At 61.2% G+C, this 112004-nt stretch carries 107 protein-coding genes and 1 riboswitch (2 of these 108 only partly in view); of the genes, 56 read left to right on the top strand and 51 right to left on the bottom strand.

What is annotated here, in order from left to right; genetic code table 11:
- Positions 1 to 2063, bottom strand: the 5' portion of a protein-coding gene (locus AC0Z5Z_RS00735; protein WP_095181357.1) for a putative bifunctional diguanylate cyclase/phosphodiesterase. 61 nt of this gene lie to the left of the window's left edge; only the first 2063 of its 2124 coding nucleotides appear in the window; its start codon is at positions 2061 to 2063; its stop codon lies beyond the left edge, outside the window.
- 312 nt (positions 2064 to 2375) lie between these two features.
- Here AC0Z5Z_RS00735 and AC0Z5Z_RS00740 point away from each other — a divergent pair, with 312 nt between their 5' ends.
- Complete coding sequence (locus AC0Z5Z_RS00740) at positions 2376 to 3044, top strand: polysaccharide lyase family 7 protein (protein WP_016772792.1); 669 nt, start codon at positions 2376 to 2378, stop codon at positions 3042 to 3044.
- Between the two features lie 261 nt (positions 3045 to 3305).
- Here the strand turns inward: AC0Z5Z_RS00740 and AC0Z5Z_RS00745 are convergent, their stop codons facing one another.
- The 8 genes from AC0Z5Z_RS00745 to tkt all read right to left on the bottom strand — a co-directional run bounded on the left by AC0Z5Z_RS00745 (position 3306) and on the right by tkt (position 11349).
- Positions 3306 to 4592 (bottom strand): type II toxin-antitoxin system HipA family toxin, encoded by a 1287-nt coding sequence (locus AC0Z5Z_RS00745; protein ID WP_485610583.1) that lies wholly within the window; start codon positions 4590 to 4592, stop codon positions 3306 to 3308.
- Positions 4585 to 4848 carry a helix-turn-helix transcriptional regulator gene (locus AC0Z5Z_RS00750; protein WP_024014619.1) on the bottom strand — a complete coding sequence of 88 codons (264 nt, stop codon included), beginning with the start codon at positions 4846 to 4848 and terminating at the stop codon, positions 4585 to 4587. Before AC0Z5Z_RS00750 ends, AC0Z5Z_RS00745 begins: the two co-directional genes overlap by 8 nt.
- Positions 4849 to 4994: 146 nt before the next feature.
- Entirely contained in the window at positions 4995 to 6059 is a 1065-nt protein-coding gene (gene fba, locus AC0Z5Z_RS00755; protein ID WP_008081027.1) for a class II fructose-bisphosphate aldolase, read from the bottom strand.
- Between the two features lie 251 nt (positions 6060 to 6310).
- Positions 6311 to 6643: an MliC family protein gene (locus AC0Z5Z_RS00760; protein WP_064365344.1), complete on the bottom strand. Its 333-nt coding sequence runs from the start codon at positions 6641 to 6643 to the stop codon at positions 6311 to 6313.
- A gap of 57 nt (positions 6644 to 6700) precedes the next feature.
- On the bottom strand, positions 6701 to 6922 hold the full coding sequence (locus tag AC0Z5Z_RS00765) for a hypothetical protein (RefSeq protein ID WP_016772786.1): 222 nt from the start codon (positions 6920 to 6922) through the stop codon (positions 6701 to 6703).
- A 34-nt stretch (positions 6923 to 6956) separates the two neighbouring features.
- Positions 6957 to 8120 carry a phosphoglycerate kinase gene (locus tag AC0Z5Z_RS00770; protein ID WP_016772785.1) on the bottom strand — a complete coding sequence of 388 codons (1164 nt, stop codon included), beginning with the start codon at positions 8118 to 8120 and terminating at the stop codon, positions 6957 to 6959.
- 12 nt (positions 8121 to 8132) lie between these two features.
- Entirely contained in the window at positions 8133 to 9185 is a 1053-nt protein-coding gene (epd, locus tag AC0Z5Z_RS00775; protein ID WP_310218926.1) for an erythrose-4-phosphate dehydrogenase, read from the bottom strand.
- A 166-nt stretch (positions 9186 to 9351) separates the two neighbouring features.
- On the bottom strand, positions 9352 to 11349 hold the full coding sequence (gene tkt / locus AC0Z5Z_RS00780; RefSeq protein WP_056786473.1) for a transketolase: 1998 nt from the start codon (positions 11347 to 11349) through the stop codon (positions 9352 to 9354).
- Positions 11350 to 11608: 259 nt separating this feature from the next.
- Here tkt and AC0Z5Z_RS00785 point away from each other — a divergent pair, with 259 nt between their 5' ends.
- From AC0Z5Z_RS00785 to AC0Z5Z_RS00800, 4 genes are all read left to right on the top strand, one after another.
- The gene (locus tag AC0Z5Z_RS00785) at positions 11609 to 12604 is read left to right on the top strand and encodes an ArsR/SmtB family transcription factor (protein ID WP_485610584.1); all 996 of its coding nucleotides are present in this window, start codon (positions 11609 to 11611) and stop codon (positions 12602 to 12604) included.
- A gap of 18 nt (positions 12605 to 12622) precedes the next feature.
- A complete protein-coding gene (metK, locus tag AC0Z5Z_RS00790) occupies positions 12623 to 13813 on the top strand; it encodes a methionine adenosyltransferase (RefSeq protein WP_024014624.1) in 1191 nt (396 codons plus the stop codon).
- 221 nt (positions 13814 to 14034) lie between these two features.
- A complete protein-coding gene (gene ligB, locus AC0Z5Z_RS00795; RefSeq protein ID WP_485610585.1) occupies positions 14035 to 15711 on the top strand; it encodes an NAD-dependent DNA ligase LigB in 1677 nt (558 codons plus the stop codon).
- Positions 15712 to 15808: 97 nt separating this feature from the next.
- Positions 15809 to 16204: a DUF1090 domain-containing protein gene (locus AC0Z5Z_RS00800; RefSeq protein WP_016772779.1), complete on the top strand. Its 396-nt coding sequence runs from the start codon at positions 15809 to 15811 to the stop codon at positions 16202 to 16204.
- Between the two features lie 165 nt (positions 16205 to 16369).
- Here the strand turns inward: AC0Z5Z_RS00800 and AC0Z5Z_RS00805 are convergent, their stop codons facing one another.
- Positions 16370 to 16819 carry a c-type cytochrome gene (locus tag AC0Z5Z_RS00805; RefSeq protein ID WP_095181353.1) on the bottom strand — a complete coding sequence of 150 codons (450 nt, stop codon included), beginning with the start codon at positions 16817 to 16819 and terminating at the stop codon, positions 16370 to 16372.
- Positions 16820 to 16947: 128 nt separating this feature from the next.
- Here AC0Z5Z_RS00805 and mltA point away from each other — a divergent pair, with 128 nt between their 5' ends.
- Positions 16948 to 18120, top strand: a complete 1173-nt coding sequence (mltA, locus tag AC0Z5Z_RS00810; RefSeq protein WP_150636890.1) for a murein transglycosylase A — start codon at positions 16948 to 16950, stop codon at positions 18118 to 18120.
- Between the two features lie 90 nt (positions 18121 to 18210).
- On the opposite strand, the gene AC0Z5Z_RS00815 is transcribed toward mltA, so the two are convergent.
- Positions 18211 to 18594 (bottom strand): MAPEG family protein, encoded by a 384-nt coding sequence (locus AC0Z5Z_RS00815; protein ID WP_024014628.1) that lies wholly within the window; start codon positions 18592 to 18594, stop codon positions 18211 to 18213.
- Positions 18595 to 18925: 331 nt separating this feature from the next.
- Here AC0Z5Z_RS00815 and AC0Z5Z_RS00820 point away from each other — a divergent pair, with 331 nt between their 5' ends.
- A complete protein-coding gene (locus AC0Z5Z_RS00820; protein ID WP_197891204.1) occupies positions 18926 to 20095 on the top strand; it encodes an MFS transporter in 1170 nt (389 codons plus the stop codon).
- A 224-nt stretch (positions 20096 to 20319) separates the two neighbouring features.
- The gene (locus tag AC0Z5Z_RS00825; protein WP_024014630.1) at positions 20320 to 21585 is read left to right on the top strand and encodes a cation:proton antiporter; all 1266 of its coding nucleotides are present in this window, start codon (positions 20320 to 20322) and stop codon (positions 21583 to 21585) included.
- Here AC0Z5Z_RS00825 and AC0Z5Z_RS00830 read toward each other — a convergent pair whose 3' ends face one another.
- On the bottom strand, positions 21586 to 22473 hold the full coding sequence (locus tag AC0Z5Z_RS00830; protein ID WP_041476959.1) for a formate/nitrite transporter family protein: 888 nt from the start codon (positions 22471 to 22473) through the stop codon (positions 21586 to 21588). It lies immediately after the preceding gene.
- A 173-nt stretch (positions 22474 to 22646) separates the two neighbouring features.
- Positions 22647 to 23051, bottom strand: coding sequence for an acyl-CoA thioesterase (locus tag AC0Z5Z_RS00835; RefSeq protein ID WP_042561508.1), 405 nt, complete (start codon positions 23049 to 23051; stop codon positions 22647 to 22649).
- 198 nt (positions 23052 to 23249) lie between these two features.
- Positions 23250 to 23348: riboswitch (S-adenosyl-L-homocysteine riboswitch) on the top strand.
- Positions 23349 to 23371: 23 nt separating this feature from the next.
- On the opposite strand from AC0Z5Z_RS00835, the gene ahcY reads away from it, so the two are divergent.
- The 5 genes from ahcY (at position 23372) to rhlE2 (ending at position 29923) form a co-directional block, all read left to right on the top strand.
- Complete coding sequence (ahcY, locus tag AC0Z5Z_RS00840; protein WP_016772771.1) at positions 23372 to 24781, top strand: adenosylhomocysteinase; 1410 nt, start codon at positions 23372 to 23374, stop codon at positions 24779 to 24781.
- 159 nt (positions 24782 to 24940) lie between these two features.
- Positions 24941 to 25786: a methylenetetrahydrofolate reductase [NAD(P)H] gene (metF, locus tag AC0Z5Z_RS00845; protein ID WP_056786871.1), complete on the top strand. Its 846-nt coding sequence runs from the start codon at positions 24941 to 24943 to the stop codon at positions 25784 to 25786.
- A 73-nt stretch (positions 25787 to 25859) separates the two neighbouring features.
- The gene (locus AC0Z5Z_RS00850; protein ID WP_056786451.1) at positions 25860 to 26942 is read left to right on the top strand and encodes a hypothetical protein; all 1083 of its coding nucleotides are present in this window, start codon (positions 25860 to 25862) and stop codon (positions 26940 to 26942) included.
- An 87-nt stretch (positions 26943 to 27029) separates the two neighbouring features.
- Positions 27030 to 27842, top strand: a complete 813-nt coding sequence (locus AC0Z5Z_RS00855) for a substrate-binding periplasmic protein (RefSeq protein WP_095181348.1) — start codon at positions 27030 to 27032, stop codon at positions 27840 to 27842.
- 221 nt (positions 27843 to 28063) lie between these two features.
- Entirely contained in the window at positions 28064 to 29923 is a 1860-nt protein-coding gene (gene rhlE2, locus AC0Z5Z_RS00860; protein ID WP_024014634.1) for an RNA helicase RhlE2, read from the top strand.
- Positions 29924 to 30171: 248 nt separating this feature from the next.
- On the opposite strand, the gene AC0Z5Z_RS00865 is transcribed toward rhlE2, so the two are convergent.
- Positions 30172 to 30750 carry a YceI family protein gene (locus AC0Z5Z_RS00865; RefSeq protein WP_039757580.1) on the bottom strand — a complete coding sequence of 193 codons (579 nt, stop codon included), beginning with the start codon at positions 30748 to 30750 and terminating at the stop codon, positions 30172 to 30174.
- Positions 30751 to 30781: 31 nt separating this feature from the next.
- A complete protein-coding gene (locus AC0Z5Z_RS00870; protein ID WP_041476792.1) occupies positions 30782 to 31333 on the bottom strand; it encodes a cytochrome b in 552 nt (183 codons plus the stop codon).
- A gap of 300 nt (positions 31334 to 31633) precedes the next feature.
- Between AC0Z5Z_RS00870 and llpB the strand changes: the two genes are divergently transcribed.
- On the top strand, positions 31634 to 32131 hold the full coding sequence (gene llpB / locus AC0Z5Z_RS00875) for a lectin-like bacteriocin LlpB (protein WP_252877040.1): 498 nt from the start codon (positions 31634 to 31636) through the stop codon (positions 32129 to 32131).
- 363 nt (positions 32132 to 32494) lie between these two features.
- Here the strand turns inward: llpB and AC0Z5Z_RS00880 are convergent, their stop codons facing one another.
- On the bottom strand, positions 32495 to 34276 hold the full coding sequence (locus AC0Z5Z_RS00880; RefSeq protein WP_485610586.1) for a flavin monoamine oxidase family protein: 1782 nt from the start codon (positions 34274 to 34276) through the stop codon (positions 32495 to 32497).
- Between the two features lie 223 nt (positions 34277 to 34499).
- Here AC0Z5Z_RS00880 and AC0Z5Z_RS00885 point away from each other — a divergent pair, with 223 nt between their 5' ends.
- Complete coding sequence (locus AC0Z5Z_RS00885; RefSeq protein WP_485610587.1) at positions 34500 to 35906, top strand: adenosylmethionine--8-amino-7-oxononanoate transaminase; 1407 nt, start codon at positions 34500 to 34502, stop codon at positions 35904 to 35906.
- 144 nt (positions 35907 to 36050) lie between these two features.
- Positions 36051 to 36770, top strand: a complete 720-nt coding sequence (locus AC0Z5Z_RS00890) for a 16S rRNA (uracil(1498)-N(3))-methyltransferase (RefSeq protein ID WP_056786439.1) — start codon at positions 36051 to 36053, stop codon at positions 36768 to 36770.
- A 175-nt stretch (positions 36771 to 36945) separates the two neighbouring features.
- On the opposite strand, the gene trhA is transcribed toward AC0Z5Z_RS00890, so the two are convergent.
- Entirely contained in the window at positions 36946 to 37563 is a 618-nt protein-coding gene (gene trhA, locus AC0Z5Z_RS00895; protein ID WP_039757573.1) for a PAQR family membrane homeostasis protein TrhA, read from the bottom strand.
- Positions 37564 to 37703: 140 nt separating this feature from the next.
- On the opposite strand from trhA, the gene AC0Z5Z_RS00900 reads away from it, so the two are divergent.
- Positions 37704 to 38624 (top strand): LysR family transcriptional regulator, encoded by a 921-nt coding sequence (locus AC0Z5Z_RS00900; RefSeq protein ID WP_056786436.1) that lies wholly within the window; start codon positions 37704 to 37706, stop codon positions 38622 to 38624.
- Between the two features lie 198 nt (positions 38625 to 38822).
- Here AC0Z5Z_RS00900 and madM read toward each other — a convergent pair whose 3' ends face one another.
- From madM to pilG, 15 genes are all read right to left on the bottom strand, one after another.
- Positions 38823 to 39587 carry a malonate transporter subunit MadM gene (gene madM, locus AC0Z5Z_RS00905; protein WP_041476796.1) on the bottom strand — a complete coding sequence of 255 codons (765 nt, stop codon included), beginning with the start codon at positions 39585 to 39587 and terminating at the stop codon, positions 38823 to 38825.
- A 5-nt stretch (positions 39588 to 39592) separates the two neighbouring features.
- Positions 39593 to 39985 carry a malonate transporter subunit MadL gene (gene madL / locus AC0Z5Z_RS00910; protein ID WP_016772756.1) on the bottom strand — a complete coding sequence of 131 codons (393 nt, stop codon included), beginning with the start codon at positions 39983 to 39985 and terminating at the stop codon, positions 39593 to 39595.
- A 67-nt stretch (positions 39986 to 40052) separates the two neighbouring features.
- Positions 40053 to 40973 (bottom strand): malonate decarboxylase subunit epsilon, encoded by a 921-nt coding sequence (mdcH, locus tag AC0Z5Z_RS00915; RefSeq protein WP_485610588.1) that lies wholly within the window; start codon positions 40971 to 40973, stop codon positions 40053 to 40055.
- Positions 40970 to 41590, bottom strand: coding sequence for a malonate decarboxylase holo-ACP synthase (locus AC0Z5Z_RS00920; protein ID WP_485610589.1), 621 nt, complete (start codon positions 41588 to 41590; stop codon positions 40970 to 40972). Before AC0Z5Z_RS00920 ends, mdcH begins: the two co-directional genes overlap by 4 nt.
- Positions 41584 to 42369: a biotin-independent malonate decarboxylase subunit gamma gene (mdcE, locus tag AC0Z5Z_RS00925; protein ID WP_485610590.1), complete on the bottom strand. Its 786-nt coding sequence runs from the start codon at positions 42367 to 42369 to the stop codon at positions 41584 to 41586. Before mdcE ends, AC0Z5Z_RS00920 begins: the two co-directional genes overlap by 7 nt.
- The gene (locus AC0Z5Z_RS00930; protein ID WP_485610591.1) at positions 42366 to 43217 is read right to left on the bottom strand and encodes a biotin-independent malonate decarboxylase subunit beta; all 852 of its coding nucleotides are present in this window, start codon (positions 43215 to 43217) and stop codon (positions 42366 to 42368) included. Before AC0Z5Z_RS00930 ends, mdcE begins: the two co-directional genes overlap by 4 nt.
- Entirely contained in the window at positions 43210 to 43509 is a 300-nt protein-coding gene (locus AC0Z5Z_RS00935) for a malonate decarboxylase subunit delta (RefSeq protein ID WP_056786420.1), read from the bottom strand. Before AC0Z5Z_RS00935 ends, AC0Z5Z_RS00930 begins: the two co-directional genes overlap by 8 nt.
- Positions 43509 to 44366 (bottom strand): triphosphoribosyl-dephospho-CoA synthase, encoded by an 858-nt coding sequence (locus AC0Z5Z_RS00940; RefSeq protein ID WP_150743437.1) that lies wholly within the window; start codon positions 44364 to 44366, stop codon positions 43509 to 43511. The genes AC0Z5Z_RS00935 and AC0Z5Z_RS00940 overlap by 1 nt, the downstream gene beginning before the upstream one ends.
- Positions 44366 to 46036 carry a malonate decarboxylase subunit alpha gene (gene mdcA, locus AC0Z5Z_RS00945; RefSeq protein ID WP_016772750.1) on the bottom strand — a complete coding sequence of 557 codons (1671 nt, stop codon included), beginning with the start codon at positions 46034 to 46036 and terminating at the stop codon, positions 44366 to 44368. Before mdcA ends, AC0Z5Z_RS00940 begins: the two co-directional genes overlap by 1 nt.
- Positions 46037 to 46452: 416 nt before the next feature.
- Positions 46453 to 46923, bottom strand: coding sequence for a chemotaxis protein CheW (locus tag AC0Z5Z_RS00950; RefSeq protein WP_056786406.1), 471 nt, complete (start codon positions 46921 to 46923; stop codon positions 46453 to 46455).
- Positions 46916 to 52825 (bottom strand): Hpt domain-containing protein, encoded by a 5910-nt coding sequence (locus tag AC0Z5Z_RS00955; protein ID WP_485610592.1) that lies wholly within the window; start codon positions 52823 to 52825, stop codon positions 46916 to 46918. The genes AC0Z5Z_RS00950 and AC0Z5Z_RS00955 overlap by 8 nt, the downstream gene beginning before the upstream one ends.
- A gap of 11 nt (positions 52826 to 52836) precedes the next feature.
- Positions 52837 to 54885 (bottom strand): methyl-accepting chemotaxis protein, encoded by a 2049-nt coding sequence (locus tag AC0Z5Z_RS00960; RefSeq protein WP_041476807.1) that lies wholly within the window; start codon positions 54883 to 54885, stop codon positions 52837 to 52839.
- Between the two features lie 209 nt (positions 54886 to 55094).
- A complete protein-coding gene (locus AC0Z5Z_RS00965) occupies positions 55095 to 55634 on the bottom strand; it encodes a chemotaxis protein CheW (RefSeq protein ID WP_485610593.1) in 540 nt (179 codons plus the stop codon).
- A 10-nt stretch (positions 55635 to 55644) separates the two neighbouring features.
- Positions 55645 to 56010 carry a twitching motility response regulator PilH gene (gene pilH, locus AC0Z5Z_RS00970; protein ID WP_016772744.1) on the bottom strand — a complete coding sequence of 122 codons (366 nt, stop codon included), beginning with the start codon at positions 56008 to 56010 and terminating at the stop codon, positions 55645 to 55647.
- A gap of 60 nt (positions 56011 to 56070) precedes the next feature.
- A complete protein-coding gene (pilG, locus tag AC0Z5Z_RS00975) occupies positions 56071 to 56475 on the bottom strand; it encodes a twitching motility response regulator PilG (protein ID WP_016772743.1) in 405 nt (134 codons plus the stop codon).
- Between the two features lie 225 nt (positions 56476 to 56700).
- Here pilG and gshB point away from each other — a divergent pair, with 225 nt between their 5' ends.
- The 7 genes from gshB (at position 56701) to AC0Z5Z_RS01010 (ending at position 62740) form a co-directional block, all read left to right on the top strand.
- On the top strand, positions 56701 to 57672 hold the full coding sequence (gene gshB, locus AC0Z5Z_RS00980) for a glutathione synthase (protein ID WP_110603642.1): 972 nt from the start codon (positions 56701 to 56703) through the stop codon (positions 57670 to 57672).
- Positions 57673 to 57807: 135 nt separating this feature from the next.
- Positions 57808 to 58707, top strand: a complete 900-nt coding sequence (locus tag AC0Z5Z_RS00985) for an energy transducer TonB (RefSeq protein WP_485610594.1) — start codon at positions 57808 to 57810, stop codon at positions 58705 to 58707.
- A 135-nt stretch (positions 58708 to 58842) separates the two neighbouring features.
- Positions 58843 to 59415 carry a YqgE/AlgH family protein gene (locus tag AC0Z5Z_RS00990; protein WP_016772739.1) on the top strand — a complete coding sequence of 191 codons (573 nt, stop codon included), beginning with the start codon at positions 58843 to 58845 and terminating at the stop codon, positions 59413 to 59415.
- Positions 59415 to 59852, top strand: a complete 438-nt coding sequence (gene ruvX / locus AC0Z5Z_RS00995; protein WP_041476809.1) for a Holliday junction resolvase RuvX — start codon at positions 59415 to 59417, stop codon at positions 59850 to 59852. Before AC0Z5Z_RS00990 ends, ruvX begins: the two co-directional genes overlap by 1 nt.
- Before the next feature lie 81 nt (positions 59853 to 59933).
- Entirely contained in the window at positions 59934 to 60440 is a 507-nt protein-coding gene (pyrR, locus tag AC0Z5Z_RS01000; RefSeq protein WP_016772737.1) for a bifunctional pyr operon transcriptional regulator/uracil phosphoribosyltransferase PyrR, read from the top strand.
- A 27-nt stretch (positions 60441 to 60467) separates the two neighbouring features.
- Positions 60468 to 61472: an aspartate carbamoyltransferase catalytic subunit gene (locus tag AC0Z5Z_RS01005; RefSeq protein WP_016772736.1), complete on the top strand. Its 1005-nt coding sequence runs from the start codon at positions 60468 to 60470 to the stop codon at positions 61470 to 61472.
- Positions 61469 to 62740, top strand: a complete 1272-nt coding sequence (locus AC0Z5Z_RS01010) for a dihydroorotase (RefSeq protein WP_485610595.1) — start codon at positions 61469 to 61471, stop codon at positions 62738 to 62740. Before AC0Z5Z_RS01005 ends, AC0Z5Z_RS01010 begins: the two co-directional genes overlap by 4 nt.
- 83 nt (positions 62741 to 62823) lie before the next feature.
- Here the strand turns inward: AC0Z5Z_RS01010 and AC0Z5Z_RS01015 are convergent, their stop codons facing one another.
- Positions 62824 to 63258, bottom strand: a complete 435-nt coding sequence (locus AC0Z5Z_RS01015) for an NINE protein (protein WP_016772734.1) — start codon at positions 63256 to 63258, stop codon at positions 62824 to 62826.
- Positions 63259 to 63506: 248 nt separating this feature from the next.
- Here AC0Z5Z_RS01015 and AC0Z5Z_RS01020 point away from each other — a divergent pair, with 248 nt between their 5' ends.
- A complete protein-coding gene (locus tag AC0Z5Z_RS01020) occupies positions 63507 to 64124 on the top strand; it encodes a C40 family peptidase (protein WP_016772733.1) in 618 nt (205 codons plus the stop codon).
- 150 nt (positions 64125 to 64274) lie between these two features.
- Here AC0Z5Z_RS01020 and AC0Z5Z_RS01025 read toward each other — a convergent pair whose 3' ends face one another.
- Positions 64275 to 65309: a type IV pilus twitching motility protein PilT gene (locus AC0Z5Z_RS01025; protein WP_016772732.1), complete on the bottom strand. Its 1035-nt coding sequence runs from the start codon at positions 65307 to 65309 to the stop codon at positions 64275 to 64277.
- A 56-nt stretch (positions 65310 to 65365) separates the two neighbouring features.
- On the opposite strand from AC0Z5Z_RS01025, the gene AC0Z5Z_RS01030 reads away from it, so the two are divergent.
- The 10 genes from AC0Z5Z_RS01030 (at position 65366) to AC0Z5Z_RS01075 (ending at position 72806) form a co-directional block, all read left to right on the top strand.
- Positions 65366 to 66052, top strand: a complete 687-nt coding sequence (locus AC0Z5Z_RS01030) for a YggS family pyridoxal phosphate-dependent enzyme (RefSeq protein ID WP_056786387.1) — start codon at positions 65366 to 65368, stop codon at positions 66050 to 66052.
- Positions 66053 to 66075: 23 nt separating this feature from the next.
- Entirely contained in the window at positions 66076 to 66894 is an 819-nt protein-coding gene (gene proC, locus AC0Z5Z_RS01035; protein WP_485610596.1) for a pyrroline-5-carboxylate reductase, read from the top strand.
- Between the two features lie 11 nt (positions 66895 to 66905).
- Entirely contained in the window at positions 66906 to 67496 is a 591-nt protein-coding gene (locus AC0Z5Z_RS01040) for a YggT family protein (RefSeq protein ID WP_039757546.1), read from the top strand.
- Between the two features lie 252 nt (positions 67497 to 67748).
- Positions 67749 to 68888 (top strand): homoserine O-succinyltransferase MetX, encoded by a 1140-nt coding sequence (gene metX, locus AC0Z5Z_RS01045; RefSeq protein WP_252877050.1) that lies wholly within the window; start codon positions 67749 to 67751, stop codon positions 68886 to 68888.
- Positions 68889 to 68895: 7 nt separating this feature from the next.
- Complete coding sequence (gene metW / locus AC0Z5Z_RS01050; RefSeq protein WP_056786380.1) at positions 68896 to 69516, top strand: methionine biosynthesis protein MetW; 621 nt, start codon at positions 68896 to 68898, stop codon at positions 69514 to 69516.
- A gap of 26 nt (positions 69517 to 69542) precedes the next feature.
- Complete coding sequence (locus AC0Z5Z_RS01055; RefSeq protein ID WP_041476817.1) at positions 69543 to 69977, top strand: DUF4426 domain-containing protein; 435 nt, start codon at positions 69543 to 69545, stop codon at positions 69975 to 69977.
- Positions 69974 to 70570, top strand: coding sequence for an RdgB/HAM1 family non-canonical purine NTP pyrophosphatase (gene rdgB / locus AC0Z5Z_RS01060; RefSeq protein ID WP_485610597.1), 597 nt, complete (start codon positions 69974 to 69976; stop codon positions 70568 to 70570). Before AC0Z5Z_RS01055 ends, rdgB begins: the two co-directional genes overlap by 4 nt.
- Positions 70567 to 71772, top strand: a complete 1206-nt coding sequence (gene hemW, locus AC0Z5Z_RS01065; protein WP_252882817.1) for a radical SAM family heme chaperone HemW — start codon at positions 70567 to 70569, stop codon at positions 71770 to 71772. Before rdgB ends, hemW begins: the two co-directional genes overlap by 4 nt.
- A 22-nt stretch (positions 71773 to 71794) precedes the next feature.
- Positions 71795 to 72118, top strand: a complete 324-nt coding sequence (locus AC0Z5Z_RS01070) for a DUF3392 domain-containing protein (RefSeq protein WP_008083808.1) — start codon at positions 71795 to 71797, stop codon at positions 72116 to 72118.
- Between the two features lie 139 nt (positions 72119 to 72257).
- Positions 72258 to 72806, top strand: a complete 549-nt coding sequence (locus tag AC0Z5Z_RS01075; RefSeq protein ID WP_150636923.1) for an RNA 2'-phosphotransferase — start codon at positions 72258 to 72260, stop codon at positions 72804 to 72806.
- A gap of 129 nt (positions 72807 to 72935) precedes the next feature.
- Here AC0Z5Z_RS01075 and trmB read toward each other — a convergent pair whose 3' ends face one another.
- The 4 genes from trmB to AC0Z5Z_RS01095 form a co-directional block, all read right to left on the bottom strand.
- Positions 72936 to 73661: a tRNA (guanosine(46)-N7)-methyltransferase TrmB gene (trmB, locus tag AC0Z5Z_RS01080; RefSeq protein ID WP_024014663.1), complete on the bottom strand. Its 726-nt coding sequence runs from the start codon at positions 73659 to 73661 to the stop codon at positions 72936 to 72938.
- A gap of 9 nt (positions 73662 to 73670) precedes the next feature.
- On the bottom strand, positions 73671 to 74465 hold the full coding sequence (locus AC0Z5Z_RS01085) for a thiazole synthase (protein WP_041476820.1): 795 nt from the start codon (positions 74463 to 74465) through the stop codon (positions 73671 to 73673).
- A gap of 61 nt (positions 74466 to 74526) precedes the next feature.
- Positions 74527 to 74727 (bottom strand): sulfur carrier protein ThiS, encoded by a 201-nt coding sequence (gene thiS, locus AC0Z5Z_RS01090; protein ID WP_038861193.1) that lies wholly within the window; start codon positions 74725 to 74727, stop codon positions 74527 to 74529.
- 71 nt (positions 74728 to 74798) lie between these two features.
- Positions 74799 to 75179: a DUF423 domain-containing protein gene (locus AC0Z5Z_RS01095; RefSeq protein ID WP_485610598.1), complete on the bottom strand. Its 381-nt coding sequence runs from the start codon at positions 75177 to 75179 to the stop codon at positions 74799 to 74801.
- Between the two features lie 74 nt (positions 75180 to 75253).
- Here AC0Z5Z_RS01095 and mtgA point away from each other — a divergent pair, with 74 nt between their 5' ends.
- Positions 75254 to 75976: a monofunctional biosynthetic peptidoglycan transglycosylase gene (gene mtgA / locus AC0Z5Z_RS01100; RefSeq protein ID WP_016772718.1), complete on the top strand. Its 723-nt coding sequence runs from the start codon at positions 75254 to 75256 to the stop codon at positions 75974 to 75976.
- A gap of 179 nt (positions 75977 to 76155) precedes the next feature.
- On the opposite strand, the gene rpoH is transcribed toward mtgA, so the two are convergent.
- From rpoH to ftsY, 4 genes are all read right to left on the bottom strand, one after another.
- Positions 76156 to 77010, bottom strand: a complete 855-nt coding sequence (rpoH, locus tag AC0Z5Z_RS01105) for an RNA polymerase sigma factor RpoH (protein WP_485610599.1) — start codon at positions 77008 to 77010, stop codon at positions 76156 to 76158.
- Positions 77011 to 77125: 115 nt separating this feature from the next.
- The gene (ftsX, locus tag AC0Z5Z_RS01110; RefSeq protein ID WP_016772716.1) at positions 77126 to 78151 is read right to left on the bottom strand and encodes a permease-like cell division protein FtsX; all 1026 of its coding nucleotides are present in this window, start codon (positions 78149 to 78151) and stop codon (positions 77126 to 77128) included.
- Positions 78148 to 78819, bottom strand: a complete 672-nt coding sequence (gene ftsE / locus AC0Z5Z_RS01115) for a cell division ATP-binding protein FtsE (protein ID WP_016772715.1) — start codon at positions 78817 to 78819, stop codon at positions 78148 to 78150. Before ftsE ends, ftsX begins: the two co-directional genes overlap by 4 nt.
- Positions 78816 to 80285, bottom strand: a complete 1470-nt coding sequence (gene ftsY / locus AC0Z5Z_RS01120) for a signal recognition particle-docking protein FtsY (protein ID WP_485610600.1) — start codon at positions 80283 to 80285, stop codon at positions 78816 to 78818. The genes ftsE and ftsY overlap by 4 nt, the downstream gene beginning before the upstream one ends.
- Before the next feature lie 344 nt (positions 80286 to 80629).
- Here ftsY and AC0Z5Z_RS01125 point away from each other — a divergent pair, with 344 nt between their 5' ends.
- From AC0Z5Z_RS01125 to AC0Z5Z_RS01150, 6 genes are all read left to right on the top strand, one after another.
- Complete coding sequence (locus tag AC0Z5Z_RS01125; protein WP_041476824.1) at positions 80630 to 81985, top strand: M16 family metallopeptidase; 1356 nt, start codon at positions 80630 to 80632, stop codon at positions 81983 to 81985.
- Complete coding sequence (locus AC0Z5Z_RS01130) at positions 81978 to 83468, top strand: M16 family metallopeptidase (protein ID WP_485610601.1); 1491 nt, start codon at positions 81978 to 81980, stop codon at positions 83466 to 83468. Before AC0Z5Z_RS01125 ends, AC0Z5Z_RS01130 begins: the two co-directional genes overlap by 8 nt.
- Complete coding sequence (gene rsmD / locus AC0Z5Z_RS01135; RefSeq protein WP_041476826.1) at positions 83468 to 84070, top strand: 16S rRNA (guanine(966)-N(2))-methyltransferase RsmD; 603 nt, start codon at positions 83468 to 83470, stop codon at positions 84068 to 84070. The genes AC0Z5Z_RS01130 and rsmD overlap by 1 nt, the downstream gene beginning before the upstream one ends.
- Positions 84071 to 84178: 108 nt before the next feature.
- Positions 84179 to 85519 carry a M16 family metallopeptidase gene (locus tag AC0Z5Z_RS01140; RefSeq protein ID WP_485610602.1) on the top strand — a complete coding sequence of 447 codons (1341 nt, stop codon included), beginning with the start codon at positions 84179 to 84181 and terminating at the stop codon, positions 85517 to 85519.
- Positions 85516 to 86988, top strand: a complete 1473-nt coding sequence (locus tag AC0Z5Z_RS01145; protein WP_485610603.1) for a M16 family metallopeptidase — start codon at positions 85516 to 85518, stop codon at positions 86986 to 86988. The genes AC0Z5Z_RS01140 and AC0Z5Z_RS01145 overlap by 4 nt, the downstream gene beginning before the upstream one ends.
- A 71-nt stretch (positions 86989 to 87059) precedes the next feature.
- Entirely contained in the window at positions 87060 to 88067 is a 1008-nt protein-coding gene (locus AC0Z5Z_RS01150; RefSeq protein ID WP_485610604.1) for a hydrolase, read from the top strand.
- Between the two features lie 252 nt (positions 88068 to 88319).
- On the opposite strand, the gene AC0Z5Z_RS01155 is transcribed toward AC0Z5Z_RS01150, so the two are convergent.
- Together AC0Z5Z_RS01155 and AC0Z5Z_RS01160 are read right to left on the bottom strand one after the other, a co-directional pair.
- A complete protein-coding gene (locus tag AC0Z5Z_RS01155; protein ID WP_485610605.1) occupies positions 88320 to 89174 on the bottom strand; it encodes a sulfurtransferase in 855 nt (284 codons plus the stop codon).
- Between the two features lie 31 nt (positions 89175 to 89205).
- A complete protein-coding gene (locus AC0Z5Z_RS01160; RefSeq protein ID WP_016772708.1) occupies positions 89206 to 89877 on the bottom strand; it encodes a TetR/AcrR family transcriptional regulator in 672 nt (223 codons plus the stop codon).
- Positions 89878 to 90024: 147 nt separating this feature from the next.
- Between AC0Z5Z_RS01160 and AC0Z5Z_RS01165 the strand changes: the two genes are divergently transcribed.
- The 5 genes from AC0Z5Z_RS01165 to AC0Z5Z_RS01185 all read left to right on the top strand — a co-directional run bounded on the left by AC0Z5Z_RS01165 (position 90025) and on the right by AC0Z5Z_RS01185 (position 94752).
- A complete protein-coding gene (locus tag AC0Z5Z_RS01165; protein ID WP_460059620.1) occupies positions 90025 to 91455 on the top strand; it encodes a coniferyl aldehyde dehydrogenase in 1431 nt (476 codons plus the stop codon).
- Between the two features lie 29 nt (positions 91456 to 91484).
- Complete coding sequence (locus tag AC0Z5Z_RS01170; protein ID WP_095181324.1) at positions 91485 to 92030, top strand: twin-arginine translocation pathway signal protein; 546 nt, start codon at positions 91485 to 91487, stop codon at positions 92028 to 92030.
- 131 nt (positions 92031 to 92161) lie between these two features.
- Positions 92162 to 93757 carry a GMC family oxidoreductase gene (locus AC0Z5Z_RS01175; protein ID WP_485610606.1) on the top strand — a complete coding sequence of 532 codons (1596 nt, stop codon included), beginning with the start codon at positions 92162 to 92164 and terminating at the stop codon, positions 93755 to 93757.
- A 115-nt stretch (positions 93758 to 93872) separates the two neighbouring features.
- Positions 93873 to 94352, top strand: a complete 480-nt coding sequence (coaD, locus tag AC0Z5Z_RS01180; RefSeq protein WP_003229157.1) for a pantetheine-phosphate adenylyltransferase — start codon at positions 93873 to 93875, stop codon at positions 94350 to 94352.
- A 148-nt stretch (positions 94353 to 94500) separates the two neighbouring features.
- Positions 94501 to 94752 (top strand): YfhL family 4Fe-4S dicluster ferredoxin, encoded by a 252-nt coding sequence (locus AC0Z5Z_RS01185; RefSeq protein WP_003195146.1) that lies wholly within the window; start codon positions 94501 to 94503, stop codon positions 94750 to 94752.
- 125 nt (positions 94753 to 94877) lie between these two features.
- Here the strand turns inward: AC0Z5Z_RS01185 and AC0Z5Z_RS01190 are convergent, their stop codons facing one another.
- Genes AC0Z5Z_RS01190 through AC0Z5Z_RS01200 form a run of 3 tightly spaced genes read right to left on the bottom strand, consistent with a single transcriptional unit; the run spans position 94878 to position 96895 of the window.
- Positions 94878 to 95201: a hypothetical protein gene (locus AC0Z5Z_RS01190; protein WP_041476834.1), complete on the bottom strand. Its 324-nt coding sequence runs from the start codon at positions 95199 to 95201 to the stop codon at positions 94878 to 94880.
- Between the two features lie 56 nt (positions 95202 to 95257).
- The gene (gene mutM / locus AC0Z5Z_RS01195; RefSeq protein WP_485610607.1) at positions 95258 to 96070 is read right to left on the bottom strand and encodes a bifunctional DNA-formamidopyrimidine glycosylase/DNA-(apurinic or apyrimidinic site) lyase; all 813 of its coding nucleotides are present in this window, start codon (positions 96068 to 96070) and stop codon (positions 95258 to 95260) included.
- A 12-nt stretch (positions 96071 to 96082) separates the two neighbouring features.
- Positions 96083 to 96895, bottom strand: coding sequence for an HDOD domain-containing protein (locus AC0Z5Z_RS01200; RefSeq protein WP_164558347.1), 813 nt, complete (start codon positions 96893 to 96895; stop codon positions 96083 to 96085).
- 228 nt (positions 96896 to 97123) lie between these two features.
- Here AC0Z5Z_RS01200 and AC0Z5Z_RS01205 point away from each other — a divergent pair, with 228 nt between their 5' ends.
- From AC0Z5Z_RS01205 to ilvD, 6 genes are all read left to right on the top strand, one after another.
- A complete protein-coding gene (locus tag AC0Z5Z_RS01205; RefSeq protein WP_485610608.1) occupies positions 97124 to 97663 on the top strand; it encodes a type 1 glutamine amidotransferase domain-containing protein in 540 nt (179 codons plus the stop codon).
- Positions 97664 to 97826: 163 nt separating this feature from the next.
- Entirely contained in the window at positions 97827 to 99023 is a 1197-nt protein-coding gene (locus tag AC0Z5Z_RS01210; RefSeq protein ID WP_016772700.1) for a class I SAM-dependent rRNA methyltransferase, read from the top strand.
- Positions 99024 to 99477: 454 nt separating this feature from the next.
- Positions 99478 to 100551 carry a SagB family peptide dehydrogenase gene (locus tag AC0Z5Z_RS01215; protein WP_485610609.1) on the top strand — a complete coding sequence of 358 codons (1074 nt, stop codon included), beginning with the start codon at positions 99478 to 99480 and terminating at the stop codon, positions 100549 to 100551.
- Positions 100548 to 101525, top strand: coding sequence for a diiron oxygenase (locus AC0Z5Z_RS01220; RefSeq protein ID WP_095181321.1), 978 nt, complete (start codon positions 100548 to 100550; stop codon positions 101523 to 101525). The genes AC0Z5Z_RS01215 and AC0Z5Z_RS01220 overlap by 4 nt, the downstream gene beginning before the upstream one ends.
- Positions 101518 to 102750 carry an MFS transporter gene (locus tag AC0Z5Z_RS01225; protein WP_056786308.1) on the top strand — a complete coding sequence of 411 codons (1233 nt, stop codon included), beginning with the start codon at positions 101518 to 101520 and terminating at the stop codon, positions 102748 to 102750. Before AC0Z5Z_RS01220 ends, AC0Z5Z_RS01225 begins: the two co-directional genes overlap by 8 nt.
- A gap of 256 nt (positions 102751 to 103006) precedes the next feature.
- Complete coding sequence (gene ilvD / locus AC0Z5Z_RS01230) at positions 103007 to 104848, top strand: dihydroxy-acid dehydratase (protein ID WP_485610610.1); 1842 nt, start codon at positions 103007 to 103009, stop codon at positions 104846 to 104848.
- Positions 104849 to 105048: 200 nt separating this feature from the next.
- Here ilvD and AC0Z5Z_RS01235 read toward each other — a convergent pair whose 3' ends face one another.
- Complete coding sequence (locus AC0Z5Z_RS01235; RefSeq protein WP_095181319.1) at positions 105049 to 106104, bottom strand: HAD family hydrolase; 1056 nt, start codon at positions 106102 to 106104, stop codon at positions 105049 to 105051.
- 239 nt (positions 106105 to 106343) lie between these two features.
- Between AC0Z5Z_RS01235 and AC0Z5Z_RS01240 the strand changes: the two genes are divergently transcribed.
- Positions 106344 to 107735, top strand: a complete 1392-nt coding sequence (locus AC0Z5Z_RS01240; protein WP_485610611.1) for an L-cystine transporter — start codon at positions 106344 to 106346, stop codon at positions 107733 to 107735.
- Between the two features lie 93 nt (positions 107736 to 107828).
- Here AC0Z5Z_RS01240 and AC0Z5Z_RS01245 read toward each other — a convergent pair whose 3' ends face one another.
- On the bottom strand, positions 107829 to 108341 hold the full coding sequence (locus AC0Z5Z_RS01245; protein ID WP_125925423.1) for a dihydrofolate reductase: 513 nt from the start codon (positions 108339 to 108341) through the stop codon (positions 107829 to 107831).
- An 85-nt stretch (positions 108342 to 108426) separates the two neighbouring features.
- Here AC0Z5Z_RS01245 and AC0Z5Z_RS01250 point away from each other — a divergent pair, with 85 nt between their 5' ends.
- Together AC0Z5Z_RS01250 and AC0Z5Z_RS01255 are read left to right on the top strand one after the other, a co-directional pair.
- A complete protein-coding gene (locus AC0Z5Z_RS01250; protein ID WP_460161414.1) occupies positions 108427 to 109800 on the top strand; it encodes a DUF2868 domain-containing protein in 1374 nt (457 codons plus the stop codon).
- Entirely contained in the window at positions 109793 to 111178 is a 1386-nt protein-coding gene (locus AC0Z5Z_RS01255) for a GTPase/DUF3482 domain-containing protein (protein WP_056786291.1), read from the top strand. The genes AC0Z5Z_RS01250 and AC0Z5Z_RS01255 overlap by 8 nt, the downstream gene beginning before the upstream one ends.
- Positions 111179 to 111341: 163 nt before the next feature.
- Here the strand turns inward: AC0Z5Z_RS01255 and AC0Z5Z_RS01260 are convergent, their stop codons facing one another.
- The gene (locus AC0Z5Z_RS01260) at positions 111342 to 111899 is read right to left on the bottom strand and encodes a phosphonate degradation HD-domain oxygenase (RefSeq protein WP_485610612.1); all 558 of its coding nucleotides are present in this window, start codon (positions 111897 to 111899) and stop codon (positions 111342 to 111344) included.
- Positions 111881 to 112004: the final stretch of a TIGR03364 family FAD-dependent oxidoreductase gene (locus tag AC0Z5Z_RS01265; protein ID WP_485610613.1), read on the bottom strand. 1025 nt of this gene lie beyond the right edge of the window; the window shows 124 of its 1149 coding nt (coding positions 1026-1149); the start codon falls outside the window, past its right edge — the gene reads right to left on this strand; it ends in the stop codon at positions 111881 to 111883. The genes AC0Z5Z_RS01260 and AC0Z5Z_RS01265 overlap by 19 nt, the downstream gene beginning before the upstream one ends.

A 112004-nucleotide genomic window follows, 5' to 3' on the forward strand; every position in this document is an offset into this window, starting at 1 on the left:
AACGGCCGCGCGACGAGGAAGCCCTGCACGTATTCGCAGCCATGGGCTTGCAGCCACTGATATTGCTCGAGGGTTTCCACTCCTTCGGCGATCACCAGCAGACCGTATTGCTTGCACAGGTCGATGACCATGCGCACCAGCGCCGCATCACGTGGCGAGTCCGGCAGGCGCGCGATCAAGTGGCGGTCGAGCTTCAGCGTGTCCAGCTCCAGATCGCGCAGATGCGCCAGCGAACACGGCCCCGAACCAAAATCATCCAGCGCCACGCGCACCCCGAGATGACGCAGCAGTCGCAGTTGCTTGCGGGTTTCGTCCGGGTCTTGCATCAACGCTTCTTCGGTGACTTCGACTTCCAGTTGCCGCGGTTGCAGCGCATGGCGTTCCATGACTTGACGCAATTCAGTGACCAGATTCGGCAGGCCGAACTGGGTATTGCTCAGGCTCACGCCAAGCACCAGATCTTCAGCGAACAAGGTTTCCCAGGCTTTACGCTGACCGGCGCCACGGTGATAGATCCAGCTGCCGAGGCGACTGATCAAGCGCGCCTCTTCCAGCAACGGCAGAAACAACCCCGGCGGCACATCGCCGACGCTCGGATGCTGCCAGCGCAGCAACGCTTCGAACCCACGGATCTGTCCGCTGCCGATCGCCACCTGCGGCTGATAGACCAAATTGAAATCGCGATTCTCGATGGCCTCGCGCACGCTGTCTTCCAGCATCAGACGCGAGCGTGCGCGGCCGTTCATTTCAGGGTCATAGAAACGATATTGCTGACGCCCGGCGCGCTTGGCCTCGTACATAGCGATGTCCGAGGCGCGCAGCAAGCCGTCGAGATTGCGCCCGCAGTCAGGATAGGTGGCGATGCCGATACTGGCGCCAAGGACGATATCCAGACCTTCGATCTGCTGACACACCGATACCCGTTCGATGAGTTTTTCGGCAATCTTCGCCGCTTGCTCGGGGAATTCGAGATCCAGCAGCGCGGTGAATTCATCGCCGCCCATACGCGCGAGAATATCGAACGGCCGCAGGCACGCTTTCAACTGTTCGGAGACCCAGCGCAACACGCGATCGCCGGCATCGTGACCGAGGGAATCATTGACCCGCTTGAAGCCGTCGAGATCAAGGTAGAGCAACACCCAACTGCTGTCGCTACGTTCGCCGCGCAACAGCAGGTTTTCGACGGTCTGGTAGAACCCGCGTCGGTTGAGCAGCCCGGTCAGCGGATCGGTTACCGCCTGGAATTCCAGTTGCTGGTGCAAGTGACGCACCACCGACATGTCCAGCACCGTCACCACCATCGCATGCTGCTCCGAGGACAGCGGCGCACAGGACAATGCCACCGGCACTTGCTGTCCGGGCGCCGTGCGCAGCAACGCATCGTGCAGACGCAGGGTTTCACCGCGCTGGTAGCCGGCGTAGAACTCGGAATCGGCCCACAGGGGAATGTGTGGCTTCTGCAGGAAATCGAGAAACTCCTTGCCTTGCAGATCCTTCACCGGCGCATTGAGCAACCGCGAAATCGCCGGGTTGGCGAAGCGGATCACGCCGTCCTCGCTCAACACCAGAATGCCTTCGGCGGCGTTGTCCAGCACTGAGGCATTGAAGGCGCGCGCCACTTCCAGGTCATGACTCAGGCGTTGCAAGGCACGGCGATTGCGCTGGTGCTCGAGCAGCGCCTGGACCTTGGGCTTGAGGATTTGCGGATCGAACGGCTTGAACAGGTAATCCACCGCGCCGCTGGCATAGCCTTTGATCACGGCGTCCTGGGATTGCTCGTTGGCGGTGAGGAAAATGATCGGCGTCAGCCGCGTGCGCTGGCTGCCGCGCATCAGCCGCGCGACCTCGAAACCGTCCATGCCGGGCATCTGCACATCGAGCAGGACCAGGTCGATGTCGTGTTCGAGCAAAAGGTTCAGCGCCTCGAAACCGGAGGCGGCGGTCATCACGTGCCAATCCTGACGCTGCAGCAACGCGCGCATGCTGATCAGATTTTCGGGGTAATCATCGACGATCAAAAGGACCGAGCTGCCTTCACCTGGCTGGGGTTGCGCGCATTCCATGCTGCTTCTCTTATCGGGACCGGTTGCCGGCAAAACCATAGACGTACTGAGCCTTCACTCTAGACGCGGATCAGTGAAAGCAGAAGCTGTCATCCCGCCATCATTTAAACAATGCTCAACCCAGCCGACTAACGGTCACCGCTACAGCCCCCGAAAACCGGGCGGGATGGCATTTCGACAGGACTTTGACGTCAAGTAATCGCCGGACGGGCATTAACAAAAATTGCCGCTACGCTTATAAAGACGCCCGAAAACGCGCGGGCTAGAGCTTCTGGCACCGGCGTTCCGGATGAATTGATTGGAAGAACCGTCATGATCGACCTCGCAACCTGGAACCTCAGCGTTCCTGTTGGCAGCCCGCCGTACACCGTCGAAACCTCGAAACTGGTGGATGGCTTCAAGGATCAGTACTTCCATTCCGACACCGGCACCCTGTTCTTCTGGTCCCCGGTGACTGGCTCGAAAACCGAAAACGCCATCTACCCGCGTACCGAACTGCGCGAAACCTACAGCAACGGCACCCTGCGCAACTGGTACTACCCGGACGCCGACAACCTGCTGCGCGCCACCCTCGCGGTGAACAAGGTGCCGAGCTCGGGCAAGATCGTCATCGGCCAGATTCACGCGTACGAAAGCCAGCGGCCGATGGTCAAGCTCGAATACCAGTACAAGGAAAAAACCCAGACCGGCAATCTGGTGATCAAAGTGCGCATGCGCCCGGACGACGCCGAAAGCCGCGTCATCACCCTCGCCACCGGCGTCAAGCTTGATCGCGAATTCAACTACCTCATCCACTTGAGCCCCGGCGGTGCCCTGGGCGTGAGTGCGGCGGGCTATCAGTGGGACTCCCAGATCAGCGCGACCTGGCGCGACAAGCCGCTGTACTTCAAGGCCGGCGTGTATGTGCAGGACAACACCGGCTATACCAGTGAGGGTGGACAGGTGACGTTTACCAAACTGGATATTGATCACGACAAGTAGCTAGCCGCCAAAATGACAAACAACCCATAACTTGCAGACCACACTCGCTCCAATTGTAGGAGTGGGCCTGCTCGCGATAACGGTGTGTCATTCAATATTCATGTGTCTGAAACTCCGCTATCGCGAGCAGGCTCACTCCTGCAAGGGCTTCAGGGGTGGGCTGCGGACTGCGCCACCTCCAAATGCGGGCCGCTGCCTTGGCGAAATGTCGCGTATACGCGACTTTGAGTAGCAAATGTCACCGTAGCGGTACACCGCTTATCATCTATCAGCCTTTTCCTTTCTACCGCTTGATAAAGGATGACGCTTCAAACCCGAACCGACCGAGTCATTCAACGCAACCATGCGCCCGATGTCCCATTCGCGTTGCATCCTTGCAAACAATTCAACGTCTATCCGTGGTCGGTGAATCAAAAGCGCCTGACTCATTGCCTCGGCTATCCGGTCGACGATCAGTGCTGGCTTATCCACAGCGCAGTGTTTACGACCAAACTCAATCAACTGCTGACGATCCGGATAAGCTTTGGCCTTGTTCATCTTGATGGCAAGAGTACGGTCAACCAGCGATCGCCCGGTCCTGGGGTTGTAGTTCTCGTATACGGTTGTCGTCGTGACATCGTATACCGGCGCCAACTGCACCGTTTCAGAGGCCGCGGGGTGCGTGTAGGTCACCCCGAAGTTTTTCAAATGCGCATCGCCGTTACGCACCATGACCGAAAGACAGACGGATGAAAAAAATCGTTCCAGTTCTCGTATCGGGTCGGCATGCCTGCATACCTGACGGATCACTGCAGCAAGGGTTTCGTAGCTCTGCGAATATTTATAGTTGTCGTGGGGATCCTTGTTTAACCCCAGCAGCACCGCCATGTCTTCAAAGCCAAGGCGATCAGACGCTGTCAGATCAAAACGCTCCATGACAAACAGCTCACCGTTATCGGAAAGCCAGAAAGGCGGCGTGTACAGTCCTGCCAGCCGCGCTGCTTCCAGACACAGAAACTCGTTTTGAGCCAGGTGCTCATACTCTTCCGCTCCTGATTTGACGATAAGGTCGGAGCTGATCACTGTTTTTCGGCTACCAGTCAGTTTGTCCAGATCGGGCACCAGAACCTTGGGCTGAACACCTGAAATCCCCGATTCGAAGTAGGTTTCGACCAAAAAACCGAAAACATGCTGAGAGGTGTCCGCCGACAGGATCTCCTGCAGGCCGACCTGCGCACGAACAGAGCCTGAAGGTTCTACCGGATTCTCATACGTGAGGCGACCGATCTGATTACCGCCAATGACGGACAACAGGCGCATTTCATCCACTTGCATATGCTTGGCCATGCGCCGCTTGATTTGGTCGGCCAGATATCCCTCAGGCACATTCATATCGAAGATGGGCTGCAATACGCTGCTCACCGACGGTGTCGGGTCATAGGGCATGACCAGGGAAACTTCCTTGAGTGGCGACGCTGACTGGTAAGCGAATGAAAACTGCGAACCTTTGGACAACTCGCCGGAATGGCCCTGAGGCGTCATGACATTCAGTCGTTTCACCTTACTCATCATGCTCTACCAATTCGGCGAGTGATTTGAGATCGATTCGGTTATCGACAATCTCCAACGCCATGCCTAACGCGGCAATAACTCTAAACACCGTATAAAAAGCGACGTTTTCGCCTGCTTCTAGATCGATGATGGTTTTGCGGCTGCAATGAGCCCTATGCGCAAGCAGCGCTTGACTGTAGCCCTTGGCTTTGCGCAATTGGCGAATACGCTGGGCAAACGTTGCTGGATTATCGAGAAGCAAAATGTCACCCATATCGGACTTTAAATAGATTATTACCAGTAAAGTCCCCTTTAGGTGACATTTCAAGCAAAAGGATGCCGATGTCTTGTCACAACGCTTCCACCACAAAAAAACCCGCCTCTCGGCGGGTTTCTTTTTAATCAGCTCAACGCTCAGGCTCAGTTAACCTTGGCGTTCAACTCACCCTTCAGATAACGCTGGTACATCGCTTCCAGCGAGATCGGTTTGATCTTCGAAGCATTGCCGGCAGTACCGAACGCTTCATAACGAGCGATACATACATCGCGCATTGCGGTCACGGTGGCGCCGAAGAATTTACGTGGGTCGAATTCGCTCGGGTTGGTGGCCATCAGGCGACGCATGGCGCCAGTGGAGGCCAGGCGCAGGTCGGTGTCGATGTTGACCTTGCGCACGCCGTGCTTGATGCCTTCGACGATTTCTTCAACCGGGACGCCGTAGGTTTCTTTGATATCGCCGCCGTACTGGTTGATGATCGCCAGCCACTCTTGCGGAACCGAAGACGAACCGTGCATCACCAGGTGGGTATTCGGGATGCGCTTGTGGATTTCCTTGATGCGGTCGATCGCCAGCACGTCGCCGGTGGGTGGCTTGGTGAACTTGTAGGCACCGTGGCTGGTGCCGATGGCGATGGCCAGGGCATCGACCTGGGTGCGCTTGACGAAGTCAGCGGCTTCTTCCGGGTCGGTCAGCATCTGGCTGTGATCCAGAACGCCTTCAGCGCCGATGCCGTCTTCTTCACCGGCCATACCGGTTTCCAGCGAACCCAGGCAGCCCAGCTCGCCTTCAACCGAGACGCCGCAGGCGTGAGCCATGGCTACGGTTTGTTGGGTAACGCGGACGTTGTAGTCGTAGTCGGTCGGGGTCTTGCCGTCTTCGCCCAGCGAGCCGTCCATCATCACCGAGCTGAAGCCCAGTTGAATCGAGCGCTGGCAAACGTCAGGGCTGGTGCCATGGTCCTGGTGCATGCACACCGGGATGTGCGGAAATTCTTCGATCGCGGCCAGGATCAAGTGACGCAGGAATGGCGCGCCGGCGTATTTGCGGGCGCCGGCCGAAGCCTGGACGATCACCGGGGAGTCAGTCTTGTCAGCGGCTTCCATGATGGCGCGCATCTGCTCAAGGTTGTTGACGTTGAAGGCTGGAACGCCGTAGCCGAACTCGGCTGCGTGGTCCAGCATCTGGCGCATGCTGATAAGTGCCATTGTGTGTGTCTCTCCCGGTTGAGGGTCGTTGATCGTGCCAGCCTGCCGAAGCGGCGGCGGCTATTCAAGTTAATGCAGATCGGGGGTTGAGGCCCGACCTGGTGATTCGGTAAAGCAAATTCCAAGAACTACACAGATCCCCTGTGGGAGCGAACCTGCTCGCGAAAGCAATCTTGCAGTCGCTGATGCAGTGCCTGCCAGGCCGCTTTCGCGAGCAGGCTCGCTCCCACAGTAGAACTGTGGTGTGTCAATTACTGCGCCTTGCAACCACGGCCAATCAGGTCATTGGTGGCGACCCAGTACACCAGGCCTTCGTCACCCTTGACGTGAAACGCCAGCATGCCATCGCTGTACAGCGTGCCAGAGGCGCCTGGCTCTTCTTTCAGGCGATAGACCTGATCACCGCCGCCGAGGCGAACGTCGACTTCCTTCTGGCCGGCATCGGCGTAACGCCACAACACCTTGGCCTGACTGTCGCAGGTCCAGGTCGTCCAGTTGTCTGCCGGGGCCGACGACTGAAACAGGTTCAACTGCGCGCAACCACCCAACAATGCCAACGCCGCAACGGCGATCAAGCCTTTCATCCGTGTTCCTCGACTGACGACGCACGCCGCCAGCCCTGAGTTAAAGAGTCAGACCCGTCAAGGACAACCATGTTCCTTGACCGGGGTTTGCGTCTCGTATTTGTCCAGGCCGTCCGGGCCCGAGCGCTTGTTCAGCACCGGGTTGGTTTCGGCCTGCCAGTCGGCCTGATAACAGCCCTTCTGCGGCTCGCTCGGTGCTGGCGTCGCGTCAGCCTTCGGGGTGCTCCCGCAGGCCGCCAGCGTACCGGTCAGCAACAACAGCGCTAACGACTTGACCATGTGAACACTCCTTTGCCTGGCCAAACGGGCGGCCTCAGGCCTTGGCCCGGCTTTCCAGGACTTCAACGGCAGGCAGCACCTTGCCCTCGACGAATTCGAGGAACGCGCCACCACCGGTGGAAATGTAGGAGATCTGCTCAGCCACGCCATATTTATCGATCGCCGCCAGGGTGTCGCCACCGCCCGCGATGGAGAATGCCGAGCTTTCGGCGATAGCCTGGGCCAGCACTTTGGTGCCGTTGCCGAACTGATCGAACTCGAACACGCCAACCGGGCCGTTCCACAGAATGGTTTTCGACGATTTCAGCAGCTCGGCGAAATTGGCTGCAGTTTGCGGACCGATGTCGAGAATCATGTCGTCAGCCGCCACGTCAGCGATCAGCTTGACGGTCGCTTCAGCGCTTTCGGCAAATTCCTTGGCGACCACAACGTCAACCGGCAACGGTACGCTGACTTTGGCAGCGATTTCACGCGCGGTGTCGAGCAGGTCCGGTTCGTACAGCGACTTGCCGACCGGGTGACCAGCCGCCGCGAGGAAGGTGTTGGCGATGCCGCCGCCGACGATCAGTTGATCGCAGATCTGGCTCAGGCTGTTCAGCACGTCGAGTTTGGTCGACACCTTGGAGCCGGCAACGATGGCTGCCATTGGCTTGGCCGGCGCGCCGAGGGCTTTGCCCAGTGCATCCAGCTCAGCGGCCAGCAACGGGCCGGCGGCAGCGACTTTGGCGAACTTGGCTACACCATGGGTCGAACCCTCGGCGCGGTGAGCAGTACCGAAAGCATCCATCACGAACACGTCGCACAGGGCCGCGTATTGCTGGGCCAGGTCGTCGGCGTTCTTCTTCTCGCCCTTGTTGAAGCGTACGTTTTCGAACAGCACGATGTCGCCAGCCTTGACCTCCACGCCACCGAGGTAGTCAGCCACCAGCGGCACTTCACGGCCCAGCGCTTTGCTCAGGTAGTCGGCGACAGGTTTCAGGCTGTTTTCGGCGGAGAACTCGCCTTCGGTCGGACGGCCCAGGTGCGAGCAGACCATCACCGCCGCGCCTTTTTCCAGGGCCAGCTTGATGGTCGGCAGCGAAGCCAGGATGCGCGCGTCGCTGGTGACAACACCGTCCTTGACGGGGACGTTGAGGTCTTCGCGGATCAATACGCGCTTACCTTGCAGATCGAGGTCGGACATCTTCAACACGGTCATGGGTCGCACTTCCTACGGTTTTTTTGAAGTTGCTGTTTGCAGATAGTGGTCTGCTACGTCCAGCATTCGGTTGGCAAAACCCCATTCGTTGTCGAACCAGGCCAGGATGTTCACCAGTTTGGGGCCGGAAACTCGGGTCTGGCTGGCATCGACGATGGCCGAATGTGGGTCATGGTTGAAATCACAGCTGGCGTGCGGCAACTCGGTATAGGCCAGAAGGCCTTTGAGCGGGCCGCTGGTGGCGGCTTCGCGCAGGATCCGGTTGACCTCATTGGCGTCAGTCGCCGTGGCGGTCTGCATCGTGATGTCGAGGCAGGACACGTTGACTGTCGGCACGCGCACGGCTTTGGCCTGAATTCGCCCGGCAAGTTCCGGCAGCAGGCGCTCGATACCGCGCGCCAGACCAGTGGACACCGGGATCACCGACTGGAACGCCGAACGCGTGCGGCGCAGGTCTTCGTGGTGATAGGCGTCGATCACTGGCTGATCGTTCATCGCCGAGTGAATCGTGGTGATCGACACGTAATCGAGGCCGATCGCCTGATCGAGCAGGCGCAGCAGCGGCACGCCGCAATTTGTCGTGCAGGAGGCATTGGACACCAGCAGTTCGTCGCCGGTCAGGCAGTCCTGATTGACGCCGTAGACGATGGTGGCGTCGACATCCGCTTCGCTGGCCATCGGCTGCGAAAACAGCACGCGCGGTGCGCCGGCGTCGAGAAAACGCTGGCCATCGGCACGGGTGTGGTAAGCGCCGGAGCACTCAAGCACCAGATCGACGCCCAGCGACGCCCAATCGATGCCTTCGGGGGTGGCACTGCGCAGGACCTTCACGCAGTCGCCATTGATATGCAGACAATCGCCTTCAACCCGCACTTCGCCGGGAAAGCGGCCGTGGGTGGAGTCGAAGCGTGTCAGGTATTCGATGCTGGCCATGTCGGCCAGATCGTTGATCGCGACAATTTCAAACCCGGCTTTCTCGCCTCGCTCGAACAACGCACGCAAGACGCAACGACCAATGCGGCCGTAGCCGTTGAGTGCAACTTTGTAGGGACGCGGTTGAGGCATGGGGTTCTCGATAGATTCGCTAACAACACAACCCCATGTAGGAGCTGACGAGTGAAACGAGGCTGCGATCTTTTGATCTTGTTTTTAAGATCAAGATCAAAAGATCGCAGCCTTCGGCAGCTCCTACAGGGGAACGCGGCGGCCAGGGCCACCGCATTCGTACTGCTTAGTCTTCCAGCAGCTCTTCAGCCTGACCGAGGATGTTTTCCAGGGTGAAGCCGAACTCTTCGAACAATGCCGAAGCCGGCGCCGACTCACCGTAGGTGGTCATGCCGATCACACGACCTTCCAGACCCACGTACTTGAACCAGAAATCGGCGTGGGCGGCTTCGATGGCGATACGTGCGCTGACCTGCAATGGCAGAACCGACTGCTTGTACTCCGCATCCTGAGCATCGAACGCGCTGGTGCAAGGCATCGAAACCACGCGAACCTTGCGGCCCTGCTCGGTCAGTTTGTCGAAGGCCTGTACGGCCAGACCGACTTCCGAACCGGTGGCGATCAGGATCAGCTCAGGCTCGCCTGCGCAATCCTTGAGCACATAACCGCCACGGCTGATGTTGGCAATCTGGCCAGCGTCGCGTTCCTGGTGCTGCAGGTTCTGCCGGGAGAAGATCAGCGCCGACGGGCCGTCCTTGCGCTCCAGAGCGTTTTTCCAGGCCACTGCCGATTCCACGGCATCGGCTGGGCGCCAGGTGTCGAGGTTCGGCGTGCTGCGCAGGCTGGTCAATTGCTCGATTGGCTGGTGCGTCGGGCCGTCTTCGCCCAGACCAATGGAGTCGTGGGTGTAGACGTGGATCACGCGTTTCTTCATCAAAGCCGACATACGTACGGCGTTGCGTGCGTATTCCATGAACATCAGGAAGGTCGCGCCGTAAGGCACCAGACCGCCGTGCAGGGCGACGCCGTTCATGATCGCGGTCATGCCGAACTCGCGCACGCCGTAGTACATGTAGTTGCCGCTGGCGTCTTCAGCGCTGACACCTTTGCAGCCTTTCCACAGGGTCAGGTTGGAGCCGGCGAGGTCAGCCGAACCGCCGAGCATTTCCGGCAGCAGCGGGCCGAAAGCGTTGAGGGTGTTTTGGCTGGCTTTGCGGCTGGCGATGGTTTCGCCCTTGGCGGCGACTTCGGCGATGTAGGCCGAGGCTTTTTCCGAGAAGTCGGCCGGCAGTTCGCCGCTCAGACGACGGATCAGCTCGTTGGCTTCAGTCGGGAACGCAGCGGAGTAGGCGGCGAAACGCTGATCCCACTCGGCTTCGACCGCGCGGCCAGCTTCTTTGGCGTCCCACTCGGCATAGATGTCGGCCGGGATTTCGAACGGGCCGTGGTTCCAGTTCAATGCCTGGCGGGTCAGGGCGATTTCTGCGTCACCCAATGGGGCGCCGTGGCAATCTTCCTTGCCCTGCTTGTTCGGCGAACCGAAACCGATGGTGGTCTTGCAGCAGATCAGCGTCGGTTGAGCGCTCTTGCGTGCGGTTTCGATGGCGGTCTTGATCTCTTCCGGATCATGGCCGTCGACGTTGCGGATCACCTGCCAGTTGTAGGCTTCGAAACGCTTCGGCGTGTCATCGGTGAACCAGCCTTCGACTTCACCGTCGATGGAAATGCCGTTGTCATCGTAGAAGGCAATCAGCTTGCCCAGGCCCAGCGTGCCGGCCAGGGAGGCGACCTCGTGGGAAATGCCTTCCATCATGCAGCCATCACCGAGGAACACGTAGGTGTGGTGATCAACGATGTTGTGGCCGGGACGGTTGAACTGCGCGCCCATGACTTTTTCAGCCAGAGCGAAACCGACGGCGTTGGCCAGACCCTGACCCAGCGGGCCGGTGGTGGTTTCGACGCCCGGGGTGTAACCGAATTCCGGGTGGCCTGGAGTGCGGCTGTGCAGTTGACGGAACTGCTTGAGGTCGTCGATGGACAGGTCGTAGCCGGTCAGGTGCAGCAGCGAGTAGATCAACATCGAGCCGTGGCCGTTGGACAGCACGAAGCGGTCACGGTCGGCGAACGACGGGTTGCTCGGGTTGTGCTTGAGGTAGTCGCGCCACAGCACTTCGGCAATATCTGCCATACCCATAGGGGCACCGGGATGGCCGCTGTTGGCTTTTTGCACGGCATCCATGCTGAGGGCACGAATGGCGTTGGCACGCTCACGACGGCTAGGCATCGCTGATCTCCTGGGTGTGAATAGACTGAAACGGAAAAAAGGAGGGCATTTTCCCTCACCCATGCGCCTCGGGGCAATGACAGATAGTCATCGGCAGGCGTTTTTCCAATCGATAGCACAGGTTTCGCTTGGTGAAACCTTTCCGCTATTCGTTTGTAGAGACTGCCGTCCGCCGAGAAGTGCCATTTATCGAGCAATATCAAAACTTTTTGATATTGACCTTGCGGTGCCTTGTCCCCGTCTCTAGACTGCCAGCCCTATGAACTTACGCGTGCCTTCCATTCGCCATGACGATTGCGACGAGCTGGCGGCCCTGTGCAAGGCCGGCGGCGATCCGCTGCGGCTGAATGTATTGCGCGCGCTGGCCAACGATTCGTTTGGCGTGCTGGAGCTGGCGCAGATTTTCGGCATCGGTCAGTCGGGCATGAGCCATCACCTCAAGGTGCTGGCGCAAGCCGACCTGGTGGCGACACGCCGTGAGGGCAACGCGATTTTTTATCGTCGTGCCCTGCCCCACAGCGAATTGCTCGGCGGCAAGCTGCACGCGGCATTGCTGGAAGAAGTCGACAATCTGGATCTGCCTGATGAAGTGCAAGCACGCATCGAGCAGGTTCATGGTCAGCGTGCCGCCGCCAGCCGGGATTTTTTCGCCCGGGTCGCGGAGAAATTCCGTGCCCAGCAAGATTTGATCGCAGGCCTGCCGCAGTACCGTGACAGCGTGCTGGCCCTGCTCGACAAACTGAACTTCGATGGTGCAGCCACGGCCATTGAAGTCGGCCCCGGCGATGGTGCTTTTCTGCCGGAACTGGCCCGTCGTTTCGGCACCGTAACCGCGCTGGACAACAGCCCGGCGATGCTCGAACTGGCGCGTCAGGTGTGTGAACGTGAACAGCTGGCTAACGTCAGCCTGCAATTGGCCGATGCATTGAACGGCACAAGCCTCAAGGCCGATTGCGTGGTGTTGAACATGGTCCTGCACCATTTCGCCGCTCCGGCCGATGCGCTCAGGCACATGGCCGATCTGCTGCAACCGGGCGGTAGCCTGCTCGTGACAGAGTTATGTAGCCACAACCAGAGTTGGGCCAGGGAGGCCTGCGGTGATCTCTGGTTGGGGTTTGAACAGGACGATCTGGCCCGTTGGGCCACCGCTGCGGGACTCGTTCCCGGGGAAAGCCTCTATGTAGGCTTACGTAATGGTTTCCAGATCCAGGTTCGCCACTTTCAGCGACCGGCTGGCGACACTCACCATCGGTAAATTCAGGAAAACATCGAGATGAGCGAATACTCCCTCTTCACCTCCGAGTCCGTGTCTGAAGGACATCCGGACAAAATCGCCGACCAGATTTCCGATGCGGTGCTGGACGCCATTATTGCCCAGGACAAACACGCTCGCGTGGCCGTGGAAACCCTGGTCAAGACCGGCGTGGCCATCGTTGCTGGTGAAGTGACCACCAGCGCCTGGGTCGACCTGGAGCAGATCGTTCGTGACGTGATTTGCGACATCGGCTACACCAGCTCCGAAGTCGGCTTCGACGGCGCGACCTGCGGCGTGATGAACATCATCGGCAAGCAGTCCCCTGACATCAACCAGGGTGTCGACCGCGCCAAGCCTGAAGATCAGGGCGCCGGCGACCAGGGCCTGATGTTCGGTTACGCCAGCAACGAAACCGACGTTTTGATGCCAGCACCGATCACCTTCTCGCACCAGCTGGTGCAGCGTCAGGCTGAAGCACGCAAGTCGGGCCTGCTGCCGTGGCTGCGTCCGGACGCCAAGTCGCAAGTGACCTGCCGTTACGAAGGCGGCAAGGTTGTCGGTATCGACGCTGTTGTTCTGTCGACCCAGCACAACCCGGAAGTGTCGTACAAAGACCTGCGCGAAGGCGTGATGGAGTTGATCGTCAAGCACGTACTGCCTGCCGAACTGCTGAGCAAGGACACCCAGTTCCACATCAACCCGACCGGCCAGTTCATCATTGGCGGCCCGGTTGGTGACTGCGGTCTGACCGGCCGCAAGATCATCGTCGACAGCTACGGCGGCATGGCCCGTCACGGCGGCGGCGCGTTCTCCGGCAAGGATCCATCGAAGGTTGACCGTTCGGCTGCCTACGCTGGCCGTTACGTAGCCAAGAACATCGTTGCGGCCGGCCTGGCCGAGCGTTGCGAGATTCAGGTTTCCTACGCGATCGGTGTGGCCCAGCCTACGTCGATCTCGCTGAACACCTTCGGCACCGGCAAGATCAGCGATGACAAGATCATCAAACTGGTGCGTGAAGTGTTCGACCTGCGTCCATACGCGATCACCACCATGCTCGACCTGCTGCACCCGATGTACCAGGAAACCGCAGCCTACGGCCACTTCGGTCGCGCGCCGCAGACCAAGACCGTTGGCGAAGACAGCTTCACCACGTTCACCTGGGAAAAAACCGACCGCGCCGACGCCCTGCGTTCCGCCGCTGGCCTGTAATACCCTGGCTGCAAGAAAGCCCCGCACGGTTCGCGCCGTGCGGGGCTTTTTCATGCCTGACAGATTTTTGAGATCCCTGCGGGAGCGAGCCTGCTCGCGAAGGCGCCCGCTCATGCAACGTCAATTCAGAATCCGGAAACACCTCGAAAAACACCCCCGGTAACGCATTTCGAATCCTCACCTACCCTTCAAATATTACCCCCGAGCAAGGACGCTCAACGATGCTCTTCACACTGCGCCTGTTGCTGGCCTTCCTGCTGGCACTCATCACCCTTGTCAGCCAAGCCAACTGTCCGAACTGGGATCGTTCCCAAGCCCAACGCGAAATCACCACCCTGCAAAACCGGATCGACCAATGGGACGACGCCTATCATCGCGAAGGCCGTTCATTGATCAGCGACGAACTCTATGACCAGTCCCGACTGCAGCTGAAAGAATGGCAAGCCTGTTTCAACCAACCCACATCCCCGCAGCCGTTGCGCACCGCGTCCGGCACGGTCACCCACCCCATCGCCCACACCGGCCTGGACAAGCTGCACAAAGTCGAAGACGTCGCCCACTGGTTGCGTGATCGCCAGAACGTCTGGGTGCAACCCAAGGTCGACGGCGTGGCTGTCACGCTGATCTACCGCCAGGGGGTATTGCAGCAGGCGATCAGTCGCGGTGATGGGGTCAACGGCCAGGACTGGACAGCCTCCGCGCGCAGGATTGCAGCCATTCCGCAACGTTTGAGGCAGCCACGGGATCTGCTGGTACAGGGCGAACTCTATTGGCGCCTGAGCGCGCATGTTCAATCACAGTCCGGCAGCGTCAATGCCCGCGCCACCGTCGCCGGGCTGATGGGACGTAAAACACTCGATGTTGAACAGGCCGCCGGGATCGGCCTGTTTGTCTGGGACTGGCCGCAAGGTCCTGTGCGGCTGCCGGAAAGATTGTCCGAACTTCAGACATTGGGGTTCGCCACAACCGAGCCCTATACCCAGCCCGTCACCCGATTCGAAGACGCGCAAAAATGGCGCGAGCACTGGTATCGCTCGCCACTGCCCTTTGCCAGCGACGGCGTGGTGCTGCGTCAGAGCCAACGGCCACCCGCCGAACGCTGGCAGGCTCGCGCGCCGTATTGGGCGATTGCCTGGAAATACCCGTTCGCCCAGGCATTGGCCGAAGTGCGCAAGGTCAACTTCAAAATCGGCCGCACCGGGCGGATCACGCCGGTGCTGGAACTGCTGCCGGTCAGACTCGATGACCGCGAAATCAAACGGGTCAGCGTCAGCTCGCTCAAGCGCTGGCAAACCCTCGACATCCGCCCCGGCGATCAGGTGGCAATCAGTCTGGCCGGGCTGACCATTCCGCGCCTCGACAGTGTCGTGCTGCGCACCAGCGAACGGGCGGACATCAACATCCCCGATGCTGGCGACTACCACGCCCTGAGCTGCTGGCAACCGACGCCGGGGTGTGAAAGCCAGTTTCTCGCGCGTCTGACCTGGCTCAGTGGCAAGCAGGGCCTGGCCATGCAGTATGTCGGTCGCGGCACTTGGGAGAAACTTTTGGAAACAGGCCGTCTGAAACACCTGCTGGATTGGCTGACCCTCGATGCGTCAGAGCTTGCTAACATTGCCGGCCTCGGCGAGCGCAGCAGCGCACGGCTGATCGACAGTTTTCAGGGCGCGCGGCAACAGCCGTTCGCTCGATGGTTGAAAGCGCTGGGCATGCCGCCGGCCGGACAGGCACAACTGGACGATTCGTGGCAGGCCCTGGCACAACGCGACACTGAACAATGGCAGGCAGAAGCCGGTATCGGCCCGGGACGCGCGGCGCAACTGAGCGCATTCTTTCGCGACCCGCAGGTACTGGCTTTGAGTGACACCCTGAAAGCCGCCGGAATCGACGGCTTCTGAACCTGCAATCCCCGCCCGGCGGGAACCCAACGGCCGGCCAGACGCTCCAACAGCGCAGTGCCCTCCCACCCCGATTGCCTTTGCACATGGAGCTTTTATGAAATTTCTCGCACCGCTCGCCCTGCTTACTCTTTGCGGCGTCATGGCCGCCCCGGTCATGGCCGAAGAAGACGGCCCGGGCCTGACCGGTTGCGCTGCCAAGAAGCAGGGCATCATCAATCAGATCGAACAGGCCAAGTCGCGCGGCAACATGGAGCAGCAGGCAGGCCTGGAAACCGCACTGCGTGAAGTGAACGAACATTGCACCGACGCCGGGCTGAAGAAAGAGCGTGAGAACAAGGTGCTTGAGGCCAAGCATGAAGTCAGCCAGCGTCAGGCGGACCTCGACAAGGCCATGAAGAAGGGCGATCCGGAGAAGATCAACAAGCGCAAGGAAAAGCTCGCCGAGTCGCGCAAGGAACTGCAGGAAGCGCTGGACGAGATCGATAAGTAACCCAAGCCCTGTGGTGAGGGGATTTATCCCCGTCCGGCGGCGAAGCCGTCGCAAATTCGACTGATCGGGTCCGACTGAAAAAACTCGGTTATATGGTTTTGGGGCTGCTTCGCAGCCCATCGGGGATAAATCCCCTCGCCACAAGGTACTCAGCAGCCTCAGGAATCAATGATCGCGAAACTCTTTATGGCAAGCACTGCAGGCATCCTCGACTTTCTGCACTGCCGGTCCGAGATTGCTGGCCTTGTACGGCTGAACCTGACTGGCGACCACCAGTTCACCGGTTGCCGCTTCGAGGGCGCGGGCCAGTTGCTGAAAACGCGCCTGTTTCTGCCAGACATCGTCCTTGGCGCTGGTGTGATCTTCCTCGCGCACCTGCGGAAAATGCTTCCACGGTTCATGGGCCAACGCATCAAGTCTGACCGCGCCCTCGGCAAATTTCGGTCCGTCGAAGGCAATGCGCCCGCGCAACATGCCGCCGAGGTCTTCGCTGGTCTTGAGCATCTGCTTGAAGATGGCCTTGCGCTGGCCCAGCGGCGAATTCGGGTCGACGCCGCCACAGGCGGACAAGGTCAGACAGGCCAGCAATACAACAGCAATTGGTTTCAGAGTCATGATGGCTTCAGGTCGCGGAAATCGGCGGCCAGTATCCTCGGCTCACCGCCAAACACCAATAGCCCTATTAAAAATACGGGTTGGTCGAGCGCATGGAGCTCTCGGCCAATCGGCACAGGAATCACTCCATGAACAGCCGCTTCACGGCCTGGCGTCACCCGCTTATCGTCACCCTTCCACTGCTCGCCATCCTCGCCGGTTGCACAGGCGGCGACAGCGCCAAACCAAAAACCCATGCGCTGGCCACCTATTCCAGCGCGACCTGGGAAGCCTTGCCCGCTGTCTCCGACAGCGATCTGGTCGCCGGTTTCGGTTCCTGGCGCAGCGCGTGCACCCGACTCAAAGCCGACGCAGTCTGGGGGCCGACCTGCGCTGCGGCGGCGAATGTGCCGCAAAGCGCCGCCGAGATTCGTGCATTCCTCAAGCAGAATCTCGATGTCTACGGCCTGCGCGCCGAGAACGACAACCCCAACGGTCTGATCACCGGCTACTACGAACCGGTGTACCCCGGCAGCCTGACGCCAACCGCAACGGCGAACGTGCCGGTGTATGGCGTGCCGGAAGACATGATCATCGTCTCGCTCGACAGCATCTACCCGGAATTGAAAGGCAAGCGCCTGCGCGGCCGCCTCGAAGGACGCGTGCTCAAGCCTTACGACGACGCGGCGACCATTGAATCCAATGGCGTGAAAGCGCCAGTGGTCGCCTATCTGACTGATCCGATGAACCTGCAATTTCTGCAGATCCAGGGCTCGGGCCGGATTCAGACCGAGGACGGCAAACAGCTGCGCATTGCCTACGCCGATCAGAACGGCCACCCGTACCGACCGATCGGTCGCTGGCTGGTCGAGCAAGGCGAGCTGAAGAAAGAAGACGTGACCATGACCGCGATCAGCAACTGGGCCAAGGCCAACCCCACGCGCATTCCGCAACTGCTGGCCAGCAACCCGAGCTACGTGTTCTTCACCCGCAACCCGGACAGCAACGAAGGCCCGCGCGGCTCGCTGAACGTGCCGTTGACCGCCGGCTACAGCGCGGCAGTGGATCGCAAAGTAATTCCGTTGGGCAGTCTGTTATGGCTGTCGACCACCAAACCGGATGGCACCCCACTGGTGCGCCCGGTCGCGGCGCAGGACACCGGCGGCGCGATTGCCGGCGAGGTGCGCGCGGATCTGTTCTGGGGCACCGGCGATGCGGCCGGGCAACTGGCCGGGGACATGAAACAGCAGGGGCAGATCTGGATGCTCTGGCCTAAAGGAAAAGAGTTGCCGCAAGTGCCGCAGGTGGCTGACAAACCCTAAAAGCATAAGATCGCAGCCTTCGGCAGCTCCTACAGGAGTATGCATTCCTCTGTAGGAGCTGCCGCAGGCTGCGATCTTTTGAGCCTGCTTTCAGATGGACACAAAGAAAAACGAAGCAATCAGCCCCATCCCGATAAACCACACCACCGAACGCAGTGCAGCCCAGTCAGCCAGGTAGCAAATGATGTACAGCAGGCGGCTGGTGATAAACAGCACGGCCAGCACATTGACCGTCACCAGCTCCGCAGTGCCGACCAGATGCGCAACGATCACCGCAGCGGCAAACGCGGGCGTTACTTCAAAGCTGTTCAGTTGCGCGGCGTGGGCGCGACGGGCGACGCCATCGACGCTGTCGAGAAAGTCCCGTGGATCGTAATTGTCCTTGAGGCGGAAACCGCCGGTGGCCTTCGCCACGATCGTGCACACGTACGGCAGGAAAATCGCGATCAACACACACCACAGAGCCACTGTCATAACGTCGTCCTTTTTTCGATTGGAGAAATTGGCGAGCGGTCAGAACTTCATCACCAGCATGCCGATCAGCACCTGCCCACAGGCTAAGAGCAGCGCCCGGCCGAAAGGTTCTTTCAGCTGGATATAACACGGCAATTCCAGTGAGCCGTCGATTAGTCAGATTATTGATTCGCCATGTGTCAGCAGCTGTTTATACTGCAACCCACCACGCCGTACTCAGCTGCACACCAAAAACTCCAATAAAAGCTGCCTGCTCCGCTTTCTTCGAAAACGGTCGCTGGCACGCGTATGCCTGATCAAAGCGTCAAGACTACCGACAGAGACCTTGCGCATGCCCCTCGCTTTACTTGCACTCGCCGTTGCCGCATTCGGCATCGGCACCACCGAATTCGTCATCATGGGCCTGCTGCCCGACGTTGCCCGCGATCTGGCGGTGAGCATTCCTCATGCCGGGCTGCTGATCACCGGTTACGCCCTGGGCGTGGTGTTCGGCGCACCGATCCTGGCGATCGGCACCGCCAATATGCCGCGCAAAGCGACACTGCTGGGCATGACGCTGATGTTCATCCTCGGCAACGTGCTCTGCGCGCTCGCGCCGAACTACGCGACGCTGATGGCGGCGCGCGTGGTCACGGCGCTGTGTCATGGCGCGTTTTTCGGCATTGGCTCGGTGGTTGCCGCCGGCCTGGTTGCGCCGAACAAACGCGCGCAAGCCATTGCCATGATGTTCACCGGCCTGACCCTGGCCAACGTGCTCGGCGTGCCACTCGGCACAGCGCTGGGCCAATACGCTGGCTGGCGCTCGACCTTCTGGGCGGTGTCGGTGATCGGCATTGTGGCGGCGTTGGCGCAATGGTTGTGGTTGCCCAAACACATCGCGATGGACAAGGCCAATCTCGCCAGCGAATTCAAAGTGCTGGGCAAGGCCAACGTCTTGTTGGCGCTGGGCATGAGCGTGCTGGCCTCGACCAGCCTGTTCAGCGTGTTCACGTATATCGCACCGATCCTGCAAGACATCACTGGCGTCAGCCCCCACGGCGTGACGGTGATGCTGCTGTTGTTCGGCGTCGGCCTGACAGCGGGCAGCATGCTCGGCGGGCGTCTGGCCGATAGCCGCTTGCTGCCGTCACTGGTCGGCGTGGCACTGGCAGTTGTGGTGATTCTGGCGGCGTTCAGCCAGACCAGCCGTGCGGTGATTCCGGCGGCGATCACCTTGGTGCTATGGGGGATTTTCGCCTTTGCGCTGTGCCCGATTCTGCAGCTGCTGATCATCGATCAGGCGCATGAAGCGCCGAACCTCGGTTCGACGCTGAACCAGAGCGCGTTCAATCTGGGCAACGCAGCAGGTGCCTGGATTGGCGGGCTGGTGGTGGCCAGCGGCGCGGATCTGGCGGATCTGCCGTGGACCGGGGCGCTGGTCGGCGTGCTGACGGTGCTGACGGCGCTGTTGTTCATTTACCTGCAACGTCGGCAGGCGAGTGCGGTCAATGTGTCTGGCTGAGACCTCTATTTATCCCCCTTGGGCTGCGCAGCAGCCCCAAAACCTTCAATCGGGTTTTGTCAGGAATAATCGATAAACCGGATTGCGACGGCTTCGCCGCCGAGCGGGGATAAATCCCCTCGCCACAATGAACTGTGGTGTGTCCCATGTCGCTGTTCGCCCATCAAACCCCTGCGTCCAACCTCCGGTCGCGCTCCATTCACCCCTCATCCAAAGGACCCCGGATGCTTGAACTTGTCGCCGCTTTCATCTGCCTCACCACCCTCCTGACCTTCGTCAATTTCCGCTTTATCGGCCTGCCGCCGACCATCGGCGTGATGGTTACCGCCCTGCTGTTCTCACTGCTCCTGCAAGGCCTCAGCGTCCTCGGCTTTCCCGGCCTCGAAGACCGCGTGCAGCAACTGATCGGCCAGATCGATTTCGGCGATCTGCTGATGAACTGGATGCTCTCGTTCCTGCTTTTCGCCGGCGCCCTGCACGTCAACCTCAATGATTTGCGTAGCTACCGCTGGCCGATCGGCCTGCTGGCGACCTTCGGCGTGTTGATCGCCACCGTGGTGATCGGCAGCCTGGCCTTCTACATTTTTGCCCTGTTCGGCTGGCACGTGAGTTTCCTCTACTGCCTGTTGTTCGGCGCGCTGATCTCACCGACCGACCCGATTGCGGTACTCGGCGTGTTGCGTACCGCCAACGCTTCGAAGCCACTGAAAACCACCATCGTCGGCGAATCACTGTTCAACGACGGCACGGCGGTGGTGGTCTTCACCGTGCTGCTGGGCATCGCGCAACTGGGCGAAACCCCGACCGTCAGCGCCACGGCCATGCTCTTCGTCCATGAGGCGATTGGTGGTGTGTTGTTCGGCGGACTGATTGGTTATCTGGTCTATCGGATGATCAAAAGCGTCGAGCAGCATCAGATCACCGTGATGCTGACCCTGGCCCTGGTGATCGGTGGCTCGGCGATGTCCACCGAGTTGCACGTCTCGGCGCCGATTGCGATGGTGGTGGCCGGTCTGATCATCGGCAACCTCGGGCGCAATCTGGCGATGAACGACATGACCCGTCGCTATCTGGACGGTTTCTGGGAGCTGCTCGATGACATGCTCAACGCTTTGCTGTTCGCGCTGATCGGCATGGAGTTGTTGCTGCTGCCGTTCAACTGGCTGCACATGGCCGCCGCAGGTCTGCTGGCGGTGGCGATTCTGTTGTCGCGCCTGCTTACCGTGGCGCCGGCGATCCTGCTGCTGCGGCGCTGGCGCTCAGTGCCGGCCGGCACGATCCGCATCCTCACTTGGGGCGGTTTGCGCGGCGGTGTTTCGGTGGCACTGGCGCTGGCCCTACCGCTGGGCCCGGAGCGCGATCTGCTGCTGAGCATCACCTACATCGTCGTGCTGTCGTCGATCCTGCTGCAGGGCCTGACCATCGGCAAACTGGTCAAGCACGCGACGCGCAACGAGCCGGCGAGCGTGGCTGAGCCAGCTCACCATTGATCATTTCTTGATCGACTGCGGATCGGGCTTAACAGCCTGATCCGCAGATTCCTTCGGCGCACCGCTTTCGCTGCGAATCTGCGCATGGCTGATCAGCGCGAAGATAAAGCTGCCGCCGATGATATTTCCTGCCAGCGTCGGCCCGGCGAACACCGCCCAGAAATCACTCCACGGCAACTCGCCGGCAAACACCAGATAGGACACTTCCGCCGATCCGACGACGATATGGGTGAAGTCGCCCAGCGCCATGAAGTAGGTAATGAGGATAATGATCCACATCTTCGCGCTCTCCATGGAGGGGATCATCCAGACCATGGTGGCGATCATCCAGCCGGAGACGATGCCCTTGGCGAACATCTGACTGGCGCTGTGTTCCATGACCTTGCGGCCGATCTCGAGGAAGGCGACGTCGGTCTTGCTGTCGAAAATCGGCAGTTCCAGCATCACGTAGGCGACCAGAATCGTCCCGCAGAGGTTGCCGACCAGTACCACTGTCCACAGACGGATCAGTCGCAGAAAATTCTTCAGCGTCGGCTTGGTCATCACCGGCAGCACGGCGGTCAGGGTGTTTTCGGTGAACAGTTGCTGGCGCGCGAGGATCACCGCGAGGAAACCGGCGCAGTAGCCGAAGCTGGCGATCACCTTGAATTCGTCGCCGTCGGGCAGGCGCGAATTGAGCAGGCCCATGCCCATCAGGGACAGGCCCATGGTCAATCCTGCCGCCAGCGCCGACCACCACAGCGCGGCAATGCTGCGCTCCAGTTCCTGGTCGCCCTGGGTGCGGATGATTTCATGCAGAACGGCCGCGCGCGGCGGCTGGCTCTTCTCGACTTCGTGCTGCTCCTTGGCCGAGAGGTCGGGGGTCTTTTCGCTGGTGGGGGTGGTCATGGCGTGGCAACCGGTGGGGGGGATGTAGCTACGACCGTTGCGCTTCATGGCTGTTCAGTGGGCAGGCGAATCTCCGCTGAATTGGCAACCGCTTTCGCGAGCAGGCTCGCTCCCACAAGGATCACGCTGTACCTGTGGGAGCGAGCCTGCTCGCGAAGAATGCGCCGCCGATCTTATTGAACGGCTTCGTCATCCTTGAACTGGTCTTTCACATATCTGATCTCGGTCCGCCCGTGCGGCGCCGGCAGGCCGTCTTCGCCGAGATTGACGAACACCATTTTCTCGACGGTGAGGATGCTCTTGCGGGTGATCTTGTTGCGCACTTCGCAGGTCAGGGTGATCGAGGTGCGGCCGAATTCGGTGGCGGTGATGCCCAGTTCGATGATGTCGCCCTGGCGCGAGGCGCTGACGAAGTTGATTTCCGAGATGTACTTGGTCACCACGCGCTGGTTGCCCAGTTGCACGATGGCGTAGATCGCCGCTTCTTCATCGATCCAGCGCAGCAGGCTGCCGCCGAACAGGGTGCCGTTGGGGTTGAGGTCTTCGGGTTTAACCCATTTGCGGGTGTGGAAATTCATGTTCACTCCTGAGCGCTTGCCGAAAGATGCGCCCATCTTGGCAGACTGATCAGTCAGGCTCCAGGCAGCTGCGACTATGGTCGCCATTGGCGATCTTCATCTGGCCGACAGAAACCCTTTGGAAGATCAGCCCGGGCGGCTATAATCGCCCCCGTTTCAAAAAACGGTAACGTTCATTGGCTACCGTTTTCCCGCCACCTGTCCGAGGGGCGCTGCAGCAGGTTCGACCTGTCAGGCTCGGATGGGGCGTTGACCGGCTCACGCCGGACACTAAACGCACAACGGCGCCCATTCGCATACATTACGAATGGAGGCTCTTCATGAGCGCTGTCAACACGCCTGCCGATTTTACCGATTACAAAGTTGCCGACATGTCCCTGGCTGCCTGGGGCCGTCGCGAAACCATCATCGCCGAATCGGAAATGCCTGCCCTGATGGGTCTGCGCCGCAAATACGCTGCCGAGCAGCCGCTCAAGGGCGCGAAAATCCTCGGCTGCATCCACATGACCATTCAGACCGCCGTGCTGATCGAAACCCTGGTTGCCCTGGGTGCCGAAGTACGCTGGTCGTCCTGCAACATTTTCTCCACTCAGGATCAGGCCGCTGCCGCTATCGCTGCCGCCGGTATCCCGGTGTTCGCCTGGAAAGGCGAGACTGAAGAAGAGTACGAGTGGTGCCTGGAGCAGACCATCCTCAAGGATGGCCAGCCATGGGACGCCAACATGATCCTCGACGACGGCGGCGACCTGACCGAGCTGCTGCACAAGAAATACCCGCAAGTGCTGGATCGCGTTCACGGCGTGACCGAAGAAACCACCACTGGCGTACACCGTCTGCTGGACATGCTGGCCAAGGGCGAGCTGAAGATCCCGGCGATCAACGTCAACGACTCGGTGACCAAGTCCAAGAACGACAACAAGTACGGCTGCCGTCACAGCCTGAACGATGCGATCAAGCGCGGCACCGACCACCTGCTGTCCGGCAAGCAAGCGCTGGTCATCGGTTACGGTGACGTGGGCAAGGGCTCGGCCCAGTCGCTGCGTCAGGAAGGCATGATCGTTAAAGTCTCCGAAGTTGACCCGATCTGCGCCATGCAAGCGTGCATGGACGGTTTCGAACTGGTGTCGCCGTTCATCGACGGTATCAACGACGGTTCCGAAGCGAGCATCGACAAAGCGCTGCTGGGCAAGATCGACCTGATCGTGACCACCACCGGTAACGTCAATGTTTGCGACGCGAACATGCTCAAAGCGCTGAAGAAGCGCGCCGTGGTCTGCAACATCGGTCACTTCGACAACGAAATCGACACCGCGTTCATGCGCAAGAACTGGGCATGGGAAGAAGTGAAGCCACAGGTGCACAAGGTTCACCGCACCGGTGCCGGCAGCTTCGATCCACAGAACGACGATTACCTGATCCTGCTGGCCGAAGGCCGTCTGGTGAACCTGGGCAACGCCACCGGTCACCCGAGCCGCATCATGGACGGTTCGTTCGCCAACCAGGTACTGGCACAGATCTTCCTGTTCGGCCAGAAGTACGCCGACCTGTCGCCAGCGCAGAAAGCCGAGCGTCTGACCGTTGAAGTGCTGCCGAAGAAACTCGACGAAGAAGTGGCCCTGGAAATGGTTCGCGGCTTCGGCGGCGTGGTCACCCAACTGACCAAGCAACAGGCTGACTACATCGGCGTCACCGTCGAAGGCCCGTTCAAGCCGCACGCCTACCGCTACTAACAGGCGCTGAAAGCTCGCTCTCCCTGTGGGAGCGAGCTTGCTCGCGAAGGCGGCTTATCATTCAACATCCGTGTTGTCTGACCCAGCTCTTTCGCGAGCAGGCTCGCTCCCACACCGGATTGCAGCGTCTCGAAGGTACTTGTTTCCAAGGGTATGACCATGTCCCAAGACCGTCGCTACAGCTTCGAGTTTTTCCCGACCAAGACCGATGCCGGGCAAGAAAAGCTGCTTGCCACTGCCCGTCAGTTGGCCACCTACAATCCTGATTTCTTTTCCTGCACCTACGGCGCTGGCGGTTCGACCCGTGATCGCACGCTCAACACCGTGTTGCAGCTGGAAAGCGAAGTCAAAGTACCCGCCGCACCGCACCTGTCGTGCGTCGGTGACAGCAAGGACGACCTGCGCGGCCTGCTGAACGAATACAAGGCTGCCGGCATCAAGCGCATCGTTGCCCTGCGTGGCGACCTGCCGTCCGGCATGGGCATGACCAGCGGTGAGCTGCGTCACGCCAATGAACTGGTGGAATTCATTCGTGAAGAAACCGCCGATCATTTCCACATCGAAGTCGCGGCTTACCCGGAGATGCATCCGCAAGCACGCAACTACGAAGACGATCTCGCCAACTTCGTGCGCAAGGCAAAGGCCGGTGCCGACAGCGCGATCACCCAGTACTTCTTCAACGCCGACAGCTACTTCTACTTCGTCGACCGTTTGCAGGCGCTGGGCGTGGATCTGCCGATCGTGCCGGGGATCATGCCGATCACCAACTACAGCAAACTCGCGCGCTTCTCCGATGCCTGCGGTGCGGAAATCCCGCGCTGGATCCGCAAGCAGCTGGAAGCCTACGGCGATGACACGCGAAGCATTCAAAGCTTTGGCGAACAAGTCGTCAGCGAAATGTGCGAACGCCTGCTGCAGGGCGGCGCACCGGGGCTGCACTTCTACTCGATGAACCAGGCCGAACCTAGCCTGGCCATCTGGAACAACCTCAAGCTGCCGCGCTGAAGGTTTTCCATGCGATAAAAAAGGCCCTCACCGGGCCTTTTCACTGAAAAGCACAAATGGAATATTGTCGTCGATGATCTGCGCGCAAACAAAAACACGCCCTCAACTGGTCTATCTGGTTTTCGGTGCCGAGACTTACCATCAGGAAGCTGTTTTCAGCATCGCCAGTGCTCTGGCGTGGTTGCGCGAGACACCGGATGCCCCGATCGATATCCAGGTCTTCAGCGACAATCCGCAACCCTATGCACATCTCCCCGTACGCGTTCGCCCGCTGGACGCCGAAACGCGCCAGAAATGGAGCGAGCCCCACGGTTATCATTTCCGCATCAAACATGTCGCTTTGCGCTCGGTACTTGAAGAGCATGAAACGGCGCTGTTGATCGACACCGACACGTTCTTCCACTGCTCGCCGCTCAAACTGTTCGAGCGGGTACAGCCCGGCACCCTGCTGTGCAATGACTACTACGCCCGCTATGGCGACAACAAGATGAGCCTGCTCTACCGCACGCTGTCGGCCACACTGCTGGACAAAGGTCTGACTGACGATCACATGCGCCTGCTCAACTCCGGCGTCATCGGCTTGCACCGCCAGGACGCTCACGTGCTCGACCGCTCCATCGCTTTGATCGATGAGCTGTTCCCGTCGGCACAGGGCGCCTACACCCTCGAAGAGTTCTGCCTGTCAGTGGCCGCCTACCGCACGCTGGACGTCAACAAGTGCCCGGATCTGATTCACCATTACTGGAGCCGCAAGCACCTGTTCAGGGCCAAGGTTCAGGCCTGGGTCGCCAAACATGGCGACAACCCGACCGGCGAGGCTGCACTGGACGACACCCGACGTGTATCACCGCAACTGCCTCGACCACCGCGACTGCAGCGGATGTTCTACAAGCTCGTCACGTTGCTGCTGCCGGCACATCTGCGTCAGTTCATTCGCGAAATCCTTTACGGCTGCTATGAACATCCCAACGAGTTCGATCAGGCGTGTGCAGCGGTCTGGTGGGACAAGGCACTGGAAAACCAGCAGCAACGCATCGGCAAGCCGGTTTGCAGGCACTTGCTCAGGGACTGGTTCAGTCGCGGCCTGGTCAAGCGGATCCTTGGTTCGCGTCACGCGAAGGTCCACCAACACCTGCTGAAAACCGCAAGCAAATAAGGCCATCGCGGCCATTGCGCCCGGGGTCTGCGCGAAACATGCATGCCAGAGCTTCTCATCAGGCGTTTCGCGTACTAACCTCAGGCCATGCCCCTTATTGCCCAACTGCTGAGCGTTATTCTTCTGACTTGCCTGAGCGTCGCCGCTCGGGGGGAGAAGTTGCGTATTGTCACCGAGCCGTGGGCGCCTTACGTCTACGAACAGGGTGGTAAAAACCTCGGTCTTGACTACGAAACCACCGCCATCGTGTTCCAGCGCCTGGGCATTGAAGTGGAATGGCAGTTCCTGCCGTGGAAGCGCTGCCTGTCGATGCTCGAGACGGGTCAAGCCGACGGTGCGCTGGACATCTTTCACAGCGCCGAACGCGACGCCACTCTGCTCTACCCCAGCGAACCGCTGTCCGACGTCGAATTCGTGATGTTCTACGCCAACGAGCGGCCGCATCCATTCAACACCCTCGAACAACTCAAAGGCCTGACCATCGGCACCTCGCCGGGTTATCTGTACAGCCCTGACTTCAGCCAGTCGGACCTGTTTACCCGTGAGCCGGCGCCAACTCATGAAGCCAATTTCGGCAAACTGGTGCGCGGGCGGATCGACCTGCTGATTACCGATCGCCGCGTCGGTCAGCATTTGCTCGATGAGCTGAATATTCGCGATCTGATCACGGAAAACCCGACGGTTATCAGCCGTCAGAGCCAGTTTCTTGCGGTTCGGCGCAATGCCGGTATGGACTTGCTGGTGCAGCGTTTCGGCGCCGAGCTCAAGCGTTTCAAGCGCGAACCGGCCTACGCCGAGCTCAGCGCGCGCTATGGTGCCGCACCTGTTGAGGGCGCACCAATGCGCTCGGCCACGGCCGGCGGCAAAACCGTTGAGCAGCAGGAAAGCAGCGCGCAGTGATTGCTCTGTTATACTCCGGCGTTCCCGCCAGGCTCACGCCCGGACGCCCGGAACCGTAACAGGCCTCTCGACCCGCTACAGCGCAGCTTCCAGCCCGCGCGAGCGCTCCTGACGTGCCTTCGGAACCGCCGCTGGACCGGACGGGATTGCGTCCTCTTAAACGTGATTCGCGCCAGGCAAGACTCCCATTGGGCCAAGCCCTAACTAAAACAGGATTACTCATGTCCTTTGCTTCCCTCGGTCTCTCCGAGGCTTTAGTCCGTGCCATCGAAGATGCGGGCTATACCGAGCCTACTCCGGTGCAACAGCGGGCCATTCCCGCCGTGTTGCAAGGTCGCGACCTGATGGTGGCGGCTCAGACAGGTACCGGTAAAACCGGCGGCTTCGCCCTCCCGATTCTGGAGCGGTTGTTCCCCAACGGTCACCCGGACAAATCCCAGCGTCACGGCCCGCGCCAACCGCGCGTGCTGGTCCTGACCCCGACCCGCGAACTCGCGGCCCAGGTGCACGAGAGCTTCAAGATCTACGCCCGTGACCTGAAATTCGTCAGCGCCTGCATCTTCGGCGGCGTCGGCATGAACCCGCAGGTCCAGGCCATGTCCCGTGGCGTCGACGTTCTCGTCGCCTGCCCGGGTCGCTTGCTCGACCTCGCCGGCCAGGGCAGCGTCGATCTGTCCCACGTGGAAATTCTCGTTCTCGACGAAGCCGACCGCATGCTCGACATGGGTTTTGTCCACGACGTGAAGAAAGTCCTCGCGCGTCTGCCGGCCAAGCGTCAGAACCTGCTGTTCTCGGCGACCTTCTCCAAAGACATCACCGACCTCGCCGGCAAGCTGCTGCACAACCCGGAACGCATCGAAGTGACGCCGCCAAACACCACGGTCGAGCGCATCGAACAACGCGTGTTCCGCCTGCCGGCCAGCCACAAGCGTGCGCTGCTGGCGCACCTGATCACCGCCGGCGCGTGGGAACAGGTACTGGTTTTTACCCGCACCAAGCACGGCGCCAACCGTCTCGCTGAATACCTGGACAAACACGGCCTGCCGGCTGTGGCGATCCACGGTAACAAGAGCCAGAACGCGCGCACCAAAGCCCTGGCCGACTTCAAGGCCGGCGAAGTACGCATTCTGGTTGCCACCGACATCGCTGCCCGTGGCCTGGACATCGATCAGTTGCCGCATGTGGTCAACTTCGAGCTGCCGAACGTCGATGAAGACTACGTACACCGTATCGGCCGTACCGGCCGCGCCGGTCGTTCGGGCGAGGCGATCTCGCTGGTCGCGCCGGACGAAGAAAAACTGCTGAAAAGCATCGAGCGCATGACCAAGCAGAAGATTGCCGACGGCGATCTGATGGGCTTCGACTCCAGCACCATCGAAGCCGAGAAGCCGGAAGCCCGCGAGCGTCCGGACATCCGCAACCCGCGCAATTCCCGTGGCCCGCGTGGCGACGGTCCGAATGGCGGCGGTGGTGGTGGTCGCAAGGACAAAGGCAAAGACAAGGGCAAGGAAAAACCGGCCGGTGAACGTGGCGAGCGCCCTGCCCGTCAGCAGAAACCGCGCGAAGGCACCCCGAGCCGCGAACAGCGCCCGAGCCAGCCACCGCGTGCAGCAGCTGACCGTGCCCCGGACGAGTTCCTCGACGACGATATCGATAACTTCGGTAACCGCGTCGACTACGTGCCGAAAGCCGCTCCTGCCGGCGGCCGTGGCCGTCGTCCGGGTGCACCGGCGCAAGGCGCTGGCGCACCACGCGGTGGCCAGCCTCAGGGTCGCCAGAACGGTCCGCGCAACAGCAACGGCTCGAGCACCGGGACGCCACCAGCCAAACGCAGCGGCCCGCGCAATGGCGCACCGCGTGACGGTCAGGGTCGTCGCGACGAATCCGCGCCGCGCAATCGCCGCCCGGCCCGTGACGATCAGCCTCGCAGCGAACCGGCCGTGCAGAATCCGCGCAGCAACGGTCCGAAGATCATGCACAAGGAATCGAAAGCCGACCGCTTCCCGACGCCTGAGCAACTCGATCAACTGCCAAGCCGCCCGCGTGGCGAGAAACCAGCACTGCTGACCCGCAATCGCTGAGTTTCATACCGTCATGAAAAATGCCCCGACTCGAAAGAGCCGGGGCATTTTTTTACCTCGATTATCTCTGCCACACCGCAATACCCCTTTGGGAGCGAGCCTGCTCGCGAAGGCGGCGGGTCAGCGGCATCTATGCCGATTGACACACCGCTTTCACGAGCAGGCTCGCTCCCACAAGGAATAGCGTGTTGTGGCAAAAAAAACGCCCCCGGCCTTTCGACCGTGGGCGTTTTCATGTGGCGGCGAAGTTATTTCGCTTTCACACCTTCGAACGAAACATACAGCTCGACCGCGTCGGACTTCGGACCGAGGTCTTTCTGCTTGCCGAAATCGGAGCGCTTGATGGTGGTGGTGCCTTCGAAGCCGGCACGGTAGCCGCCCCATGGATCCTTGCCTTCGCCCAGGAAGGTGGCCTTGACGACAACTGGCTTGGTTACGCCCAGCAGGGTCAGGTCGCCGGTCACGTCAGCGGTGTTGGCACCGGTGGACTTGACGCTGGTGGATACGAAAGTAGCCTTGCCGAACTTGCTGGCGTTGAGGAAGTCAGCGCTGGCGATGTGCTTGTCGCGCTCGGCGTGGTTGGTGAACACGCTGGCAGTGTTGACGTTGAACTCGATCTTGCTGTCTTCAGGCTTGGCAGCGTCGAAGCTGAACTTGCCGTCGATGTCCTTGAAGGTACCGGTGATGTAGCTGTAGCCCAGGTGGCTGATCTTGAAGTCGACGAAGGCGTGCTGGCCTTCCTTGTCTACTACATAGTCAGCAGCCATTACGTTGGCGGACAGCACGGCCGAACCGATTGCCAGAGCGGCCAGAGTCTTTTTCAACATGCTTTCTTTTCCTTTGAGTCGAGGTTGAATTTCAGGCTTTGCGACCGAGCATTCGAGTGAGGGTCGCATCACGATCGATAAAGTGGTGCTTCAATGCTGCCAACGCATGGAGACCGGAAAAAATTACCAGTGCCCACGCCAGCCACAGATGAATCACCCCAGCGGTATCTGCCTGATCCGGTAGTCCGGAGAGCAGAGCAGGGACTTCAAACAGGCCAAACACCGGGATCCCGACACCGTCTGCGGTGGAAATCAGGTAACCGGCAATCATCACAGCGAACAGCGCCAGATACAGAAACCCGTGGCCGAATTTAGCGCCGATACGGGTCATGCGGCTGTAGCTTTGCAGCGTTGGCGGCGGTGGGCTGATGAAGCGCCACAGCACCCGCAACACCATCACACCAAGCAGCACCAGACCGATGCTCTTGTGCAGATCCGGCGCGTCTTTGCGCCAAGTGCTGTAGTAATCCAGCCCAACCATCCACAGGCCCAGCGCAAACAGCCCGAAGACCGCCAGCGCCACGCCCCAGTGCATGAAGATGCTGACCCAACCATAGCGCGAAGAAGAGTTACGTAGCTGCATTGCCCAAATCCTGTGAGAACTGCGAACCAAGACTAGCGAGTTATCTATCGAATTAAAGCGGAAAATTTTGCTTTGAAATATCGATAAATACGATCAAGAGTCTGCGAGCGAGGTGTTAAGGAAGGATTAAAGGCGATTCCTGCGTGGAGCGCTTGTACAGATGACGGGGGCTGCATTGACCATCGTCATCTATGCACACGCAGACGGCGAAACTCGACCCTGATAACTATGTACCGCTGATGCGCAATTCAAACCTGCTCGAATGATGCTTCTTTTCATTATTCAAACAGGCACGAAAACATGGCTCTGCGATATACGCCCTTTCAAGCAAGTGGTTCTTCTGTACTGCCGCCCAATCAAACGATGTCTGCGGGCCAATTCCTGCAATCCGAGAACGGTCGATTTCGTCTGATGCTGCAAAGCGACGGGAACCTCGTGCTCAAGGACGGTGAGGCGATCATCTGGATCGCCGACGCCAATCAACCTTACAGCGCAACTTTGCACCCGAAGAAGATGCGCGAGCCGCTGCAGTTTGTGATCAGCAACAGCGGCTTTCTTTATGACCCCTCCAGGCGACGATTATGGATCGCGGAAAGCACGCACAGCACCGACAAGTCGCTTTGGTACAACACATACATGACTGTGCAGGACGATGGAAACCTGGTGATTTACGACCAGCGCACGGGCAGTCTGCGCTGGGCGCGTTTCGGTTTCATTCCCGGGCGCCTGCGCAAACCCAAGCAAAAGTGGCTGAGGAAACTGCCGAACGGGACAGAATTCTTCAAGTGGGAGTTTTGACTGACCAGCCATTCATGGCCGATCAGTTATGGAGTACTGCCGGCGGTTGCAGGCATTCGGCACTGTAGGGGTCTATTTGGCACTTGTGCGCCAGTTCAGAACCATAGCCGCCGGGGAAAAATTGCCCGCTGCTACATCCGGAAAGTGCAATCAAAACCAGTATCGCGATAAGCGTTTTCATAGCATGCCTCCAATTTTTTCCAGCATAAAATTGGCGCGCTGGCAGCGGCTATCACCTCATTCCGAGCATCTTGTGGGAAGGCTCCGGTACGCCGGTAAGTCCCGTAACCGGATGACGAAGGACTGAAATGCGGGGCAAAAAAAAACGCGACCCGAGGGTCGCGTTTTCATGTGAACAAAGCCTTACTGCGCCTTGGTCTCGGTCGTTGCAGCAGGCTTGGCCGCTGGCTTCTTCGCCGGTTCAGCCTTCTTCGCCGCCGGTTTGGCCGCCGGCTTTTTCGTTTCGGTTTTTGCCGCCGGTTTCTTCGCCGCTGGCTTGGCCGCTGGCTTGGCCGCTGCTTTTTTCGCCGGCTCGGCTTTCACCGGGGCCGCTGGTTTCGGTGCTTCCACCGGCGCTGGCGCAGGTGCCGGGGTCGGTGCAGGCGCTGGAGCGGCCGGAGCAGGTGCTGGCTCTGGCGCTTTCACAGGCTCTGGCTTCTTCTCGTCATCCGAACCGCCGAACAGGTTGCTGAAGAAGTTGCCCTTCTTCGCCGCTACCGCACCCGCCGCGCCTGCCGCAGCTGCAGCCGGAACCACTTTGGCCGGTTCGAACGACTTGCCTGCCGCCAGATCTTCAACCTGGCTAGCCGCGCGCTGGCCGGTGCGCAGTGCGCCTTCCAAGGTGCCCGGGTACAAGGTGTCGGTGTGTTCGCCGGCGAACGCTACGCGTTGCAGCGGACGTTCCCACAGGCGCCAGAACTTGCTGATCTGCCCCGGGCCGTAAGCCAGGTAGGCGCCGCCCATCGACGGATCGGTGCTGTAGCGACGGATTTCATAACCGGTGAACGAGCCACGGGCCTGTGGGTAAAACGCGTGCAGACGGATCAGCACCTGATCGACCATCTGCTTGTCGCCGAACGCCTGCATCACACGGGCGTTATCGCCGGACAGGTTGATCACCACGTTGGCGCCGCCCTTCAGTGCCGGTTCGATCCAGAGCATGCCCAGACCGGTATTGCTGTAGATCTCGCCGGACATGCGCGATTTGCTTTCCCACACTGGCGTCTTGAACTTCAGCATGATCTGGTCGCGCCAGCCGTAGTTGGTGCCTTTGATCGCCGCCAGATGCTGGGCATCCAGCGCAGGGGTCAGGGCGATCTTGTTCAGCGCACGCAGCGGTACCGCCAGCACAACGTAGTCGGCCTGATAGCCGACGCTGCCGACTTTGACGGTCACACCGTCCTTGTCCTGGATGATGGCCGAGACCGGCGAGCTGGTCTTGATGGTCTTGATCTGTTTGACGAAGGCCTGGGCCAGGACCTGGCTGCCGCCGACCAGACGCGAGGCGCGCAGGTCGCGGTCGGAAACGCCGCGATAAACGCGGTTCTGCTGAGCGAAATACAGCAGCGACAGACGCGAAGGTTCGTCGTAGTGGGTGCGAATGTCCTGGTTGATCAACTGACGCGCGGTGGCCGGCAGGTTCTGCTTGTCGAGCCAACTCGATACGGTGATCTGGTCCAGTGCATGCAGGGTGGCGGTCGCCGCCGGGTTCTGCGGGTCGTCGATCGAGCGCGCCAGATCGTCGAGGGTTTTCTGGTAGCGCTTGAGCGCATCGGCGGTGGCTGGCTGCTTGGTGGCCAGATCAGCGGCGGAGAAATAATCGCCGTCGATCAGATAACCCGGGGTACGCACGAATTCCGGCGCCGGCGTGGTGCCGAGCTTGAAGGTCGACACGTACTTGTTCAGCACCGGCTGAGTCTTGTCGTTGCCGATCCACTCGCTGGTGGCCATGCCCGAGCGGCCGCCCAGGCTCGGTTTGGCTTCCAGCAGGGTGACCTGCCAGCCTTTGTTCTGCAGTTCGTAAGCAGCGGTCAGACCCGAGAGGCCGCCGCCGATCACGATTGCGGTTTTATCCTTGGCCAGCGCCGTAACGCTGAACAGCCCCAACATCACCAGCGCACAGGCGCGCAGCCAACCGACAGACATTCAGCGAACTCCGGAAAAACATGTGGGAAAAAGCAGTTTTGCGAGTCAGACGACTCAAAGAACCGCGAAGAATACGTTAGCCATCAAAACGCCGCCAGCGACGTCTATCGGCTCAGACAAAGTAGTTCAATCGACACAATGGGTTGTTCCCGCGCGATGCATTGCATAGGCTTGCGCGATTGTTCGCCCGCGCCTGACGCGAGCCGCCTCGAGGAGACTGTAAATGGGCCTGAATAACCAGTGGATGCAACGCGATCTCGCGGTGTTGTGGCATCCCTGCACCCAGATGAAAGACCACGAACAGCTGCCGCTGATCCCGATCAAGCGCGGCGAAGGCGTCTGGCTCGAAGACTTCGAAGGCAAGCGCTACCTCGACGCAGTCAGTTCCTGGTGGGTCAACGTGTTCGGCCACGCCAACCCGCGCATCAACCAGCGCATCAAGGATCAGGTCGATCAACTCGAACATGTGATTCTTGCCGGTTTCAGCCATCAGCCGGTGATCGAGCTGTCCGAGCGCTTGGTGAAGATGACCCCGCAAGGCCTGAACCGGGTGTTCTACGCCGATAACGGCTCGTCCTGCATCGAAGTCGCGCTGAAGATGAGCTTTCACTACTGGCTCAATCGCGGCCAGCCGAACAAAAAGCGCTTCGTCACCCTGACCAACAGCTATCACGGCGAGACCATGGCGGCGATGGCGGTCGGCGATGTGCCGCTGTTCACCGAGACCTACAAAGCGCTGCTGATGGACACCATCAAAGTGCCGAGCCCGGATTGCTACGGCCGGCCCGACGGCATGAGCTGGGAAGAACACTCACGCAATATGTTCGCGGCCATGGAACAGACGCTGGCAGAGAATCATGACAGCGTCGCGGCAGTGATCGTCGAGCCGTTGATTCAGGGCGCGGGCGGCATGCGCATGTATCACCCGGTCTACCTCAAGCTGTTGCGCGAGGCCTGCGACCGTTACGGCGTGCACCTGATCCACGACGAAATCGCCGTCGGCTTCGGCCGCACCGGAACGATGTTCGCCTGCGAACAGGCCGGCATCCGCCCGGACTTCCTCTGCCTGTCGAAAGCCCTCACCGGCGGCTACCTGCCGCTGGCCGCGTGCCTGACCACCGACGAGGTCTACAGCGCCTTCTACGACGACTACCCGACCCTGCGCGCCTTCCTCCACTCGCACAGCTACACCGGCAACCCGCTGGCCTGCGCGGCGGCATTGGCGACCCTGGATATCTTCGAGCAGGACAACGTCATCGAGAACAACAAAGCCTTGGCTCAGCGCATGGCCTCGGCGACTGCGCATCTGGTGGATCACCCGAACGTCTCCGAAGTGCGCCAGACCGGCATGGTCCTGGCCATCGAGATGGTCGAGGATAAAGCCACGAAAGAGGCCTACCCTTGGCAGGAGCGTCGTGGCTTGAAGGTTTTCCAGCATGCACTGGAACGTGGTGCGTTGTTGCGGCCGCTGGGCAGCGTGGTGTATTTCCTGCCGCCGTATGTGATCACCCCGGAGCAGATCGACTTTCTGGCCGAAGTGGCCAGTGAAGGTATTGATATTGCTACGCGTGACAGCGTCAGTGTTGCGGTGCCGAAAGACTTCCATCCCGGCTTCCGCGATCCGGGCTGATCTATTTCACTTAAGCTTCAGCGGTGAACGGACTACCGTCATCGCTGGCAAGCCAGCTCCCACAGGTCCTGCGCAAGTCCTTGTGGGAGCTGGCTTGCCAGCGATAGGGCCGCCAGACTTTTACACTTTTTACAGAGACCCCGCATGAGACTGTCCCGCTTCTTTATCGACGCCCCGCTGAGCACTGGCGAACACGAACTGCCGGAGGCCCAGGCGCATTACATCAGCCGCGTCCTGCGCATGGCCGAAGGCGATGCGGTGCAGTTGTTCGACGGTTCCGGCCATGAGTTTCGCGGATCGCTCGTCGAAGTCGGCAAGAAGCGCGTGGTCGTGCAGATCGACGAGCAGTTCGCCGGGCAAATCGAATCGCCGCTGCAGATCCACCTCGGCCAGGGCCTGTCCCGGGGCGAGCGCATGGACTGGGCGATTCAGAAAGCCACTGAACTCGGCGTGACGCAAATCACCCCGATCTTCAGCGAACGCTGCGAAGTGCGGCTCAAGGACGAACGCGCCGACAAGCGCTTGCTGCATTGGCGCCAAGTGGCAATCAGTGCCTGCGAACAGTGCGGGCGTTCACGGGTGCCAGTGATTCATCCACCAGTGTTGCTGGCGGACTGGCTCAAGCAGACCGAAGCCGAATTGAAACTGGTGCTGCATCCGGTCGCAGAACCGCTGGTCAGCCATGCCAAACCGGCGACGCTGGCGTTTCTGATCGGACCGGAAGGTGGGTTGACGGATGGCGAAGTCGAGCAGGCCAAAGGCAACGGTTTCCACGCTGCCCGCCTCGGCCCGCGCGTGTTGCGCACCGAGACCGCGCCGGTGGTGGCGTTGGCGGTGGCCCAGCAACTGTGGGGTGACTTCTAAGGCCCCTTCGCGAGCAGGCTCGCTCCCACATTGGATCTAGGGTGTTCACAAAACCAGAGTTCACTGAAGATTTATTGTGGGAGCGAGCCTGCTCGCGAAAGCGGTGTTTCATTCAACGAAGGTGTTGGCTGACCTGACGCCTTCGCGAGCAGGCTCGCTCCCACAGGGATTGCATTTACAGGACGTAAAACAGAATCGCCACAAAGTGCAGCAGACTTCCCGCGATCACAAACAGATGCCAGATGCCATGGGCATGCCGCAGGCGGTGATCCAGGGCAAAGAAGATAATCCCCACCGTATACAAAACCCCGCCCGACGCCAGCCAGGCAAACCCGGCCGTGCCCAGTGCGGCAATCAGCGGTTTGACTGCGACCAGCACGATCCAGCCCATCACCGCGTAAATCACGATCGACAGAATGCGTGCCTCTGAGCGTGGTTTGATCTCTTGCAGGATGCCGATCAGCGCCAGCCCCCAGACAATCCCGAACAGCGTCCAGCCCCAAGGCCCGCGTAACGTCACCAGGCAGAACGGCGTGTAGCTGCCGGCGATCAGCAGGTAGATCGAAAAATGGTCGACCTTCTTCATGATCGCTTTCTTGCGCCCGCGCACGCTGTGGTACACGGTCGAGGCGCTGTAGAGCACCAGCAAAGTGAAGGCGTAAATGGCTACGCTGACGATCTTCCACGGACTGCCGTCGAGGCTGGCAATCACCAGCATCCACACGCCGCCGATAAACGCGGCGATGGCCCCGACCAGATGGGTCCAGGCGTTGAGTTTTTCCCCGTGATACATGTATTGCTCACCTCACATTCGTTACCGCAGCGCGCAAGGCTCGGGCCTTGAGCGTAAAAGCGCAATGTTTCTGTTCAACCTCGCCTGCGCGGCCCGCAGGAATTGGGCACAATCGGCCGATGCCAAAAAGAGTCCGCGCCATGCTGATCGACGAAGAATTGACCCTGAAAAAACTCGAGGTGTTCCTCGCCTTCATGCGCACCGGCAACCTCGCCCGCGCCGCCGCTGAACTGCAGACCAGCAACGTCAGCGTGCACCGCGCCATTCACTCTTTGGAAAACGCCCTGCGCTGCCCGCTGTTCAAACACGAAGGGCGCAACCTGACGCCGCTGGAAAGCGCTTATGTGCTGGAAGAACGTGCGCAGAAGCTGATCAACGACGTCGTCGACAGCGTGCGCCTGACCCGCGAAGCCGCCGGATTCTCCGCCGAGCGTTTCAAGCTCGGCTCGCTGTATTCGCTGACGGTGAAAACCGTGCCGCAGCTGATCATGGGCCTGAAGATCCGCCGCAGCGAACTCAACATCGACCTGATCCTCGGCTCGAACATCGACCTGCTCTACAAGCTGAAAAACATGGAAGTCGACGCGATTCTGGTGTCGCTGGACGACAGCATCAACGACCCCGATTGCGAACAGATTGCGCTGTTCTCCGACGACATCTTCCTCGCCACCCCGGCGGATTCAAAATTCGCTCAGCGCAGTGAAGTCGATCTGGCGGAAGTGCGCGATGAAACCTTCATCACCCTGACCCAGGGCTTCGCCACGCATCAGGACGGTGTGCGGGTATTCAAGCAAGCGGGGTTCGAGCCGAAGGTGGCGATGCAAGTCAATGACATCTTCACCCTGCTGAGCATGGTCAGCTCAGGGGTGGGGTACGCCTTGTTGCCGGGGCGGATTGCGGCGGTGTACGAGAATCGGGTGAAGCTGATTCCGTTGCAGGAGAAGTACCGGTTGCAGCAGCACATTGGCGTGGTGTTTCTCAAGGCCAAGGAGCGTGACCCGAATTTGCTGGCGTTGTTGGCGGAGTGTCGGATGTATGCCAATCGGCAGGCTGGGGTTTAGATCAAGATCAAAATCAAGAGCTACCCCCTCACCCCAGCCCTCTCCCCCAAGGGGTAGAGGGGGAAAGGGAGCAGATCGGGGGCTTTTTCAGAACCTGAGTTCGACTTAGAAATTTCAGGTCGATGTATAACGCCAAAACAACTCGGTCAGTCCCCTCTCCCTCCGGGAGAGGGTTAGGGTGAGGGCAGCTTAAATTGACTAACCCATCAATCCGCGCATCGCCAGAAACAACAGCGAAGGCCCCAGCAGACACCCGAGCGCGGTGTAGAACGCCGCCGTCAGGCAACCGTACGGCACCAGCTTCGGATCGGTGGCCGCCAAGCCTCCGGCAACACCGCTGGAGGTGCCCATCAAACCGCCGAAAATTACCGCACTGCGCGGGTTGTTGAGGCCGATCATCGGCGCCACGAAGGGTGTCATCACCATCACCAGAATCGCCTTGATCAGCCCCGCCGCAATCGACAGCGCCATCACCTCTGAACTGGCACCAATCGCCGCGCCGGTCACCGGGCCGACAATGTAAGTCACGGCACCCGCGCCAATGGTGGTCAGGCTCACCGCATCGGTGTAGCCGAACGCCATCGCCACGCCGACGCCGGCGACGAACGAGGTGCCAACGCCGACAAACAGCGCCAGCACACCGACGAATCCGGCCCGTTTGAGCTCATCGACACTGACGCCAAACGCCGTCGCCACAATCGCGAAATCCCGCAGCATCGCACCGCCGAGCAGGCCGATGCCGGACAGCAGCGGAATATCCACCACGCCCTTCTGCCCACCGGTCAGCGCGCCGCCGATATACGACAGCACCAGCCCGAGCAGAATGGCGATCGCCGAACCGTGCAGACGGCCCTTGGTGAAAGTGTTGGACATCCAGTAGGACACCCACATGGTCAGGCCGACAATCAAAAAGCCGCTGATCAAACCGTAGCCGGTGATCACTTTCATCATTGATTCGTACATGGCGATTACCCCGCAGTCTTGGCTGGAGCAATCGGCGTCTCTTGCTTGTTGCCCATGCGCGTCAGCACCGGCACCAGAGCAAAGGCGATCACTACGGCGAGGGTGCCGGCGAGAATCGCCATCGGCCCGCCCTTCAGCGCACCGTAGACATTCTGCTGTGCGGCCATGGCGACCACGATGGGGATGTAGATCGCGCTCCAGAACTCCACGCCCTGCTCGGTCTTGCCCTTGAGCCAGCCGCTCTTGTAGAGATAGCTGCCCAGGCCGATCAACAGCAGCATCGCAATACCGACACCGCCGACGTTGGCCGGCACGCCGATCAGCTTGCCGAGCAATTCACCGACCCAGATACCGACCAGCGTGCAAAAGGCGAGAAACGCCACACCGTAAATAATCATTGTTGTAGTCCTCAAAGTGCATCGTCGAATGTTGTTTTTGTTGTTCGAAGCTTGAGTCGCGGCGGTTTTAGAGTTGGCGGCCACCCTCCTCGCGCAACAGCGCTTGCAGGGTGTCTAGGCGGGCACTGTCGAAGGCAGTGACGGTGCCCTGCTCGAACACCCGGCGCGCCAGCCCGGTCAGCACCGCACCGGGCGGCAGTTCGATCTGTAGACGTACGCCGCGCTCGTAGGCGCTTTGCACGGTGCCGCGCCAGTCCACCACGCGGCACATGTTGAAAGCGAGGTCATCGCGCAGCGCTTCGACTTTGCTCACAGGGCGGGCGCGGCTGCCGCTGAGATAGCCGATCCGTGGCGTTTTAAGTTCGACCCTGGCGAAGGCTTCGGCAAGCGCCTGCGCCGGTTTTTCCAGCAATGGGCAGTGCGACGGCACGCTCACCGCCAGCCGTTTCGCCACTCCGGCACCACGACCGCGCGCCAGTTCGGCCACTGCTTGCATGGCCTTGTCGCTGCCGGCAATCACCACTTGGGTATCGGCGTTGATGTTGGCCAGATACACCGGCGCATCTTCGCTGTGCACTTGCGCCAGCAGGGTTTCGACGGTGGATAACTGCAAGCCGATGATCGCGGTCATGCCGTAGCCCTGTGGATAAGCCTGTTGCATCAGCTCACCGCGCAGGCTGACCAGATGCAGCGCATCGCTGAAGCTCAATGCCCCCGCCACCACTGCCGCCGGGTAGGCCCCGATGGACAGGCCGGCGACGTAATCCGCAGTCAGTTCATCCTGCAATAACTGCCGCGAAGCAGCGACACCGGCGATCAGCAGGCACAACTGAACCGCTCGTGTCGTGCGCAATGCTTCGGCTGAATCCAGCAGCGCAACATCTTCGCCCAGTACATCACTGGCCTCGACCAGCGTTTCCCTTGGCAAACGCTGGAGCATGCCCGCTTGCTGCGCGCCCTGGCCGGGAAACACCAGCAGACTGCTCACGCTGCCTGCTCCTGCGGGTTCCACGGATCCGTCACCAGACAAGCCTGATAAGCATTTTTCAGCAGCACTCGGGACGAACCGTTGGCCCATTCACGCAGCGCCACCGCGCCGAATGGCGTCTGCAATTGCATGTCGACTCGGCACACAGTCTGATCAAATAGCGCGACCAGTTCGCGCGCCTGATCACGGCCGATCATCTGCGGCGCACGCAGAATCAGATCGAGATCACTGGCCGCATGCATCGCTGCAAAACCACTGGCCAATTCAAACCCGACACTGCCGCTGACACCCCAGACCCAACGGCAGTCATCGAGCATCGGCCGCAGTTGTTTGAGCGCCTGCATCACCGGCAGATCTCGCTCACACTCAACATGACAAAGGGCTTCGGGACTGACCCGACAGGCAATCGAATCCAGCGCCATAAACGCCGCCAGCCGCTGCTCGCGCAACACACCGCGCACACCGACCGCGACCTGACCTTCCTCGCTCAAGGCCCGGCGCACCACCACCGGTTGCCCGGCCGCCAGCGCCGCGATCGCCCACTGCGGCGCATCCGCCGGCAACTGCGCCGGGGTCATGCCCCAGAGCAGATCGTGGGCCAGGGGCAGGTTCACCACTGCGCCCTCAGCAGTTCGCGGACGCGGCTGGAGGCGGCACGATTACTCGCACCAAGGCGCCCTTTCAAATCACTGCTGGCCACGTCGTTGATCGCTTGCTTGAGGCACTCACTCACGCGCGTCAGATCTTCCGCCGTCGGTTGTTCGATCTGCTGCACCGAGAGGGTTTCCCAGAGCAGGCCGAGGCTGGCGTAGCTGTCGATGTCGTAGGCCATGGGCGGCACGCTGGCGGCCAGCGCTTCCAGTTCCTCGACACTGCGCAAGGTCACCCGCGCCGCCGAGGCTTTGCCCATCGCGTGGACCATCACGCCGGGATCGCGCAAAGCAATCAGGCGATTGGCCTGATAACCGTGGGCGAGAAATGCACCCGACATGGCCTTGCCCACCAGCAGCGCAATCACCGGATGCCCGGCCAGACGCGCACGGGCATAACCGTCCGCCGCGCCGGCCAGGGCCTGATGAATGCCGAGGGCTTCTTCGCGGCGGCCATACGCTTGGCTCGGCACATCGACTATGGCAATGATCGGGCGCTTCTGCGCGCTGTCGCGGTCGGCGCTGATCGCGTCATCCACAGCCTTGGCCAGCCCCCAGCCTTCGAGCAAACCGACTTCGCCATTGCGGGCGCGGGGAAAACGATTGCCCGGGTCGCCGACCACCGCGATAAACCTGCCGAGCTCAGCGTCGGCCACTTTCAACGACGGCGGCAAACCTTCGACGACACTGGCGCCAGCGCTGAGCGCATTGAACCAGTGCAAACCGCGCAATGAACAACCGCTCATGAGCGCTCTCCTTGATACAGATCGCGAACCACCGACGGTTCGATTTGCTGGTCAGTGTTCAGCTTGCCGAGGCGTTGCAGGAACCACTCGGCGCGCTGACTGCGCGGCTGTGCCGGCAGGCCTTGCTGGAGCAGTTGGCCGACCTGCTGACGAATCTGCGCCACATCATCGCCGACATAACGGTCCACCAGCCCCGTGTTGAAACGCTGCTCGCCGCCGGTCAGGCTCCAGATGAAGGGCCGGTCGCGGGAGTCGTATTCCTCGATCCCGGCTTCCTGCTCGATCACCTGCGGGCCGTTCAGACCGAGGCGTGCTTCCTGAGTCACCAGCAAATAACTGCACAGCGCCGCAGCAATCGACATGCCGCCGAAGCAACCGACACTGCCGGCGACCACGCCGACCACCGGTTGGTATTGCTGCAAATCGACAATCGCCGCGTGAATATCGGCAATCGCCGCCAGCCCTAGATTGGCTTCCTGCAAGCGCACGCCGCCGGTTTCCAGCAGCAACACGGCGCGGGTGGGGATGCCGTTGCGGTTGTCTTCGGCGGCCAGTTCCAGCGCACCGGCAATCTTCGCCCCGCCGACTTCACCAAGGCTGCCGCCCTGAAACGCACCTTCAATCGCCGCAATGACCACCGGCAAACCGTCGAGACTGCCCTTGGCGATGATCACGCCGTCGTCGGCTTGCGGCACTACGCCCTGGCGCTCGAGCCACGGCGACATGACCCGTTGAAACGGATCGAGCAGTTCGCGAAAGGTCCCGGCGTCGAGCAAGGCTTGCGCCCGCTGCCGTGCGCCAAGTTCGACGAAGCTGTGTTTGTTGAGCAACGCTGCGCTGTCAGTCATGGCCGATCTCCTCGAAACCCTGTTCCAGACGCAAGCGCACCACCCCCGGTGTCGCGCCGAAATCGTGGATATCGATGGCCATCGCCGGCGGCGTGGTGCCGTCGAACATCCGCGCAAACAGGTGTTGCCAGCGCTGCTGCGCGCCGTTGACCGAGGTCTGCACGTTGATCGTCAGCTTGCCGGCCAGACCCGGTTCGATCAGCACTTCCAGATCACCCGAGCCGACACAACCGACCAGCGCCCGCCCGCGTGGCGGCTGCCCGGCGGGGAATTCAAACGATAGGCTTTCCATCAAAACGCTCCCTGAACAATGCCGTCGCGCTCGATGCGATCGAGCAGCAGCGTGGCCGCGAGCAAGTCAGCGGCGCCACCGGGCGAGGCATTCAATGCGATGAGTTGTTGATCCAGTTCGTGCAGGCGACGACGACCGCTCAGGCTGGCGCTGCCGCCGGCATCGAGCACCGCTTGCGCGCCGGCCTGCATGGCGTGCAGGCCCGGTTCGCCGGCGCGGTAAAGCACGCAGGTGTCGGCCAGCTCGGTCATGATCGCCAGCAACGCATCGAGCCGGGCGTTCTGTTCGCCGTGACCGTTGGCGCGGCTTTTATGCAGTTGCGGCAGGCCGCGTTGCACCACGGACGGGAAGCCGAGTTGCGCTTCTTCCCGAGCGCCACGTGCGCCGTAACGCTGGGCGACTTGTGCGCCGTGGCTGAGCGGTGTCGGTGCGTAGCGGTCGTCGAGCAGTGCCAGGCGTGCGGCACACAGGGCGATGGATTTCGGTTGCAGCGCGGCGGCCGTCACCAACAGCCCCAATGCCCAGATCGCACCGCGATGGGTGTTGACGCCGTTGGTGGTCACGAGCATGGCTTGCTCGCCTTCACGACCGATGCGGCCAATCGCTTCGCGCAACGGCACACCGACTTCACCGGTCTCCAGCGCGGCCTCGGCCATTTCCTTGAATGCCGGCCACAAGGCCAGCGCCGACGCGTGCATCAGGCCCAGGTGCAGATCGGTGTGTGCGCCGTTGCCACGACGGTCGACCAGCGCCGGTTTCGGCGACAGATCGGCTTCGTCGATCAGCGCGTCCACCGCCAGATCGGCCAGGCGTTCGGCCAGGGACAGCGGTTTCGCTTGCAGGTTGAATGCGTGCATTACCAGCTCCTGAATTTGGCGGGCGGGTTGTACAGGCCACCGGACCACTCGACCAGATCGGCGACGCTTTTCGCCGCGAGCAATTCGCGCGTGGCGTCGGTGCGGCGGATGCCGAGGTCTTCGGGCAAGGCGATCAGGCCTTCGCGGCGCATGCGTTCGGTGTCTTTCGGGTTGTGCCGCAGGCCGATGGCGGTAACCCCGGCAACCGCTGCGATCATCGCCTGGCGCTCTTCCAGCGAGCGCGCCTTGTACAGGTAGGCGATGCCTTCTTCGGTGAGCAGGTGGGTGACGTCGTCGCCGTAGATCATGATCGGCGCCAGCGGCATGCCGCTTTTCTTCGCCACCTCCACGGCGTCGAGGGTTTCGACGAAGGTCGGTTTGCCGCCCTCCTGGAAGGTCTCGACCATTTGCACCACGAGTTTCTTGCCACGTTCGAGCATCGGTTGCGGCCCATCGGCGTGGCGCATGTCCAGCCACGCCGGGGTGCCGTGACGGCGGCCGCGCGGGTCGTGACCCATGTTCGGCGCACCACCGAAACCGGCGAGACGGCCTCGGGTGACGGTCGAGGAATGGCCGTCGCCGTCGACTTGCAGCGTCGCGCCGATGAACAGGTCCACCGCGTATTGCCCGGCCAGTTGGCAGACCATGCGGTTGGAGCGCAGCGACCCGTCGCGGCCGGTGAAGAACACATCCGGCCGAGCGGCGATGTAGTTTTCCATGCCCAGTTCGGTACCGAAGCAATGCACGCTCTCGACCCAGCCGCTTTCAATCGCCGGGATCAGCGTCGGGTGCGGATTGAGCGTCCAGTTGCGGCAGATTTTGCCTTTCAGGCCGAGGGATTCGCCGTAGGTCGGCAGGATCAGTTCGATGGCGGCGGTGTTGAAACCGATGCCGTGGTTGAGCGACTGCACGTTGTGTTTTTCGTAGATCCCGCGAATCGCCATCATCGCCATCAGCACGTGCACAGGCTTGATGTGCCGTGGGTCGCGGGTGAACAGCGGTTCGATGTAGAACGGCTTGTCGGCGACCACGACGAAATCGACCCATGAAGCGGGAATGTCCACGCGGGGCAGTTCGCTGACGTCATCGACCAATTGGTTGACCTGAACGATAACGATGCCGTCGCTGAACGCCGCCGGTTCGATCAGCGCCGGGGTGTCTTCGGTGCTCGGGCCGGTGTAGATGTTGCCGGCGCGGTCGGCCATGAAACCGGCCGAGAGCACAACGTTGGGGATCAGGTCCACGACGAGGCGGGCGTAGAGTTCGATGTACGTGTGAATGGCGCCGACTTCGAGCAAGCCATCTTCGAGCAATTGGCTGATGCGCAGGCTCTGGGTGCCGGCGAAGGAGAAATCGAGCTTGCGGGCGATGCCGCGTTCGAACAGATCAAGGTGCTCGGAGCGGCCGACGCTGGGCATGATCATGTGCAGATCGTGGAGCTTGGCCGGGTCGGCCTTGGCCAGCGAACGCGAGAGGAAATCCGCCTGCTTCTGGTTGTTGCCCTCCAGCACCACGCGGTCGCCGGGGTGGATCAGCGCTTCGAGCGCGGCGACGATCTTGTCGCTAGGCAACACCGCGCCATCGGCGAGCCCGCGCACCTTGTCGAGCCGGCGCTGCTTTTCGTCACGCCGCCGCGTCCAGCGCGAGTCGGGGGAAATTGTTGTTGTCATGCTCACTCCACGGGGTTCGCTGTCGTGGAGCCAAGTTAGGCGTGTGTGGTGAGGGCATCAATCAAGCTGGGTGGTGAATCATTACGCTGAGCGTAACGTTCAAAAGCTACCCTCACCCTAGCCCTCTCCCGGAGGGAGAGGGGACTGATTGAGGGATGCTTGGGAATGACGCTGACCTGAACCCGTTGTAGTGAATCCATAATCGACTCGGTCATTCAGGTCGACGTAGGACGCGAGACACCTCGGTCGGCTCCCTCTCCCTTTGGGAGAGGGCTGGGGTGAGGGGCTTTTGATCGTTCCCACGCTCTCCGTGGGAATGCCTCTACGGACGCTCCGCGTTCGGCTCTTGATGGGACGCGGAGCGTCCCGGGCTGCATTTCCACGCGGAGCGTGGGAACGATCAGTCAAGCCTTGGATCAGCGGGCCAATCCCGCATCCACCAGTAACTGCTCCAGCCCCAACAAATCCGGCACCTTCGCCACCTGCTCGCCGACCTGCACCGCCGCCTGCTCCAGCGCACACAACGGCACATCCACGTAACTCAACTGACTGTCCAGCTTGTACGACCGAGGAATCCCCTGCACCAACAGGGCGATGAATCTCAGCTGCGGCAAGCCGCCCAAGGCATTCAGAATGACGATCCGCGCCCGTTCGCCGATGACGATTTTCTGCCCGCAGGCCGATTCGAAACTGATCAGCGGAATCTGCCGCTCACGCCACGTCACCCGGCCCAGGTACCACGGCGGCGTGTCGAGATCGAAGGCGCTGGCCTGGTAGTCGATCAGCTCGGCAATGGCGACATTGGGCAGGATCAGGTTGCGATCGGCCAGCGGCAGCAGCAGCCCGGTGAGCTGGCTGGTGCGCGGGTTATGCCGGTGCTCATGCATGTTTCTTGCTCCACTGGGCGATGCTCTCCAGCAACACCGATTCCTGATACGGCTTGCCGAGGTAGTCATTGACGCCGATGGCCATGGCGCGGTCGCGGTGTTTCTGCCCGGTGCGCGAGGTGATCATGATGATCGGCAAGTGGCACAGGCGTTCGTCGGCGCGCACCTGAGTGGCGACTTCGAAGCCGTCCATGCGCGGCATTTCGATGTCGAGCAGCATCAGGTCGGGCATGTGCTCTTCGAGGAGCAGCATCGCATCGACGCCGTCCTTGGCGGTCAGCACGTTCATGCCGTGACGCTCGAGCAAACGGCTGGTGACCTTGCGCACCGTCACCGAGTCATCGACGACCATGATCAGCAACGGCTTGTGCGGTTCGCTGTCGATGTCCGTGCGCGCCGGCTCTTGCGCCAGGCGCGCCTGCATCGCCCGGATCGGTGCGAGCAGATCCAGAATCAGCACCACCCGGCCATCGCCGAGAATCGTCGCCCCCGACACGCCCTGCACCGCCGCGAACTGCGGGCCGAGGCTCTTGACCACGATCTCGCGGGTGCCGGCCATGGAGTCGACCAGCACCGCAACATGGCGGTCGTTGCAATGCACCAGCAGCACCGGCAACGGCAGGTTCTGCCCGAGCAGTTTTGGCCGTGGCGCAGTCTTCAACAGCTCGCCGAGATAGCACAGCTCATACCGCTGGCCGCCGTATTGATAGCTCGGTGGATCGTGACGGAAATGCCCTTCCAGATCATTCGGCAACACGCGCACGATGCCTTCGATGGTGTTCAGCGGAATCGCGTACTGATCCTCGCCGCACTGCACCATCAGTGCGCGGTTGACCGACACGGTGAACGGCAGGCGAATGCGGAAATGCACGCCCTGCCCCGGCACCGAATCGATACTCATGCTGCCGCCGAGCTGACGCACCTCTTCGTGGACTACGTCCATGCCGACGCCACGCCCGGAAATCTGGGTGATCTTTTCCGCCGTGGAGAAACCCGGCTGGAGGATGAACTGCAACACGTCGCGGTCGCTGATCTCGGCGTCGGGCGCCAGCAAGCCGCGTTTGATCGCCTTGCGCCGCACGGCTTCCAGCGGCACCCCGGCGCCGTCGTCGCGGATGTCGAAAACGATGTCACCGCCTTCGCGGGACAGATCAAGGGTGATCTGCCCTTGCGCCGGTTTGCCTGCCGCCAGCCGCACATCGGCGGGTTCGAGGCCATGGTCGACGGCGTTGCGCAGCATGTGTTCCAGCGGCGCGGCCATGCGTTCCAGCACATTGCGATCCATCTCGCCATCGGCATTGCCGACGACAAAAGCGACATCCTTGCCCAGCTCTTCGGCGACCTGACGAACGATGCGTTTCAGACGCGGCACCATGCGTTCGAACGGCACCATGCGCGTGCGCATCAGGCCTTCCTGCAATTCGGTGTTGATCCGCCCCTGTTGCTGCAACAGGTTCTCCGCATCGTGATTGCGGCGGTCGAGGGTTTCCTTGAGGTCGAGCAGGTCCGAGGCGGATTCGAACAGCGCCCGCGACAGTTGCTGAAGCTGCGAATGGCGGTCCATTTCCAGCGGATCGAAGTCTTCATAACCGAGGCGTTCGCCATCGACTTGCTGGCGGCTGAGAATGCGCCCCTGGGTTTCGGTGTCGAGGCGGCGCAACTGATCGCGCATGCGCTCGATGGTGGTTTCCATCTCGTTGAGAGCAATCTGCGCATCGTTGACCTGCTGCTCGATTCGCCCACGAAAGATCGAGGTTTCCCCGGCCAGATTGACCAGCTCATCGAGCAGTTCGGACGAGACCTTGACCATGTCCGCGCCAGCATCGGCGCTCGGCGGCGCGGCCTCGGGCTTGATGACTGGAGCTGGCGCTGGCGGCGCTTCAACCTGCACCGGGTGACTGAAATTCTGGATCGCATTGATCAGCCGATCGGCCGGTGGGCACGGCTGCCCGGCACGCACACCATCGAGCATTTGCGCCAGTCGGTCATGGCCGCGCTGCACCAGCGCGAACAGTTCGGCAGACGGTTGCAGCGCACCGCTAGAGAGGCTTTCGTAGAGAAATTCCAGCTCGTGGGCGAGGTCGCCGATCGGGCCGATTTCGACCATGCGCGCGCCGCCCTTGAGGGTGTGCAGATCGCGCAGCAGGGTTTCGATTTCCTGACGGTTACCCGGCTCGGCCTGCCAGCGCAACAGCGCGGCGCCGGAGCTTTCGATGATGTCGAAACCTTCTTCGAGGAAGATTTCCAACAGTTCCGGATCATGCCCGGCGTTGTCGTGTTCGACCGCTGCGGGGGCAGATTCGCTGGCGGCCTGGCCCTGACGCAATTGACGGATCGCGTCGATCAGATCCTGCGCCGGGGTCAGCGCTTGATGCGCTTGCAGTTGCTCCAGCATCAGCGCCAAACGCTCGTGACTTTGCTGGAGCAAACCTTCGAGCACGACGCTGTGGCTGTAACGCCGATCGACCAGCCCTTCGTAGAGGTTTTCCAGCTCCTGGGCAAGGTCGCCGACGGCCTCGACTTCGGCCATGCGCGCGCCGCCCTTCAGCGTGTGCAAGTCGCGCTGCAATGACGACAGCGGCGCGGCGTTGTCCGGATCCTTGCGCCAGCGCTGCAAGGCTTGCCCGGCGCTGTCGAGAATGTCCACCGCCTCTTCGAGGAAGATTTCCACGATCTCGTCGTCAGGCTCGAGGGCGGCAACCGATTGCTGCAATTGCGCGGTGGCGCTGCCCAGTTCGCGAATATCCAGGGTGCGACTGCCGTCGCTGCGGATCAGGCCCATCGCCGCCGGGTCGAGGCCTTCGTCGAGCAGTTCCTGCAAGGCGCGAATCCGCTCCGGTTGCGGGGTGATCTCCTGGCCGGCGGCGAGTTCGTCGAGCATGTTGATCAGCGCTTCGTGGGCCAGTTGCGCTTCGTGAAAAAACCGCTCACTGACCGCCAGGCTGCTTTCTTCCACCGCGCCATACAGGTCGAGCAAAGCTTCGCAGAGGCCATCGACCGGAAGCAGATCGGCAAGGTGCGCGCCCTCGCCCAGAGTGGTCAGCTCATCGAGCAAGGCGCTGAGTTCCTGGCGCTCGCCGGGGTGTTGCTGCCAGCGCTGCAAGAGGTTTTCGGCGTCGAGGAGGATGTCCATGCCCTGGGCGAGGAAGTTGTTGATCAGTTGCGGATCGCGCTTGAGGCGCAGGCCGCTGTCAGCGCCATCGGAGCTGGCTTGCAGGCGCTCGGCGAGCAGCGCCTCGGTGCGTTTGATCAGCGACTGCGCACCGACAATCGGCGCCAGCGGATCGTGTTTGAGCTGACGCAGGCCGACGCGGAACAAGCCCTCGGCTTCGAGCAGCAATTCGACCTCGTCCAGATCCAGCGGCAACTGATGCGCCTTGAACTCGCGGGCCAGTTGATCCAGTGAAGCCGCCAGTTCGGCCATCGGCAATACGCCGGCCATCGAGGCACTGCCCTTGAGCGTGTGCAGCGCCCGTTGCAGTTCGTCGCTGGCCGGCAACGGCACCTGTTCGGCGGCCTGATCGAGGAAACGGTTGAGGCTGGCGAGGTGGGTTTCGGCTTCTTTGCGGAAGATTTCCAGCAGCAGCGGATCAAGCGCGGCGACGTCGTCGGTGTCTTCGGCAGCCAGCGGCTCATCGCCTTTGGCCAACGCGTGGGCGCGGGCGGCGAGTTGGTCGACATCGCTGCGTTGGCGCTGACGCTGGGTGGCGAATTCGTTGATCAGCTCGGGCAGCAGCAACAGCGTGTCGCCGAGCAACTGGCGCAGCACTGCGCCGGGCTCGACGCTTTGTTCGAGCACGCGGTTGAGCAGGTTTTCCACGGCCCAGGCCAGTTCGCCAAGGACCAACGCGCGGACCATGCGCCCGCTGCCCTTCAAGGTATGGAAGGCCCGACGCAGCTCAATCAGGGCGGCGCGGTCCTGGGGATTGGCGGTCCAGCGCGGCAGGTATTCGTGGAGGACCGCGAGGACTTCGTCGGTCTCTTCGAGGAATACTTCGCGCAGTTCATCGTCGACCGGTTCTTCATCGGTCGGCGGCGGCATCAGGCTGTCAGGGGTGTTGCGCGCCGGCGGGTTGAGCGCCGACACCGGGCTGGCCAGCACCTCGGCGAGCGACTGCACGACGTCAGGGTCGTCAAGGGTTTGCAGATCCTGCATGAGCTGCGCTTCGCTGGGGCTGAGCACCTCATCGAGCACCGGCACTTGCGCTTCGCCGGGCTGCTCGTTGGCAAAGAAGCCGAGGCTGGCAAGGCTGTTTTGCGCGACATCGAGCAGATGCTCGGCGGGCGCCTGCGGGTCGTCGCTCAGGCGTTCGAGGTAATACTCCAGGCTGCTGATCACATCGGCCAGATGATCGAGTTGTTCCCAGCCCGGTTCGTGGGCATCGAGCATCAAATGCTCGCGAATGAAACCGTTGCAGGCCTCGACCAGACTCGCCGCGCGGGCCAGCGGAATCATCGCCAGCGCTCCGCGCACCTGCGTCAGCAGTTCGGGCAGCGGTTGCAGATGCTGGCGGTCCCAATCGGCGTCGATGTAGTCGACGATCATGTCCTTGGCCTGTTGCAGGCAGATGCGCGCTTCCTTGATCACGATCTGATGGATCTGCGTCAGGTCGGTGGTCGGCAGGCGCGCGTCTTCGGCGCTTTGCGTCTCCACCGTGCCAACCATGCCGGCCAGCGTCGCTTCGACGTAGAGCAAGGCCCCGGCGACGTCCATGAGAATGGCGTCGTTCGGTTCGCGCTGACCTTGGGCGAGGCTGAGCACCACTGCCAGTTGGTCGATGATGACTTTGCGCGGCTGGCCGAAACCCAGCACCGCGAGGGTGTCGGCGATCTGCCGCAGCGGTGCGAGCAGGCTGTCCAGATCCGAAGCGTGCTGGCGGTCACTGCGCACGAACAGATCGAGGCGCTCCTTGACCCGCACCAGCTCTTCGCACAGCGCCGCCAGCACCGAGCGCATGGCATCGCGGTCGGGGCCGGCGAGGCGTGCGCGTTCTTCATCGACCATCGCGCTGTCAGGCAACGCGTCGTCCAGGGAGTAGTGATCTTTCATGGTCAGCATCTGCCCGGTGGGATGTTCGGCTTTGGCAATATAGAACAACAGGCTTTTCAGCAGCTCGGCCGGCGCCGGCTGATTGAGCCCGACGATGCCCTGCTCGAGCAGGCGCTTGAGCTCTTGGTCGGCGTCCTTGAACAGGCTGCGCAGCGCCGGACTGTTGGCGATGACGCCCTCGCGCATGCCCTCGACCAATGCCGAGGCGATTTGCCACAAAGGGCTCAACGGCGCGTCGCCGCTCAGCGCTTCGAGACGGCTGAAGACTTTGGCCAGATAGCCAAGGTGCGTCTGGTCGTCCTGTTCGCGCAGCAGACCGACCAGAGCCATTTGCAGCATCTGCCGCAGTTTGCGCAGCACGTTCGGCAGATCGGGCGGTTCCAGCGCGGCGAGTGCCGCGTCGCCGAGCGGCGCCAGCTCGGGCAGTGGCGGGCTGAACAGGCTGGTTTCCGCCAACAGGCTTTCACCACGGGCGCTGCGCAGATCGTTGATCAGCGGCAACACCACCAGCGGCAGGTCGCGGCGGGCGCTCTGCACGCGGTCAAGGTAAAGCGGCAGTTGCCCCAGGGCTTGCAGCAGCAGGTGCAAGGCCTCGTCGCGGTGTGGCACGCGTTGATGTTGCAGGGCTTCGACCAGGTGTTCCATTTCTTCGGCGAGCAACGCTGCGCCGTAGAATTCGACCATCTGCAGACTGCCGTGGACCTGATGAATGTACGCCAGGCACTCGTCCAGACCGGGAAAGGCCTGCGGATCGTCAAGCACGGCTTCGATCGCCTGATGCGCCAGCCTCAGCGTTTCGGCAATTTCGCCCTTGACCCATTCCAGGGCCACGTAGTCGTGCCGATCACCCATAACCACTCCACTCACGCTTTATCTGTCGCCGCCGGCAAGGTGAATCCGGACACCGAACGACGCAGCTGACTGGCCATTTTCGCCAGGTTGCCGATGCTCTCGGCGGTGGCCGTGGACCCCGACGAGGTTTGCGAGGTGATCTGCTGGATCACATTCATTGTCAGCGAGATCTGCCCGGCCGAGGAGGTCTGCTGCTGCGCCGCGTTGGAAATGCTCTGGATCAGCGCCGCGAGGGTCTTGGACACGCCTTCGATTTCTTCCAGAGCCACACCGGCATCCTGCGCCAGTCGCGCGCCGCGCACCACTTCGGTGGTGGTCTGCTCCATGGAAATCACCGCTTCGTTGGTGTCGGCCTGAATCGCCCGCACCAAGGTTTCGATCTGCCGGGTCGCGGCGGACGAACGTTCGGCCAGCCGTTGTACTTCGTCGGCAACCACGGCAAAACCGCGCCCGGCATCACCGGCCATCGACGCCTGGATCGCCGCGTTGAGGGCGAGAATGTTGGTCTGGTCGGCGATGTCATCGATCAGGCTGACGATGTCGCCGATTTCCTGGGACGACTCGCCGAGGCGCTTGATGCGCTTGGCGGTGTCCTGAATCTGTTCGCGAATGTTGTCCATACCGTGGATGGTGTTGTGCACCACCTCGTTGCCCTTGTTGGCGATTTCCACGGAACGCTCGGCCACCGCCGACGATTCGGCAGCGTTGGCCGAGACCTGATCGATGGACTCGGCCATGTCGCTGATCGCTGTCGAGGCTTCGGAAATCTGCTGGGCCTGTTGCTCAGACGCTTGGGCCAGATGCATGGCGGTGGCCTGGGTTTCCTGCACAGCGGCGGCAACCTGGCCGGCGGTGAGGTTGATGGTGGCGACCAGATCACGCAATTGGTCGACGGAATAGTTGATCGAGTCGGCGATGGTGCCGGTGAAGTCTTCGGTCACCGAAGCGGTCACGGTGAGGTCGCCATCGGCGAGGTCTTCGATTTCGTCGAGCAGGCGCATGATCGCGTTCTGGTTGCGCTCGTTCTTCTCGGCGGTTTCACGCAACTGGCGATTGGTTTCGCGGACCATGACCAGACCGATGAGGATGATCGAGGCCAGCGCCAGCAAGCCCAGCACATAGCCGCCAATGGTGTCGGTGTTGCGCCCGCCGGCCAGATGCTCGAAACCTGTAGCAAGGTGTGAGGCTTCGTCGAGCAGGGTTTGCGACAGGGTGAAGATGTTGCTCGCCGATTCGCGCACCTTGAACAGCTCAGGCGAGGTTTCGAGGATTTCGTCCACGGAGCCGGAAACGAACTGGAACAGCTCGGAGATTTCGCTCAAACGCGCACGGGCGTCGCGGTCTTCGACCTGGCTGATTTTCAGCGCCGGGTTGCCCTGCAACATGCCGTTGAGCACCAGACCGAAACGCGCGGCATCGCGGCCAAAGGCATCGGCGGCCTGCTGCGAGTTTTCGTCACCGGCGAGCACCGTGTTGACGGCACCGAGGATGCGTTCGGCAAGCAACGATTGCCGTTGCGCCATTGCCACCTGCGCCGCCGGAGCGCCGCGCTGGAGCAGGATTTCCACGACTTTTTCGTATTCGATCTGCAACTGCGGCACGGTTTCGGCCAGCGTCGCGGCGACTTGATGCAGCGACAGCACGGTCTGTTCGCTGCTGAGGATCGCATCGGTGTTTTTCAACAGGCGCTCCCAGTCCATCTGCACCGCGCGCATTTCCGGGCGCACCGCGACGGGTGCCGGCGGCAGGCCGGTGTTCGGGTCACCCTTCTTCAGGTAGCCCCAGCGCTGGGCAAAATCGTTGCGCGCATCACTGAGCAGCTTGAACGCCGCAGCCTTGCCCGCCGCCGCTTCGGTGGCGTTCTTGGCAATGCGTTGCGAGAGCACGCGCAGTTCGCCGGCATGGCCGATGTACTGCTTGTCGTAGTTCGCCTGGGTGTTGAGGTACGCGAAGTTGGCGAACAGCAGCATGATGAACACGATCAGTGCGATAAACAGCACGATGATCTGTGCGCGACTGCGCGATGCTTCTGCCGACTTGCCTGTTTTTGCTTTTGTCATCGGTCCTCGCCTATGAAACCTGCCATGGCCCTTGTGGGAGCGAGCCTTGTGGCGAGGGGATTTATCCCCGTTCGGCTGCGAAGCAGTCGCAAAAATATCGCATGCGCTGACGGTGTCAGGCATTGCAGTTTTTGGGGCCGCTGCGCGACCCAACGGGGATAAATCCCCTCGCCACATGGCCCGCGTCCACATGGGTTCTGTTGTTCGTGCTATAGAGCCACACCCATGAACACCGGAGACCTGGCCAGTGCGAACAGGCTGAACACCCGCCAGTTCTGTTCACGGCGGAAATAGCCTTTGACGAATTCGGCCTTGGAGCCCTGGCGCTTGCTGATCGACAGAGGCTCGAAACTGTCCTGTTCGAAATGCTGCAAGCCGATGACTTCGTCGACCATTACCCCGGCGAACACGTCTTCATGTTCCACCACCAATACCCGCCGTTGTTTGCGCAGCGGCGACAGCTCATGGCCGAAGAAGCCGCACAGGTCCATGATCGGCAGCAGCCGCCCGCGCAGATTGGCGACACCCTTGACCCACGGCTTGACCCCGGGCAACTGGGTGAAGCGCGGTTCATGCAGGACTTCGCTGACTTCGCCCATCGGCGCCACATACCAATGTTCGCCGAGGCGAAAGCCGATGCCGCTCCAGCGATCCGGGCGCGCCGCTTGCGACGGCAGGTCCGCTGCCAGCAGGCGGCAGCGCTGGTCGATCTGCCAGAGCAGTTCGAACGCGGTCAGCGATTCGTTCATGATCGCGCGATCAGCCGTTGAGTACGTTGTTCAGGGTCTTGATCAGGGTGTCTTCGTCGACCGGTTTGGTCAGGTAATCCTTGGCGCCCTGGCGGGTGCCCCAGACCTTGTCGGTCTCCTGATCCTTGGTGGTGATGATGATCACCGGGATGTGCGCCGTGTCGGCATCCTTGGTCAACTGCCGGGTCGCCTGAAAACCGTTGAGGCCAGGCATGACGATGTCCATCAGCACCGCGTCGGGTTTTTCCTGACGGGCCAGGGCCACGCCGTCGGCGCCGTTCTCGGCCTTGAGCACTTCATGGCCGTGCTTTTCGAGCATGCCGGTGAGTTTGTACATTTCAGTCGGCGAATCATCGACGATCAGGATACGTGCCATGGTCTTCCCCATTTTTCTGGTCGACTGCCGGCCCGCTGGCCGAGCGTCACTGTGCGTGTCTTACTGCGGCAAAACGGCGGCGAAGCCCGGAACATGGGCCTGGATCGCGTTGAGCAGTTCTTCTTTGCTGAACGGCTTGGTCAGAAATTGATCAGAGCCGACAATCCGCCCCTTGGCCTTGTCGAACAGACCGTCCCTGGACGACAGCATGATCACCGGCGTCGCCTTGAAGGCGCTGTTGTTCTTGATCAGGGCGCAGGTCTGATAACCGTCCAGACGCGGCATCATGATGTCGACAAAGATGATCCCGGGATGGTGGTCGGCAATCTTCGCCAGCGCATCGAAACCGTCGATGGCGGTGATCACTTCGCAACCGACATTCTTCAACAATGTTTCGGCGGTGCGGCGAATCGTTTTCGAGTCGTCGATCACCATGACCTTCAAGGCGCTGGACTGCTGTTCCATAAGAGGGTTCTACCGTCGCCTTTGCGAATCAAATTGTCCGTTTTGCTGTGAATAATGGCCTGAAACCCTTGAAACCCATGGGGCGGCGCGATCTGCCAGCCTTTTTAGCACAGTCTCCAGATGCAATCTATCGACGGGTTTTTCCTTGACCCGAAACCCGCCCGGCGCCACTCTGGCGGCACTTTTTCAATACCGATCCGGTAGCCAAATTTCGAGGAAAACCCAATGAGCGTTCGCGTCGGGATTGTCATGGACCCTATCGCCAGCATCTCCTATAAAAAGGATAGCTCGCTGGCCATGCTGCTGGCCGCGCAGAAGCGTGGCTGGGAACTGTTCTACATGGAACAGAAAGACCTGTATCAGGCCGAAGGCCAGGCGCGGGCGCGGATGAGCCCGCTGAAAGTCTTCGCCAACCCGGACAAATGGTTCGAGCTGGACGCCGAACAGGACAAGCTGCTAAGCGACCTGGACGTGATCCTGATGCGCAAGGATCCGCCGTTCGACATGGAGTTCGTCTACTCCACTTACTTGCTGGAACAGGCCGAAGCCGCCGGCGTGCTGGTGGTGAACAAGCCGCAGAGCCTGCGCGACTGCAATGAAAAGCTGTTCGCTACGCTGTTTCCGCAGTGCACGCCGCCGACCATCGTCAGCCGCCGCCCGGACGTATTGCGTGAGTTCGCCGACCATCACGGTGACGTGATCCTCAAGCCGCTGGACGGCATGGGCGGTTCGTCGATCTTCCGCCACACCGCCGGCCACCCGAACCTCTCGGTAATCCTCGAAACCCTGACCCTGCACGGCAAGCAGCAGATCATGATTCAGGGTTACCTGCCGGCGATCGTCGACGGCGACAAGCGCATCCTGATGATCGATGGCGAGCCGGTGGATTACTGCCTGGCGCGGATTCCAGCCATGGGCGAAACCCGTGGCAACCTCGCCGCCGGTGGCCGTGGCGAAGCGCGTCCGCTGACCGAGAAGGATCGCTGGATCGCCGCCCAGGTCGGCCCGACCTTGCGCGAGAAAGGCCTGCTGTTTGTCGGCCTCGACGTGATCGGCGAGCACCTGACCGAAATCAACGTCACCAGCCCGACCTGCATCCGCGAAATCGACAATGCGTTCGGCACCGATATCGGCGGCATGCTGATGGATGCGATCGAAAAGCAGCTGCAAGCTTCGAGCCGCAAGCCACAAGCTTGAAGCCGGCCCGCGTCAGCTTGAAGCTTGAAGCTTGAAGCTTGCGGCTCGTCGCTTGCTTCTATGTCACTTGCAGCTAAAAACCAACATTGCGTTATCATGCCGGGCCCATGAAAACGCGATGTTGGTTTTTCTGTCATGACCCTCCCGTCCGATCTGCCCGCTGAACTCGCCCATCGTGGCGTGCGCCCGGCCGATCGCCTCGGTTTTACCCTGTTTCTCGCGGCGCTGATTCACCTGGCGCTGCTGCTCGGCGTCGGCTTCACCATGGTCGAGCCGCAGCAGATCAGCAAAACCCTGGAAATCACCCTGGCCACCTTCAAGGCCGAGAAGAAGCCGGAAAAGGCAGATTTTCTCGCTCAGGAAAACCAGGAAGGCAGCGGCACGCTTGATAAGAAGGCCCTGCCCAAGACCACTGAAGTCGCGCCGTTCCAGGACAATCAGGTCAAAAAGGTCACCCCGCCGCCCGCCGCCAAGCCAGTGGTGCAGGAAGCCGCACCGAAGGCAGCGGTGACCACCGTCGCGCCGAAACCGAAAAAGGCGCCGACCAAGAAAGAAGAAAACAAAACCGAAGTCAAACCGACCGTCGACGCGCCGGTGTTCGACAGCTCGCAGCTGTCCAGCGACATCGCCAGCCTCGAAGCGGAACTGGCCAAGGAACAACAGCTGTACGCCAAACGCCCGCGCATCCACCGCTTGAGCGCGGCTTCGACCATGCGCGACAAGGGCGCCTGGTACAAGGATGACTGGCGCAAGAAGGTCGAGCGCATCGGCAACCTCAACTACCCCGAAGAAGCCCGACGCAAGCAGATCTACGGCAATTTGCGCCTGATGGTCTCGATCAATCGCGACGGCTCGCTGTATGAGGTGCTGGTGCTGGAATCCTCCGGTCAGCCGCTGCTCGATCAGGCGGCGCAGCGCATCGTCCGCCTGGCCGCGCCGTTTGCACCGTTTACCGGCGATCTGTCGGACATCGACCGCCTGGAAATCATTCGCACCTGGAAATTTGCCCGGGGCGACAAGCTCTCAAGCAATTAAGAGCAAAATCAAAAGATCGCAGCCTTCGGCAGCTCCTACAGTGGGCCTGCGTACACCCTGTAGGAGCTGCCGAAGGCTGCGATCTTTTAAAGCCTCAGCTTGTCAGTTCGCCCTTGCGACGCCACACTAGCGCTCATGAAAAACGTCAGCCCCAGCTACCTCAAGCATCACTTCCTGATCGCCATGCCACACATGGCCGACCCGAACTTTGCCCACACCTTGACCTACATCGTCGAGCACACGGCCAATGGCGCGATGGGGCTGGTGGTCAACAGGCCGCAAGACTTGAACCTGGCCGACATCCTCGAACAGTTGCGCCCGGACATCGAGCCGCCGGCACGCTGCCAGGATGTGCCGATCTTCATCGGCGGGCCGGTGCAGACCGATCGCGGTTTCGTCCTGCACCCGGCGGGCCAAACGTTCCAGGCCACGGCGCAGCTGGACGGCGACCTGGCCCTGTCGACTTCGCAGGACGTGCTGTTCGCCATCGCTGACGGCGTCGGCCCCGCGCAGAGCCTGATCACCCTCGGTTACGCCGGCTGGGAAGCCGGGCAACTGGAAGCCGAACTGGCCGACAACGCCTGGCTGACCTGCCCTTTCAACGCCGACATACTGTTCAACACCCGCAGCGAATTGCGCCTGGAAGCGGCAGCGCGGCACTTGGGCATCGATCTCAATCTGCTCACCAGCCAGGCAGGTCACGCCTGATGGCCCTGCGCCTGATTCTCGGCTTCGACTACGGCACCAAACAGATCGGCGTCGCGGTCGGCCAGGTCATCACCGGCCAGGCCCGCGAGCTGTGCACTTTGAAAGCGCAGAACGGCGTGCCGAACTGGGATCAGGTCGAAGCGCTGATAAAAGAATGGAAACCCGACGCCGTGGTGGTCGGCCTGCCGCTGAACATGGACGGCACGCCGAGCGACATGTGCGTGCGCGCCGAGAAATTCGCCCGCCGCCTCAACGGCCGCTACAACCTGCCCTTCTATACCCACGACGAACGCCTGACCACTTTCGAAGCCAAGGGCGAGCGACTGGTGCGTGGCGGGCAGAAAGGCAGTTACCGCGACAACCCGGTGGACGCCATCGCCGCTGCCCTGCTGCTGCAGGGCTGGCTCGATGAAAACACTGCATTGTTTGAATCCTGACAAGCGCTTCGGCGCTTTTCTTTTGGTTATAAACCGAGCTTCGTCCAGCAGGACGCAGCGCGGAATCACGAAGGAGCAACCATGAGCCTGCCCAATCCCGCCGATCTGATCAGCCAGATGGCGACCCGCCTCAAGGCGCACCTTGCCCAGCGTGACATCAGCGAACCGCGTTACATCGGCATCCGCACCGGCGGCATCTGGGTCGCGCAGGCGCTGCTCAAGGAACTGAACAGCGATGCGCCACTGGGCACGCTGGATGTGTCCTTCTATCGCGATGACTTCAGCCAGAATGGCCTGCACCCGCAAGTGCGCCCGTCCGCCCTGCCCTTCGAGATCGAAGGCCAGCATCTGGTGCTGATCGACGACGTGCTGATGAGCGGTCGGACTATCCGCGCCGCGATGAATGAATTGTTCGATTACGGCCGCCCGGCCAGCGTCACCCTGGTCTGCCTGCTGGACCTGGACGCCGGCGAGCTGCCGATCCGCCCCAACGTGGTCGGCGCCACCCTGACCCTGGCCGGCAACCAGCGGGTCAAGTTGTCCGGCCCCGAGCCGCTGACGCTCGAACTGCAAGACGTCACCCTTTAATCCGCCCTATTGAGAGTCCCCCTCGCGATGACGCCTCTAGATACCAAGCGCCCGCTGCAGCTCAATGATCAGGGCCAGCTGCGCCACTTCCTCTCGCTCGACGGCCTGCGCCGCGAGTTGCTGACGGAAATCCTCGACACTGCCGACTCGTTCCTTGAAGTCGGCGCCCGGGCGGTGAAGAAGGTCCCGTTGCTGCGCGGCAAGACCGTGTGCAACGTGTTCTTCGAAAACTCCACGCGCACCCGCACCACGTTTGAACTGGCGGCCCAGCGGCTGTCGGCGGACGTGATCACCCTGAACGTGTCGACATCGTCGGCGAGCAAGGGCGAAACGCTGCTCGATACCCTGCGCAACCTTGAGGCGATGGCTGCCGACATGTTCGTCGTGCGCCACGGCGACTCGGGCGCGGCGCACTTCATCGCCGAGCATGTCTGCCCGCAGGTGGCGATCATCAACGGCGGCGACGGCCGGCATGCGCACCCGACCCAAGGCATGCTCGACATGCTCACCATCCGTCGGCACAAGGGCGGTTTCGAAAACCTTTCGGTGGCGATCGTCGGCGACATCCTGCATTCGCGTGTGGCGCGCTCGAACATGCTCGCGCTGAAAACCCTCGGCTGCCCGGATATCCGCGTGATCGCGCCGAAAACCCTGCTGCCGATCGGCATCGAGCAATACGGCGTCAAGGTCTACACCGACATGGCTGAAGGCCTCAAGGACGTCGACGTGGTGATCATGCTGCGCCTGCAACGTGAGCGCATGACCGGCGGCCTGCTGCCCAGCGAAGGCGAGTTCTATCGCCTGTTCGGCCTGACCACCGCACGTCTGGCCGGAGCCAAACCCGATTGCATCGTCATGCACCCGGGGCCGATCAACCGTGGTGTGGAGATCGAGTCGGCGGTGGCCGACGGCCCGCACTCGGTGATCCTCAATCAAGTGACCTACGGCATCGCGATTCGTATGGCTGTGCTGTCCATGGCCATGAGCGGGCAGACTGCGCAACGTCAATTCGAGCAGGAGAACGCCCAGTGAAGCTCAGCATTCTCGGCGCACGCGTTATCGATCCCAGCAGCGGCCTGGATCAAATCACCGACATCCACGTTGAAGCCTGCAAGATCGTCGCCCTCGGCGCCGCACCGGCCGGTTTCAGCGCAGTAGAAACCATCGATGCCCAAGGCCTGGTCGCCGCGCCTGGCCTGGTCGACCTCAACGTCGCCCTGCGCGAGCCGGGCTACAGCCGCAAAGGCTCGATCGTCAGCGAAACCCGCGCCGCCGCTGCCGGTGGCGTGACCAGCCTGTGCTGCCCACCGAAGACCAGACCGGTGCTCGACACCTCGGCCGTCGCCGAACTGATCCTCGACCGCGCCCGCGAGGCCGGCAACACCAAGGTGTTTCCGATCGGCGCCCTGAGCAAAGGCCTCGACGGCGAGCAATTGGCCGAACTGGTCGCCCTGCGCGACGCCGGTTGCGTAGCGTTCGGCAACGGTCTGGAGAGCTTTCGCAACAGCCGCACCCTGTGCCGGGCGCTGGAATATGCGGCGACTTTCGACCTGACGGTGATCTTCAACTCGCAGGATCACGATCTGGCCGACGGCGGTCTGGCCCACGAAGGCGCGGTCGCCAGTTTCCTTGGCCTGCCGGGCATCCCGGAGACGGCGGAAACCGTGGCGCTGGCTCGCGATCTGCTGCTGGTCGAGCAAACCGGCGTACGTGCGCATTTCAGCCAGTTGACCAGTGCGCGCGGTGTGGCGCTGATTGCCCAGGCCCAGGCCCGTGGCTTGAAGGTAACGGCGGATGTTGCGCTGTATCAGCTGATCCTGACTGACGAAGCGCTGATCGACTTCAACAGCCTCTACCACGTGCAACCGCCGCTGCGCACCCGCGCCGATCGCGATGGCCTGCGTGAGGCAGTGAAGTCCGGGGTGGTCTCGGCCATTTCCAGCCATCACCAGCCCCACGAGCGCGACGCCAAACTGGCCCCGTTCGGCGCCACCGAGCCGGGCATCAGCAGTGTTGAGTTGCTGCTGCCGCTGGCGATGACGCTGGTTGAGGATGGTTTGCTCGACTTGCCGACGCTATTGGCTCGGTTGAGCGCAGGCCCGGCCGAAGCGCTGCGCCTGCCGGCGGGCAAACTGGCGGTAGGCGGCGCGGCGGATATCGTGCTGTTCGATCCGAAGTCTTCGACGGTGGCCGGTGAACACTGGCTGTCGAAGGGCGAGAACTGCCCGTTCATCGGCCACAGTCTGCCGGGCGTGGTGCGCTATACGCTGGTAGATGGGCGGATTACGCACCAGGCTTGATAGCCAGTTGACCCCTTCGCGAGCAGGCTCGCTCCCACAGGTATTGCGGTGATTCCTGTAGGAGCGAGCCTGCTCGCGAAAGCTTACTGGAAGGCGCCGCGATTCTGCGCGTTGCGCACCGACACCTGATCGTTCAGGGTCCAGAAGTCATACAGCACACCAATAAAGAACAACCCGCCGGTCAGCAGATACAGCAAGCCGCTGATCCATTTGCCCTGATACATCCGGTGTACGCCGAACACACCGAGGAAAGTCAGCAGAATCCACGCGACGTTGTACTCGATCGGCCCGGCAGCAAAGCGCAAATCCGCTTCGCGATCCATCGCCGGGATCAGAAACAGGTCGATCAGCCAGCCAATCCCCAGCAAACCGAAGGTGAAGAACCAGATCGTTCCGGTCACCGGCTTGCCGTAATAAAAGCGGTGCGCGCCGGTGAATCCGAAAATCCACAGCAGGTAGCCGATGACTTTGCTGTGAGTGTCTTTTTCTTTCACGCGGGGTAGCTGATAGCTGTTCATTAAGACCTCATTGCACTCGATAGATAAATATTCTTCATTTCTTTGTGACTTTTTTACAGGTGGCCGACGTATGGCAAATGTTACCGTTGCTAGCGCGAAACCCTTGTAGAACCTGACTTCTGTCGGACAATTGCGTACTTTTTGAGCGTTTTTGGTTCCGTAGCCGGCGGAATGAATCGATGAACGGGCTCGGAACGGCAAAAAAAGCTGTTATAAAGTTGCGCGCTATCACTTATGAGCCACGCCTAATGCGACCATTTTTCAAGACATGGCTGACTATTTGCCTATTAATGCCACTGGCCGCCCACGCCACCAATCGTGAGCAACGTCTTCCCAACGTTAACGGCTTCACCCCTAAATCCCATGCTTCGGCTCCATCGAGCAAAAGCAGCAAGAGCAAGACCACCACGCTGAGCAGCAAGAGCCGCAGCAAGCTGGTGCCACCGATGGCGAGCAAGGAAAGCAGCAATGTGCTAAGCCGTGCGGTAAACGTCCTCGGTACACCTTATCGTTGGGGCGGCAGCAGCCCAAGTAAAGGCTTCGATTGCAGCGGTCTGGTGAAATACGCGTTCAACGACGCTACTTTCGACCTGCCACGCACCTCCAATGCCATGGCCAGCGGTCACGGCGAGAAAGTCGAGCGCAAGGATCTGAAGCCGGGCGATCTGATTTTCTTCAACATCAAGAGCCGTCGGGTCAACCACGTTGCCATCTACCTGGGCAACGACCGCTTCATCCACGCCCCGCGCCGTGGCAAAGCGGTGAGCATCGACACGCTGAACAAGCCGTACTGGGAAAAGCATTACGTCGTGGCCAAACGCGTGTTGCCGAAAGAACAACAGCAGATGCGCGTAGTCCAGCGCTGAGCTGTTTGATCTCCTGAATCAGCTTCAGCAGTACCGGCCTTTTCGCGAGCAGGCTCGCTCCCACAGAAGAATGCATTCCAGCTGAAGGAATACGGTTTGATGTGGGAGCGAGCCTGCTCGCGAAGGGGCCGGCAGCCGCACCAGCGACCCTCAGAAATTATCAGGCGTACGCGCCTTCTCCCGCGCATGCTCGCGGCTGATCAAGCCCTTGGTCACCAAATCCTTCAGGCACATATCGAGTGTCTGCATGCCCAACGACCCACCGGTCTGAATCGCTGAATACATCTGCGCCACCTTGTCCTCGCGGATCAGGTTACGGATCGCCGATGTCCCGAGCATGATTTCATGCGCCGCCACCCGCCCGCCGCCGATCTTCTTGATCAATGTCTGCGACACCACCGCCAGCAACGACTCCGACAGCATCGAACGCACCATCGACTTCTCGTCGCCGGGGAACACATCCACCACGCGGTCGATGGTCTTCGCCGCCGAGGTCGTGTGCAGGGTGCCGAATACCAGATGCCCGGTCTCGGCGGCGGTCAGCGCCAGGCGAATGGTTTCCAGATCACGCATTTCGCCGACCAGAATCACGTCCGGGTCTTCACGCAAGGCCGAACGCAGCGCGGTGGCGAAGCTGCGCGTATCGCGATGGACTTCGCGCTGATTGATCAGGCATTTGCGCGATTCATGGACGAACTCGATGGGGTCCTCAATGGTGAGGATGTGGTGATGGCGATGGGTGTTGAGGTAATCGATCATCGCCGCCAGCGTGGTCGATTTGCCGGAGCCGGTCGGCCCGGTGACCAGCACCAGCCCGCGCGGCGCGTCCGTGATCTTGCGGAAAACATCGCCCATGGCGAGGTCTTCCATGCTCAGCACTTTCGACGGAATAGTGCGGAACACGGCGCCGGCGCCACGGTTCTGGTTGAATGCGTTGACCCGAAAGCGCGCCACGCCGGGTACATCGAAGGAAAAATCCGTTTCCAGATTTTTCTCGAATTCGATGCGCTGGGTGTCGTTCATGATGTCGTAGATCAGATCGTGCACTTGCTTGTGATCCAGCGCCGGCAGATTGATCCGTCGCACGTCGCCATCGACACGGATCATCGGCGGCAGGCCGGCCGACAGGTGCAGGTCGGAAGCGCCCTGTTTGGCGCTGAAGGCCAGCAGTTCAGTGATATCCATAGCGTCCCTCAATTCCAGTAGAATGCCGCGAACCTACAGACCGCCGGCGCCTCTTGATGTCCACGATAGCAGACAACATCCTTCAGGTTAGTTCGCGCATCCAGGCAGCGGCGAAAGCTGCGCACCGCGACGAAAACAGCATCCATTTGCTCGCCGTGAGCAAGACCAAACCCGCCCAGGCCCTGCGTGAAGCCTATGCCGCCGGCCTGCGCGACTTCGGCGAGAACTACTTGCAGGAAGCCTTGGGCAAACAGCTGGAGCTGGCCGACCTGCCCTTGATCTGGCACTTCATCGGCCCCATTCAATCGAACAAGACTCGCGCGATTGCCGAGCATTTCGACTGGGTGCACTCCGTGGATCGTCTGAAAATTGCCCAACGCCTGTCCGAGCAGCGCCCTGCCGAACTGCCGCCCCTGAACATCTGCATTCAAGTCAATGTCAGCGGCGAAGCGAGCAAATCCGGTTGCACCCCGACCGATCTGCCGGCGCTGGCCGAGGCCATCAGCGCCCTGCCCCGGCTGAAATTGCGCGGACTGATGGCGATTCCCGAGCCGACCGAAGAGCGCGCTGAACAGGACGCTGCCTTCGCCGCCGTGCAGACATTGCAGGCGAGCCTCGCTCTGCCGCTCGACACACTGTCCATGGGCATGAGCCACGACCTCGAGTCGGCCATTGCCCAAGGCGCCACCTGGGTGCGGATCGGTACCGCGCTGTTTGGCGCCAGAGATTATTCCCAGTCTTGAACGTTTCCAGATAAGGACCACACATGAGCAACACACGTATTGCGTTTATCGGTGCGGGCAACATGGCGGCCAGTCTGATTGGCGGCTTGCGCGCCAAAGGTCTGGAAGCGGCGCAGATCCGCGCCAGCGACCCGGGCGAAGACACCCGTGCCAAGGTCAGCGCCGAACACGGCATCGAAACCTTCGGTGACAACGCCCAGGCCATCGACGGCGTCGATGTCATCGTGCTGGCGGTCAAGCCACAGGCGATGAAAGCCGTGTGCGAGGCGATTCGCCCAAGCCTGAAACCGAATCAACTGGTGGTGTCGATCGCCGCCGGCATTACCTGCGCGAGCATGACCGCGTGGCTCGGCGAACAGCCAATCGTGCGCTGCATGCCGAACACCCCGGCGCTGCTGCGTCAGGGTGTCAGCGGTTTGTACGCGACCAGCGAAGTAACCGCCGAGCAGCGTCAGCAAGCCGAAGAGCTGCTGTCCGCCGTCGGCATCGCCCTGTGGCTGGAAGAAGAACAGCAACTGGACGCAGTCACCGCAGTGTCCGGCTCCGGCCCGGCGTACTTCTTCCTGCTGATCGAAGCGATGACCGCCGCCGGCGTCAAACTTGGCCTGCCAAAAGAGATCGCTGAGCAACTGACCGTGCAGACTGCTCTGGGCGCCGCGCACATGGCGGTGTCCAGCGATGTCGATGCAGCCGAACTGCGCCGCCGCGTGACCTCGCCGAATGGCACCACGGAAGCTGCGATCAAATCATTCCAGGCTGGCGGCTTCGAAGCGCTGGTTGAAACCGCACTCGGCGCCGCCGCGCACCGCTCGGCCGAAATGGCCGAACAACTGGGCAAATAAAGGAGCCTTACATGATCGGATTGAACACCGCAGCGGTTTACGTGCTGCAAACCCTCGGCAGCCTGTACCTGCTGATCGTGCTGCTGCGCTTCGTCCTGCAACTGGTGCGGGCGAACTTCTATAACCCGCTGTGCCAGTTCGTGGTCAAGGCCACTCAGCCGCTGCTCAAGCCTTTGCGCCGGATCATCCCAAGCCTGTTCGGCCTCGACATGTCGTCGCTGGTGCTGGCGATTCTGGTGCAACTGCTGCTGATGGCGCTGACCCTGCTGCTGACCTACGGCACCACCGGAAACCCGCTGCAACTGTTGATCTGGTCGCTGATCGGCGTCACTGCACTGTTCCTGAAGATCTTCTTCTTCGCTCTGATCATCAGCGTGATTCTGTCGTGGGTCGCACCGGGCAGCCACAATCCGGGCGCTGAGCTGGTCAACCAGATCTGCGAACCGGCGCTGGCACCGTTCCGCCGCTTCCTGCCGAACCTTGGTGGCCTGGATCTGTCGCCGATCTTCGCCTTCCTTGCGCTTAAATTGATCGACATGCTGGTGATCAACAATCTGGCGGCGATGACGATGATGCCGGAGATTTTGCGTTTGCTGATGTGAGGTCGGGGGATGGGCGCTCGTCTTGATGTCGGCGTCGCCTGCGCCCCTCACCCCAGCCCTCTCCCGAGGGAGAGGGAGCCGATCGGGTTGTTTTCAAGGCCTGAGTTCGACTCGATATCTCAGGTCAGCATCACTCTGAAGATCGCCGCGGTCAGTCCCCTCTCCCTCCGGGAGAGGGTTAGGGTGAGGGCCGCTTGCCGCTACCCCCCACGGTCTTTAGACTTACGCCTCATTTCAACGAGAGCAGGGTCGATGCCAACTGCCTTTCCCGCCGATTCTGTTGGTCTGGTAACGCCGCAAACCGCGCATTTCAGCGAACCGCTGACGCTGGCCTGTGGCCGTTCGCTGGCCGCTTATGACCTGATTTATGAAACCTACGGCACGCTGAACGCCCAGGCGAGCAACGCCGTGCTGATCTGCCACGCGCTGTCCGGTCATCATCACGCCGCTGGTTATCACAGCGTCGACGACCGCAAGCCCGGTTGGTGGGACAGCTGCATCGGCCCCGGCAAGCCGATCGACACCAACAAGTTCTACGTGGTCAGCCTGAACAACCTCGGCGGCTGCAACGGCTCCACCGGCCCGAGCAGCGTCAACCCGGAGACCGGCAAGCCGTTCGGCGCCGATTTCCCGGTGCTCACCGTGGAAGACTGGGTGCACAGCCAGGCGCGTCTGGCTGACCTGCTCGGCATCGGCCAGTGGGCAGCGGTGATCGGCGGCAGCCTCGGCGGCATGCAGGCGTTGCAATGGACCATCACCTACCCGGATCGCGTGCGGCACTGCCTGGCCATCGCCTCGGCGCCTAAATTGTCGGCGCAGAACATTGCCTTCAACGAAGTCGCGCGCCAGGCGATCCTCACCGATCCGGAATTCCACGGCGGTTCGTTCCAGGAAGCCGGCGTGATCCCCAAGCGCGGGCTGATGCTGGCGCGCATGGTCGGGCACATTACCTATCTGTCCGATGATTCCATGGGTGAGAAATTCGGCCGCGGCCTGAAGAGCGAAAAGCTCAACTACGACTTCCACAGTGTCGAGTTCCAGGTCGAAAGCTACCTGCGTTATCAGGGCGAAGAGTTCTCCGGGCGCTTCGATGCCAACACTTATCTGTTGATGACCAAAGCGCTGGACTACTTCGATCCGGCGGCGAACTTCGACGATGATCTGGCGAAAACCTTCGAAAACGCCACAGCCAAGTTCTGCGTGATGTCGTTCACCACCGACTGGCGCTTTTCTCCTGCGCGTTCGCGGGAACTGGTGGATGCGCTGATGGCCGCGCGCAAGGACGTCAGCTATCTGGAAATTGACGCACCGCAAGGCCACGACGCCTTCCTGATTCCGATCCCGCGTTACTTGCAGGCGTTCGGCAATTACATGAACCGCATTTCGTTGTGAGAAAGCCATGAGAGCTGATCTGGAAATCATCCAGGAATGGATCCCCGCCGGCAGCCGCGTCCTCGACCTCGGTTGCGGTGACGGCGAGCTGCTGACCTGGCTGCGCGACAACAAGAACGTCACCGGTTATGGCCTGGAAAACGACGCCGACAACATCGCCGAGTGCGTGGCCAAGGGCATCAACGTCATCGAGCAGGATCTGGACAAAGGCCTGGGCAACTTCGCCAGCAACAGTTTCGACATCGTCGTCATGACCCAGGCCCTGCAAGCGGTGCATTACCCGGACAAGATCCTCGACGAAATGCTTCGGGTCGGCCGTCAGTGCATCATTACCTTCCCCAACTTCGGTCACTGGCGCTGCCGCTGGTATCTGGCGAGCAAGGGCCGCATGCCGGTCTCGGAATTCCTGCCCTACACCTGGTACAACACGCCGAACATTCACTTCTGCACCTTCGAGGACTTCGAAGAGTTGTGCCGCGAACGTGACGCCAAGGTCATTGATCGGCTTGCCGTGGATCAACAGCACCGCCACGGGTGGGCCAGTAAGCTATGGCCTAATCTGTTAGGTGAAATCGGTATCTACCGCGTCAGCAGTCCGCAGTTGGCGGACGCCCGAGTCGCGGTCTGAGCCAGGGCATTTGAAGGAGCACGAACATGAGCCGTCTAGCGTTGCTGTTATTCACCGCCTGCCTGAGCGCCAGCACCATGGCGGCGGACGTCATCAAAGGTGAGCGCAAGGAAACCTTCGGCGACATCACGGTGCACTACAACACCTTCAACTCGACGTTCCTGCAACCGGACATCGCCAAGGCCGCCGAGCTGATCCGCAGCAAGAACCAGGGCGTGATCAATGTTTCGGTGGTCAAGGACGGCAAACCGGTGATCGCCAGCGTCACCGGCACGATCAAGGACCTGACCAGCAACAGCGTGCCGCTGAAATTCCGCCAGGTCACCGAACAGGGCGCGATCTACTACATCGCCCAGTACCCGGTGCCGCAGCAGGAAACCCGCACCTTTGAAATCAAGGTGCAGAACGGCGACAAGATCAACACTATCAATTTCAACCAAGAACTCTTTCCCGGCGAATGATGAACATCAAGCAGCTCGTACTGGCCAGCCATAACGCCGGCAAACTCAAAGAACTTCAGGCCATGCTCGGCGACTCGGTGCAACTGCGCTCGATTGGCGAGTGGAGCAAGGTCGAGCCGGAAGAAACCGGCCTGTCGTTCGTCGAGAACGCGATTCTCAAGGCGCGCAACGCCGCGCATATTTCCGGGCTGCCGGCACTGGCCGATGATTCCGGGCTGGCGGTGGATTTCCTTGGCGGCGCACCGGGTATCTACTCGGCGCGTTACGCCGACGGTCAAGGCGATGCGGCGAACAACGCCAAACTGCTCGATGCGCTGAAGGACGTGCCACAAGCCGAGCGCGGCGCGCAGTTCGTCTGCGTATTGGCACTGGTGCGCCACGCCGATGATCCGCTGCCGATTCTCTGCGAAGGTCTGTGGCACGGGCGCATCCTCACCGCAGCCAGCGGCGAACACGGCTTCGGTTACGACCCGCTGTTCTGGGTGCCGGAGCGCGACTGCTCCAGCGCCGAGCTGAGCCCGGCCGACAAGAACCAGATCAGCCACCGCGCCCGTGCAATGGATCTGCTGCGCCAGCGTCTGGGCTTGAAATGACCACTGATTCTTCCGCGTCGTCGCTGATTATCGGCGGCGCCGCGTCCTCGCCTCGGGCGCCGCTGCCAACTCTGCCGCCCCTGGCGCTGTACATCCACATTCCGTGGTGTGTGCGCAAATGCCCGTATTGCGATTTCAACTCGCACACCGCCAGCCCGGTGCTGCCGGAGCAGGAATACGTCGACGCGCTGCTGGCCGATCTCGATCAGGATCTGCATGCGGTGTATGGCCGTGAGCTGACTTCGATTTTCTTCGGTGGCGGGACGCCCAGCCTGTTCAGCGCCGAAGCCCTCGGGCGTTTGTTGAAGGGCGTCGAACAACGCATCCCGTTCGCTGCCGACATCGAAATCACCCTTGAGGCCAATCCGGGCACCTTCGAGCAAGAGAAGTTTGTCGCCTATCGCAAGCTGGGGATCAATCGGCTGTCGATCGGTATCCAGAGCTTTCAGCAGGAAAAGCTTGAGGCCCTCGGCCGCATCCACAACGGTGACGAAGCCGTGCGTGCGGCGGGCATGGCGCGGCAGGCCGGGTTCGATAACTTCAACCTGGACTTGATGCACGGTTTGCCCGATCAGTCGCTGGACGATGCCTTGAGCGATCTGCGTCAGGCCATTGCGCTGCAGCCGACGCACATTTCCTGGTATCAGCTGACGCTGGAGCCGAACACGGTGTTCTGGAATCAGCCGCCAGTGCTGCCGGAAGACGACACGCTGTGGGACATTCAGGAAGCCGGTCAGGCGCTGCTGGCCGAGCACGGTTACGCGCAATACGAAGTATCGGCGTATGCCCAGGCCGGTCGACCGGCGCGGCATAACCTTAATTACTGGAGCTTCGGCGACTTCATCGGCATCGGCGCCGGTGCCCATGGCAAGTTGAGCCACCCGGACGGGCGCATCGTGCGCACATGGAAAACCCGCCTGCCGAAGGATTATCTGAACCCGGCGAAAAGCTTTCAGGCCGGCGAGAAATCGCTGAGCAATGACGAGATGCCGTTCGAGTTCCTGATGAACGCCCTGCGCCTGACTGCCGGGGTCGAATCGCGCCTGTATCCGGAGCGCACCGGCCTGTCGCTGGACACCCTCGCCGAAGGCCGGCGCGAAGCCGAACAAAGCGGCCTGTTGCAGGTCGAACCGTCACGCCTGGCGGCGACCGAACGCGGCCAACTGTTCCTCAACGATTTGCTGCAACAATTTCTGAACTGACTTCAGCTCAAAGGGAAAACGCATGGATTTGATACTCGACCTGCTGGCCACCGTCTCCCGCTGGAGCCGCAGCAATCTCTCGGAAATCGCCCTGGCGCTGGTCGGTTGCCTGCTGGTGCTGTTCGGCGCTGACTTCAAAGGCTGGGTCGAGCAACGCCTGGGCAGCATCGCCGGCGCCCTGCGCGTGCCCCTGATGGCCCTGCTCTGCCTGATCGGCAGCGGCGCCGCGCTGATCTACGCCACGCCGTGGGTGATCAAAGGCCTGAGCCAGTTCAACAACTACAGCCTGGCGCCGGTGCTGCTGGTAGTGCTGGTGTTGATCGGTGTGGTTGCTGATCGCCGCTGACCCCGCAAACACCCCAAAACAAAATTTGGGAGCGAGCCTGCTCGCGAAGGCGTCTTTACATCCAACATCATCGTTGATTGTCAGACCGCTTTCGCGAGCAGGCTCGCTCCCACTGTTGATCGCAATGAAAGGGAAGTTCATGAGTAAAAAACTACTGGATGAGACGAGCAAATTTCTTAGCTTCGTGTTGCGTCACGAGCCTCAGGCGATCGGACTGAATCTGAATTCGGAAGGCTGGGCAAATATCGAAGCACTGATCAGCGGCGCGGCGCGTGATGGCAGGCATTTAAGTCGTGAGCTGATTGAAAACGTCGTGACCAGCAGTGACAAGAAGCGTTTTACGATTTCCGCTGATGGCCACTGTATACGCGCTGTTCAAGGCCACTCGACGAAAAGCGTTGATCTGCAATTCGAGCAGAAACAGCCACCGCAAACGCTCTACCACGGAACAGCGACGCGTTTTCTCGACTCGATCCACAGACAAGGCTTGATTCCAGGACAACGCCATCAGGTGCATCTGTCCGACGAAATCGCCACCGCGTCGGCCGTGGGTCAACGCTACGGAACGCCAGTCGTTCTGAAGGTTGCCGCGAAGCAGATGGAAGAACAGGGCTTCAAGTTCTATCAGGCCGAAAATGGCGTCTGGTTGACAGAGCAGGTGCCCGCTCGATTTCTTGCCCCCCTGTAATCTCATCATACACAAAACAATTGTGGGAGCGAGCCTGCTCGCGAAGGCGTCTTGACATCCAACATCATCGTTGAACGTCAGACCGCTTTCGCGAGCAGGCTCGCTCCCACAGTTTTTTTTGCGTGATGCTTAAGCGATCTTCTCGAACTTCAGATCCCACACGCCATGGCCAAGTCGTTCGCCACGGCGTTCGAACTTGGTGATCGGGCGTTCGGCCGGGCGTGGGACGCATTTGCCGTCTTCGGCAAGGTTGCGGTACCCCGGGGCGACGTTCATCACTTCCAGCATGTACTCGGCGTACGGCTCCCAATCTGTGGCCATGTGCAGAATGCCGCCGACCTTCAATTTGCTGCGCACCAGTTCGGCGAACGAGGCCTGGACGATGCGGCGCTTGTGGTGGCGGCTCTTGTGCCACGGATCCGGGAAAAACAGCATCAGGCGATCGAGGCTGTTGTCGGCGATGCAGCGGTTGAGCACTTCGATCGCGTCGCAATCGTAGACCCGCAGGTTGGTCAGCCCTTGGGTCAACACGCCATTGAGCAGCGCGCCAACACCCGGACGGTGCACTTCAACACCGATGAAATCCTGCTCTGGAGCGGCCGCGGCCATTTCCAGCAGCGAATGGCCCATGCCAAAACCGATTTCCAGCGAGCGCGGCGCCGAACGGCCGAACACCTGGTCGTAATCGACCGGCGCATCGGCCAGCGGCAGCACATACAGCGGCGCGCCCTGATCCAGGCCGCGTTGCTGGCCTTCGGTCATGCGCCCGGCGCGCATCACGAAACTCTTGATGCGGCGGTGTTGGCGCTCGTCGCCTTCGTCCGGCTGGACAGGCGTGTCGTTCGATTCAGTCATCAATGGCTCTTACTTGATCAGACCATCCAGCGGCGAAGAGGCGCTGGCATAGAGTTTTTTCGGCATGCGGCCGGCGAGGTACGCCAGGCGACCGGCGACGATGGCGTGCTGCATGGCTTGCGCCATCATGACCGGTTGCTGGGCGTGGGCGATGGCCGAGTTCATCAGTACGGCGTCGCAACCCAGTTCCATGGCGATGGTCGCGTCGGAAGCGGTACCGACACCGGCATCCACCAGCACCGGGATCCTGGCTTCTTCAAGGATGATCTGCAGGTTGTACGGATTGCAGATACCCAGACCGGAGCCGATCAGACCGGCCAGCGGCATCACGGCGATGCAGCCGATTTCCGCCAACTGGCGAGCGATAATCGGGTCATCGCTGGTGTAGACCATCACGTCGAAGCCTTCCTTGACCAGGGTTTCGGCGGCCTTGAGGGTTTCGATCACGTTGGGGAACAGGGTTTTCTGGTCGGCCAGCACTTCCAGCTTCACCAGATTGTGGCCGTCGAGCAGTTCACGCGCCAGGCGGCAGGTGCGCACGGCTTCGATGGCGTCGTAGCAACCGGCGGTGTTCGGCAGGAAGGTGTAGCGATCCGGCGACAGCACTTCGAGCAGGTTCGGCTCGCCTTCGATCTGGCCCAGGTTGGTGCGGCGCACGGCGAAGGTGACGATTTCGGCACCCGAGGCTTCGATGGCCTGGCGGGTTTCTTCCATGTCACGGTACTTCCCGGTACCGACCAGCAAACGCGACTGGTAAGTACGACCGGCCAGCACAAAAGGCTTGTCGCTACGAACGATGCTCATGGGGAATCCTCTTTAAGGGTGAGGGTCTTGCAGAATTCTGTGCCCTTGCGGGCCGGGACAATCAGCCGCCGCCGATGGCGTGGACCACTTCGACGTTGTCGCCGTCGTTCAACGTGGTGTCGGCATGCTGGCTGCGCGGGACGATGTCCAGATTGAGCTCGACCGCCACCCGACGTCCGGCCAGATCCAGACGGGTGATCAGGCCCGCAACGGTTTCACCGTCGGGCAGTTCAAAGGACTCACCGTTCAACTGAATGCGCATGCACAACGCCGCCATCATTTTTAGGGGCTGGCATTCTAGCCCGATCATGACCTAAAGGTCAGTACCAAGCGTCAAGCGGTTAGCTGCAAGCGCCAAGCGGCTAGCCCCAGACATAACCAACCGATGAGAAACGCCAGGCCTCCGAACGGCGTGATGATACCGAGCTTGCTGATGCCGGAGGTGGTCAGCAGATACAGGCTGCCGGAGAACAACACAATGCCGACGGTGAAGGACACGCCGGCCCAAGCGACCAGCCGCCCTGGAATCTGCGTGGCCAGCAGCGCAACGCCGAACAGTGCGAGTGTGTGCACCAATTGGTAGGTGACGCCCGTGTGGAAAATCGTCAGGTATTCCGGCGTCAGACGGTTTTTCAGGCCGTGGGCGGCGAACGCGCCCAGCGCGACACCGGTGAATCCGAAAAAAGCGGCCAGCATCAAAAAGCCACGCAGCATGAGGAACTCCAGTCAGACGCCATCGGCAGGGTCTGTATAATGGCCCGCTCCACGGGTTCGGCCAAGCCATCTCTATGCTGCGTTCAATTTTCCGTCGTCTCACGAAGGCCCTGCTCTGGTTCGCCGGCGGCAGTGTCTTGCTGGTGCTGGTATTTCGCTTTGTGCCACCGCCGGGCACGGCGCTGATGGTCGAGCGCAAGGTCGAATCCTGGGTCGACGGCGAGCCGATCGACCTGCAGCGCACCTGGAAGCCGTGGGACGAGATCTCCGACGACCTGAAAGTGGCAGTAATTGCAGGCGAAGACCAGAAATTCCCCGAGCACTGGGGCTTCGATCTGCGCGCGATTCAGGCTGCTCTGGCCCACAACGAACTGGGCGGTTCGATTCGCGGTGCCAGCACCTTGAGCCAACAGGTGTCGAAAAACCTCTTTCTGTGGTCGGGCCGCAGTTATCTGCGCAAAGGCCTGGAAGCGTGGTTTACCGCGCTGATCGAGGTGTTCTGGCCCAAGCAGCGGATTCTCGAGGTGTACCTGAACAGCGTCGAGTGGGATGACGGCGTATTTGGCGCTGAAGCGGCGGCCCGCCACCACTTTGGTGTGAGCGCGAAGTCATTGTCGCGTCAGCAGGCGAGTTATCTGGCGGCGGTACTGCCCAACCCACGGGTGTGGAGCGCCAGTCATCCGACCGGTTATGTATCGCGCCGGGCCGGGTGGATTCGCCAGCAGATGAGTCAGTTGGGCGGGGACAGTTATTTGCTCGGGCTGAATGATTCGCGGCGGGCGCCTTGGGCTGAATAACACCGAAGATCAAATGTAGGAGTGAGCCTGCTCGCGAAAGCGGTGTGTCAGCTTGCATTGATGGTACTGATAAACCGCTTTCGCGAGCGGGCTCGCTCCCACAGGGATTTGTGTTGAAACAGAAATGAAAACGCCCCGATCATCGCTGATCGGGGCGTTTTTTATTGCTGATCTACCGGTTACGAGGCGATCGACAACTTGAGCTTGTTCATCGCGCTCTTTTCGAGCTGACGGATTCGCTCGGCCGACACGTTGTACTTCTGCGCCAGATCGTGCAGCGTGGCTTTCTCTTCCGCCAGCCAGCGCTGGTAGAGGATGTCACGGCTGCGCTCGTCCAGCACTTCCAGTGCTTCGTGCAGGTTGGTGTTGGAGTTGTCGCTCCAGTCGGCATCTTCCAGTTGACGCGCCGGGTCGTACCGGTGGTCTTCCAGGTAGTTGGCCGGAGACTGGAAAGCACTGTCGTCGTCGGCTTCGGCAGCCGGGTCGAAGGCCATGTCGTGACCGGTCAGACGACTTTCCATCTCGCGCACTTCACGTGGTTCGACGCCGAGGCTTTCCGCCACACGGTGGACTTCCTCGTTGTTCAGCCACGCCAGGCGCTTCTTCTGGCTGCGCAGGTTGAAGAACAGCTTGCGCTGGGCCTTGGTGGTCGCGACTTTCACAATGCGCCAGTTGCGCAGGATGAACTCGTGAATTTCCGCCTTGATCCAGTGCACGGCGAACGACACCAGACGCACGCCCATTTCCGGGTTGAAGCGCTTGACGGCCTTCATCAGGCCAACGTTACCTTCCTGGATCAGGTCAGCCTGAGCCAGACCGTAGCCGGAATAGCTACGGGCAATGTGTACGACAAAACGCAGGTGGGCGAGCACCATCTGCCGAGCCGCCCCCAAATCCTGCTCATAGTAGAGACTCTCGGCCAGTTCACGCTCCTGCTCCGGCGTCAGCAATGGAATGCTGTTGACGGTGTGCACGTAGGCTTCCAGGTTCGCACCCGGAACCAATGCATACGCAGGTTGCAAAGAATTGGTCATACGAAAAAACCTCCCACTCACATACTCGTGCCTCTCGGCACTGCGAAAAATTGACCGGGAACTCAGGTACAAGTTCCCATAAAAACCGCAAGGTCAATCACGCGCAAAAAAGATTCTACTTCGGCGCCAGCTCCCTGAGATGACGTGCGACTGCAATCCATGCACCGATATAACCCAACAGCACCGCGCCAAGCAAGAGCGACAGACCGTCGGCCACTGGCACACCGGCCAGGGCGAAATCACTGCCGTACAAGCCGGCCAGTCCGACCACCGCATCGTTCAGCCAGTTGAGGCCGAACGCCAATACGCCCCAGGACAACAGCCCTGCACCGAAGCCATACAACGCGCCCATATAAAGGAAAGGGCGGCGCACATAACTGTCAGTGCCGCCGACGAGTTTAATCACTTCTATCTCGGTGCGGCGGTTTTCAATATGAAGACGAATGGTATTGCCTATCACCAAAAGTAATGCAGACACCAACAACACCGTCAGACCGAAGACAAAGCGGTCGCCAAGCTTGAGGATGGCGGCCAGACGCTCGACCCAGACTAGATCAAGTTGCGCCTGTTGTACCTTCGGCAGCTCGGAAAGTTTTTGTCTTAATGCTTCGAGTGTCGGCTTGTCGACTTCGTTCGGTGTCACCAGCACCACACCCGGCAACGGGTTGTCAGGCAGCTCACGCAGGGCTTCGCCCAGGCCGGATTGCTGCTGGAACTCTTCCAGCGCCTGATCGCGGCCGACATATTCGGCATCAGCGACGCCCGGCATGCCTTTGATCTGCTCACGCAGCGCTTCGCCTTGTTCCGGGCTGGCGTCGAGTTGCAAGTACAGTGAAATCTGCGCCGCGCGCTGCCAGGAACCGCCGAGACGTTCGACATTATTGAGCAACAGCGACAGCCCCATCGGCAGACTCAACGCCACGGCCATCACCATGCAGGTGAAGAAGCTGCCGATCGGCTGTTTGCCGAGACGGCGCAGGCTGTCGAGCAGGCTGGCGCGATGGCTTTCGATCCAGGCGCGAAACAGCGTGGCGAAGTCCGGGCCGTCATCATCGTCGTGCTTTTTCTTTTTCTGCGGTTGCGGATCGGCGGCCTTCGGGGCCACGCGCTCGGAAACCTTAGGACTGCGTGTCGCACTCATACCCCGGCCTCCCCGTCGCCGATGAGGCGGCCGCGTTGCAGGGTCAGCATGCGATGACGCATGCGCGCGATCAGTGCCAGGTCGTGACTGGCGATCAGTACGCTGGTGCCCAAACGGTTGATGTCTTCGAACACGCCCATGATTTCGGCGGCCAGACGCGGGTCGAGGTTACCGGTCGGTTCGTCCGCCAGCAGCAAGGCCGGGCGATGGACGATGGCGCGGGCAATGCCGACGCGCTGTTGCTGACCGGTGGACAGATCGCCCGGGTACAGATCGGATTTGTCCGACAGCGCCACGCGTTCCAGCGCCGAATCGACGCGCTTGGCGATCTCGACCTTCGACAGGCCGAGAATCTGCAGCGGCAAGGCGACGTTGTTGAACACCGTGCGATCGAACAGCAACTGGTGATTCTGGAACACCACGCCGATCTGTCGGCGAAGGAACGGAATCTGCGCGTTGCTGATGGTGCTCAGGTCTTGCCCGGCAAGCAGCAGCTTGCCGCTGGTCGGCCGTTCCATTGCAAGTAGAAGGCGCAACAGCGTGGATTTACCGGCACCGGAGTGACCGGTGACAAACAAGAATTCGCCACGACGGACTCGAAAGCTCAGCTCATGCAAGCCGACGTGACCGTTCGGGTAGCGTTTACCGACCTGTTCGAAACGAATCATGAACGCTCCCGCTCGGCAAACAGTGCCTGGACAAAGGGTTCGGCTTCAAAGGTACGCAAATCGTCGATGCCCTCACCGACGCCGATGTAGCGGATCGGCAGGCCGAACTGCTTGGCCAGGGCGAAAATCACCCCGCCCTTGGCGGTGCCATCGAGCTTGGTCAGCGCCAGGCCGGTCAGTTCAACGGTCTGGTTGAACTGCTTGGCCTGGTTGATCGCGTTCTGGCCAGTACCGGCGTCGAGCACCAGCAGCACTTCATGCGGCGCGTCGGCGTCGAGCTTGCCGATCACCCGGCGAACCTTTTTCAGTTCTTCCATCAGGTTGTCTTTGGTGTGCAGACGACCGGCGGTGTCAGCGATCAGCACGTCGATGCCACGGGCCTTGGCCGCTTGCACGGCGTCGAAGATCACCGAAGCGGAATCGGCGCCGGTGTGCTGGGCGATCACCGGAATCTTGTTGCGCTCGCCCCAGACCTGCAATTGCTCTACCGCCGCAGCACGGAAGGTGTCACCAGCGGCGAGCATGACTTTCTTGCCTTCCAGTTGCAGCTTCTTCGCCAGTTTGCCGATGGTGGTGGTTTTGCCGGCGCCGTTGACGCCGACCACCAGAATCACGAAAGGCTTGTTCTGCGAGGCGATTTTCAGCGGTTGCTCGACGGGCTTGAGCATTGCGGCCAATTCGGCCTGCAAGGATTTGTACAGGGCGTCGGCGTCTGCCAGTTCCTTGCGTGCAACCTTCTGGGTCAGGCGCTGGATGATCTGCGTGGTGGCTTCAACGCCGACGTCGGCGGTGAGCAGACGGGTTTCGAGGTCGTCGAGCAGGTCATCGTCGATGGTCTTGCGCCCGAGGAACAGGCTGGCCATGCCCTCGCCGATGCTGGCGCTGGTCTTCGACAGGCCTTGCTTGAGGCGGGCGAAGAAACCGGCTTTGGTTTCTTCGGTGCGCGGGGTTTCGACTGGCGCTTCTACAGGGACTTCGACCGGAGCGACAACCGGCGCAGCGGCAATCGGTGCAGGCTCCGACGGCGGGACAACCGGGGCGGCGGGTTCAGAAATGACCGGCGCAGGCTCGACAACCGGTTCAGACACAGGCTGCGCAGGCACCTCGGCAACCGGCGCAGGAATCACTGGCGTCACATGTGGCGCCGCTTCTTCAACCAGCGCGACCGGCTCTTCTGCCACCGGCAAGGTCAGCCACGGCTCGGCGGCGAGCGTCAGCGGCAGTTCGGGAGCGGCGGGCGCTTCCGGCTCGGCTTCAGCCTCCGGTTGCAGCACCGGCTCGGCGATCGGCAGCACAATCGGCGCCGGCTCTTCTTCTATTACAGGTGCAGGCGCAGGGGCCGGCTCAGGAATCGCGGGCGGCTGTTCGACGACGGGTTCCTGCGGTTTCTTCCGCAGCCATCCGAACAGGCTTTTCTTCTCGCCAGCCGCAGCTGGGCTCTTCTTGTCGTCGTTGGAACCAAACATGGAGGACGGCTATCTCACGGTAGCGACGCGCCAACAGGGCGCCCCGGCAAATAAATATTCGATGCAGAACAGACTGTGTTTCACCCAGCTTGTTCACGCGCAACATTTTGTCGAGGCACCGAAAGCACCTCAAGGATCGTTTTTACGATGATCTAAACCGGCAAAAATCGGCGAAAACGCAGGGTCTGGTTGCCAAACCGCTGCCTTGTGCCGCAAACCCATTCAGCCTTATCAGGTTGCAGAACCTCATAGACGTGGCCGCCAGTAAAACGGATCAGTATCCTAGCACCCTCTCGCCCGCCGACGCTAAGACCAAGCGGGCAGCCCAACAGGTTGAAAAACGAATGAATGCTCTAGCCCGCCGCGCTGCTGGCCTGCTGCTCAGCGCAGTCTGCCTGCCCCTTTCGGCCTTGGCGGCCGACCCGCAACCGACCCATGAATTCACCCTCGACAACGGCCTCAAGGTCGTCGTGCGCGAAGACCATCGTGCGCCGGTGGTCGTTTCGCAGATCTGGTACAAGGTCGGCTCCAGCTACGAGACTCCGGGCCAGACCGGTCTGTCCCACGCGCTCGAGCACATGATGTTCAAGGGCAGCGAAAAAGTCGGCCCCGGCGAAGCTTCGCTGATCCTGCGCGACCTCGGCGCCGAAGAGAACGCGTTCACCAGCGACGACTTCACTGCTTATTACCAGGTGCTGGCCCGTGACCGCCTCGGCGTGGCGTTTGAGCTGGAAGCAGACCGCATGGCCAATCTGCGCCTGCCGGCCGACGAATTCGCCAAGGAAATCGAAGTCATCAAGGAAGAGCGCCGCCTGCGCACCGATGACAAGCCGATGTCCAAGGCTTACGAGCGCTACAAGGCCATGGCCTACCCGGCCAGCGGTTACCACACGCCGACCATCGGCTGGATGGCTGACCTCGACCGTATGAAAGTCGAGGAACTGCGTCACTGGTACCAATCCTGGTACGCGCCGAACAACGCCACGCTGGTGGTGGTCGGTGACGTCACTCCGGACGAAGTGAAAACCCTCGCCCAGCGCTATTTCGGCCCGGTCGCCAAACGCGACGTGCCACCGGCGAAAAAACCGCTGGAACTGGCCGAGCCCGGCGAACGCCAGATCACCCTGCGCGTGCAGACCCAACTGCCGAGCCTGATGCTTGGCTTCAACGTGCCGAGCATTGCTACCGCTGAAGACAAACGCTCGGTCAACGCCCTGCGCCTGATCTCCGCGCTGCTCGACGGCGGCTACAGCGGGCGCATCCCGACGCAGCTGGAGCGTGGCGAAGAGCTGGTCTCCGGCGGCTCGTCGGACTATGACGCCTACACCCGTGGCGACAGCCTGTTCACCCTGTCGGCCACGCCAAATACGCAGAAGAAAAAGACCATCGCCCAGGCCGAAGCCGGCTTGTGGAAACTGCTTGAGCAACTGAAAACCACCGCGCCGTCTGCCGAAGAGCTGGAACGCGTCCGCGCTCAAGTCATCGCCGGCCTGGTCTACGAGCGTGACTCGATCACCAGCCAGGCCACCGCGATCGGTCAACTGGAAACGGTCGGCCTGTCGTGGAAGCTGATGGACACCGAACTGGCCGATCTGGAGAGCGTGACCCCGCAAGACATCCAGAACGCCGCGAAAAAGTATTTCACCCGCGAACGTCTCAGCGTCGCCCACGTCCTGCCTTTGGAGACGACTCATGAGTGAGCGCAAAACCCCACGCCTGATGCTGCTTGGCCTGATTGCTGTCGCGGTGATCGGCTCGGCTGCCATGTATCTGTCGCCAGGCGCTGACAGCCATGCCAGCGAAGCGCTGGATAACGCCAAAACCAGCCAGAAACTGCAATCGCTGGCCGAACTCGACGGCAAGGCCCCGGCCAGCCGCAAGCTCGATGTGCAGACCTGGAACACCGCTGAAGGCGCCAAAGTGCTGTTCGTCGAAGCACATGAGCTGCCGATGTTCGACATGCGCCTGATCTTCGCCGCTGGCAGCAGCCAGGACGGCAACGCGCCCGGCCTCGCGGTGCTGACCAACGCCATGCTCAACGAAGGCATCGCCGGCAAAGACGTCGGCGCTATCGCCCAGGGTTTTGAAGGCCTTGGGGCCGACTTCGGCAACGGTGCGTTCAAGGACATGGCGCTGGCCTCGTTGCGCAGCCTCAGCGCACCCGAGCAGCGTGAACCGGCGTTGAAGCTGTTCGCCGATGTGGTCGGCAAACCGACCTTCCCCGCCGGTTCCTTCGCGCGCATCAAGAACCAGCTGCTCGCCGGTTTCGAATACCAGAAACAGAACCCCGGCAAACTCGCCAGCCTGGAGCTGATGAAGCGTCTGTATGGCGATCACCCGTACGCGCATTCCAGCGATGGCAATGCCCAAAGCGTGCCGAAGATCACCGTCGCGCAATTGCGCGAGTTCCATGCCAAGGCCTACGCCGCCGGCAATGCGGTGATTGCGCTGGTTGGTGATTTGTCGCGAGCCGAAGCCGAGGCGATCGCCAATCAGGTCTCCTCGGCCCTGCCGAAAGGCCCGGCACTGGCGAAAATCGCCGCACCGCAGGAACCGCAAGCCAGCGTTAACCACATCGAGTTTCCGTCGAAACAGACCAACCTGATGCTCGCGCAACTGGGCATCGATCGCGACGATCCGGATTACGCCGCGCTGTCGCTGGGGAACCAGATCCTCGGCGGCGGTGGTTTCGGTACGCGCCTGATGAGCGAAGTGCGCGAGAAGCGCGGCCTGACTTACGGCGTGTATTCGGCGTTCAGCCCGATGCAGGCCCGTGGGCCGTTCATGATTAACCTGCAGACCCGCGCCGAGATGAGCGAAGGCACTCTGAAACTGGTGCAGGACGTGCTCGCCGACTACCTGAAAACCGGGCCGACACAGAAAGAACTCGACGATGCCAAGCGCGAACTGGCCGGCAGCTTCCCGCTGTCCACCGCGAGCAACGCCGACATCGTTGGCCAGCTCGGCGCGATGGGCTTCTATAATCTGCCACTGAGCTATCTCGACGATTTCATGCGGCAGTCGCAGAGCCTGACCGTAGAGCAGGTCCGCGATGCGCTGAACAAACACCTGAGCACGGAGAAAATGGTCATCGTCACCGCTGGCCCGACCGTGCCGCAAAAGCCGTTACCGGCCCCATCTGATAAACCTGCCGAGCAACCGCTCGGGGTTCCGGAGCATTAATGGCCACTCGAGCACCGAAAAAACCTGTGCAAAACGTGCACAACGGCGTGAACCAGCTGCGCATCATTGGCGGCCAGTGGCGCAGCCGCAAGCTGAGCTTCCCCGACGCACCGGGCCTGCGCCCGACCCCGGATCGCGTGCGTGAAACCCTGTTCAACTGGCTCGCGCCCTATGTCGAAGGGGCGAAAGTGCTCGACCCGTTCGCCGGCAGCGGCGCGCTGTTTCTCGAAGCGCTGTCCCGAGGCGCGGCCACGGCCCAGGCGCTGGACGCCAGCAACGTTGCAGTTTCCAGCCTGAAAGAGCACCTCGGCACCCTGCGTTGCAGCAACGGCCAAGTGCAAACCGCCGACGCGCTGCGCTACCTGGAAACCCAGGCCGCGACGCCGTTCGATCTGGTGTTCCTCGACCCGCCGTTCAACCAGAACCTGTTACCAGCGGTTTGTACTTTGCTGGAAGAGCGCCAATGGCTGGCGGCCGATTCGTGGATCTACACGGAAAGCGAAACAGCGCCATCGACGCTGGGCCTGCCGGGCAACTGGCGCCTGCACCGCGAACAGAAATCCGGTCGTGTGTATTACGCGCTGTGGCAGCGCAGCGCTTGAACCATCCGTACTGCGCTTTAGCGTGCGGTAGATAGTTACCGCACCCAGTGCCTCGCAGTCCGCCACAGTGGTTGCCGCAATCTGCGTTAACCACTGAGGATTTCGCGTATGGATACGCTCTGCAGCCGGATGCTGCTTTTTCTTGGCCTCGCGCCGTTCATGACGCTGGCCGCCACGCCCCCGCCGACTCATCAATTCACCCTGGAAAACGGTTTGCAGGTACTGGTGCGCGAGGATCACCGTGCGCCGCTGGTCACTTCGCATTTGTGGTTCAAGGTCGGCTCGGCAGACGAGGCGCCGGGGCAAGCCGGGCTATCGCACGTTCTTGAACACATGCTCTACAAAGGCAGCCGCAAGACCTGCGCCGGTGAGGCTTCGCGTCTTTTGGAGTCCCTGGGTGCCGAAGAAAATGCCTTCACCGCCGAGGACGTCACCGGCTACTACCAGACCTTGTCGCCGCGCTATCTGGGCGTGGTTTTCGAGCTGATGGCCGACCTGATGACGACTGCCGATTTGCACGTCGACGACCTGGAAACCGAACTGGCAGTCATCCGCGAAGAGCGCCAGCTGCGCATTGACGACGATGTCGACGCCGCTGTGCTGGAACACTTCACCAGCCAGGCGCATGTCGCCAACAGCTATCGCACGCCAGTCATCGGCTGGATGCACGACCTGCAGCACGTGGACGCCAAGGAACTTCGTCATTGGTATCAAAGCCGTTATGCGCCGGGCAACGCCGTACTGGTGATCGTCGGCGATGTCACGCTCGCACACGTGCAGCCGCTGGCCGAGCGCTATTTTGGCGCGCTCGCAAATCGTCCCGTGCCGCGCCTGTTACGGCCCGTGGAGCTGAAAGTGCCGGGCGAGCGCAAACTGACCTTGCAGCGCAATGTCCCAGCAGAGCGGTTGCTGATGGCTTTCAATCTGCCCGGACTGGCCACGGCCAAAGACCTGCACACCGTGCACGCCCTGCGCCTGATCAACGCGATACTCGGCGGCGCACATGGCGCGCGCCTGCAAAAGAAACTGATTTTCACCGACCGCGTGCTCAATCGTGTCGACACTCACTACGACGAACGCACGCGCGGCGACAGCCTGCTGCTGTTGACTGCCGAGCTGGCCGATCCGCCGCTGACCGATATTGAAGGTGCGCAAGCGCGGGTGTGGGAGCAGATCGAAACGTTGCGCACCACACCACCGTCGGCAGAAGAGCTCGAGCGGGCACGCACGCAACTGATCGCGCAGCAGGTGTATGCCCGCGATTCGATTCAGGAACAGGCGCGTCAGCTGGCCAGGCTCCAGGCCATCGGCTTGCCTTGGCGAATACTCGATGAAGATGCAGCTGCATTGGCGAAAGTGACGCCGCAACAGATCCGCGAAGTGGCCGCCACGTGGCTGACACCCGAGCGTCTCAGCGTTGCCCACGTGCGCAAGGTGGACGTCCGATGAGCAGGTCCTCAAGGCGCACGGGGTTGGTCCTGATGTGGCTGTCGGCTGCGGCGGCTTGCGCTGATGGTCAGCCTGAACAAGCGCGGACATCGCGCCTGCAATCGCTCAGCGAAGTCCAGGCGCTGGAAATCAAGCCGCGCGCATTGCAGATCAGGGGCTGGAAAACCCTGACCGGCACCAAGGTGCTGTTCGTGCGCACGAGCGATCTGCCGATGTTCGATATTCACGTCAGCTTCGCCGCAGGCAGCGCCCGCGACGGTAGCCTGCCGGGCCTGGCTGCCACGACCTTTTCCATGCTCAATGAAGGTATCCCCGGCAAGGATTTGTCCGCCATCGTCGAAACCTTCGACGGGCTCGGCGCGCAATGGGAAATGGACATCGATCACGACCGCGCCGTGTTCTCCCTGCGCAGCCTCAGCGATCCGGCCAAGCGCCTACCGGCGATGGATCTGTTGACGCGAATATTCAGCGAGCCATCGCTCAGCGCCCAGCGCCTGCCGCCAGTGAAAGACGAACTGCGCGCCGCGCTCATCGCAGAGCAAGGCGATGCCGCGGGTCTGGCCTCGCAGAGCATCAAGGCACTGCTTGCGCCGGACAGCCCCTACAGCCTTCCGGTCTATGGCACGCAATGGGGCCTCAATGCCGTGACCCGGGCCGCCGTGGAGGATTTCCATCGCCGCTATTACGCTGCCCGACATGCGCAAATTACCCTGGTCGGCGACCTCACTCTGGACCAGGCACAAGCGATCAGCCTGCAGATCAGCAATGCCCTGCCCAAGCCTCCTGACGCGCTGGTGTCTTCAGCAATGGCAACACCCGGAAACGTCCAGTCCAGTCACCTGGAACTGAATCAACTGCAGACCCACATTGCCTTTGCCCAAATCAGCGTGCCGCGACGACATGCCGATCACACCGCCTTGTACGCCGCCAGTCAGATTCTCGCCGGAGGCAGCAACAGTCGGTTGATGAATGAACTGCGGCACAAACGCGGACAGGTTTATGACGTGTATGGCGCCAGCGTCAATTGGGCTGGTGGCGCCGGGTTGCTGACCGTCACCTTGCAGACCGGTAGCTCCATGAGCGACAGCACCGTCGCTTTGGTGCGCTCGATGCTCAATGATTTTCTTCGGGAAGCGCCGACCGCCCCGGAACTCGAGCACCTCAAGCGCAGGCTGGCCAACAGAAATGTGCTCACCAGCGCCAGCAACCGGCACATTCTGGCCAGACTCGTGGAGATCAACCGCTACGACTTGCCGCTCGATCTGGATTACACAATGCAACAAGTGCAGAGGCTGACGGTGGACGACATCAAACTCGCCATGAACCGTCACTTGTCTGTTGATCGCTGGGTGTCGGTTACGGTCGGCCCCAGTGTCGAGCAACAGCCACTGCCTGGACCGGAGGTTGCGCCGATCGGTCAGGCTGAAGAGGACATGTGTCGCGCCGACCCGGGCTTTGTGGCAAGTTAGGCGCTTTCGTTGAGAAGCGACAGCCCGCCCTGTGCGCCGGTCGCTTTACGCAAGACTTGTCGAGATTTGCCGTGCAATCACCGTCCCCGCTTCCCGCCTCGCGTTTCGTTCCGGCCTTCGGTCTCGGCAATCCGCATCTGCAAACCCTGTGGGGTCCGCTGTGGCGCAAGACCGTGCACATCGAGCGCGAACGCGAACGCCTGTGGCTCGAGGACGGCGACTTCCTCGACCTCGACTGGCACGGCCCGCACAGCGCCGAGGCGCCGTTGGTACTGGTGCTGCACGGTTTGACCGGTTCTTCCAATTCGCCCTATGTGGCGGGCATTCAAAAGGCCTTGGCCGAGCAGGGCTGGGCCAGCGTCGCGCTGAACTGGCGCGGTTGTTCCGGCGAGCCGAATCTGTTGCCGCGCAGCTACCACTCCGGCGCCAGCGAAGACCTTGCCGAAGCCATCCAGCACCTGCGCGCGAAACGACCGTTGGCGCCGTTGTACGCGGTCGGCTATTCACTGGGCGGCAACGTGCTGCTCAAACATCTTGGCGAAACCGGCAGCAACAGCGGCGTGCTCGGCGCGGTGGCGGTGTCGGTACCGTTCCGCCTCGATCAATGTGCCGATCGTATCGGCCAGGGATTTTCGCGGGTTTATCAGGCGCATTTCATGCGCGAAATGGTCGCCTACATCAAGAACAAGCAGCGCCAGTTCCAGCATGACGGGCGCGAAGACGGCCTGGCGAAACTGGCCGCGCTCGGCTCGCTGGAAAACATGCGTACGTTCTGGGATTTCGACGGCCGGATCACCGCGCCGCTGCATGGTTTCACCGATGCCGAGGATTACTACCGCCGCGCCTCGAGCCGCTATTACCTCGGCGAAATCCGCACGCCGACGTTGATCATTCAGGCAGCGGATGATCCGTTCGTATTTCCCCACAGCCTGCCGCAAGCCGATGAGTTGTCAGCCTGCACCCGGTTCGAATTGCAGGCGCGTGGCGGTCATGTCGGCTTCGTCGACGGCTCGTTTCGCCGGCCCGGGTATTACCTGGAGCGGCGCATACCACAATGGCTGGCCGCACTCGGTCAATGAACGCCGCATATCCCTTGCAGGAGTGAGCCTGCTCGCGATGGAGGTGTGTCAGTCTGGAAATTCAATGCCTGACAGGACGCCTTCGCGAGCAGGCTCGCTCCCACAGGGATTTGTGTCGGCATCAAAATGCATGGCACAACCTGGTTCAATGTGGGAGCGAGCCTGCTCGCGAAAGCGGTGAGTCAGTTGGCATTTAACTCACAGACCCACCGCCATCGCGAGCAGGCTCACTCCTACAGGAGATCGCTGTGTTTATTCGCCCGTGGCAATCCCGCGCGACGGTTCGTTGATCCACTCGCTCCACGATCCGGCATACAGCGCCCCCAGCGGATACCCAGCCAGGCACAGTGCGAACAGGTTGTGACACGCCGTCACTCCCGAGCCGCAGTAGGCGACCAGTTCCGACGGTGAGCGATTACCCAGCTTCGCGGCAAAGCGCTGCTTGAGCTGCTCCGCCGGCAAAAAACGTCCATCACTGCCGAGGTTGTCGGTGAACGCCGCGCACTGCGCGCCGGGAATGTGCCCGGCGACCGGATCGATCGGTTCCACTTCGCCCTTGAAGCGCGGCAAGGCGCGGGCGTCGAGCAGGGTCAGGGTTGGCTGGCCGAGGCGCTGCTGCAATTGTTCGGCGCTAAGCAACAGGCTCATGTCCGGCTGACCACTGAAGTTACCCGACGTCACGCTCGGCGGATCCAGGCTCAGCGGCAGGCCGGCCGCGTGCCAGGCCTTGAGCCCGCCATCGAGAATGAACACGCCGTCGCGCTTGCCCAGCCATGCCAGCAACCACCACGCCCGCGCCGCATACGCACCCGGGCCGTCGTCGTACAAAACCACATCGCTGTCGTCGCTGATACCCCAGGCTTGCAGGCGCTCGATCAGCGCCGCCGGCTCGGGCAACGGATGACGCCCGGTCACGCCCTTCTCGACTTTACCGCTCAGATCCCGCTCCAGATCGGCGAAACTCGCTCCGGCAATGTGCCCTTCGGCGTAGCTGCGCTGGCCGTAATCCGGATCCTCGAGGGCGAAACGACAATCGAGAATCACCAGCCCCGGCTGCTCTTTGCGAGCGTCCAAAGCTTGTGGGCTGATCAACTGCGCAATCGACATAACGGGCTCCTGTGGAATTCGGCTGAACGGTTTATTTCACGTCTTCAAGGGCCTGCGCCAGCGGCACATAGAACTCGTCGAACAATGCGTTGACCTCATCCCGCGCCTGATCGGTGACAAACCCTGCCTCAAGCACCAGCACCTGATACACGCCACGCTTCACGGCCTGTTCGCTGAGGTGGTTGGAGTTTTCCCGGGTGGTGCACAGAAAACGCACCCACGACGTCAGGATGATCCACGCATTGAGGGTCAGCGATTCGATCTGCACACGGTCCATTTTCAGGATGCCGGCGGCGACGAAGCCTTCGTAGATCGCTGCGCCCTGGATCACGCAGCGCTGGGAAAAACGCCGATAGCGCGCGGCCAGTTCCGCATCGCTGTCGAGCAGATGCTCAAGGTCACGATGCAGGAAACGGTAGCGCCACATGGCCGAGAGCAGTTCCTTGAGATAGAAACGCTTGTCCTCGACGGTCGCCGGGCGACCCTGAGGCGGACGCAAAAAGCTGTCCACCAGGGCTTCGTACTCACTGAACAACACGGCGATGATCGCCTGCTTGTTGGGGAAGTGGTAGTACAGGTTGCCCGGAGAAATCTCCATGTGCGCGGCGATGTGGTTGGTGCTGACGCTGCGCTCGCCCTGCTGATTGAACAGCTCCAGGCTGTTCTGAACGATGCGCTCGCTGGTTTTTATTCGTGGGGCCATGGCTTGAGCTTTAATTCAGAGTGCGTAGACGGCGCATCTTACGACCTAACCGGAAATGGATAAAACCTTGCCGTGCACGGAAGTCGTTTGACTTTCTAGAGCATAGACTCTAAAAAGTGCTCACTACAATAAAATCCGGAGCCCGCGATGACTGCCGACATTGCCTACCTGCAAACGCTGCAACAGCCTCTTGAAACCCTCGATCGGCAGTTCCAGGCACAACGGGCCGCGTACGCCGCCAACCCGATGCCACCGGCCGCGCAACGTCAGCAATGGCTCAAGGCTTTGCGCGATTTGCTCAGCGCTGAGCGGCAGGCATTGATCGAGGCGATCAGCGCCGATTTCAGTCACCGCAGCGCCGACGAAACCCTGCTCGCCGAACTGATGCCGAGCCTGCACGGCATTCACTACGCCAGCCGTCATCTGAAGAACTGGATGAAGCCATCGCGGCGCAAGGTCGGCATGGCCTTCCAGCCTGCTTCGGCAAAGGTTGTTTACCAGCCGCTGGGCGTGGTCGGTGTGATCGTGCCGTGGAACTACCCGCTGTATCTGGCCGTAGGGCCGATGGTCGGCGCCCTGGCGGCGGGCAATCGGGTGATGCTCAAGCTCAGCGAATCGACCCCGGCCACCGGCCTGTTGCTCAAAGAGCTGCTCGCGCGGATCTTTCCCGAAGACCTGGTTTGTGTAGTGCTGGGCGAAGCGGATGTCGGCGTAGCGTTCTCGCGGTTGCCGTTCGATCACCTGCTGTTCACCGGTTCCACCAGCGTCGGCAAACACGTCATGCGCGCTGCAGCGGAAAACCTCACGCCGGTCACCCTGGAACTGGGCGGCAAGTCGCCGGCCATCGTCTCCACAGACGTACCGCTCAAGGACGCCGCCGAACGCATCGCCTTCGGCAAAACCCTCAACGCCGGGCAGACCTGCGTCGCGCCCGACTATGTGCTGGTGCCGGAAGACCGCGTCGGCGCCTTCGTCGAGGCCTACCGTCAGGCTGTGAAAGGCTTCTACCCGACCCTGGCCGACAACGCCGACTACACCGCGATCATCAACGAACGCCAGATGGCCCGACTGAACGGTTACGTCAGCGACGCGACCAGCAAGGGCGCGCTGCTGATCCCGTTGTTCGAACAAGGCCAGGGCCGACGCATGCCGCACAGCGTGCTGCTCAATGTCAGCGATGAGATGACGGTGATGCAGGACGAAATCTTCGGCCCATTGCTGCCAATCGTGCCTTATCGCGATCTGGAGCAGGCATTCGCTTACATCAATCAGCGGCCTCGTCCTCTGGCTCTTTACTACTTTGGCTACGACAAACGCGAACAGCATCGCGTGCTGCACGAGACCCATTCCGGCGGCGTATGCCTGAACGACACCTTGTTGCATGTCGCTCAGGACGATATGCCCTTCGGTGGCATCGGCCCCTCGGGCATGGGCCATTACCACGGCCACGAAGGTTTCCTGACCTTCAGCAAGGCCAAGGGCGTGCTGATCAAACAGCGCTTCAACGCGGCCCGGCTTATCTACCCGCCCTACGGCACATCGATTCAGAAACTGATTCAGAAGCTGTTCATTCGCTAAACGTTCGTCGACGCCGGGTAATAAAAACAATGCACCCAAGCCTGACCGAAACACCTGCCCTGTCGCGCCGTGGCCTGCTGAAATTCAGCCTCGGCGCCAGCGCGTTTCTCGCCACCGCCGGCCTTGGCGCCAGCCTCACTGGCTGCTCGTCGAGCGTCAGCGCCAACGGTTTCGTCAGTTTGCGCGACGGCGATCTGCTGTTCCTGCGCGCGCTGATCCCGGTGATGCTCGACGGCGCCGTCGCCGCCGGGGAAATGCCCGCAGCGCTAGACGGCACGCTGAAGTCGCTGGACTACAGCCTCGATCACCTGTCGCTGGAAATGCTCAAGCTCACTCGGCAACTGTTCGATGTGCTCGGCATGGCCGTGACCCGTGGCCCGCTCACCGGTATCTGGGGCAGTTGGGAAAACGCCAGCCCTGAAGCGATGCGGCATTTCCTTGAACGCTGGGAGAACAGTTCACTGAGCTTGCTGCGCATGGGCCATAGCTCGTTGCAGCAGATGGTGATGATGGCCTGGTACACCCGCGCCGAGTCCTGGGCTCACTGCGGTTATCCCGGTCCGCCGAAGGTCTGAAACCAGGGCGCGGCCTTCGCGAGCAGGCTCGCTCCCACATTTGAAATGCATCCCCCTATGGGAGCGAGCCTGCTCGCGAAGGGGCCTGCTGCATCACCTCAGCATCCAGAATAATAAAGAGAACCTGACCGATGCCCGTACCCGATCCCTTCCGCGAAGGCCTCGCCCGAGGCTGGAAAACCTACAACGGCACGCAACTGAGCGACGACCTCATCCTCGAAGCCGACGTGGCGATCATCGGCAGTGGCGCCGGCGGCGGCACCACGGCGGAGATCCTCAGCGCGGCCGGCTACAAAGTCCTGCTGATCGAAGAAGGCCCGCTGAAGACCAGTTCGGATTTCAAGCTGCTCGAAGACGAGGCTTACAGCAGCCTCTACCAGGAAGGCATCGGGCGCATGAGCAAGGACGGCGCGATCACTATCCTGCAGGGCCGCGCGGTCGGCGGCACGACGCTGATCAACTGGACCTCGAGCTTCCGCACACCCGAGCCGACCCTCGAACACTGGGCCAGCGAGCACAACGTCAAAGGCCATAGTCCGGCAGAGATGGCGCCGTGGTTCGAAAAAATGGAGCAGCGCCTCGGCGTCGCGCCGTGGATGGTGCCGCCCAATGCCAACAACGATGTGATCCGCAAAGGCTGCGAGCAACTCGGCTACAGCTGGCACGTGATCCCGCGCAACGTGCGCGGCTGCTGGAATCTGGGCTATTGCGGCATGGGCTGCCCGAGCAATGCCAAGCAATCGATGATGGTCACGACCATCCCGGCGACGCTGGAAAAGGGCGGCGAGCTGCTGTATCTGGCGCGGGTGGAGAAGCTGCTGATCAGCGGCGACAAGGTTACCGGGCTGCATTGCGTGGCGATGGACGAACGCTGCGTCGAGCCGACCGGGCGCAGCATCACCGTCAAGGCGCGGCATTACGTGCTGGCCGGCGGCGGCATCAACAGCCCGGCGCTGTTGCTGCGCTCCGACGCACCGGATCCGCATGAGCGCGTGGGCAAGCGTACTTTTCTGCATCCGGTGAACATGTCCGCCGCGCGTTTCGCCGAGGTGGTCAATCCGTTTTACGGCGCGCCGCAGTCGATCTATTCCGACCATTTTCAGTGGAAGGACGGCACCACCGGGCCGATGGCTTTCAAACTCGAAGTGCCGCCGCTGCACCCGGCGCTGGCGGCCACGCTGCTGGGTGGTTTCGGCCGGGAGAACGCCCGGCACATGGCCGACCTGCCGCACACCCACGCAATGCTGGCGCTGCTGCGCGATGGCTTCCACCCGGACAGCAGCGGTGGCTCGGTGGAGCTGCGCGGCGACGGCTCGCCGGTGCTCGACTATCAGGTTTCGCAGTACGCCTGGGACGGTTTGCGCCGGGCCTTTCACGTCATGGCCGAAATCCAGTTCGCCGGCGGCGCGCAATCGGTCATGCCGATGCACGCCGACGGTCGCTATGTGAAGACACTGGCTGAGGCGCGCTCGCTGATCGACGGGTTGAGCCTGGAGCTGTACCGCACGCGACTGGGCAGTGCCCACGTGATGGGTGGTTGTGCGATGGGTGAAGATCCGAAAAGCGCGGTCGCTGACAGCCTCGGCCGCCATCATCAACTGAGCAATCTGTCGATTCACGACGGCTCGCTGTTCCCCACCAGCATCGGCGCCAACCCGCAGCTGTCGGTGTATGGCCTGACCGCGCAACTGGCGACAGCCTTGGCTGATCGGCTGAAAAATCCATGAAAAAGCAGAATATTCCTATCGTCTATAGTGCTTTCTTACCCAACAGGCGACTTGGCCGACCGGGAAGGCTGCGATACCATCCGACTCCCCAACGGACTCCCGCCAGGACGACGCGATGAACCGAGTGTTGTACCCAGGTACCTTCGACCCTATTACCAAGGGCCATGGCGATCTGGTCGAACGCGCCTCGCGCCTGTTCGATCACGTGATCATTGCGGTCGCCGCCAGCCCGAAAAAGAACCCGCTGTTCCCACTGGAACAACGGGTCGAACTGGCTCGCGAGGTCACCAAACACCTGCCGAACGTGGAAGTGGTCGGTTTCTCGACGCTGCTCGCGCATTTCGCCAAAGAGCAGAACGCCAATGTGTTCCTGCGTGGTCTGCGTGCGGTGTCGGACTTCGAATACGAATTCCAGCTGGCCAACATGAACCGCCAACTGGCACCGGATGTGGAGAGCCTGTTTCTCACGCCGTCGGAGCGTTATTCGTTCATTTCCTCGACGCTGGTGCGGGAGATTGCCGCGCTGGGCGGCGATATCAGCAAGTTCGTCCACCCGGCCGTGGCCGACGCGCTGACCCTGCGCTTCAAGAAGTAGGAGCTGCCGCAGGCTGCGATCCTTTCGTTTTTGGATCGCAGCCAAAGATTGCCCTTGATCGCCCCCGCGTGCACTGCGAGCGTCAATGCGGCACAATTGCGCGCATTGATTTATAGCGCCCGGGCCTGCCGCCCCGGCTGGAGTTAGCATGTCCCTGATCATCACCGACGATTGCATCAACTGCGACGTCTGCGAACCCGAGTGCCCGAACGCCGCCATTTCCCAAGGCGAAGAGATCTACGTGATCGACCCGAACCTGTGCACCCAGTGCGTCGGCCACTACGACGAGCCGCAGTGCCAGCAGGTCTGCCCGGTGGATTGCATTCCACTGGACGAAGCCCATCCGGAGACTGAAGAACAGTTGATGGAGAAGTACCGCAAGATCACCGGCAAGGCCTGATCTCTTCAGTGCCCGTCCGGCCCTCTTCGCGAGCAGGCTCGCTCCCACATTTGCAATGCATTCTCCTGTGGGAGCGAGCCTGCTCGCGAATGGGCCATCAGCCACACCCCTGAAACCCGATCAGCTCACTCGCGCTGTTCGAACCCCTCCCCTGTACACCCCAGACACCGCACAAACGCCGCTTTCGCCGGGTCTACCACCAGCGCCTGACCGGCATCGCCAACACCGCCGCCGAGCGCGGTAAACGGCAACGACACCACAAACGCTCCCGCACCGATCACCGTTGCCACCACCAGCAAAGGTCGGGCAATCAGCAGGTCGCCGAGCATGGCGTAGGCCGGGGGATTCTGGATGGTGTATCGCGGGTCACCGCTGCCGTTTTCCGAGGCCTGAACGGCCAGGCTGGAACACAGCAGCAGCGTGACGAAGAAGACTTGCAGGAGTTTCATGGCACGATCCTTCGGGCTGAACAGTGAGACTTCTCACTATAGACCCAAGGATTTTTTCAGGTCTGGCAGCGCGGGCAAAACACGCTGGCGCGCTGACCGAGCTTCACTTCACGCAGACCGGTGCCGCAGACCTTGCAGTGTTGCCCTACCCGGCCGTAGACAAACAGTTCCTGCTGAAAGTATCCCGGCTGACCGTCGCCGCCAATGAAATCGCGCAATGTCGTGCCGCCACGCTCAATGGCGGCGGCGAGGATGCGTTTGATCTCGATCGCCAGTTTCAAGTAACGCCCGCGAGAAATGCTTCCGGCTTCGCGGCGCGGGTCGATGCCGGCGGCGAACAGCGCTTCGGTCGCGTAGATATTGCCCACCCCGACCACCACCGCGTTGTCCATGATGAACGGCTTGACCGCCATCGAACGTCCGCGTGACAGCTTGAACAATCTTTCGCCATCGAACAGATCGGTCAGCGGCTCCGGCCCGAGGCGAATCAGCAGTTCGTGATTGAGCGGGTCGTTGCTCCACAGCATCGCACCGAAGCGTCGCGGGTCGGTGTAGCGCAGGGCCAGACCCGATTCCAGTTCGATGTCGACGTGCTCGTGCTTCAACGCCGGCAACCCGGCCTCGACCAGACGCAGATTGCCCGACATGCCCAGATGGCTGATCAGTGTGCCGATCTCGGCGTTGATCAACAGGTACTTGGCGCGCCGCTCCACCAGCACGATGCGCTGCCCGGACAGGCGCACATCGAGGTCTTCGGGGATCGGCCAGCGCAGGCGCCGGTCGCGGACGATGACCCGGCTGACCCGCTGGCCTTCCAGGTGCGGGGCGATCCCGCGACGGGTGGTTTCGACTTCCGGCAGTTCAGGCATGGTGTCCTCGGATCAATGCGCGCCGAGGTCGCGAATCGTTTGTTTGAGTGTTTCGAAGTCGTAGTCCGACAGACCGACGTAATCGAGCACCAGCGGGCCGACCGCGTTCCACTCGAAATCTTCGGTCTGGTTACCCAGCACCCGATACGAGGCGCAGATGTGCTCGGCCATTTTCAGAATCGCCAGCAAGTTTTTCAGCTGGCTGTTCTTCGACGATTCGTCGCTGAAAATCGCCAGCGCGTTGTGGTGGTTGGCGATGGCGGCGCTGACATGCTCCGGCAGGCGCCAGGACTTGGCCGTGTAGTAACCGACCACGGCGTGGTTGGTGTTGAACACACGGTTTTCCGTATCGACCACGCGGCATTCCGGGCTGGCGCTGGCGTAGGCCTCTTCCAGCACGGTCATGTAATTGGGGAAACGCTGCAGCATCAATGGCACGCCGCAATCGTGGAACAGGCCCAACGCATAGGCTTCGTCACCGGCCTGGGTGCCGATGCGCTTGGCCAGGGTCAGGCAGGTCATCGCCACATCCTGCGCGGTGTCCCAGAAACGATTGAGGGTGACGATGGTGTCGTCGTTCATCTCGCCCTTGATCGACTGCGCGTTGATCAGGTTGATGATCGAGCGGCTGCCCAACAGGTTTACCGCACGCTGGATCGAGGTGATCTTGTTGCTCAGGCCGTAATACGGCGAGTTGACGATTTTCAGCAGCGCGCCGGACAGGCCGGGATCCTGGGAGATCAGCTTGGCGATCACCTCCAGGTCCGGGTCGGGCATGTACTGCTCCATTTGCAGATCCACCATGATCTGCGGTTGCGCCGGCACACTGATGCCTTGCAGCGATTGTTGAATCTGTTCGGTGGTCAGCTCTTGGGACATAAGTACACACTCCGGGGCAGGCGGCGATTCTAACCGCTGAAACGGCAGGGCGACACACCGATGGGCACATCGTCGGAACTTTCATCTGTGCCCAGGCTTCGGAATCTGTAGGGCGCATCGGACCTCAACGGTCCGCTGCGAAGGCAAAATCTCCACAGACTCAGGAGCTTACCGATGGCAACTTCCCTCAATGGCAAACGCGTCGCTATTTTGGTTACCGATGGTTTCGAACAGGTCGAACTGACCGGCCCCAAGGAGGCCCTGGAGCAGGCCGGCGTGCAGGTCGATATTCTTTCCGCCGAGGCTGGCACGGTGAAAGGCTGGAACCATGACAAACCGGCCGACGACTTCCCGGTCACCAACACTTTTCAGGCTGTGAGCGTCGATCAATACGATGCCGTGCTGCTGCCGGGCGGTGTGCAAAATTCCGACACCATCCGTATCGACCAGGATGCTCTGCATCTGGTCAAGACTGCCGCTTCGGCGGGCAAGCCGATTGCCGTGATCTGTCATGGCAGCTGGCTGCTGATTTCCGCAGGGCTGGTCAATGGCAAGACCATGACCAGCTACAAAACGGTCAAGGACGATCTGGTCAATGCCGGGGTCAACTGGGTCGACCAGGAAGTAGTCAAGGACGGCAACCTGATCAGCAGCCGCCAACCGGATGATGTGCCGGCGTTCAGTCAGGCCCTGATTGACGCACTGGCTGCATAAGAGCTGAAATCGCTTTCGCGAGCAGGCTCGCTCCCACAGGTGAATGCATTGCAAGTGTGGGAGCGAGCCTGCTCGCGAAGGCATCATCAGCGTTTCATCGCATCCTCAGCCCTGCGCAAACCTCAACACGCTATACTCCCGCTCTTTTTTCCGGAGCGACGTCATGTCCCTGCCTAGCCTGCGCCTCAAAGCCAACGCCGACCGTCGCCTGCGCAACGGCCACTTGTGGGTCTACAGCAACGAAATCGACGTGGCCGCCACGCCTCTGCACGGCTTCAAGGCCGGCGATCAGGCGGTGCTCGAAGCCGCTGGCGGCAAGCCGTTGGGCATCGTCGCCATGAGCCCGAACAACCTGATCTGCGCGCGCCTGCTGTCGCGCGACATCAAACTGGCACTCGACAAGTCGTTGCTGGTGCACCGTCTGAACGTCGCGCTGTCGTTGCGCGAGCGTCTGTTCGACAAGCCGTTCTATCGCCTGGTCTACGGCGACTCCGACCTGCTGCCGGGTCTGGTGGTCGATCGTTTCGGCGACATTCTTGTGGTGCAGATCGCCTCGGCGACCATGGAAGCGCACAAAGACGACGTGATCGCCGCGCTGACTCAAGTGCTCAAGCCAAGCGGCATTTTGTTCAAGAATGATTCCGCCGCCCGCGACGCCGAAGGCCTCAACCGTTATGTCGAAACCGTGTTCGGTCTGGTGCCGGAGTGGGTCGCGCTGGAAGAGAACGGCGTCAAGTTCGAAGCGCCGGTCATTCAAGGGCAGAAAACCGGCTGGTTTTACGATCACCGCATGAACCGCGCGCGCCTGGCACCTTACGCAAAGGGCAAACGCGTACTTGATCTCTATAGCTACATCGGTGGCTGGGGCGTGCAGGCCGCTGCGTTCGGCGCCAGCGAAGTGTTCTGCGTCGACGCCTCTGCATTCGCCCTCGACGGCGTCGAGCGCAATGCCGCGCTGAACGGCTTCGCTGACAAGATGACCTGCATCGAAGGCGACGTCTTCGAAGCCTTGAAGGAACTCAAAGCCAGCGAAGAGCGCTTCGACGTGATCGTTGCCGATCCGCCGGCCTTCATCAAACGCAAGAAAGACATGAAGAATGGTGAAGGCGCCTACCGTCGTCTGAACGAGCAAGCCATGCGCCTGCTGACCAAGGACGGCATTCTGGTCAGCGCTTCGTGCTCCATGCACCTGCCGGAAGATGATCTGCAGAACATCCTGCTGACCAGCGCCCGTCACCTGGACCGCAATATCCAGATGCTCGAGCGTGGCGGTCAGGGTCCGGATCATCCGGTGCATCCGGCCATCGCTGAAACCCGTTACATCAAAAGCATCACCTGCCGTCTGCTGCCCAACAGCTGATTGCGCTTGAACACCGGGGAGCCACTGAGCTCCCCGTTTTTTTTTGCGCGCCCTCCCCCCGTTTTTTCACACTCGACATGAGTGTCCAGCCCTCTTCCTACAACTTCTTTCTCGCTGCCTTGCAGGAAGTTTCGTCATGCCTGTCAATCATGGAAATTAAACCTACACAGTAAGTCTCCTGCAAAAGATCACTCCGACAAAATTACTGGAATATTCCTACTTAATATCCGCTTGCCAATATTCGATTACAAACTAATATGAAGTTGTCGCAACGAAGCGACTCCAACTACCAACGAACAAGGAGTTCACATCATGAAAACCATTTATCTCGAAGCAAACACACTCGCCAACCTGGCCTTTCTGGTTGCAGCCACCGGCCGCTAAGTAAGCCTGGACGCCGGAGAGTGCCGGCACTCTGGCGTCCATCAGACTTTTTCCCGAGTGACCTGAGCCCATGTATATCAATCCTTTTCTTTTTATATTGCCGCGCCCGCCCGGACAAGTTGTCTGGAACTACAAGAACCATACTCAACACGAACTTGATCTTGAATACTCCCATCGCCTCGCCAGCCTTATACACAACCCTGATCTATTTGACCCAAACAACATAATAGACAGACAACTTCTGGACGCCGGCATTTTAATAACTTTAAAAATAGACAGTCCGAATTGGGGCTGGGATGAATTGTCGAAGATCTATCACATCGGCACACAAAACATACCTAGCGCACATACGCCTCGGAATATCCACGAGTGGTCCAGGCAATATCTGGCGCACTGCAGCGAAGTGCTGGCGAAGCCAGAACCTGCAGACACCCGGGCGCGGCGATCAGTGCAGCCCCTGATTACCCTGCCCGTACCGGGCGCCATTGATGATGACAGCCTGACTCAGGCCCTGATGAGGCGCAAAACCTGTCGTTCCTACACCGGTGCAGCGGTGACACTGGATGAGGTCGGCACGCTGCTGTATTTGACCCTCGGCTATCTTCCCACACGCGACAATGCCCACGACGATCCGGTCGCACCGGGTCTCGAGGCACGCCGAAGCTGCCCGTCCGGCGGCGGATTGAACGCCTGTGAGGGATTTGTCCTGGCGCAAAATGTCAGCGGACTGGAACCCGGCATCTACGCCTATCACCCTGCCGAACACGCCCTGAGTCGGATCAATGCGCTGCCGGATCCGGAGCTGGGTCAATTGCTCGGCGGCCAGCATTTCATCAACAACCTGCCACTGGGCGTGTTCATCACTGCAAGGTTTGATCGTCTCTGGTGGAAGTACGAGCACTCGCGTGCCTATCGCATGGCCTTCATCGAAGCCGGTCATCTCTCGCAAACCTTTCAACTGGTAGCGACGACGCTGGGATTGAACACCTGGTTGACCGGCGCGTTTGCCGACGCACAGATTGAAACCCTGCTCGGCATCGCGGACAGCGCCGAGCAACCGTTGTTCTTCGTCGGCTGCGGACAAAGCGATGGCCAGGCCATGTGCCAGGAAATGCGTGATCTGCTCAGCGGAGCACAGTCATGATTCCCACGGCTATGGACGAAAGCGAAGCCCCGGTGTCATGGTCGCTCAAATTCACGCTTCCAGGCTGGGAGAACCGTGCATCGGTACGCAGCAGTGTCCACGACTATCGATTACCGGGCGATGTCGAGCAGCAATTGCAAACCCGCTACTGGTTACCCCCGGCCTTTGTGCCCTATCTGGCGCATCCGGCCATCCAGGCCAAAGGTCGCGAAACCCTGCACCGCCTTACCGCCAATCATCTGGTGTATTTCCTCGACTACACCACCCTGCTCGAACACCGCATCGTCAACCGCGCGGTGGAAGTCATCGTGCACCGCGAACTGCCCATTTATATACCGCTACCGATGAAACATGCGGCACTGCAGCTGTATACCGACGAGGGCTACCACGCGCTGTTTTCCAACCAGATTGCCGAGCAGATCGCTGCGCTCTACGGCATCACCCGGCGACCGGTCATTCCGAAGCGGATCAGCCGCATGAACGCTTTGATCGCGCGCACGCCGGAGAAAAACCGTGCATTGGCCTGGTTCCTGCTGGGATTTGTCTCGGAAACCATCATTGCCCGCGAGTTGCTGGAGGTCTGCCGCGACACGCTGGTATCCAGTGTGAGTGACATGTTGCGTGATCACCTTGCCGACGAAGCCCGGCACAGCCGCTATTTCGCCGAAGCCTTCCATTACTTCTGGATTGCGATGAACAGTCGTCAACGCCTGTTCGCCAGCAAGACCCTCGTGGAGATCATTTCCATCTTCTTCGAAGCAGATGAAGGCTGGCTGCAACAAAGCCTGCGTTCGGCCGGTATTGCCGAGATCGACGTGATGGAGATTGTCGGCGGCACGGCAACGGTGCAGGCCAACCGCGCCCGTGCACGCGTTGGCTGCAAACCTACGGTGGAGGCCTTGCACAAGGCGGGCTTCTTTGCATTGCCCCACAACCAGACACTTTTCGCCAAAGCAGGATTGATCGATGGATAAACACAGCCGTGCAACCACCCGCCGACAACAGCGCGGAGCAATCAGCCTGCTGCTGGCGATGATCCTGCTTGGCGTGTTTCCGCTGGATGTGCTGCTGCCTTCCTTTCCGGCATTGGCAGCCCACTTTGGCCGATCGGCAAACGACATCGCGCTGTCGATCAGTCTGTTTGCCGTGGGCATCGCATTTGCCCAGTTATTGATCGGCCCGCTGTCAGATGTGATCGGGCGCAAAGGTCTGCTGCTTGCCGGCATGAGCGTGTCGCTGCTCGGCGCACTTGGCTGCGTGCTGAGCAATGACTACACGCTGTTCCTGATTTTCCGGGTGATGCAGGCGCTGGGATGCGGTTGCTTCGTGCTGTCCCAGGCACTGGTGCAGGATCTGTTCGAAGGCAACGAGCGTGATCGCCTGCGGATCCTGATGGTCACCGCAACGGGCATCTTCATTTCGGTATCACCATTGGCGGGCACGTTTCTGCAAGCCACGCTCGGCTGGCGCGGCAGCTTCTGGGTCTTCATCGCCCTGGCCGCAGCAGTTTTGATCAAGACCTGGCGATTGCTCGATAACAGCCGTCCTCCTCATGATCCCGGCCGCCTTGGCTTCATCCAGTCCTATCAGCGCGTCTTGGGCAATTTCGAATTTGTCGGCTGTTGGCTGATTTCCGCATTCGCTTTCGCTTGCCACTTTTCCTTCATCGTCATTTCCCCGCTGATCTTCATGGAGCAGCTGCAGATGGCACCTTACGATTTCGCCTTGATCCTGCTGATTTACGGCGCCGCCTATGTCTTTGGCGGCGTGCTCGCCAGCGTGCTGAACCGGCATATCAATGCGCAACAGCAGATTTTTACCGGGCTGAGTCTGATCCTGCTCTCGGGACTGGTAATGCTCTATCTGGCCGCCAACCATGATTTGTCAGCTGCGACGGTGCTGATTCCAATGCTCATCTGCACGGTGGGCACGACCATTTCCCGGCCACCGGCTACCTCCCGCGCCATGAGCCTGTTTGCCGAAAATGCCGGCGCATCGGCGTCTGCCGGCAGCACCATCATCTTTATCTGTGGCGGGCTGGTCAGCGCCTTGATCAGCCTCGGCCCGGCCAACCTGCAAGCGACGCTGGGTTACGGCTTCGTGGTGTTGAGCGGCGTATCGCTGTTGCTCAACAGCGTGATTGGCCGTCGCGTCAGCAACCTGCGCAGCAACAGGTTGATGCCCGGAGGCGACCATTGACCCTGCCAGTCGTCATCCCGCGCACCGCATCAGCAAGTCAACGATGCTTTGCGCCATTCCCTCGCGGCGTCAGCGGTGTAGAATCGCCTCATTCATCGCCATTCATCCCCGGCGGGTTTATGAGCTCAGGCTGAGACCAGCGGCGATCCCGCAACGTCATCGGCAGCTTCCGGACACACGGCCATTTTTCGGGTGTTTCAGAGGTCAACAGAAGCTCACTCCCCTTTAGTACGTGATTAGCCGCCCGGAGTGCTCCATGCCAGATTACCGCTCGAAAACATCCACCCACGGCCGCAACATGGCCGGCGCCCGCGCACTGTGGCGCGCCACCGGCATGAAAGATGACGACTTCAAGAAGCCGATCATTGCCATCGCCAACTCGTTCACCCAGTTCGTCCCGGGGCATGTGCACCTGAAGGACCTGGGTCAACTGGTCGCCCGCGAAATCGAACGCGCCGGTGGCGTGGCCAAGGAATTCAACACCATCGCCGTCGATGACGGCATCGCCATGGGCCACGACGGCATGCTGTATTCGCTGCCGAGTCGCGAGATCATCGCCGACTCCGTCGAGTACATGGTCAATGCCCACTGCGCCGACGCTATCGTGTGCATTTCCAACTGCGACAAGATCACCCCGGGCATGCTGATGGCCGCGTTGCGCCTGAACATCCCGGTGATCTTCGTTTCCGGTGGCCCGATGGAAGCGGGCAAGACCAAACTCGCCTCCCACGGCCTCGACCTCGTCGACGCCATGGTGATCGCCGCCGACTCCAGCGCTTCTGACGAGAAAGTCGCCGAGTACGAGCGTAGCGCCTGTCCAACCTGCGGTTCGTGCTCCGGCATGTTCACCGCCAACTCGATGAACTGTCTGACCGAAGCACTGGGTCTGGCCTTGCCGGGCAACGGTTCCACTCTGGCCACCCACAGCGACCGCGAACAGCTGTTCCTGCAGGCCGGTCGCACCATCGTCGAGCTGTGCAAGCGTTACTACGGCGAGAACGATGACTCCGTGCTGCCGCGCAACATCGCCAACTTCAAGGCGTTCGAGAACGCGATGATGCTCGACATCGCCATGGGCGGTTCGACCAACACCATCCTGCACTTGCTCGCAGCCGCCCAGGAAGCCGAGATCGATTTCGACCTGCGCGACATCGACCGTCTCTCGCGCAGCGTGCCGCAGCTGTGCAAAGTCGCACCGAACATCCAGAAGTACCACATGGAAGACGTGCACCGCGCCGGCGGCATTTTCAGCATCCTCGGTTCGCTGGCCCGTGGCGGCCTGCTGCACACCGACCTGCCGACCGTACACAGCCGCAGCATGGAAGAAGCCATCGCCAAGTGGGACATTACCCAGACCAACGACGAAGCCGTGCATCACTTCTTCAAGGCAGGTCCTGCGGGCATTCCGACCCAGACCGCGTTCAGCCAGTCGACCCGCTGGGAAACCCTCGACGACGACCGTGAAAACGGCTGCATCCGCAGCTTCGAGCACGCCTATTCGAAAGAAGGCGGTCTCGCCGTGCTGTACGGCAACATCGCGCAGGACGGTTGCGTGGTGAAAACCGCCGGAGTCGATGAGTCGATCCACGTCTTCGAAGGCAACGCGAAAATTTTCGAAAGTCAGGACAGCGCCGTGCGCGGCATCCTCGCTGACGAAGTGAAGGAAGGCGACATCGTCATCATTCGCTACGAAGGCCCGAAAGGCGGCCCGGGCATGCAGGAAATGCTCTACCCGACGTCCTACCTGAAATCCAAAGGTCTGGGCAAAGCCTGTGCGCTGCTCACCGACGGGCGTTTCTCCGGCGGTACTTCCGGCCTGTCGATTGGTCACGCTTCGCCAGAAGCTGCGGCCGGCGGCGCGATTGGTCTGGTGCAGGATGGCGACAAGGTGCTGATCGACATTCCGAACCGCTCGATCAACCTGTTGGTCAGCGACGAAGAACTGGCGGCACGCCGTGCCGAGCAGGACAAGAAAGGCTGGAAACCGGTCGAGGTGCGTCCACGCAAAGTGACCACCGCGCTCAAGGCCTATGCCCTGCTGGCGACCAGTGCCGACAAGGGCGCGGTGCGTAACAAAGCGATGCTCGACGGGCTGTAACCGTCAAATCGTCGATGCAAAAATGCCCCGCCATGTGCGGGGCTGATCGTTCCCACGCTCTGCGTGGGAATGTCTCAAGGGACGCTCCGCGTCCAGTGACGCGGAGCGTCACGGGCTGCATTCCCACGCAGAGCGTGGGAACGATCCAAAACAAGATCAAAAGATCGTAACCTTCGGCAGCTCCTACATGCGATCGTGGCTTACTGGATGTCTTCCGGTTTGACGATCACCCAGTTCTTGTCCGCCGTCACCGGCAAGCCTTCCTTGGCCTGCGCCGCCGCGTGCCTGGCCATCATGCCGTTGATTTGCGTCATGTACTTGTCCTTGCGGTTGATCCACAAGTGAATGCCGCCCTTGGCCACGTCGACATCATGGAACAGCATGTAACCGTCGCTCGTCGGGGTATCGCCGCCGACCAGCACCGGTTTTTTCCATTCATCGATATAGGTCAGGATCGCTGCGTGCTTGCCGGCCATCCACGTTGCCGGGGTCCACAGGTACGGCGTCAGCTCCAGGCCGAGGTTGGCCTTCTCGTCATATTTGCCAGCAGTGATCTGTTTGCGCGCAGTGGTCAGCTCGCCGGTCTTCTGATCCTTGAGCAGCAGTGAAACGCCAATGACGTTCTGCGGTTTGACGTTGTAACCGTACTTGGGATCCGCCGCGACCATACGCACCAGTTCCTCGGAGGCGGCGGTCATCACGTAGACCTCGATGCCGTTCTCCATCAGCTTGTTGTACAGCTCCTGCTGGCCAGTGAAGATCTTCGGCGGATTGACATCGAGCTTCTTCACCACATCGCCTTCGTAATACGTCGCCGGCACCGGTTTGCCCGAAGCCATCAGCTCGTCAACGTAGCCCTTGAGTTCCTTGAGGGTGAAGCCAGAGAATACCTGCGCCACCCACGGGTAGCAGACCATGTCGTCGACTTCGCAGAGCCGGTAGTAATAACTGAACAGGCTTTCCTTGTGCTCGGCGGTGTCCTTGAAGGGCATCAGTTTCAGCGAGGGGTCGAGCTTGTCGCGGGTAATAAGGCCTTTGTTTTCCATGAACGGCAGCAAGGATTCTTCGAGGTCGTAGCGGTAACTGGTGTTGTCCATGTCGAACACCGCGTAATTACCCTTGTTGGCGTTGGCGGCAATCATCGCGTCCAGCGCCTTGGCCTGATCCGCCGGCCAATGCTTGAGGTCCGTGGCCAATGCCTGGCCAGCAAGGCCAGCCGCCAGTGCCATAGCCAACAACGTGCGTGCAATTCTCATAGCGCTACTCCCCGATGCAAAGAGTTCGACGCTAACAAATCATTGTGACAAGCCTCGCCTGTCAGCGACCGCTTACGTCCCCTGCGCGTCAGTTGCATTGCCGACAGCGACACGCGCTTATTCCAAAAACGACGGTTGCCCAGCCATTTTGGTATTAAATCATTGCAAATCAAGCTGTTAGGCTTGCCGGTTCGCAGCAGCCCCGGATGGCTGTTGGCACAGTCTTTACTGGAGTTCTCATGAATCTACCGCTGATTCTCAACTTGCTGGTGTTCCTCGCCCTGCTCTTCGGTCTGGCGCAGACCCGCCACACCACCTGGAGCCTGGCGAAAAAAGTCCTGCTCGCACTGGTCCTCGGCGTGGCGTTCGGCGTCGCGCTGCACACGATTTACGGTGCCGGCAATCCGGTGCTGAAAGCCTCGATCGGCTGGTTCGATCTGGTCGGCAACGGTTACGTGCAGTTGCTGCAAATGATCGTGATCCCGCTGGTGTTCGCTTCGATCCTCAGCGCCGTCGCCCGCCTGCACAACGCCTCGTCGCTGGGCAAGATCAGTTTCCTGACCATCGGCACGCTGCTGTTTACCACCGCCATCGCAGCGCTGATCGGCATCGGCCTGACCAACCTGTTCGGCCTCAGCGCTGAAGGTCTGATCGCCGGCACTCAGGAAATGGCGCGCCTGCAAACCATTCAGAACGACTACGCCGGCAAGGTCGCCGACATGAATGTGCCGCAATTGCTGCTGTCGTTCATTCCGCAGAACCCGTTCGCCGACCTGGCCCGGGCCAAGCCGACCTCGATCATCAGTGTGGTGATCTTCGCCGCGTTCCTCGGGGTTGCCGCGCTGCAACTGCTCAAGGACGACGTCGAGAAAGGTCAGAAAGTGATCAACGCCATCGACACCCTGCAAGCCTGGGTGATGCGTCTGGTGCGTCTGGTGATGAAGCTGACCCCGTACGGTGTGCTGGCGCTGATGACCAAAGTGGTCGCCGGTTCCAACCTGCAGGACATCATCAAGCTGGGCAGTTTCGTCGTGGTCTCGTATATCGGCCTGGGCCTGATGTTCGTCGTGCACGGCGTGCTGGTGTCGGCCGCCGGAATCAACCCGCTGCGCTTCTTCCGCAAGATCTGGCCGGTGCTGACCTTCGCCTTCACCAGCCGCTCCAGCGCGGCAACCATTCCGCTGAGCATCGAAGCGCAGACCCGTCGTCTGGGCATTCCGTCGTCAGTCGCCAGTTTCGCTGCCTCGTTCGGTGCGACCATCGGCCAGAACGGGTGTGCCGGCCTGTACCCGGCGATGTTGGCGGTGATGGTGGCACCAACGGTCGGCATCAACCCGCTGGATCCGCTGTGGATCGCGACGCTGGTAGCGATTGTCACGTTGAGTTCGGCCGGTGTCGCCGGAGTGGGTGGCGGCGCGACGTTCGCCGCACTGATCGTGCTGCCGGCGATGGGCTTGCCGGTGTCACTGGTGGCGTTGCTGATTTCGGTCGAGCCGCTGATCGATATGGGGCGCACCGCGTTGAACGTGAGTGGCTCGATTACCGCAGGGGCGATTACCAGTCAGGTCATGCAGCAGACGGATAAAGCGCTGCTGGATGCCGATGAACACGCAGAGTTGGCCCAGGCTTAAGCTTCTCAGCGACTGAGCGGGCCTCTTCGCGAGCAGGCTCGCTCCCACACTGAAATGCGTTCCCCTGTGGGAGCGAGCCTGCTCGCGAAGCTGTTAGGCTTTCTCCCAAACCTCAAAGCTATATGCAGGTTTATCGCCCTCTGCCGGATTCGGTACATTCGACACCAGCTTCCATTCGCTCAGATCAAACTCCGGAAACCACGCATCCCCTTCCGGGCTCAGCGCCACGCGGGTCAGGTACAGCCGATCGGCCTGCGCCAGTCCCTGCGCATACAACTGCGCGCCACCAATCAGCATCAGTTCATCAACGCCCTGGGCTTTCGCCCATTCCTCGGCGCGCGCCACGGCGGCTTCCAGCGACGGATAGACCTCGGCGCCTTCGAGCTGCAGATCGGTCTGGCGGCTGACCACGATGTTCAAGCGCCCCGGCAACGGCCGGCCGAGCGAATCCCAGGTCTTGCGACCCATGATGATCGGCTTGCCGAGCGTGGTCGCCTTGAAGTATTTGAAGTCCCCCGGCAGGTGCCAGGGCATGCTGTTGTCGACGCCGATCACGCGGTTTTCACCGAGGGCTGCGATCAGGCTGAGGGGCAGTGATTTAGTCATGCCGGCGAGGATACCAGAGCCGCGCTTACCCCGATAAGCGCCACAGCGGTTATGCTCAGCGCTCGATTTAGCGACGGGACGCCGCGTGACTGAACTGACTCCACTGCAAAACCTCTGGCTCACCGAAACCATCCGCCTGCGCGAAGAACACGCGGGGCCGCTGGATGATCTGGAAGCCAATCGTCTGGCCCGCGCCGCTGGCGGCGATCTGCCGGGCCGCATTGCGCGCCGGGCGCTATGGCTGGCCGAGCGCGACGGGCTCACCGCCGCGCTCAAGCACTGGCTGCAAGGCGCGCGTCTGGCGCTGGTGCTGTTGATGATTGTCGCCGTGCTCAGCGGCGCCGGTCTGGCATTCGCCGCACTTGGCCAGACGCCGGTAAATGTGTTCTGGGCGCTGGGCAGTCTGCTCGGGATCAATCTGATTTTGCTACTGAGCTGGGCGCTGGGCTTGATTTTCGCTGGCGAACACGGCGCCACCCTTGGGCGCTTATGGCTGTGGCTCAGCGAAAAATTCGCTCGCGACACCAAAGCCGCGCAACTGGCGCCGGCCCTGCTGTTGCTGCTGCAACGCAAGAAACTCAACCGCTGGGCGCTCGGCGCGTTGGTCAATGGCCTGTGGCTGCTGGCGATGCTCAGCGCGCTGATTCTGTTGCTGACCCTGATGGCCACGCGGCGCTACGGCTTTGTCTGGGAAACCACGATCCTCGGCGCCGACACCTTTATCCATGTCACCCAGGCCCTTGGCTATCTGCCGTCGCTGCTCGGCTTCAATGTGCCGACCGAGGAAATGATCCGCGCCAGCGGCGACGGCGCACTGGATATTGAAAGCGCACGACAAGCCTGGGCGACCTGGCTGGTCGGTGTGCTGGTGGTCTACGGCGTGCTGCCGCGCCTGCTGCTCGCGCTGTTGTGCCTGTGGCGCTGGAACAGCGGCAAAGCCGCGCTGCGCCTGGATCTGAACCTGCCCGGCTACGCGCAACTGCGCGAACGGTTAATGCCAACCAGCGAGCGCCTTGGCGTCAACGACCCGGAGCCGGCGCAACTGCATCGCGTCGAAAGCAACATCGGCGAACTGGCCAGTGAAGGCGCGCTGCTGGTGGCGATCGAGTTGGACGAACAGCGTCCATGGCCACCCGCGCTGCCGAAAAACGTCAGCAACGCGGGCATCCTCGACAGTCGCGAATCGCGGCACAAACTGCTCGAGCAACTCAGTCGCTTCCCGCCAGCGCGGCTGGCCATCGCCTGTGATCCGCGACGTTCGCCGGATCGCGGCAGCCTCGCGCTGATCGCCGAACTCGCGCGCAACGCCGGCGCCACTCGCATCTGGCTGCTGCAAGCGCCACCCGGCGAAGCGCTGGACGGGCAACGTCTGGGTGACTGGCACGCGGCGCTGCAACAGCTGGAACTGCCATTCGCCGATTGCGCGCCGATGAACTGGCTGGAGAGCGGACATGACTGATGCACGCAAGGCCCCGCTGAAACTGGCAGTGGTTGGCCACACCAACGTCGGCAAGACCTCGCTGCTGCGCACGCTGACCCGTGACGTCGGCTTCGGCGAAGTCTCGCACCGGCCGAGCACCACCCGGCATGTCGAAGGCGCGCGGTTGTCGGTGGATGGCGAGCCGTTGCTCGATCTGTACGACACGCCGGGGCTGGAAGATGCGATCGCCCTGCTGGATTTTCTCGAGCGTCTGGAACGCCCCGGCGAACGCCTCGACGGCCCGGCACGGCTGGCACGGTTTCTCGACGGCAGCGAGGCGCGCCAGCGTTTCGAACAGGAAGCCAAGGTACTGCGACAACTGCTGGCCTCCGATGCCGGTCTGTATGTGATCGACGCCCGCGAACCGGTGCTGGCCAAGTACCGCGACGAGCTGGAAGTGCTCGCCAGTTGCGGCAAACCGCTGCTGCCGGTGCTGAATTTCGTCAGCAGCGCCAACCATCGCGAACCCGATTGGCGTGAAGCGCTGGCGCGGTTGGGGCTGCATGCGTTGGTACGTTTCGACAGCGTCGCGCCGCCCGAGGATGGCGAGCGGCGCTTGTACGAGAGCCTCGCCCTTCTATTGGAAAACGCCCGGCCGCAACTGGAGCGGTTGATCGCCGACCAGCAGGCGCAGCGCCTCGCCCGTCAGCAAAGCGCCGCGCGCTTGATTGCCGAATTGCTGATCGACTGCGCTGCGTGCCGACGCAGTGTGGTCAGCGAAGCCGAGCAGGAACAGCAGGCGATCAGCGAACTGCGCAAAGCCGTACGTCAGCGTGAGCAGAAGTGCGTTGAGACGCTGCTCAAGCTCTACGCGTTTCGCCCGCAGGACGCGGCGGCCAGTGACTTGCCGTTGCTCGACGGGCGCTGGGGCGATGATCTGTTCAACCCGGAAACCCTGAAGCAACTCGGCGTGCGCGTCGGCGGCGGCATTGCTGCCGGTGCAGCGGCCGGGGCTGGGGTGGATTTGCTGGTCGGCGGGATTACCCTTGGCGCGGCGGCACTGGCCGGCGCGATTGCCGGTGGCGCACTGCAAACCGCGCGCAGTTATGGCAGTCGCCTGCTCGGCAAGATCAAAGGCCAGCGGGAATTGACAGTGGATGACGCCGTGCTGCGCCTGTTGGCGTTGCGCCAGCGCCAGTTGCTGCTGGCCCTGGATCAGCGCGGGCATGCGGCGATGGACAGCATTCAGGTGGCCACGCCTCTGGACAAGACCTGGCGCGAAGGCAAGTTGCCGGAAGCGCTGAACAAGGCCCGTGCGCATCCGCAGTGGTCGTCGCTCAATCCGCAGGCGAAGTTGAATCAGGCGGAAAGGCAGGAGCAGGTTGAGGCGTTGGTTGATCGGGTGCTTGAGCTTTAGATCGCTACCCCCTCACCCCAGCCCTCTCCCGGAGGGAGAGGGGGCCGACTGTGTTGCTCTTGGGTCATACACCGACCTGAGATATCCAGTCGAACTCAGGTTTGAAAAGCATGGAGATCAGCTCCCCTCTCCCTCCGGGAGAGGGCTGGGGTGAGGGCTGCAATCACTCAGCCGACAACAATTTCTCAGCCTTGCGCTTTAACACACTCAGATCCACCAGCGGCACCGCAACCTCCTTCGCCAACTCATCCCAACACCGCATGCGCAGACTCAGCGCACACAACGGATTAGCCTCGAACGCATCCGCCTCAGCCGCGCTCATTACCCCGCCCTGATATTCCAGCGTCCTGCGACTCGCCTCACTCAACCGCGCGTAATAGCCCGGCTCGCGTAACGTCAGATAGCGCTTGGCCTGGACGTGATATTCCACCAGTCGCGCCAGCCGTTCGCTGAAACCTGCCTCACGCAGATAATCGGCCCCGAGCCGCTCATGGCTGACCACGCCATAACCGCCCATGTTTTCCGCGCCCTCGGCACACAAATGGCCGATGTCATGAAAGAACGCCGCCAGCACCACTTCATCGTCACAACCTTCGGCCATAGCCAGTTCTGCGGCCTGGGACATGTGCTCGAGCTGCGACACCGGTTCGCCGATGTAATCGCTGGCGCCGAAGCGTTCATACAGGCCGAACACCCGGGCGATCACCTGTTCGTGATGCATGCCTCCTCCAGTAATTGCGCGATATTGCGTTCGGCCAGCGCCGGGCCGACGCTCATGCCGACGCCGGTGTGCATCAGCGCCACGCTCAGGCCCGGTGCCGGACGC

The organism is Pseudomonas sp. 1L-E-NC-VB-C3 (genome assembly GCF_057291535.1).

What these genes read in the sequence shown, in the direction of transcription:
- AC0Z5Z_RS00930 (WP_485610591.1), bottom strand. Translation starts at nt 43,217, where the DNA reads ATGACTGACAGCGCAGCGTTGCTCAACAAACACAGCTTCGTCGAACTT.
- AC0Z5Z_RS01205 (WP_485610608.1), top strand. Translation starts at nt 97,124, where the DNA reads ATGGCAACTTCCCTCAATGGCAAACGCGTCGCTATTTTGGTTACCGAT.
- AC0Z5Z_RS00965 (WP_485610593.1), bottom strand. Translation starts at nt 55,634, where the DNA reads ATGAACGAATCGCTGACCGCGTTCGAACTGCTCTGGCAGATCGACCAG.
- AC0Z5Z_RS01125 (WP_041476824.1), top strand. Translation starts at nt 80,630, where the DNA reads ATGAATGCTCTAGCCCGCCGCGCTGCTGGCCTGCTGCTCAGCGCAGTC.
- AC0Z5Z_RS01170 (WP_095181324.1), top strand. Translation starts at nt 91,485, where the DNA reads ATGCACCCAAGCCTGACCGAAACACCTGCCCTGTCGCGCCGTGGCCTG.
- metF (WP_056786871.1), top strand. Translation starts at nt 24,941, where the DNA reads ATGTCCCAAGACCGTCGCTACAGCTTCGAGTTTTTCCCGACCAAGACC.
- rsmD (WP_041476826.1), top strand. Translation starts at nt 83,468, where the DNA reads ATGGCCACTCGAGCACCGAAAAAACCTGTGCAAAACGTGCACAACGGC.
- AC0Z5Z_RS01070 (WP_008083808.1), top strand. Translation starts at nt 71,795, where the DNA reads ATGGATTTGATACTCGACCTGCTGGCCACCGTCTCCCGCTGGAGCCGC.
- AC0Z5Z_RS01185 (WP_003195146.1), top strand. Translation starts at nt 94,501, where the DNA reads ATGTCCCTGATCATCACCGACGATTGCATCAACTGCGACGTCTGCGAA.
- AC0Z5Z_RS01235 (WP_095181319.1), bottom strand. Translation starts at nt 106,104, where the DNA reads ATGAGAATTGCACGCACGTTGTTGGCTATGGCACTGGCGGCTGGCCTT.
- AC0Z5Z_RS00760 (WP_064365344.1), bottom strand. Translation starts at nt 6,643, where the DNA reads ATGAAAGGCTTGATCGCCGTTGCGGCGTTGGCATTGTTGGGTGGTTGC.
- AC0Z5Z_RS01255 (WP_056786291.1), top strand. Translation starts at nt 109,793, where the DNA reads ATGACTGATGCACGCAAGGCCCCGCTGAAACTGGCAGTGGTTGGCCAC.
- AC0Z5Z_RS00825 (WP_024014630.1), top strand. Translation starts at nt 20,320, where the DNA reads ATGCTTGAACTTGTCGCCGCTTTCATCTGCCTCACCACCCTCCTGACC.
- AC0Z5Z_RS01140 (WP_485610602.1), top strand. Translation starts at nt 84,179, where the DNA reads ATGGATACGCTCTGCAGCCGGATGCTGCTTTTTCTTGGCCTCGCGCCG.
- AC0Z5Z_RS00880 (WP_485610586.1), bottom strand. Translation starts at nt 34,276, where the DNA reads ATGTCTGTCGGTTGGCTGCGCGCCTGTGCGCTGGTGATGTTGGGGCTG.
- fba (WP_008081027.1), bottom strand. Translation starts at nt 6,059, where the DNA reads ATGGCACTTATCAGCATGCGCCAGATGCTGGACCACGCAGCCGAGTTC.
- mutM (WP_485610607.1), bottom strand. Translation starts at nt 96,070, where the DNA reads ATGCCTGAACTGCCGGAAGTCGAAACCACCCGTCGCGGGATCGCCCCG.
- AC0Z5Z_RS01005 (WP_016772736.1), top strand. Translation starts at nt 60,468, where the DNA reads ATGACGCCTCTAGATACCAAGCGCCCGCTGCAGCTCAATGATCAGGGC.
- AC0Z5Z_RS00740 (WP_016772792.1), top strand. Translation starts at nt 2,376, where the DNA reads ATGATCGACCTCGCAACCTGGAACCTCAGCGTTCCTGTTGGCAGCCCG.
- AC0Z5Z_RS00935 (WP_056786420.1), bottom strand. Translation starts at nt 43,509, where the DNA reads ATGGAAAGCCTATCGTTTGAATTCCCCGCCGGGCAGCCGCCACGCGGG.
- AC0Z5Z_RS00865 (WP_039757580.1), bottom strand. Translation starts at nt 30,750, where the DNA reads ATGTTGAAAAAGACTCTGGCCGCTCTGGCAATCGGTTCGGCCGTGCTG.
- AC0Z5Z_RS00955 (WP_485610592.1), bottom strand. Translation starts at nt 52,825, where the DNA reads ATGGGTGATCGGCACGACTACGTGGCCCTGGAATGGGTCAAGGGCGAA.
- AC0Z5Z_RS00940 (WP_150743437.1), bottom strand. Translation starts at nt 44,366, where the DNA reads ATGCACGCATTCAACCTGCAAGCGAAACCGCTGTCCCTGGCCGAACGC.
- ilvD (WP_485610610.1), top strand. Translation starts at nt 103,007, where the DNA reads ATGCCAGATTACCGCTCGAAAACATCCACCCACGGCCGCAACATGGCC.
- rpoH (WP_485610599.1), bottom strand. Translation starts at nt 77,010, where the DNA reads ATGACCAATTCTTTGCAACCTGCGTATGCATTGGTTCCGGGTGCGAAC.
- AC0Z5Z_RS01210 (WP_016772700.1), top strand. Translation starts at nt 97,827, where the DNA reads ATGTCCCTGCCTAGCCTGCGCCTCAAAGCCAACGCCGACCGTCGCCTG.
- hemW (WP_252882817.1), top strand. Translation starts at nt 70,567, where the DNA reads ATGACCACTGATTCTTCCGCGTCGTCGCTGATTATCGGCGGCGCCGCG.
- AC0Z5Z_RS01020 (WP_016772733.1), top strand. Translation starts at nt 63,507, where the DNA reads ATGCGACCATTTTTCAAGACATGGCTGACTATTTGCCTATTAATGCCA.
- AC0Z5Z_RS01025 (WP_016772732.1), bottom strand. Translation starts at nt 65,309, where the DNA reads ATGGATATCACTGAACTGCTGGCCTTCAGCGCCAAACAGGGCGCTTCC.
- AC0Z5Z_RS01175 (WP_485610606.1), top strand. Translation starts at nt 92,162, where the DNA reads ATGCCCGTACCCGATCCCTTCCGCGAAGGCCTCGCCCGAGGCTGGAAA.
- AC0Z5Z_RS01215 (WP_485610609.1), top strand. Translation starts at nt 99,478, where the DNA reads ATGTATATCAATCCTTTTCTTTTTATATTGCCGCGCCCGCCCGGACAA.
- ftsE (WP_016772715.1), bottom strand. Translation starts at nt 78,819, where the DNA reads ATGATTCGTTTCGAACAGGTCGGTAAACGCTACCCGAACGGTCACGTC.
- AC0Z5Z_RS00750 (WP_024014619.1), bottom strand. Translation starts at nt 4,848, where the DNA reads ATGGGTGACATTTTGCTTCTCGATAATCCAGCAACGTTTGCCCAGCGT.
- AC0Z5Z_RS00885 (WP_485610587.1), top strand. Translation starts at nt 34,500, where the DNA reads ATGGGCCTGAATAACCAGTGGATGCAACGCGATCTCGCGGTGTTGTGG.
- AC0Z5Z_RS01075 (WP_150636923.1), top strand. Translation starts at nt 72,258, where the DNA reads ATGAGTAAAAAACTACTGGATGAGACGAGCAAATTTCTTAGCTTCGTG.
- AC0Z5Z_RS00815 (WP_024014628.1), bottom strand. Translation starts at nt 18,594, where the DNA reads ATGACAGTGGCTCTGTGGTGTGTGTTGATCGCGATTTTCCTGCCGTAC.
- AC0Z5Z_RS00785 (WP_485610584.1), top strand. Translation starts at nt 11,609, where the DNA reads ATGAACTTACGCGTGCCTTCCATTCGCCATGACGATTGCGACGAGCTG.
- mdcA (WP_016772750.1), bottom strand. Translation starts at nt 46,036, where the DNA reads ATGACAACAACAATTTCCCCCGACTCGCGCTGGACGCGGCGGCGTGAC.
- AC0Z5Z_RS00855 (WP_095181348.1), top strand. Translation starts at nt 27,030, where the DNA reads ATGCCCCTTATTGCCCAACTGCTGAGCGTTATTCTTCTGACTTGCCTG.
- AC0Z5Z_RS01155 (WP_485610605.1), bottom strand. Translation starts at nt 89,174, where the DNA reads ATGTCGATTGCGCAGTTGATCAGCCCACAAGCTTTGGACGCTCGCAAA.
- AC0Z5Z_RS01240 (WP_485610611.1), top strand. Translation starts at nt 106,344, where the DNA reads ATGAATCTACCGCTGATTCTCAACTTGCTGGTGTTCCTCGCCCTGCTC.
- AC0Z5Z_RS00835 (WP_042561508.1), bottom strand. Translation starts at nt 23,051, where the DNA reads ATGAATTTCCACACCCGCAAATGGGTTAAACCCGAAGACCTCAACCCC.
- AC0Z5Z_RS01220 (WP_095181321.1), top strand. Translation starts at nt 100,548, where the DNA reads ATGATTCCCACGGCTATGGACGAAAGCGAAGCCCCGGTGTCATGGTCG.
- tkt (WP_056786473.1), bottom strand. Translation starts at nt 11,349, where the DNA reads ATGCCTAGCCGTCGTGAGCGTGCCAACGCCATTCGTGCCCTCAGCATG.
- AC0Z5Z_RS01165 (WP_460059620.1), top strand. Translation starts at nt 90,025, where the DNA reads ATGACTGCCGACATTGCCTACCTGCAAACGCTGCAACAGCCTCTTGAA.
- rdgB (WP_485610597.1), top strand. Translation starts at nt 69,974, where the DNA reads ATGATGAACATCAAGCAGCTCGTACTGGCCAGCCATAACGCCGGCAAA.
- ahcY (WP_016772771.1), top strand. Translation starts at nt 23,372, where the DNA reads ATGAGCGCTGTCAACACGCCTGCCGATTTTACCGATTACAAAGTTGCC.
- AC0Z5Z_RS00770 (WP_016772785.1), bottom strand. Translation starts at nt 8,120, where the DNA reads ATGACCGTGTTGAAGATGTCCGACCTCGATCTGCAAGGTAAGCGCGTA.
- ftsY (WP_485610600.1), bottom strand. Translation starts at nt 80,285, where the DNA reads ATGTTTGGTTCCAACGACGACAAGAAGAGCCCAGCTGCGGCTGGCGAG.
- AC0Z5Z_RS01085 (WP_041476820.1), bottom strand. Translation starts at nt 74,465, where the DNA reads ATGAGCATCGTTCGTAGCGACAAGCCTTTTGTGCTGGCCGGTCGTACT.
- ruvX (WP_041476809.1), top strand. Translation starts at nt 59,415, where the DNA reads ATGGCCCTGCGCCTGATTCTCGGCTTCGACTACGGCACCAAACAGATC.
- AC0Z5Z_RS00805 (WP_095181353.1), bottom strand. Translation starts at nt 16,819, where the DNA reads ATGACTCTGAAACCAATTGCTGTTGTATTGCTGGCCTGTCTGACCTTG.
- AC0Z5Z_RS00990 (WP_016772739.1), top strand. Translation starts at nt 58,843, where the DNA reads ATGAAAAACGTCAGCCCCAGCTACCTCAAGCATCACTTCCTGATCGCC.
- AC0Z5Z_RS01190 (WP_041476834.1), bottom strand. Translation starts at nt 95,201, where the DNA reads ATGAAACTCCTGCAAGTCTTCTTCGTCACGCTGCTGCTGTGTTCCAGC.
- AC0Z5Z_RS00950 (WP_056786406.1), bottom strand. Translation starts at nt 46,923, where the DNA reads ATGCATGAGCACCGGCATAACCCGCGCACCAGCCAGCTCACCGGGCTG.
- AC0Z5Z_RS00820 (WP_197891204.1), top strand. Translation starts at nt 18,926, where the DNA reads ATGCCCCTCGCTTTACTTGCACTCGCCGTTGCCGCATTCGGCATCGGC.
- AC0Z5Z_RS00745 (WP_485610583.1), bottom strand. Translation starts at nt 4,592, where the DNA reads ATGAGTAAGGTGAAACGACTGAATGTCATGACGCCTCAGGGCCATTCC.
- gshB (WP_110603642.1), top strand. Translation starts at nt 56,701, where the DNA reads ATGAGCGTTCGCGTCGGGATTGTCATGGACCCTATCGCCAGCATCTCC.
- AC0Z5Z_RS01130 (WP_485610601.1), top strand. Translation starts at nt 81,978, where the DNA reads ATGAGTGAGCGCAAAACCCCACGCCTGATGCTGCTTGGCCTGATTGCT.
- metW (WP_056786380.1), top strand. Translation starts at nt 68,896, where the DNA reads ATGAGAGCTGATCTGGAAATCATCCAGGAATGGATCCCCGCCGGCAGC.
- AC0Z5Z_RS01015 (WP_016772734.1), bottom strand. Translation starts at nt 63,258, where the DNA reads ATGAACAGCTATCAGCTACCCCGCGTGAAAGAAAAAGACACTCACAGC.
- metK (WP_024014624.1), top strand. Translation starts at nt 12,623, where the DNA reads ATGAGCGAATACTCCCTCTTCACCTCCGAGTCCGTGTCTGAAGGACAT.
- AC0Z5Z_RS01145 (WP_485610603.1), top strand. Translation starts at nt 85,516, where the DNA reads ATGAGCAGGTCCTCAAGGCGCACGGGGTTGGTCCTGATGTGGCTGTCG.
- pyrR (WP_016772737.1), top strand. Translation starts at nt 59,934, where the DNA reads ATGAGCCTGCCCAATCCCGCCGATCTGATCAGCCAGATGGCGACCCGC.
- mltA (WP_150636890.1), top strand. Translation starts at nt 16,948, where the DNA reads ATGAACAGCCGCTTCACGGCCTGGCGTCACCCGCTTATCGTCACCCTT.
- llpB (WP_252877040.1), top strand. Translation starts at nt 31,634, where the DNA reads ATGGCTCTGCGATATACGCCCTTTCAAGCAAGTGGTTCTTCTGTACTG.
- AC0Z5Z_RS00850 (WP_056786451.1), top strand. Translation starts at nt 25,860, where the DNA reads ATGATCTGCGCGCAAACAAAAACACGCCCTCAACTGGTCTATCTGGTT.
- mdcE (WP_485610590.1), bottom strand. Translation starts at nt 42,369, where the DNA reads ATGAGCGGTTGTTCATTGCGCGGTTTGCACTGGTTCAATGCGCTCAGC.
- ligB (WP_485610585.1), top strand. Translation starts at nt 14,035, where the DNA reads ATGCTCTTCACACTGCGCCTGTTGCTGGCCTTCCTGCTGGCACTCATC.
- pilG (WP_016772743.1), bottom strand. Translation starts at nt 56,475, where the DNA reads ATGGAACAGCAGTCCAGCGCCTTGAAGGTCATGGTGATCGACGACTCG.
- AC0Z5Z_RS01030 (WP_056786387.1), top strand. Translation starts at nt 65,366, where the DNA reads ATGTCCACGATAGCAGACAACATCCTTCAGGTTAGTTCGCGCATCCAG.
- proC (WP_485610596.1), top strand. Translation starts at nt 66,076, where the DNA reads ATGAGCAACACACGTATTGCGTTTATCGGTGCGGGCAACATGGCGGCC.
- AC0Z5Z_RS01055 (WP_041476817.1), top strand. Translation starts at nt 69,543, where the DNA reads ATGAGCCGTCTAGCGTTGCTGTTATTCACCGCCTGCCTGAGCGCCAGC.
- thiS (WP_038861193.1), bottom strand. Translation starts at nt 74,727, where the DNA reads ATGCGCATTCAGTTGAACGGTGAGTCCTTTGAACTGCCCGACGGTGAA.
- pilH (WP_016772744.1), bottom strand. Translation starts at nt 56,010, where the DNA reads ATGGCACGTATCCTGATCGTCGATGATTCGCCGACTGAAATGTACAAA.
- madM (WP_041476796.1), bottom strand. Translation starts at nt 39,587, where the DNA reads ATGTACGAATCAATGATGAAAGTGATCACCGGCTACGGTTTGATCAGC.
- AC0Z5Z_RS00800 (WP_016772779.1), top strand. Translation starts at nt 15,809, where the DNA reads ATGAAATTTCTCGCACCGCTCGCCCTGCTTACTCTTTGCGGCGTCATG.
- AC0Z5Z_RS01260 (WP_485610612.1), bottom strand. Translation starts at nt 111,899, where the DNA reads ATGCATCACGAACAGGTGATCGCCCGGGTGTTCGGCCTGTATGAACGC.
- trmB (WP_024014663.1), bottom strand. Translation starts at nt 73,661, where the DNA reads ATGACTGAATCGAACGACACGCCTGTCCAGCCGGACGAAGGCGACGAG.
- AC0Z5Z_RS01225 (WP_056786308.1), top strand. Translation starts at nt 101,518, where the DNA reads ATGGATAAACACAGCCGTGCAACCACCCGCCGACAACAGCGCGGAGCA.
- coaD (WP_003229157.1), top strand. Translation starts at nt 93,873, where the DNA reads ATGAACCGAGTGTTGTACCCAGGTACCTTCGACCCTATTACCAAGGGC.
- AC0Z5Z_RS01040 (WP_039757546.1), top strand. Translation starts at nt 66,906, where the DNA reads ATGATCGGATTGAACACCGCAGCGGTTTACGTGCTGCAAACCCTCGGC.
- AC0Z5Z_RS00890 (WP_056786439.1), top strand. Translation starts at nt 36,051, where the DNA reads ATGAGACTGTCCCGCTTCTTTATCGACGCCCCGCTGAGCACTGGCGAA.
- mtgA (WP_016772718.1), top strand. Translation starts at nt 75,254, where the DNA reads ATGCTGCGTTCAATTTTCCGTCGTCTCACGAAGGCCCTGCTCTGGTTC.
- trhA (WP_039757573.1), bottom strand. Translation starts at nt 37,563, where the DNA reads ATGTATCACGGGGAAAAACTCAACGCCTGGACCCATCTGGTCGGGGCC.
- AC0Z5Z_RS01095 (WP_485610598.1), bottom strand. Translation starts at nt 75,179, where the DNA reads ATGCTGCGTGGCTTTTTGATGCTGGCCGCTTTTTTCGGATTCACCGGT.
- rhlE2 (WP_024014634.1), top strand. Translation starts at nt 28,064, where the DNA reads ATGTCCTTTGCTTCCCTCGGTCTCTCCGAGGCTTTAGTCCGTGCCATC.
- madL (WP_016772756.1), bottom strand. Translation starts at nt 39,985, where the DNA reads ATGATTATTTACGGTGTGGCGTTTCTCGCCTTTTGCACGCTGGTCGGT.
- AC0Z5Z_RS01160 (WP_016772708.1), bottom strand. Translation starts at nt 89,877, where the DNA reads ATGGCCCCACGAATAAAAACCAGCGAGCGCATCGTTCAGAACAGCCTG.
- AC0Z5Z_RS00870 (WP_041476792.1), bottom strand. Translation starts at nt 31,333, where the DNA reads ATGCAGCTACGTAACTCTTCTTCGCGCTATGGTTGGGTCAGCATCTTC.
- epd (WP_310218926.1), bottom strand. Translation starts at nt 9,185, where the DNA reads ATGCCTCAACCGCGTCCCTACAAAGTTGCACTCAACGGCTACGGCCGC.
- AC0Z5Z_RS00960 (WP_041476807.1), bottom strand. Translation starts at nt 54,885, where the DNA reads ATGACAAAAGCAAAAACAGGCAAGTCGGCAGAAGCATCGCGCAGTCGC.
- AC0Z5Z_RS01245 (WP_125925423.1), bottom strand. Translation starts at nt 108,341, where the DNA reads ATGACTAAATCACTGCCCCTCAGCCTGATCGCAGCCCTCGGTGAAAAC.
- ftsX (WP_016772716.1), bottom strand. Translation starts at nt 78,151, where the DNA reads ATGAGTGCGACACGCAGTCCTAAGGTTTCCGAGCGCGTGGCCCCGAAG.
- AC0Z5Z_RS00830 (WP_041476959.1), bottom strand. Translation starts at nt 22,473, where the DNA reads ATGACCACCCCCACCAGCGAAAAGACCCCCGACCTCTCGGCCAAGGAG.
- AC0Z5Z_RS00900 (WP_056786436.1), top strand. Translation starts at nt 37,704, where the DNA reads ATGCTGATCGACGAAGAATTGACCCTGAAAAAACTCGAGGTGTTCCTC.
- AC0Z5Z_RS00985 (WP_485610594.1), top strand. Translation starts at nt 57,808, where the DNA reads ATGACCCTCCCGTCCGATCTGCCCGCTGAACTCGCCCATCGTGGCGTG.
- AC0Z5Z_RS00765 (WP_016772786.1), bottom strand. Translation starts at nt 6,922, where the DNA reads ATGGTCAAGTCGTTAGCGCTGTTGTTGCTGACCGGTACGCTGGCGGCC.
- metX (WP_252877050.1), top strand. Translation starts at nt 67,749, where the DNA reads ATGCCAACTGCCTTTCCCGCCGATTCTGTTGGTCTGGTAACGCCGCAA.